Here is a 114,035-nt window from a genome sequence, read left to right as displayed (position 1 = left end):
CTGCGGCCTCTGACATCTGGCGCAGGAGTTCGGTGGCGGGGACGACGGGGAAGCCGTCGTGCTGATCGGGCCAGTTCGCGGGCACCTCGAAGAACGAGTGGTCCCGCAGGTGCGGCATGGCCCGCAGCGACATCTCGCGGGTGAAAGACGTGGGGCGGGTCGGGCCGTGGGCGGCGGTGAGCACGTCCAGTGACGCGCGCTCGGTCTCAGCCAGCAGGGTTCGCAGGTCGGCGGGCAGGGCGGTTTCCGTACGGACGCGGTCGATCAGCGTGGCCGCGTCCTGGCCCAGGGAGACGATCTTGCCGCCGAGCTCAAGGCGGGTGGTCCGGGTCGGGCGGACCGGGAGCGTAGTGAGCAACGTGTCGTCGACCTGTGCGCCCTCGGTCCACAGTGCCGCGACACAGCGGGCCAGTTGGCCCAGCCCGCTGTGTCGGGCCGAACTCGCGGCGACGACCAAGTGGTCGCGGCCGTGCAGGACGTCGCCGATCACCGTACTCAGCTGGCCGGGGCCGACCTGGACGAACACGCGCACGCCTGACTCGTACATCTTCTCGATCATCGGCCGGAAGCGGACCGGTTCCAGCAGGTGCCGGTAGAACAGGGCGCGCACGGCGTCGGGGTCGGTCGGGTAGGGCTCGGTGGTGGTGGCCGACCAGATCGGCAGCGCGGGCGGCCGCAAGCTCATCCGCTCGGACTCGCGCTCGATCTGGTCGAGGAAGGGCGCCAGGCGCGGGGTGTGGAAGCCGGAGCGGAACGGCAGCACCTGGCCGAGGACCCGCTCGTCGAGCAGTTCGGCCAGCAGGGCGTCGACCTCGTCGGCCGGGCCGCACACGACGCTCTGGTTGGGAGAGTTGTCGTGGGACAAGGTGATCTGGCCGGTCAGTCTGGGTTCGAGCTTCGCGGCGGCGAGGCCGACGGTGGCGAAGACGAGGTCGGGCACGCGGAAGGTTCTGGGGTCGAAGGCGGCCAGGACGCGGTCGAGTTCGGCGTCGTCGTACATGTCCGCGGCGATCATCGCGGTCCACTCGCCGATCGAATGGCCTGCCAGGACGTCCGGCTCGACGCCCAGGCGGCGCAGCGCGGTGTCGAGGAGCCTGCTCACCGCGACCAGGGCGGTGCCGTGCCCGCCGAGGGTGTCCGCCGACAAGTCCGGGACGGCGAGTCCGAAGCGGGTGGCGATGTCCTCGACGCTGGGCGCGAAGTCGGCTTCCAGTCCGGGATAGACGAACGCGACAGGGTGTGCGGGCAGCAGCGGGAGCGGGCTGAACCAGATGTCGTTGCGGCCCCGCCATGGCGCCCCGGCCGCGACAACTCTCCGGGCGGTGGCGAGCTTGCGCGGGTTAGGCTCCACAATGGACAAGCGGCACGGGCCGGTGCCGCCTGAGACTCCCTTGTCCAACAGGGAAACGAGTTCGGCGGGGGTGTCGGCGGCCAGCCGCAGCACCACGGTCGGCGGCACCGACGACGGGTCCTGCTCGACGACCACGTGCGCGCTGATCCCGCCGAAGCCGAACGCGTTGACCGCCGCCCGGCGCGGGCCCTCCCATGGCCGCGCGGTCGCGAGCGGCCGGAAGCGGGTCTCGGCCAGTTCCGGGTGCGGGTTGGCGCAGTGCAGGGTCGGCGGCAGCACACCGTGGTAGACCGCCAGCGCCGCCTTGATCAGCCCGGCGATCCCGGCCGCGGGCATGGCGTGGCCGATCATCGACTTGACCGACCCGATCACCGCGGGCTCCCCCGCCCCGAAGACCTCCCGTAGCGTGGCCACCTCGGCGGCGTCGCCCGCCGGGGTCGCCGTGCCATGGGCCTCGACCAAGCCGACCGAGTCGGGCGCTGCCGGGTCGAGCCCGGCCGCCGCCCACGCCCGGCGCACCGCGAGCACCTGGCCGCTGGTCGCCGGGTGCATCAGGCTGACCCCGCCGCCGTCGCTGGCGACCCCGGTCCCACGCACGACCGCGTAGACCCGGTCGCCGTCGCGGTGGGCGTCGGCGAGCCGCTTGAGCACGACCACCCCGGTGCCCTCGCCGATCAGCAGGCCGTCGGCGTCGCGGTCGAACGGGCGGATGGTGCCCGACCGGCTCACCGCGCCCAGCCGGGAGAACACGCTCCACAGTGTCGCGTCGTGGCCGTGGTGGATCCCGCCCGCGAGGACGGCGTCGCACCGGCCGCTCGACAGCTCGGCGACGGCGTGATCGATCGCGATCAGCGACGACGCGCACGCGGCGTCCACGGTGTAGGCGGGGCCGCCGAAGCCGAGCCGGTTGGCGACGCGGGACGCGGCGAGGTTGGGCACCAGCCCGATCTCGGACCCGGCCGACTGCGGGCCGAGCTGGGCGAGGAACCGCTCCCGAACCCGGTCGACGGTGTCGGCGTCGAGTTCCGGCATCAGCTCGCGCAAGGTGACTTCGAGCTGGTGGGCCACGCGCACCCGCAGGTCGATGCGGGCCAGTCCGGCGGTGATGTAGCCGCCGCGGCCGAGGATCACACCGACCCGCTCGGGGTCGCCAAGGCCGCCGCGGCTGTCGGCGACGGCCGCGCCCGCCACGTGCAGGGCGATGAGCTGGTCGGGCTCGGTGTTGGGCAGCGCCGCGGGCATCACGCCCATGCCGATGACGTCGACCTCGGCCAGTTCGCCGACGAACCCACCGCGCGCGGCGGGGAACTGGTCGAGGCCGTAGCCAGCGGGGGCCTCGGTCACGCAGTCCGCGCCCGCGGTGACGTTGCGCCAGTAGGCGTCCAGGTCGGCCGCGCCGGGGAACAGCGCGGCCATCCCGACCACCGCGACGCTCACCATCCCGACGCCGTGTGGACGACCGCGGGGTCGGTGCCCCAGGCGAGTTCCCGCAGCAGGCTCAGCGCGCCTTCCTCGGGGTCGATCAAGCCGATGTCACGCCGGGCGTAGTCGGCGGCCAGCTCGCGGGTGACCATGCCGCCGTGCTTCGAGTCCGGCGCCCACGGTCCCCAGTGGACAGTGAGAGCGCGGCGGCCGGTCCGGGCCGCCCACTCGGCGCCGAGGGATTCGAGCGCGTCGTTGGCGGCGGCGTAGTCGGTCTGGCCGCGGTTGCCGAGGACGGCGGCGATGCTGCCGAACAAGACGACGAACCCGGGCAGGTCGCCGACCGCGGCGAACAGGGCCCGTGCGCCGTCGACCTTCGTGGCGAAGACGCGCCGGAACGAGTCGACCGTCTTGTCGCGCAGCAGGCGGTCCTCGATCACCCCGGCGGCGAACACGACGCCGTCGAGCCTGCCGTGGTCGGTGTGGACCTGTTTGACCAGGTCGTGCAGCGCCTGACCGTCGGTGGCGTCGACGGTGGTGTAGCGGACCTCGCTGCCCAGCGCCCGCAGGTCGGCGATGGTCGCCTCGACCTCCCGGCGCGCGAGGACCCGGCGGGCCGTCCGATCAAGTTCGGCCGGATCCCGCAGACCCGACGCGGCCAGGGCCGACCGGACGCCCGCGAGGTCTGTGGCCGCGAGGGTGTCCGGGTCGCCGGTCAGCGCGGTCCGGCCCGCCAGCACGATCCGGCAGCCACTAGCCGCGGCCGCGGTCGCGGCGAACCGGGCGGTGATCCCGCGCGCGCCGCCGATCATGAGCAGCACCGAGTCCCGACCCAGGCCCATCGCGGCGGCCTCGGCGCCGCCTTGACCATCGGGGCCGCCGCCTGCCGCGGCGAGGGCGCCAAGACCGGCCTCCACCAGCGTGAACCCTGAGCGTTCGACACCAACCCGCACGACCGGGTGCTGGTCGACCGTCCGCAGCTCGGCCGCGATCTGATGCGCGACCTCGGCGGCGGGCAGCCCCGGATCGACCTCGACCAACCGGATCGTGGCATCCGGGCATTCCCTGGCCACGGACCGGAAGAATCCCCGCAGACCCGCGGCCCGACCGACAGGGCCGGACGTGACAGCGACAAGCATCCCGGTCGTCAGCGCGGCGTCGCGCAGGCGCGGGAAGACCTCAGGCAGCAGCGTCGGATCGTCGTCCGCGCCCGCCGCCGCGAGTGCCTCCAGATCAAGGAGGCCATCAGCCGTGGCGAGATCGTCGACGATCTCGGCGCCGTGCTCGGCGAACAGCACGCGAATCGCTTGCCCGACCGGTGTTTCCAGACCGGCGACCACGAACTTGCGTCCCGTCAGGTCCCCGGTCGGCGTCGCAGGCGCGGGCACGGGCGTCAGCAGGTAGCGGGTCGGGGCGACGCCCTTCGGCGCCTCGACCTCGGCGGCGGGCGCCGCGGGCTGGGCGGTGCCGCCCTCGATCCACTCGGCGAGCCCGGCAGCCGTGCGAATCCGGGACAGCGCCTCCATCGCGCCGTCATCGAGGTGGCCGCCGCGGAATCGGGTCGCCAACTCGCCGATCAGTTCGGTGCGCTTGATCGAGTCGATGGACAGGTCCGCTTCCAGGTCCAGATCGGGCTCGATCATCTCGGTCGGATAGCCCGTGCGCTCGCTGATCACCCCGATGACGATCCGCAGCGCGTCCGCGACGGGCTCGGCCACCGGCTCGCGTCGCGCATCGATCCACGTGGCGATCTCTCCGGTAGTGCGCAGCTTCGCCAGCTCCTCGACCACACCGTCGCCGAGCTGTCCTTCGCCGAGTCGCACGGCCAGTTCGCCGACCAGCTCGGTGCGCTTGATCGAGTCGATCGACAGGTCCGCTTCCAGGTCCAGGTCCGGCTCGATCATCTCCACCGGATAGCCCGTGCGCTCGCTGATGAGCGTGGCCACCTCGGTGATGGTGTCCACCGACCGCACCGCCGGTGCCTCGATCACCAAGGGCTCGGCGGCAGGCACCTCCGCAGGCCTTGCCGGTCGGACCGGCGCGGGCACGCCATCGGCGCCGAAGTAGGCGAGCAGGACGTCGCGCTGGGCCGCGACGAACTCGCGGGTGGTCCGGAAGTAGTCGCTGACCAGCGCGTCCGGGTCGAGCCGGGGCGTCGCCGACCCGACTGCGATCTGGCGGGCCGGTCGCACGCCACCGTCGATGATCTGACCGGCGGCGGTCCGCACAGCTTGGCCGTCCACCGTCCAGCGTGCGGGCACAGCGGCAGGCGCGGACGTCAGGTCGAGGGCGTCTCGACCGTGGTAGAGCCGATCGGGCCGCAGCGGCACCCCCGCCTCCGCCAGCGCCGCGAGCGCGGACAGCGCGCCCGCCAACCCATCCCCGAAATGGACTGTCCGATGTGGACGGCCGGCGAGGGTGGCGGCGACCAGGCCGCTGAGCACCCGGCCGGGTCCGCACTCGATGAAGACCCGGGCGCCGTCGTCGTGCATCGCGGCGATCTGGTCGGCGAAGCGCACCGGCGACCCGATCTGCGCGCCGAGTTCGACGGCGATGTCCTCGGGGTAGCGGCTCGCGGTCCGGTTCGACCACACCGGGATCTCCGGGGCCCGCGTCGCCCTGGCTGAGACAGCGGCTGCGAACGCGTCCCCCGCGGCGGCCACGACCGGGCTGTGGAACGCGCACGCGACCGGAATCCGCTTGGCGGACAAGCCTTCCACGCGCAACCGTTCCATCGCGTCGGCCACCGCCGTCGTCGAGCCGGAGATCACGACCTGGGTTGGCGAGTTGTGGTTGGCGATCACCACACCGGTGCCGTCGATCACCCGCGCCACCATGTCAGCCGAGGCCGACACCGCGGCCATCGCACCGGGATCGTCACCCGCCGCGGCCAGGATCAGTTCGGCTCGGGTCACGCTCAGGTCCAGCAGGTCGGCGGGCCGCAGGACTCCCGCCGCCGCGAGTGCGACCAGTTCGCCGTAGCTGTGGCCGCCGACCATGTCGACGTCGACTCCGGCCAGGCCGAGGAACTCGAACGCGGCGAGGTCGGCGAGCCCGAGCGCGGGCTGGGCCACACGGGTGTCGCGGAGTCGCTCGCGCTGCGCGGCCGCGGCGTCCTGCGTGAACGCGGCGCCCGGATACAGCGCGTCCGCCCACCGGCGCCCGTCGGCCAGCAGCGCTTGCAGTTCGGGGAACGCGACGAAGAGATCGGCGCCCATCCCCACGCGCTGACTGCCCTGACCAGGGAACAGCACGGCCACCGCGGGCCGCTCCCGCTCTGGCTGAATGCTCACCGAGTCCAGCGACCGCAGCAGATCCGCGACATCGGTGGCGACGAACGCCGCCACGGCCTGACCGCCGCCGAAGCGCCGCGCCGCCGTCCGGGCGAAGTCGCGCAGCCTGCCGTGCGGGTGGGTCTTGACCAGGTCACGCAGCCACGACCGGTCCGACTCACCGCGCAGCAGGAACAGTTCCGCGGGCCACTGGTCAAGCCCATGGCGTGGGGCAGGCGCCGCGTGCCCGGTCAGCACAGCGTGGAAGTTGGTTCCGCCGAAGCCGAACCCGCTGATCCCGGCGACCCGCTCGGCGGGCGGCGCGGCCCACGGCCGGGCCTCGGTGTTGAACGCGAATGGGCTGGTCTCGGCCGACCACTGGGTGGCGGGCGAGGTCAGGTGCGAGGTGGGCGGCCGGGTACCGGTGTGGACGGCCAACGCCGTCTTGATCAGCCCGGCGACGCCCGCCGCGCACTTGGTGTGGCCGATCTGGGACTTCACCGAGCCCAGGACCGTGCCGCCGGGCTCGGCCCCCGCCGCCTCGAACGCCGAGGTCAGCGTGGCCAGCTCGGTGCGGTCGCCGACCGCGGTGCCGGTGCCGTGCGCCTCGATCAGGCCGACCTCGGCGGGCGACCGGCGCGCGTTGGCGTACGCCCTGGCCATCGCCACCCGCTGACCGTCGGGACGCGGCGCGGTGAGGCCGAGAGAACGGCCGTCGCTGGAACTGCCGATGCCGCGGATTACCGCATAGACCTGGTCACCGTCGCGCACGGCGTCGTCGAGTCGTTTCAGGACAACGCAGCCGACACCCTCGCTGAGCGCGATGCCGTCGGCCGAGCTGTCGAAGGTGCGGGAGCGGCCGGTCGGCGAGAGCGCACCCACCGAGGCGAACAGCCGGTAGTCGTAGATCCCGTTGTGGGTGTCGGCTCCCCCGCACAGCGCGAGATCGGCGTTGCCGCTGACCAGTTCCCGACACGCCACATCAAGCGCTGCCAGCGACGACGCGCACGCAGCGTCCACCGTGAAGTTGGCGCCGCCCAGGTCCAACCGGTTCGCGATCCGACCGGAGATCACATTCGCCAGCACGCCGGGGAAAGTGTCCTCAGTGAACTGGGGCAGTTGGGCCGTCAGGTCGGCGGGCACCTCGGCGAGGTAGCCGGGCAGCATGGCCCGCAGCATGGCGGCGTTCGACAGCTCACCGCCCGACTCGGCCCCGAACACGACCGCCGTGCGCGACCGGTCGAACGGCCGCGCGTGCGCCCCGGCGTATCCGGCGTCGATCAACGCGCGCTGCGCGACCTCCAGGGCGACGAGCTGGACCGGTTCGATCGCGGCCAGCGAGGCGGGCGGAATGCCGTAGGCGAGCGCGTCGAACGGGATCAGCGGGAGGAACCCGCCCCACTTCGACGGCACCGTCTCGCCACCGCCCGCGGGCGAGTAATGCACCGCTGGGTCCCATCGGTCGGCGGGCACCTCGGTGACCGAGTCGACCCCCGCGAGGACGTTCGCCCAGAACGCGGCCGTGTCCGGCGCACCTGGGAAGACGCCCGCCATGCCCACGATCGCGATGTCCAACGGCGCGGGCGCTTCGACCGCCACGGGTTCACGCGAGACGGACAACGCGCTGACCCGCTCGGCGAGGAACTCGCGGGCGCCCGCGGTCACATCGTGGTGCAACTCGGCCACCGTGGTCACCGCGTCGCGCAGCACCGCGACCTGACCCGCCATGAACAAGCCGTCGGCCAGCTGACCCGCGGCGTCCACCGGAACCAGGTCGGCGCCGTCGCGGCGGATGCCCTTGCTGGCGACCCGCAGCCTGCCGATGTTGAGCTTCTCCAGTTCCTCCCAGATCTCGCGGTCCGGGGTTCCCTTCTCGCGCAGGCGATCCCGAGTCCGCTCGAACTCGGCGGTGAACGGGCTTTCGACACAGCGCGTCTGGTGGCCCGGCGCCGTCTCAAGCACCGCGGTCGAGTCCGCCGCGACCACCTGGTCCTGGAAGGTGGCGCCGATCGCGCCGCCGCGAACGGCTTCCTCGGTGAACAGGTAGCCCGTCCCCATCAGCACACCGACGCCCGCGCCGCGCAGGGTCAGCGGCGCGGCCATGGCCGCCACCATCGCCGAGGACCGCGCGTCGTGGATCCCGCCCGCGAAGAGCACGTCGATCTCGATGCCGGGCCGCGCGTCGAGGAAGTCCACAAGCGTGGTGATCTGCGCCTGCCACAGGCAGAAGCTCGACCGCGGCCCGATGTGACCGCCGCACTCGGCGCCCTCGAAGACGAACCGGCGCGCGCCCGCGTCGAGGAACTGGGTCAGCAGCCGCGGCGACGGGACGTGCAGGAACGTGGCGATCCCGGCCGCCTCCAGGCTCGCCGCCTGCGCGGGCCGGCCACCGGCGATGATCACCGATGTCGGCCGCACCTGCTGGATCACCGCGAGCTGCGCGGCCCGCGTCTCCTCCGGTGCGAAGCCGAGAATGCCCGCACCCCACGGCTGGTCGCCCAGCTCTCGCGCCGCGTCGGCCAACATCGAACGGGACGTCTCCGCGTCCGCGAGTGCCAGCGCCAGGAACGGCAGACCACCCTCGGCGGCCACCGCCGCGGCCAGTTCCGGCCGGTCGCTGACTCGGGTCATCGGCCCCTGCACCACGGGCAGGCGGGTACCCAGCCTGCCTGCCAGCACCGAGTTCGCGCCGAGCGCCGATTCCGGCCGCAGCGCGTCGTCCAACGCCGCCCGGAACGCCCGCACCACACCGCCGACGTCACCGAACGCGCGCGCGAACTCATCGGCGAGATACCCGTCCTGACCGACCTCGGCGACACCGCCGTGGTCGAACGGCCGCGCCCTCAGCACCCGACGACCGTCGACCACCACGGTCTCCGACCCGTCCATCCCACGCAGACCGGCCGCCCCGGCGGGCAGCGGTCCCGCTTCCCGAAGCAGCGCCAGCTGGGTGTCGATGACAACGCCTGCCGCCCCACCGACCACGGCCGCCGCGGCGGTCTGCGGCCCGATCCCGCCGCACAGCCACACCGGCACGTCGATCGCGTCGAGGAGGTGCTGAAGCAGCACAAAGGAGCTCAGCTCCCCCACCCGGCCGCCCGCCTCGTGACCGCGCGCGATCACCCCGGACGCGCCCGCGGCCACCGCTGAACGGGCCTGCGCGAGGCTCGTAACCTCGACCAGCACACGACGTCCAGCGAACGTGGCCACGTCGGTCCGATCCCCGCCGAGCACCACAAGGTCCACTTGGTCCGGCAGATCAGGAGTGTCCGAACAGTCCGCCAGGCGCACCCCGAACGGCGCCGAAGTCCACTGAGTCACCCGATCGAGTTCCGCCATGGCCCGGCGGTCACCCGCGCCGAGATCCAGCACCCCCACCGCGCCCGCGGCCGACAATGCCGCCACCAACCGCGCGTCGGGTCCACCGAACGGACTGATACCGATGAGGGGTCCGGACACCACACAGCCTCCGACGTCACAGAACAGGATTCAAACGCAAGGGCGGTCAGCGTCCGCCAAAGCGCACGCGAGGACCGGACACACCACGGCCGCACTGCCCAGGTGGGATTGTGAAGCACCTTCACACTCCGGCGCGGAGCCTAACAGCGCGAAGCGATCACCACTCACAGCGTGAGCATCCTCACCCGCGTCTACGCGTCTGTTAACAGTCCGTCCCCCAACGCTCAACCCCCACCACGCGAGGGCGCGCTGATGACAAGAGGGTCCTGATTTTCAAGGCATCGTTCCAGCCTTGAAAATCAGGACCCTCTTGTCATCAGCTAACAGCGCCCGAGCCGCGCGGCCGAAGGCCGCGCCATCTACACAGCCGCGCCATTCACACAGTGAAGCCGAGGGCGCGCAACTGCTCGCGGCCGTCGTCGGTGATCTTCTCCGGGCCCCACGGCGGCATCCAGACCCAGTTGATCCGGAAGTCGCTCACCAGGCCCACTCCCCCGGTCAGCGCGGTCCGGGTCTGGTCCTCGATCACGTCGGTCAGCGGGCAGGCCGCCGATGTCAGCGTCATGTCGATGGTCGCGGTGTTGTCGTCCTCGACCCGGATGTCGTAGACCAGACCGAGGTCGACGACGTTGATGCCGAGTTCGGGGTCGACCACGTCGCGCATGGCCTCCTCGAGGTCGTCCAAGGAGGCAAGGTCGGCGCGGGGCGCCTGGTCGGGCATACCCGCGGCGCCGCGCTGGACTTCTTCGTCACTCATGGGATTCCACTCCGTTCGCGCGGGCCACCGCGTCCTTGAAAGCCATCCAGCCGAGCAGAGCGCACTTCACCCGCGCCGGGTACTTGGCAACGCCCGCGAAGGCGATGCCGTCCTCCAGTACGTCCTCGTCCGGCTCGACCTGCCCGCGACCCTGCATCAGCTCCACGAACGCGTCCAAAGTGGACAAAGCGTCGGCGACGCTGTGGCCGACCACGAGGTCGGTGAGCACCGATGTGGACGCCTGGCTGATCGAGCAGCCCTGGCCGTCGTAGGACACATCGGCCACCGTCGAGCCGTCCAGCTTCACCCGCAGCGTCACCTCGTCCCCGCAGGTCGGGTTGACCTGGAAGGACTCGGCGTCGAACGGGTCGCGCAGGCCGCGCCCGTGCGGGTTCTTGTAGTGGTCCAGGATGATCTCCTGGTACATCTGCTGCAGCTGCATCACGCCACCCCGAAGAACTGGCGGACCTGGTGCAGCCCGTCGATCATCACGTCGACCTCGGCGGTCGTCGTGTAGAGGTACGGCGACACCCGGGTCGAGGACTGCGCGCCGAGCCTGCGATGGGCGGGCTTGGCGCAGTGGTGGCCGCCGCGCACGGCGATGCCGTACGAGTCGAGCACCTGACTGATGTCGTGGGGGTGCAGCCCCTCCATGGTGAAGCTGATCGCCCCACCGCGGTCGACCATCTCGGCCGGACCGAGGACCCGCAGGCCGGGTACCTCCAGCATGCGCCCCAGGGCGTAGCCGGTGATGGCCTGCTCGTGCGCGGCGACGTTGTCCATGCCCAGCGCGCTGAGGTAGTCGATGGCCGCGCCCAGCCCGATCGCCTGCGCGATCGGCGGGGTGCCCGCCTCGAACTTGTGCGGTGCGGGCGCGTACGTCGAGCGCTCCATCCGCACGTCCTCGATCATCTCGCCGCCACCGTGGAACGGAGGCAGCGCGGCGAGAACCTCGGACTTACCCCACAGCACGCCGATGCCGGTCGGGCCGAGCAGCTTGTGCCCGGTGAAGCCGATCAGGTCGGCCCCGGTGGCGGTGACGTCGTAGGGCAGCTGCGGACCGGCCTGCGCCGCGTCCAGCACGACCAGGGCGCCGACTTCCTTGGCCCGCCGGGCGATCTCGGCGACCGGGTTGATCGTGCCGAGCATGTTCGACACGTGGACCAGCGAGACGACCTTGGTCCGCTCGGTGATCAGCTCGTCGATGTTCGACAGGTCGAGGCGGCCCTCGTCGGTGATGCCGAACCACTTCAGCGTCGCGCCCGTGCGCTGGGTGAGCAGCTGCCACGGCACGATGTTGGAGTGGTGCTCCATCTCGGTGACCACGACCTCGTCACCGGGGCCGACGCGGTACGGCCCTTCCCACGCGAGCACGTTGGCGACCAGGTTCAGCGCCTCGGTGATGCCGCGGGTGAAGACGATCTCGTCGCGGCTGGGCGCCTTGATGAACGCGGCGATCTTGTCGCGCGCGCCCTCGAACGCCGCCGTGGACTCCTCGCCCAACTGGTGCACCGCGCGTGCCACGTTGGCGTTGTGCAGCGAGTAGTGCTCGGCGAGCGTATCGATCACCGACTGCGGCTTCTGCGAGGTGTTGGCGCTGTCCAAATAGACGAGCGGCCGGTCCTCCGCGAGCCTGCGCTGCAGGATCGGGAAGTCCTTGCGGATCCGCTCGACGTCGTAACCGGTCACCGTCACACCCTTCTCCACCTGAGTATCCCCGGGTACAACGTCAGGCGGTCGTCGCTGCTTCCGGCGTCCCGGTGTATTTCACGTAGCCCTCGGCCTCGAGCTGCTCGGCCAGTTCCTTGCCGCCGGACTCGACGATCTTGCCGCCCGCGAAGACGTGCACGAAGTCGGGGGTGATGTGGCGCAGGATGCGGGTGTAGTGCGTGATCAGCAGGACACCGTGCTCGCCGGAGGCCTGGAACCGGTTGACGCCCTCGGACACCACGCGCAGCGCGTCGACGTCGAGGCCGGAGTCGGTCTCGTCCAGGATGGCGATCTTGGGCTGGAGCAGGGCCAGCTGCAGGATCTCGTGGCGCTTCTTCTCGCCGCCGGAGAAGCCCTCGTTGACGCTGCGCTCGGCGAAGGCCGGGTCGATGTCCAGCTCGCCCATCGCCGCCTTGACCTCCTTGACCCAGGTCCGCAGCTTCGGCGCCTCGCCGCGCACGGCGGTGGCCGCGGTGCGCAGGAAGTTCGACATGGACACGCCGGGCACCTCGACCGGGTACTGCATGGCCAGGAACAGGCCCGCGCGGGCGCGCTCGTCGACCGTCATCGCGAGCACGTCCTCGCCGTCGAGCGTGACCGTGCCCGAGGTCACCTGGTACTTGGGGTGGCCTGCGATGGCGTAGGACAGGGTGGACTTGCCGGACCCGTTGGGGCCCATGATCGCGTGGGTCTCGCCCGCCTTGATGGTCAGGTCGACACCCTTGAGGATCTCTTTGGGACCCTCGTCGGTGCTGACCGAGACGTGCAGGTCCTTGATCTCCAGCGTGGCCATAGCGTCAGCGTTCCTAAGCTCAGTTGAGTGTGGTGGTGACATCGACGTGCACCTGGTCGTCCACAATGGACACCGGGAACACGTCGACGGGTTCGGTCGCGGGCGGCGCCGACGGGGCACCGGTGCGCAGGTCGAAACACGACCCGTGCAGCCAGCACTCCAAGCCCTTGCGCGTCAGTTCCCCTTCGGACAGCGGCAGTTCGGCGTGCGAGCAGCTGTCGGCGAGCGCGTGCACCTGGTCGCCATGGCGAACCAGAACGACCGCGACGTCGTCCACTTCGACGGCGTGGGGCTTGCCGTCGAGCAGATCAGCCAGTGCGCACGCGCGGGTCATACGCCGACAGCTTCCAGTTCGGCCTCGATCGCGGCTTCCAGGCGCTCGCGCACCTCGGGAACCGTGATCTTCATCAGCAGCTCGTGGAAGAAGCCGCGCACGACCAGGCGGCGGGCCTGGTCCTCGGGGATGCCGCGGGCCTGCAGGTAGAAGAGCTGCTCGTCGTCGAAGCGGCCAGTCGCGCTGGCGTGGCCCGCCCCGGCGATCTCGCCGGTCTCGATCTCCAGGTTCGGCACCGAGTCGGCGCGGGCGCCGTCGGTGAGCAGCAGGTTCCGGTTGAGCTCGTAGGTCTGCGTGCCCTCGGCGACCGCGCGGATCAGCACGTCGCCGATCCAGACGGTGTGCGCGCCATCGCCCTGCAGCGCGCCCTTGTAGATCACGTTGGACGTGCAGTTGGGCGCCGAGTGGTCCACGAAGGTCCGGTGCTCGAAGTGCTGGCCCGCGTCGGCGAAGTACAGACCCGTGAGGTCGACCTCGCCGCCCTTGTCGGCGAAGGCCGCCGTCGGGGAGACCCGCACGACGTTGCCGCCGAGGGTGACCACGGTGTGCTTGAGCACCGCGTCGCGGCCGATCTTGGCGTGGTGCGCGGAGATGTGCACCGCGTCGTCGGCCCAGTCCTGAATGGACACGACGGTGAGCTTGGCGGCCTCACCCACGACGAACTCGACGTTGTCGGCGTACACGCCGGACCCACGGTGGTCGATGACCACGACGGCCTCGGCGTACAGCTCGGCGCGCACCTGCAGGTGGCCGTAGGCGACCTTGCCCTCGCCGGGCCCGGTGACCGTGACGACGACCGGGGCGGACGCGCGGGCCTCCTTGCCGACGGTCAGCACGGTGGCCTTCTCGAACGAGCTGTAGGCCTGCGCGGCGACCCGGTCGGCCGGGACACCGCCCTGGCCAAGGCGCGCGTCCGAGCGGTCGACCGTCTCGACGGTGACCTCGGCGGGCGCGTCGACATCGATGGTCGCCACGCCGGTCGCCTCGACGCCGGTGTGCAGACCGGCGATGCGCTTCATCGGGGTGAAGCGCCAGATCTCCTCGCGGCCGGACGGCTGCTCGAACGCGGCCACGTCGTAGGACGAGAACCACTCGGCGCGTGACGCCTCGGGAACCCGCGCTCCCTGCGAGCGCGGGTTTTCAACAGCGGCGGTCATTTAGCCGACGGCCCCTTCCATCTGCAGTTCGATCAGGCGGTTCAGTTCGAGCGCGTACTCCATCGGCAGCTCCCGCGCGATGGGCTCGACGAACCCGCGCACGATCATGGCCATGGCCTCGTCCTCGGACAGGCCGCGCGACATCAGGTAGAACAGCTGGTCGTCGCTGACCTTCGACACCGTGGCCTCGTGGCCCATCTGCACGTCGTCCTCGCGGATGTCGACGTACGGGTAGGTGTCGGAGCGGCTGATCGTGTCGACCAGCAGCGCGTCGCACTTGACCGTGGACTTCGAGTGGTGCGCCCGCTTGTTGACCTGGACCAGGCCCCGGTAGGAGGTGCGGCCGCCGCCGCGCGCCACCGACTTCGACTCGATCTTCGAGGAGGTGTGCGGCGCGAGGTGGACCATCTTGGCGCCCGCGTCCTGGTGCTGGCCCTCGCCCGCGAAGGCGATCGAGAGGACCTCACCGTGCGCGTGCTCGCCCATCAGGTACACCGCCGGGTACTTCATGGTGACCTTGGAGCCGATGTTGCCGTCGATCCACTCCATGGTCGCGCCCTCTTCGGCCTTGGCGCGCTTGGTGACCAGGTTGTAGACGTTGTTCGACCAGTTCTGGATGGTCGTGTAGCGGCAGCGGCCGCCCTTCTTGACGATGATCTCCACGACCGCGGAGTGCAGCGAGTCCGACGAGTAGATCGGCGCGGTGCAGCCCTCGACGTAGTGCACGTAGGCGCCTTCGTCGACGATGATCAGTGTGCGCTCGAACTGGCCCATGTTCTCGGTGTTGATCCGGAAGTAGGCCTGCAGCGGGATCTCGACGTGCACGCCCTTGGGCACGTAGATGAACGAGCCGCCCGACCACACCGCGCCGTTGAGCGCGGAGAACTTGTTGTCGCCGTGCGGGATCACCGAGCCGTAGTACTCGGCGAACAGCTCCGGGTGCTCCTTGAGCGCGGTGTCGGTGTCGAGGAAGATGACACCCTGCTTCTCGAGTTCCTCGTTGATCGCGTGGTAGACGACCTCGGACTCGTACTGGGCGGCGACACCGGCGACCAGGCGGGCCTTCTCGGCCTCCGGGATGCCCAGCCTGTCGTAGGTGTTCTTGATGTCCTCGGGCAGGTCCTCCCAGGACTGGGCCTGCTTCTCCGTGGACCGCACGAAGTACTTGATGTTGTCGAAGTCGATCCCCGACAGGTCGGCGCCCCAACTCGGCATGGGCTTGCGGTCGAAGAGCGACAGGCCCTTGAGCCGCGACTCGAGCATCCACTCGGGTTCGCTCTTCTTGGCCGAGATGTCCCTGACGACGGCCTCGGACAGCCCTCGCTGCGCGGTGGCACCCGCGACGTCGGCGTCGGCCCAGCCGTATTCGTAGCGACCCAGGGTGTCGATCGTCTCTTCCTGGGTGAGCTGCGTGGTGGTGCGCTGCTCGGCAGCGGCAGTCATAGGGACTTCCCTCCATGCGGAACGGGGTGTGCGGTAATGCCTGGCCCCGCGAGCGGCACATGCGTCGTGCATGCGGCGTCACCGTTCGCGATAGTCGCCAGTCGCTGCACGTGGGTGCCGAGCAGGGCGGCGAACGCCGCCGTCTCGACCTCGCACAGCTGGGGGAACTCCGCCGCGACGTGCGCGACGGGGCAGTGGTGCTGACACAGCTGCTCCCCCGCGCCCACACTGCGGGTCGACGCAGCGTAACCCTCGCGGGTCAGCGCGCCCGCCAGGGCCTCGGCGCGGGCGGCCGGGGTGGCCGGGGCCGTCACCGCGGCGCGGTGGCGGTCGACCAGGGTGAGCATCCGGCGCTCGGCGAACGCGCGGACGGCCTGGTCTCCCCCGGTCTCGGCGAGGAAGCGCAGCGCCGAGATCGCGAGGTCGTCGTAGGCGTGGCCGAACCGGGCGCGGCCCGACTCGGTCAACAGGAAGAGCTTTGCCGGGCGGCCTCGGCCCCGGTGCCCGAGGCGCGGGGCGTCGCGGGTGACGGCCTCGCCGTCGGCGACCAGCGCGTCGAGGTGCCTGCGCACGGCGGCCGGGCTCAGACCCAGCGCGTCGGCGACGGCGACCGCCGCGATCGGCCCCTGCTCCAGCAGCAGCCGGGCCACACTGAGGCGCGTGCGCCCGTCGTGCGACCCGCCCACGGGGAGACTCAGGGTCTCCTCCGGGGTGCGCGGAGCGGGGGCGGTCTTTTTCACAACACAAGTGTGTCTTATTTCCCGGCGGGGAGCAAAGCCGGGTGACCGGCCTCACCGTCCCGCAGGTCATGGATACCCTTCGAGCGTGGTGGCGGCAGAGGTGGGGCAACGAGTGCGCGTGCCTGATGACGAAGCGGGCGCGCTGAACGCCGTCGAGCGCAGACAGCTCGACGTCATTCGGCGATTCGGCACGGTCGGAGCGCTCCTGCTCGCCATCGGCTCGCTGGGCGCCGGTGCCGCGCCGGTGTTCAACCCGGTGTTCCGCATCCCGGTGCTGGGCCTGTTCAGCCGGATGACCACGGTGTCGATGGCGTTCGCGTTCACCGGTGTGTTCATGATCGTGCTGGCCTGGCTGGGGCTGGGCAGGCTGTCGCGGCCCGGCCGGGTACGGGTCATGTCGGTGTCTCAGATGGCCCGCACGCTGGCGATGTGGATTGCGCCGCTGGTCTTCACCGTGCCCAGCTTCAGCCGCGATGTCTACAGCTACCTGGCCCAGAGCGAGATCGTCGCGCGCGGTATGGACCCGTACACGCTGGGTCCCGCGCAGGCACTCGGTGTCGACCACCCGCTCACGCAGGGTGTGCCGACGGTGTGGCGGGAGACCCCGTCGCCGTACGGGCCGCTGTTCCTCACCCTGGGCAAGGCGATCAACTGGCTGACCGGCGACCACGTGGTCATGGGCGTGGCCATGCACCGGCTGCTCGCGCTGATCGGCCTGGCGATGATCGTGTGGGCGCTGCCCCGGCTGGCGCGGCGGTTCGCGGTGAGCCCGGTCAGCGCGCTGTGGCTGGGCGCGGCGAACCCGCTGGTGCTGTTCCACCTGGTCGTGGGCGTGCACAACGAGTCACTGGCGATCGGGCTGATGCTGGTCGGGTTCGAGCTGGCGCTGACCAGGATGGCCAAGGTCACCCCGGACGGGCCGTTCCCGCCGTGGCAGCCCGGTGAGCTGCGCTGGTACGCCATCGGCGCCGCGGTGATCACCTTGGGCGCCGCGGTGAAGATCCCGGCCGCGCTGGCGCTGGGCTTCCTCGGGGTGATGATCGCCCGGCGGATGGGTGGGAAGTGGAAACACCTGTTCCTGGTCGCGGGCGGACTCGGTGTGGTGTTCCTGTCCGTGCTGACGGCGGCGTCCTACGGCAGCGGGCTTGGCTACGGCTGGGTCAGCACGCTGAACACGGCGTCGACGATCAAGAGCTGGATGGCCCCGATGACCGCGCTCGGCTTCGGCGCGGGCGGCCTGGGCATCCTGATGGGCCTTGGCAACCACATCGACGCGGCGATCAGCGTGGCGCGCGTATTCGGCACGATCCTCGGCCCGGTGATCGCGGCCAAGCTGCTTTACGACAGCTTCCGCTGGAAGCTGCGCCCGCTGACCGGCCTGGGCGTCGCCCTCGGCGCGATCCTGATCTTCGGCGCGGCCGTGCACGCCTGGTACTTGCTGTGGGCCGCGGTTCCGCTGGCCGCCGCGGCCGGGAACACCCGCTTCCGCACCGCGGCGATGGCCATCAGCGTGCTGATGGCGGTGGTGCTCGCGCCGACTGGCTCGACCTTCGACGGCCGGGTGTTCGTCCTGCCGTACACCTATGTCGCGGCGGTCCTGGCGACGCTGGTGGCGCTGGCCGTGGTGTGGCGGCACATTCCGCGCACGCCCGGCGATGGCGTGACCAGCGGCACGCCTTAGGCTTCGTGGTCGTGAGCGTGCCCGCCGTCGAGGTGTCCGACCTGGCCAAGAGCTATGGGTCGACCAAGGCCGTCGACGGTCTCGGCTTCACCCTGGCCGCGGGCTCGGTGCTGGCGCTGCTCGGCCCCAACGGCGCGGGCAAGACCACGACCATCGAGATCTGCGAGGGTTTCCTGCGCCGCGACGGCGGCCACGTCCGCGTGCTGGGCCTCGACCCTGGCACCGACGGCGAGCGCCTGCGCCCCCGCGTCGGCGTCATGCCCCAGGGCGGCGGCGCCTACCCCGGCATCCGGGCCGACGAGATGCTCTCGCTGGTCGCGGCCTGCGCGGCGACGCCCCTCGACCCGGCCTGGCTGCTCGACACCCTCGGACTCACCGGTTCGGCGAAGACCCCGTACAAGCGGCTCTCCGGCGGCCAGCAGCAGCGGCTGTCGCTGGCGTGCGCGCTGGTCGGCAGGCCGGAACTGGTCTTCCTCGACGAGCCGACGGCCGGAATGGACCCCCAGGCCCGCCGCCTGGTGTGGGACCTGATCGGCGCGCTGCGCGCCGACGGCGTGAGCGTTCTGCTGACCACACACCTGATGGACGAGGCCGAGGCGCTGGCCGACCAGGTCGTGATCATCGACCACGGCCGCGTCGTCGCCAAGGGCAGCCCACGCGAGCTGACCACCCGCAGCGCCGACGAACAGCAGCTGCGGTTCCGGGCGAAGTCCGGGATGAACACGGCCCTGCTGATCCAAGCCCTGCCCGCCGACTGCGTGGTCGCCGAACCGACCCCGGGCGGCTATGTGATCACGGGCACGGTCGACCCGCAGGTCGTGTCCACGGTGACCGCGTGGTGCGCGCAGCAGGGCGTGCTGGCCGAGGAACTGCAGGTGGGCAGGCGCAGCCTGGAGGACGTGTTCTTGGAGCTGACCGGACGGGAACTGCGCTCGTGACCACCTTCCAGCCCGGCACGTTCACCCCGGCCCCCGGCCCCGGCCGCCCGCTGCGCATGCTCACCGCGCACGCCCGCACCGAGGCGATGCTGACCCTGCGCAACGGCGAGCAGATCCTGCTCACCCTGCTCATCCCGCTGGTCCTGCTGATCGGCCTGACCCTGGTGAAGATCATCGACCTGCCGGAGCCGCGGGTCGACACGCTCACGCCGCGAATCTTCGCCTTGGCGGTCATGTCGTCGGCCTTCACCGGCCAGGCCATCGCGCTGGGCTTCGACCGCCGCTACGGCGTCCTCAAGCGCCTGGCCGCCACCGCACTCCCCCGCTGGCTACTGATAGCCGGACGCGTCGTGGCGGGGCTTGTGGTGGTGACGATCCAGTTGGTCGCGCTCGCCGTGACGGCCCTGCTGCTGGGCTGGTCCCCCTCGGCGTCGGGGGTCGCGTGGGCGGTGCTGCTGGTGATCTTGGGCACCCTGGCCTTCGGCGCGCTGGGAGTGCTGCTTGGTGGGGCGCTGAAGGCGGAAGTCGTGTTGGCGCTGGCCAACATCGTGTGGTTCGTCCTGCTGCTGGCGGGCGGCATCATCGTCGCGGCCGACTCGCTGCCGGACGGCATGGCGACCATCGTCCGCCTGCTTCCCTCAGCCGCACTAACCGACGGCCTGACCAGCGCCCTGGTGGACGGCGGGACACCGGACTGGTCCGTGTTCGCCACCCTGGCGATCTGGGGCGCGGGCGCGGGGATCATTGCAGGCCGTACCACCAGGCTGGTCTAACTCTCCCGCAATCGGTGGTGCGCCGACACACCACGCGTCTGTCGGCGGCCTTCTGCAAACGACTCCCTCTAGAGATCGCCGAACCGTTGCCAGGCCACGAAGGCGGCCAACAGGGCCAGGAACAGGGGCACCGGGACGATCTTCGTCTCGTGGCGGCGCGTGTGGGTGATCACCGCGCCGATCATCAGGGCGACCAAGCCGAGTGCGGCGATCGGCGTGAGGACCGGGGCGATGCCGGTCCACCACGGCACGATCAGGCCGATCGCCGCCAGGACCTCCAAGACCCCGATCATCTTGATGACCGGCTCGGTGAAGTCCGTCGCCCACGCCATGTTCGGATTGGCGACCAGTGCCTCGCGGGTCTGGGTGAGCTTCGCGAGCCCGGCGCCCAGATGCACCGCGGCCAAGACGCCCTGCACGATCCACACGATGATGTTCATGGGCCCGAACGGTAGGGCGAGATCGTGAGCGCTGCCACCGGACCGGCCGAGGGGGGACGCAACCGGCCCGGTGACAGCTTAAGAGAGGCGATGGGGGAGTTCGCCCTCTGACGACCGAGTGTAGTAGCTCATGATCGCTGCGTGGGCATTCCCGCGGAAGATGGCTCGGAATTCACCGCCGTCGCGCAAGATGCGAGAGGGGACACACTCACCCCGGCCGCGAACCGGCTCTCAGGCGGGCCCGCCTACCATCGGCGGGTGCCATCCTTGAAGGACCGGATCGAACGTCTCCCCGGGTCGAGCGCGCGCACGCAGCGGGCGGTCGCGATCGCCGTGGTGGTGACACAGGCGCTCATCGCGGTGACCGGGTCAGTCGTGCGGGTGACGGGCTCCGGCCTCGGCTGCACCACGTGGCCGCAGTGCCACCCGGGCAGCATGGTGCCCGTCGAGCATCCCGAGTTCGCCGCGCTGAACCAGTGGATCGAGTTCGGCAACCGGATGCTGACCGGCGTCGTCGGCTTCATCGCGTTCGCCGCGTTCGTGTTGGCCTACCTCGACCGGCCGCGGCGGGCCCGGTACGTCCGGCTCGCGCTGATCATGCCGGTCGGGGTCGTCGTGCAGGCGGTCATCGGCGGGGCGACCGTGGTGCTCGACCTGCTGTGGTGGACCGTGGCGGTGCACTTCATGGTCTCGACGGCCATGGTCTGGCTCGCCGTCCTCCTTGTCTACGCGGTCGACGAAGGTGACGGTCCGGCCATCCGACGCGGGCCCTCGGGGCTGCGGGGCGTGCTCATCGGCATGGTCGCGGTCCTGACCGGGTTGCTGATCGCGGGCACCATGGTCACCGGCGCCGGCCCGCACGCGGGCGATTCCGAGACTCCCCGCCTGGACCTCCCGGTCGAGACCCTCGCGCACGTGCACTCGTCGTTCCTGTTCGTCTTCCTCGGCATGCTGTTGGCCGCGGGCTTCCTGGTCTACGGCGACCGGACGCTGCGCACCCGCTTCGTCATCCTGCTGGCGACGGTCATCGCGCAGGGGTCGCTCGGGTTCATCCAGTTCTGGACCGGGGTCCCGGAGATGCTGGTGTCCCTGCACGTCCTCGGCGCGATGTGCGTGATCATCGCCGCGGCCGCGCTCTGGTGCGGGACCCGGGACTACCCGCGGCCCAGCGGCGAGACCGCGCCCGCCGCCACGATCACCGCGCAGAGCCCCACCGCGACCAGCGCCACCGAGCCCACGCCGAACCGCCCCGCCGCCACCGTGAGCGCCGCGGCACCCAGCGGCCCCGACGCGTAGTGCACCGTCCAGAACGCTGAGGTCACCCGGCCCAGCAGCGGGGCGGGCGTGAGTTCCTGGCGCAGCGACATCGAGCAGATCCCGGCGAGCGTCAGCCCGAACATCAGCCCGGTCGCGCCCGCCGCGACCACCCCGAGATCGTCGGACAACCCGAACGCGGCGATCGACCCGCCGATCAGCGCGGCCGAGGCCAGCCAGCACGCCCCGAACCCCAGCCGCCTGCGCGCCGCCGCGGCGACCAGGCCCGCGCCGATCGAGCCGACCATCGCCACGCCCATGACCGCGCCCACGGTCGACGTGCCGCGGCTGAGTTCGCCGCCCAGGCGGAACACCAGCAGATCGCGCGCGCCCATGGTCACGAAGGTCAGCGCGGTCAGGAGAACAGTGAGCGCGCGCAGCATCCGGTGGCCCCACAGGAACCGGAAGCCGACGAGGAAGCCCGCCTTGATCCCGCCGACCGCGGCGGAGTCCATCGGGGGCAGCCGGATGAACAGCAAGCTCACCGCCGAGGCGATGTAGGTGAGCCCGTCGATCCCGATGGCCCACGCGGGCCCCACGATCCCGGCCAGCACACCCGCCATCACCGGCCCGGCGATGGCGGCCACGGCGAACCCGCTCTGCAGCTTGCCGTTGGCCTCGGTGAGCTGATCAGGCGCGACGAGCCCGGCCACCGCCGTGATGTAGGCGACTTGGAACAACATCGTCAGCGCCGCCCCGACCCCGGCGGCGACGTAGAGGACCCACAGTGGCTCGCCGAACAGCCAGACCACCGGGATGAGCAGGTGCAGACCCGCGCGCGCCCAGTCGCACCAGACCAGGATGGACATCCGGTCGACCGTGTCGACCACATGACCCGCGACCAGGCCGGTGACCACGGTGACCACACCCACGAGCGCGGTGATCATGCCCATGTGCACGATCGAGCCGGTTGACTCCAGCACGAGCAGCGGCAGCGCCAGCAGCGAGATGGAGCCGCCGAGCACGGACAGGGTCTGACCGGCCCAGAACAGCAGGAAGCCTCGATTGCGCCAGAGGCTCACCGGAAAACGTCAGCCCCGGATCCTCGCGGCCATCTTGCGGCGGTGGCCCGCGCCGATCTTGGTCGCCGACACCGTCTCGCGGTCCCACTCCGACAGCTCGAGGCCCGCGACCCGCTCGACCAGCGCCTCGCCCGCGGCGGGCGCCGGGACCATGACGTCGCCCAGGGCGCCGTCGTCGCCGACGAGCACCACGCGGGCGCCCTTGCGGCCGATGTGCTGCACCACGGCCTTGGTCGGGGCGCCGTGCGCCGCGACGAACGCGGTGGCGGCCTTGACGGCCTGGGCGGGGACCTGCGGTTCGGTGTTCTCGTCAGCCACGCGCCGAGCTTAGGACCTGGCGGGTGATCGCACCCAGCCAATATGAGGCGGCCCACTCGGGCATGCTTGTCCCATGGCGAAGGCAGTGGAGGTCGCCGAGACCGGCGGCCCGGAAGTGTTGACCTACACCGATCGGGACATCCCGACGCCCGGACCGGGCGAGATCCTGGTCCGCGTGGCCGCGGCGGGGGTCAACTACATCGACATCTACCAGCGCAGCGGGCTCTATCCGCTCCCCCGGCCGTTCGTGCTGGGCCTGGAGGGCGCCGGGACCGTGGAGGCGGTCGGCGAGGACTCAGGGTTCACCGTCGGCGAGCGGGTGGCCTGGGCCGACGCGCTGGGCAGCTACGCCGAATACGTCGTCGTGCGAGCGACGGTGGCCGTGCGGATCCCCGACGGGGTCAGCGAGGAGACCGCCGCCGCGGCGATGCTGCAGGGCCTCACCGCGCACTACCTGGTGACCTCGACATACCCGGTGCGCTCGGTCGACACGATCCTGGTGCACGCCGCGGCAGGCGGGGTCGGCCTGCTGCTGGTGCAACTGGCCAAGGCGCGCGGCGCGAAGGTCATCGGCACGGTGTCCACTTCGGACAAGGAGCGGCTCGCCATGGCAGCGGGCGCCGACGAGGTGATCCGCTACACCGAGGAGGACTTCGTCGCGCGCACCCGCGAGCTGACCGACGGCGAGGGCGTCGCGGCCGTCTACGACGGCGTCGGCCGCACCACCTTCGACGGCAGCCTCTCGGTGCTGCACCCGCGCGGCGTGCTCGCCCTGTTCGGCGCGGCCAGCGGCCCGGTGGACCCGGTCGACCCGCAGCGGCTCAACGCCGCCGGGTCGGTGTTCCTCACCCGCCCCAAACTCAGCGACCACACCGCGACCGAGGAGGAACTCCGCTGGCGCGCGAACGACCTCTTCGGCGCGATCACCGCTGGCACCCTGTCCATCGGCATCGGCGGCCGCTACCCACTGGCCGACGCGCGTCGGGCCCATGAGGATCTCCAGGCTCGCCGCACCACCGCGAAGCTGCTGCTGATCCCGTGACAGCCGTTCAGGGGGATCGCGCCAGGCACGATCCCCCTGAATCAGTTGTCAGCGGAAGTAGTACGAGATCGACGTGTCGTCGTACGGGGTGTAGTTGTAGTAATGCCGCATACGCGGCAGCTGGCCCCACTTCGAGCGGATATAACTGCTCGTGCCGTCATTGATCCCGGAATGATCGTCCGACTTCCAGGACGCCTTCATGTTCGCGAACCAGACGTACGGCGGGTGCCAGAGCTTGTAGCTTCCGTCATTCCAGTACTTGTCGTCGTTCGGCGTGTCCATCCAGTACGTATTGGACGTCGACGCGCTGTACCAGGCATACGAATGGCAGTTGTACCGCCGGGACGCGTTGGTCTCACGCGTCGCGTTCGGATAGTTGGACGCCACATACTGGTTCAACGAGTTGATCTGCGCGGCGGAAAGTTCGTAGGTCGTGACGGTCACCGCCACCGCGGTTCCCTTCGGGGTGTAGACCGTGCCGCCATGGTCGAGCGTGCCGAGTGTGCTGATCGGATGCGCCACCCCTGGCTCCGCGAAGTGTCGCCGGACCAGCTCCGCCACCTGGTCGGCCTCGACCTCCCCCTCGGGGCTCGCGGTGCGCAGCAGCGTCGAGGAACGCCAGTCCCAGCCCTCACGCTCGGCCAGCGCACGGCCCATCATGACCGCCGTCGGCTCCAGCCCCGCCTTGCCGTAGACGTTTGCGTGCGAGCGCTTGACCCTGTCCTTGGCCAGGCCCGCCTTCAGCAGCGTGTCCGCCTTGTCGCCGGGCAGCGTGCGCAGGATCTGCGGCTGGGCCAGGAGCATCTCCAGCTTCCACACGTCGTAGGTGCGGTTGCCTGCCGCCAGTTCCGACGAGCCCGCGGGAATCGCCGCGTCGAACGCCTGGTACCGACGCAGGAGGGCCGAACCGGAGTCCGGTCGGCGCAGGAGTTCCTGCAGGCCGTTGAATCCGGTGGCCACCTTCTCGAATCCGACCTGCACGTCGTTGTACGCGAGGGCGTCCAGGAAGAGCGGATAGTCGAGCACGGTCGAGACCAGCGCGTTCGTCGGCATGCGCTTGACCACGTCGGCGGGGAGCTGCGTGACCCGCCGCATGTCCTGATGGGTGGTCAGCGCCGCCCATCCCGCGGTGCCGGGCCGAACGGGATACGCGTACGCGGCGGGTTCGGCGGAAGCTGTCGGGGACAGCATCCCGAACGACACCATCGCCGTGGTCGCGACCATGAACATTCTTCGCGCAATGGGCGCGCGGAAATAAGATCGATCTTTGTCGGACATAAATCCCCTCAGTTCATAGCCGCGCATCCAACGAAAGAGATGTGAATGCGCGGCATGCCTCCCAGGAGATCCATGCTGGCACGGGCCGATATCGCTCGCATCGTCCGATAGGGTGACGCGAATTCTAAGCGGAAGTGACCTGCACGGCGTCGACGACGAATACCAGGGTCTCACCCGGCTTGATGGGGCCGCTGCCCTTGTCTCCGTAGGCCAGCCCAGGCGGGACGATAAGCAAGCGGCGCCCGCCCTGCTTCATCCCGATCAGACCCTGGTTCCACCCGGCGATCACGCCGGACTTGCCGAGGTTCTGCAGCGGGTACGGGCGGCCGCCGTCGTAGGACGACTCCCGCGGCTCGTTGTCCGACCAGGTGACCAGCGTGTAGTGGACGACCAGGGTGACGCCCGCCTTGGCCTCCGGGCCGGTGCCGGGCGCCAAGTCCTTGGTGATCAGATCCTTGGGTACCGAGCAGCCGCCCGGCACGGTGATCGTGGCCTTGGCGTTGGGCTCACCGACGACCTTGACGTCGTTCGCGGTGCACGCGGAGCCCGTGGCGGCGGCGGTCGTGGTGGCCGGGGCGGCCGCGCTGGTCGTGGCCGGGGCAGGCTTCGAGGCGGGCTTCGAGGCGGCGGCCGGGCTGCTCGGGCCACCGGCGGACTGGGTGGAGGCCTGCTCCGTGGGGGCACAGGCCGACAGGCCCACCGCCACCGCAGCCGCGATCATGATCTTGCCGACGTTACGCATGGTGCCCGAGTCTAGAAAAGCCGCCCGACCGGCCCGCACCCGGTGTGCAGGAACGGGAACACTCACCCGAATTTCGCATTCCACGGGTGTGGATCTGCGCGTAAAGTAACTCCGCGCGCCTGATCGGATACTGACAGTCTTCCGTTCCGGTGCCCGCCAAGGAGGTGACCAACCGTGCCCGCGCAGGCCGGGGCTTATGGCTCGACACCTGGCAACGCGGCTGCGGTCAGTCCGATCAAGGAACTGTTCTGGACCCGCACGGGTCTGCTGCTGCTTCTCCTGCTCGTGGTGTCCGGCGCGGCGATGTGGGCGGCGGGCGAGTTGGCCCAAGGAACGCCGAAGAGTCTGCTCGCCGCGCTCGGTACCGGCACCATGGTCTCCGCGGTCGTCGGGTTCGGTCAGACGCTGATCACCGCGAGCGCCGCGCAGCGGGCGATGGTGACGCCGGTGATCGAGGAGAGCAGGCGCGCGCTGCGGGAGCTGTCGGCGGAGTACCGCTCGCTCAACCAGGAATTCTTCCCCACCCACGTCTTCGAGGCGACCACCGATCCCGACCCGGCGTTCAACGCGCTGATGATGCGCGATCTCAAGGCCACCAGGCAGTTCTGGTTCCGTGGCTTCTCCGGCCGCTACGCCGCCGTGCGCCTGCTGCACTCCAACGCCGAGTGGGAAGTCCGGGCCGTGGTCGCCGACCCGCGCGAGCGCACCGCGATCAGCGGCCGGGCCCGCCACCTGATGCGCCACGCGGGCGTCGACGCCGACTACGAGCGCATCCAGGCCACGCTGCACGAGGAGATCAGCATCGGGCTGGTCGGGCTGTATCTGGCCAGGGCGCGGTGCACGGTGATCGACGTGACGGTGATCGCCGACCCGCCGCTGGACCGGGTGGAGATGTTCGACGACAGCGTCTGGGTCACGCTCTACAGCGACGTCGCGGGCGTGGCTTCGCTGTATCCGCGCACCTTGCGGTTCTCGGAGGGGTCGTTCATCTACGCCATGGAGCGCGCCGACTTCACCCGACTGCGCGCCGCCCGCGACGCGGGCCGGTTCCAGATCACCCCCGACACCAGCAGGCCGGAGTTCTTGGCGCACTTCGCGAAAGTCACCGGTACCACGCTGTCCGACCACAAGTTCCGCGCGCTGGAGGCGAAGTTCCACGCCTTCCGGCACGAGTTCTCCGCGAAAGCCGAACTGAAGGGCTGATCGAGTTGTCCACCGCGCTGTCCGAACTCGCCGACCGGATGCGTCGCACCCCCGTGCGCCGGTGGTCGGCGGTGCACGACACCTTCGGATCGTGGATGGACGGACCGGCGCTGAGATCGATGCTGCGGGCGCACCTGCTCAGCCTCGGCCCGGAACGAGCCGCGGCCCTGGCCGAGCGGTCCAGGGAGACCACGACCCACTTCGCGTGGTGCCTGCGCGACCGCGCGGCCGAACCGTTCACGTTCTGGCTGCACGAGTACAAACCGCAGACCGACTGGCGCCCCGGCTACGCCGACTCGGTGCACAACCACCGCTACCACTTCTGCACGGTGATCCTCAGTGGCGGCTACCTGCACGAGCGCTACGCCACGACCCTCGACCCCGACACCGGCCTGATCACCTCGGCCACCCTGTTGCGGCGCACCGAGTGCCACGCGGGCGACTCCGGCTACCTGCTGGCCGACGAGTTCCACCGCATCCCCGTGGCGGCCGACTCGACCATGACGTTCCTGGTGAAGTCCCGCCCGGTGACCAGGGCCAGCCTGTCCTTCGACCCGGCGACCCGGATCGGGCACCGGCACGTGCCCGTCGAATCCCGATTGGAGGAGCTGACCGGCCGGATCTGACATTTAGCATCAACCCCGCCCGGCTTTCTCACCGCTCGGGAGGGGTTCCCGTGTCCACGATCAGCACCGCCGCCATCGCCTTTGTCGCCAACCGCGTGCACGCGCTCTGTCTGCGCGACAGCCTGCCCTTCCACGGGTGGCACCACGTGAGCTTCGTGCGCGACAAGTCCGTCGAGTTCTCCCGGCTGAACGGCTCCGACACCGCCGTGGTGGAGACCGCCGCCCTGGTCCACGACGTCAACTACCTGGTCCGCCGCAACTCGGTCGCGGCGGCGGGCAGCGACCTGCGCCGGACGATCCTCACCGAGGCGGGCCTGCGCCATGGCCTGATCGACCGGATCGACGCCCTGGTCGACGAGGCGGAGATGCGCACCCGCCACCGCGGCATCTCGCTGGAGGCGCAGGCGCTGAGCGACGCGGACACGCTGTTCAAGGCGCTGCCGGTGACCCCGGTGGTGCTGGCGCACAAGTACCTCGCCGAGAACGGGGTGAGCCTGCGCGAACTGGCCGACAAGATCGTCGGCGAACAGCGCGACGCGCACGACGAGGGCTTCTACTTCTACTCCCCCGCCGCCGCGGCCGCGTACTCACGGTGGGCGACAGCGAACCTGGAACTGTGGGCCTGCATCCGCGAGTCATTGGATGATCCGACTGTCGAACGCCTGCTGTCCGCCGTGGTTTAGACCTTGTGTTCCGGCGCACATTCTGACATCTTGCGAAACTTAACAGTTAACACTCGGGCAGGGTGAGGGCAGGCGCATGGCTTCCGTCTCGTATCAGGGCGCCACGCGCGTCTACCCCGGCAACGATCTGCCCGCGTTGGACCGGCTTGACCTGGAGATCCGCAACGGCGAGTTCATGGTCCTCGTCGGCCCGTCCGGGTCGGGGAAGACAACGGCGTTGCGGATGCTCGCGGGTCTGGAGTCGGTGGACAGAGGCGCGATCCACATCGGTAGATCGAACGTCACCCACGCCACGCCCCGCGAGCGCGACATCGCGATGGTGTTCCAGAACTACGCGCTGTATCCACACATGACGGTCGCGGAGAACCTTGGCTTCCAGCTCAAGATCGCCAAGAAGCCGGTCACCTACATCGACCAGAAAGTGGCCGAGGTGGCCAGGATGCTCGACCTGGAGCCCTACCTCGACCGCAAGCCGCCCAAGCTTTCCGGCGGCCAGCGGCAGCGGGTGGCGATGGGGCGGGCCATCGTGCGCGAGCCGCGGGTGTTCCTGATGGACGAGCCGCTGTCGAACCTGGACGCCAAACTGCGGGTGCAGACCCGCACCCAGATCGCCTCGCTGCAGCGCAGGCTCGGCACCACCACGGTCTACGTCACCCACGACCAGGTCGAGGCCATGACCATGGGCGACCGGGTCGCAGTGCTCAACAACGGCAAGCTCCAGCAGGTCGACACGCCCCGGCGGGTGTTCGACCGGCCCGCGAACGTCTTCGTCGCCGGATTCACCGGGTCACCGCCGATGAACCTGGTCGAGGTTCCCGTCATCAGCAGTTCGCTGATCCGGTTCGGCCCCTACGACCTGCCGACCACCCCGCGCCAGCGGGCCGCCCTCAAGAGCAAGGCGATCACCGTCGGACTGCGGCCCAGCGGCCTGCGCGTCGTCGGCGCGGGCTCGGGCATCAACGCCACGGTGGAGGCCGTCGAGGAACTCGGTGAGGACAACTACCTCTACCTGACCGCCTCGACCCCATACGGCGAGATCGCTCTGGTGGCGCGCTGCGACCGGCGGAACGTGCCGGGTCGGGGCATGCAGGTCGGGCTGGGGATCGACCCCAGCCAGGTACACCTGTTCGACACCCTGACCGGAGTCCGGCTACCGGATTAGAACGGCCACCCTAGGACTATCAGTCGACTCCTAGCGCGGCGCAGGCCGCGGCGACCGAGGCCGCGCGCAGCTCGGCGGCGGGGACGTCCGGGAACTGGATCGTGCAGTCCTGGAGGCCGCCGAGCGCGACGACGGCCCTGGTCTCCTCGGCCAGCGTCGACTCAGGGCCGAACAGGAGCACCGCGAGGCGCGCGCGCCAGGCCAGGACGGTGTCGAACAGGCCGAGTTCGACCAGGGTGGTCCACTCGGTGAGCACCCAGACGATCTCGGCGCGGTGCTGGTAGTGAAAGTCGAAGTACCCCTCCAGCAGCTCCCTCGGGTCGACATCGCCGCGGGCCTCCTGCGCGGCGACGAAGGCCTCGCCTGCGTCAAGCATTGGCTGCACGATGCTGCGGACCAGGTCTTCGCGGGAACCGAAGTGGTAGTAGAGCGCGGGCTTGGTGATACCGAGTTCGTCCGCGATCTCCTGCAGGCTGGTGCGCTGCACGCCTTTGCGGGCGAAAAGGTCGCGCGCGGCGGCCTGGATGCGGGCGCGGGTGTCTGTCGGTTTCGGCACGGCTACTTACTTTACGGATGGTAAGCTCGATCGCATACTTACCTTCCGTTAAGTAAGGAGATAGGCATGCGGGTTCTGATCTCGGGCGCGAGCATCGCCGGGCCGGTGCTGGCCTACTGGCTGGCCGAGTACGGCTACGACGTGACAGTCGTCGAGCGCGCCCCGGCGCTGCGCAAGACCGGGGGGCACGCGATCGACCTGTTCCGACCTTCGATGGAGATCTCCGAGCGGATGGGGTTGATCGATCGGATCCAGGCCAAGGCCACGGGGACCAACCGGATGACCGTCTGGCGCGAGGGCGTGTCTCGGCCGGTGGCGGTGGACTTGTCCAAGCTGTACGCCGCCACCAGCGACCGGCACGTCGAGATCATGCGCGACGACCTCAGCGAGATCTACTACGACGCGAGCCGCGACCGGGCCGAATACGTCTTCGGCGACATGATCACGTCGATCGCCCCGGACGGCGGAGTCACTTTCACCAACGGCGCGGACCGCCGGTTCGACCTGGTGATCGGCGCGGACGGCCTGCACTCGGGGGTACGGGAGCTGGTGTTCGGCGAGGAGTCCAAGCTGAGCACGTTCATCGGCGCGTACCTCGCGGTGGCGTCGGTCCCCAAGGACCTGGCGCCAGGCTCGAACGCGTATTCCCACATGGGGGTCGGCCGCATGGCCTTGCTCTACAGCGCCGACCACATCGATGACGCCCGCGCGGTGTTCACCTTTCGGCCAGGACGGCGGCTCGACTACCACTACCGCGACACCGCACGGCAGCGCGAGCTGCTACTCGAACACTGCACCGGCATGCACCCCGACGTCGACGGCTGGCTACGGGAGGTCGAGCGGAGCGAGACGTTCTACTTCGACTCGATCAGCCAGATCAAGATGGACACCTGGTCGCGCGGCCGGGTCACGCTCGTCGGCGACGCGGGGTACTGCCCTGGCCCCGCCGTCGGTGGCAGCACGAGCCTCGCGGTGGTCGGCGCCTATGTCCTCGCGGGTGAACTCGCGGCGGCCGACGGCGACCACGAGCGCGCGTTTCCGGCGTATGAGCGGGCGATGCACGATCTGGTCGAGCGGAGCCGGGCGTTCGCACTGGGCGTGGCGAAGACGCTGATCCCGTCATCCAGGCTGGGCTTGTGGGCGCTTGTCCATGGCGGCCGCCTGGTCTCGGCGCTGCCGAGCCGGGTCAGCCAGGCCGTGGCCAAGCTCAACGAGAAGGGCATCAGGATGCACGACTCCATGACGGTGCGGGACTACGCGCTGACGAACTAGAAGGGCCACCCGGCGACGGGGAGGGCCAGCGCGGAGTCGACGGCGAGCGCGACGAACACCAGCGTGAGGTAGCTGTTCGAGAGATGGAACAGCTTCATCGGGTTGCTGGGTTCGTCGCGGCGCACCGCGTTGTAGAGCTTGTGGGCGTAGATCAGGAACCAGAGGCCCGCGAGCAGGGAGAACGCCAGATAGACCCAGCCGGTCGCCGGGATGAGCAGCAGCGTCCAGGCGACCATCACCCACGAGTAGATGACGATCTGCCTGGCCACCTGCCGCGGCGTGGCGACCACCGGCAGCATCGGCACACCCGCGGCGGCGTAGTCGTCGCGGAACTTCATCGCCAGGGCCCAGAAGTGCGGCGGGGTCCAGAAGAAGATCACGCCGAACATGACCCACGCGGGCCAGCCGACGTCGCCGGTGACCGCCGACCAGCCGATGACCACCGGCATGCACCCGGCGGCCCCGCCCCAGACGATGTTCTGTGACGTCCGCCGCTTGAGGATCATCGTGTAGACGAGGACGTAGAACAGGATCGCGCCGACGGCCATCGCTGCGGCGAGCAGGTTCGTGGTGGCCCAGAGCCAGGCGAAGGAGAACACACCCAGGACCACGCCGAAGATCAGCGCGTTGCGCTTGGGAACGACGTGCTGAGCCAGCGGGCGCTGCTTGGTGCGCTTCATCAGCGCGTCGATGTCGGCGTCGACCACGCAGTTGAGGGCGTTGGCGCTGCCCGCGGCCATGGTGCCGCCGAACAGGGTGGTGAGCACCAGCCACGGCGACGGGATGCCGCGCTCGGCCAGCAGCATCGCGGGCACGGTCGTGACCAGCAGCAACTCGATGATGCGGGGTTTGGTCAGGGCGATGTAGGCCTTGACCACCGCCGAGCGGCTCGGCGCCTGCACTGGGCGGGCGTCGGCGGGCACGGGGGTCACCGACGACATCGCGCTCCTCAAGTCTGCCCGTGACCAGGTGAGACGCCGGTCACGGCGGTTGCGTCCGGGCCGCGGGAAGTCTCGCGGCACCGTGGGAAATGTTAACCGCGCGGTATTCGAAGACCCTTAGCGGGTGGCCTGGCGGGGCCGGGAATCGGTCACGAATCACACTCCCGCACGGCGCGGACTACGCTGACCACCGGACCAGGGATGACATGCGGGTCGAGCCGGGTCGCCGCCTGCGGGATCGATCTAGAGAGCCCGATGGTGGAAGATCGTGCCGACACCGCCAGATGTGGAAGTGGGAGCTCAAGTCCGTGTCCGTAAGCAGCGATGTCCCCCTTAGCGACGTCACACTGACCGAACTCACCACCGCGGTGTTGCCCGAGGACTGGAGCGACCTCGACAAGCGTGCGGTCGACACCATCCGGGTGCTGGCCGCCGACGCGGTGCAGAACGTCGGCAATGGCCACCCGGGCACGGCGATGAGCCTGGCCCCGCTGGCCTACACCCTCTACCAGCGCGTGATGCGGCACGACCCGAGCGACCCGGACTGGATCGGCCGCGACCGCTTCGTGCTGTCCTGCGGGCACTCCAGCCTGACCCAGTACCTGCAGCTGTTCCTCTCCGGCTACGGCCTGGAGATCGAGGACATCCAGGCGCTGCGCACGTGGGGCTCGCTGACCCCGGGGCACCCGGAGCACGGCCACACCAAGGGCGTGGAGATCACCACCGGCCCGCTGGGCCAGGGCATGGCCTCGGCGGTCGGCATGGCGATGGCCGCCCGCCGCGAGCGCGGCCTGTTCGACCCCGATGCCGCCGATGGCCAGAGTGTCTTCGATCACCACGTCTACGTGGTGGCATCGGACGGCGACATCGAGGAGGGCGTGACCTCCGAGGCCTCGTCCATCGCGGGCCGCCAGGACCTGGGCAACCTGATCGTCTTCTACGACGACAACCAGATTTCCATCGAGGACGACACCCGCATCGCGCTGTCGGAGGACACCGCCAAGCGCTACGAGTCCTACGGCTGGCACGTGCAGACCGTCATCAGCGGCGAGAACGTCCAGGGCATCCTCGACGCGGTCGCGGCGGCCAAGGCCGAGACCACCCGCCCGTCGTTCATCCTGCTGCGCACGGTGATCGGCTACCCGGCGCCGAACCTGATGAACACCGGCAAGGCGCACGGCGCCGCGCTCGGGGACGCCGAGGTCGCCGCGGTCAAGGAGATCCTGGGCTTCGACCCGGCCAAGAACTTCGAGGTCGACCCGGCCGTGCTGGCGCACGCGCGCGAGGTGACCGCGCGCGGCAAGTCGGCGCGCGCCGAGTGGGAGACCTCGTTCGAGGAGTGGGCGCAGGCCAACCCCGAGCGCAAGGAGCTGCTCGACCGGACCTCGGCCCGCAAGCTGCCCGAGGGCTTCGTCGAGGCGCTGCCGAGCTGGGACCCGGACCCGAAGGGCGTGGCGACCCGCAAGGCGTCCGGCGACGTGCTGAACAAGATCGGCGGTCTGCTGCCGGAGCTGTGGGGCGGCTCGGCCGACCTCGCGGAGTCGAACAACACCACGATCGCCGGATCCGACTCGTTCGGTCCTGTCGCGGCGGCGACCAAGCACTGGAACGCCACCCCGTACGGCCGCACGCTGCACTTCGGGGTCCGCGAGCACGCCATGGGCTCGATCCTCAACGGCATCGTGCTGCACGGCCCGACCCGACCCTACGGCGGCACGTTCCTCGTCTTCTCCGACTACATGCGCCCGGCGGTGCGCCTGGCCGCGCTGATGAAGCTGCCGGTCACCTACGTCTGGACGCACGACTCCATCGGCCTCGGCGAGGACGGCCCGACCCACCAGCCGATCGAGCACCTGGCCGCGCTGCGCGCGATCCCGGGCCTGGTCGTGCTGCGCCCGGGTGACGCCAACGAGACCGCGGCGGCGTGGAAGGCGATCCTGGAGCAGTCCGACGCCCCGGTCGGCCTCGCGCTGACCCGCCAGAACCTCCCGGTGCTCGATGGCACCAAGGAGCTGGCCGCCGCCGGCGTGGCCAAGGGCGGCTACGTGCTGGCCGACGCGACCGGCGGCACCCCTCAGGTCGTGCTGATCGGCACCGGCTCCGAGTTGCAGCTCGCCGTCGAGGCGCGGGCGGCCCTGGAGGCCGACGGCGTGCCGACGCGGGTCGTGTCGATGCCGTCGGTCGAGTGGTTCGACGCGCAGGACAAGTCCTACCGCGACACCGTGATCCCGCCGAACGTCAAGGCGCGCGTCGCGGTCGAGGCGGGCATCGCCCAGCCGTGGCACCGCTTCGTCGGCGACACCGGCGAGATCGTCTCCATCGAGCACTTCGGCGCGTCGGCGGACCACAAGACGCTGTTCCGCGAGTTCGGCTTCACCACCGAGGCCGTCGTCGCCGCCGCCCGCCGCTCCCTGACCGCAAACGGAGGCCAGAAGTGACCGACAATCTGAAGGCCCTGTCCGACGCGGGTGTGTCGATCTGGCTCGACGACCTGTCCCGCGAGCGGCTCACCTCGGGCAACCTGGCCGAGCTGATCCGCGACAAGCACATCGTCGGCGTCACCACGAATCCGACGATCTTCGCGGGCGCGCTGTCCGACGGCGAGGCCTACGACGAGCAGGTCCGCGAGCTCGCCGCCCGTGACGCCTCGCTCGACGCGGTCGTCCGCGAGCTGACCACGACCGACGTGCGCAACGCGTGCGACCTGTTCCGCAGCCACCATTCGGCCACCGACGGCGTCGACGGCCGGGTGTCGATCGAGGTCGACCCGCGCCTTGCCGCCGACACCGAGGCCACCGTGGCCGAGGCGCAGGACCTGTGGAAGACCGTGGACCGGCCGAACCTGCTGGTCAAGATCCCGGCGACGGTCGAGGGCCTGCCCGCGATCACCCGCACCCTGGCCGAGGGCATCAGCGTCAACGTCACGCTGATCTTCTCGGTCGAGCGCTACCGCGCGGTGATGGAGGCCTACCTGTCCGGGCTGGAGAAGGCCAAGGAGAACGGCCACAACCTCAAGGCGATCGAGTCCGTCGCTTCGTTCTTCGTTTCCCGTGTGGACACCGAAGTGGACAAGCGGCTTGACACGATCGGCACCGACGCCGCTCTCGCTCTCCGGGGCAAGGCGGCCGTCGCCAACGCGCGGCTCGCCTACGCGGCGTTCCAGGAGGTGTTCTCCGGCGAGCGCTGGGAAGCCCTGGCCGCCGAGGGCGCACGGGCGCAGCGTCCACTGTGGGCGTCGACCGGGGTGAAGAACCCGGACTATGTGGACACCATGTACGTCGATGATCTTGTCGTCGCCGACACGGTCAACACGATGCCCGAGAAGACACTGCACGCCGTCGCCGATCACGGCAAGATCAGCGGTGACACCGTGACCGGCACCGGCCCGGCCGCGCAGGCGGTCTTCGACGAGCTCGCCGCGGTCGGGATCGACATCGACGACGTGTATCAGGTCCTCGAGACCGAGGGCGTGGACAAGTTCGAGAAGTCGTGGACCGAGCTGCTGGACACAGTTCAAGGTCAACTTGATAAGGCTAAGTAGTCACTGAGTAGAGAGGCCGCCGTGGCTGACCCCGGAGAGACCGTCGCAGTAACCATCAACGACCAGCGGCTCACCGAGGAAGCCGCTCCGCTCGTCCAACAACTGGTGGACGACAAGGTGGCCTCGAAGCTCGCGGCGCAGGACCCGACGCTGTGGGGTCCGGACGCGGAGCCGGAGTCGGCCGTCCGGCTGTCCTGGACCACGCTGCACGAGACCTCGCGCCCACTGCTCGCCGAGATCGACGCCCTCCGCGCGGAGCTACGCGCGGAGGGCGTCGACCGGGTCGTGCTGGCGGGCATGGGCGGCTCGTCGCTGGCGCCGGAGGTCATCACCGGCACCGCGGGCGTGCCGCTCGTCGTGCTCGACACCACCGATCCCGGCCAGGTGGCCGACGCCCTCGCGGGTGATCTCTCGCGGACCGTGCTCGTGGTGTCGTCCAAGTCGGGGTCCACTGTGGAGACCGACAGCCACCGGCGGATCTTCGCCGAGGCGTTCGCCGCCGAGGGAATCGACGGGGCGTCGCGGATCGTCGTGGTCACCGACCCTGGTTCTCCGATGGAGGCCGCCTCGGTCGAGGCCGGGTACCGCAAGGTGTTCCTGGCCGACCCGAACGTAGGCGGCCGCTACTCGGCGCTGACCGCGTTCGGCCTCGTGCCCTCCGGTCTCGCGGGCGCCGATGTGGCCGCGCTGCTGGACGACGCGGCGGCGGCCGCGGCGGTGCTGAGCGTCGACGGCCCGGACAATCCGGCGTTCGTCCTCGCCTCGGCGCTCGGCGGCGCGCACGCGCGCGGCGCGGAGAAGATCGTCATCGCCGACACCGGCTCCGGCATCGCGGGCTTCGGCGACTGGGCCGAGCAACTCGTCGCGGAGTCGACCGGCAAGAACGGCACCGGCCTGCTGCCGGTCGTCGTCGACAAGCCCGAGTCCCCCGGCTTCGCCGACGCCGGCGAGGACGCCACGACGATCGGCGTCGGCCCCGACGGCGGCGCCATCTCGACGTCCGGGCCGCTGGGCGGGCAGTTCCTGTTGTGGGAGTACGCGACCGCGGTGGTGGGCAGGCTGCTCGGGATCAACCCGTTCGACCAGCCCGACGTCGAGGCGGCGAAGAAGGCGGCGCGCGCGCTGCTCGACGCCCCCCAGGACGACACCGAGGCCACTCCGTCGCTTGTGGACGGTCCGGTCGAGGTGCACGCCTCGGAGGGCTGGCTGCCCGATGGCACGGACTCGCTCGCGGGCGCGCTGACCGCGCTCATCGAGTCCGCGCCGGACTTCGGTTACCTGTCGATCCAGGTGTACCTCGACCGCCTCGACGACGCCTCCGCCGTGCTGCTGCGGTCGGAGCTGGCCCGGCGCAGCGAGTTGCAGACCACCTTCGGCTGGGGTCCGCGGTTCCTGCACTCGACCGGCCAATACCACAAGGGCGGCCACCAGAACGGCGTGTTCCTGCAGGTCACCGGCGCGGTCGAGGACGACCTCGCGGTGCCCGACCGCCCGTACACGCTGGGCGTGCTGCAGCGCGCGCAGGCGCTCGGCGACGGCCAGGTGCTCATCGAGCACGGCAGGCCCGTGCTGCGTCTGCACTTCACCGACCGCGCCGCCGGTCTGGCCCACCTCGTCACCGCGCTCGCCGAGGTGAGCCGGTGACCCGGATGTGGACAAACCCGCTGCGCGACGAGCGGGACAAGCGGCTGCCGCGCATCGCCGGGCCGTGCGGCCTGGTGATCTTCGGCGTCACCGGTGACCTGTCGCGCAAGAAGCTGATGCCCGCGATCTACGACCTGGCCAACCGCGGTCTGCTGCCGCCGGGCTTCTCCCTGGTCGGCTTCGCCCGCCGCGACTGGGCGAACCAGGACTTCGGGCAGGTCGTCTACGAGGCGGTCAAGCAGTACGCGCGCACTCCGTTCCGGGAGGCGGTGTGGGACCGGCTGGCCGAGGGCTTCCGGTTCGTGCCGGGCACCTTCGACGACGACGCGTCCTTCGACAACCTGACCGCGACGATCAAGGAACTCGACGAGGACCGCGGCACCGGCGGCAACCACGCCTTCTACTTCTCCATCCCGCCGGGCGCCTTCCCCATCGTCACCAAGCAGCTCGCCCGCTCCGGCCTGGCCACACCCGAGTCGCCGGAGCAGTGGCGGCGGGTGGTCATCGAGAAGCCGTTCGGGCACGACTTGGCCTCCGCGGTGGCGCTGAACAAGGTCGTCAACGAGGTCTTCCCCGAGGAGTCGGTGTTCCGCATCGACCACTACCTCGGCAAGGAGACCGTGCAGAACCTGTTGGCGCTGCGCTTCGCCAACCAGCTGTTCGAGCCGATCTGGAACGCCAACTACGTCGACCACGTGCAGATCACCATGGCCGAGGACATCGGCCTCGGTGGGCGCGCGGGCTATTACGACGGCATCGGCGCCGCCCGCGACGTCATCCAGAACCACCTGCTGCAACTGCTCGCGCTGACCGCGATGGAAGAGCCCGTCTCGTTCAACCCGAGCGCGCTGCGCACGGAGAAGATCAAGATCCTGGAGGCGACCAAGGCGGTCGGCCCGTTCGGCGAGACCACCGCGCGCGGGCAGTACCTCGGCGGCTGGCAGGGCGGGCAGAAGGTGCTCGGCCTGCTCCAGGAGGAGGGGTTCGCCAAGACCTCGACCACCGAAACCTACGCCGCGATCACCCTGGAGGTGAACACGCGCCGCTGGGCCGGGGTGCCGTTCTACCTGCGCACCGGCAAGCGGCTCGGGCGGCGGGTCACCGAGATCGCCGTGGTGTTCAAGCGCGCGCCGCACCTGCCGTTCGACGACACGTCCACCGAGGAACTGGGGCAGAACGCCCTGGTCGTGCGGGTGCAGCCGGACGAGGGCGTGACGATGCGGTTCGGCTCGAAGGTGCCGGGGACCACCATGGAGGTCCGCGACGTCTCGATGGACTTCTCCTACGGCCACGCGTTCACCGAGTCCTCCCCCGAGGCCTACGAGCGGCTGATCCTCGACGTGCTGCTCGGCGAGCCGTCACTGTTCCCGGTCAACCAGGAAGTCGAGCTGTCCTGGCAGATCCTGGAGCCGGTCCTCAAGTACTGGAAGACCGCGGGCAAGCCGGAGGGCTATCCGGCGGGCACGTGGGGGCCGCACTCGGCCGACAAGATGCTCTCCCGGACCGGACGCCACTGGAGGCGGCCTTGATCGACAATCGCTTTCCCGACCAAGGACGCCGACCGGGTGCGGGTGTCCCGCAAGAACGCAGGAGGCGGCCTTGATCATCGACCTGCCCTCGACGACGACCTCCCAGGTCAACACCAAACTCGTGCACATGCGCGAGCAGGGTGGCGCGACCACCCTGGGCCGGGTGCTGACGCTGGTGATCGTCACCGATGACGGCGAGCGCACCGAGGACGCCATCGACGCGGCCAACGACGCCAGCCGCGAACACCCGTGCCGGGTGATCGTGGTGGCGCGCGGCGCCCGCAAGGCCGCCGCGCGCCTCGACGCGCAGATCCGCGTCGGCGGCGACGCGGGCGCCAGCGAGGTGATCGTGCTGCGGCTCTACGGCCCGTTGGCCGAGGAGGGCGCCAGCTGTGTGATCCCGCTGCTGCTGCCCGACGCCCCGGTCGTGGCGTGGTGGCCGTTCGAGGCGCCCGCCAAGCCGTCGGACGACCCGATCGGCCGACTCGCGCAGCGCCGCATCACCGACTCGGCCACCGACCGCAACCCGAACCGGGCGCTGGAGATCCGGCAGAAGCAGTACACCGCGGGCGACACCGACCTGGCGTGGACCAGGCTGACCCTGTGGCGGGCCGTGCTGGCGGCCTCGCTCGACCTGCCGCCGTACGAGAAGGTCACCGCCGCCATGGTCAGCGGCGCGGCGAGCTCGCCGTCGACGGACCTGCTGGCGGCGTGGCTGGCGACGTTCCTGAAGGTGCCGGTCACGCGGGTCAAGGCGGCCGCCGGCGAGGGCATCGTGCACGTGGAGCTGGAGCGGCGGTCGGGGAAGGTGGTGCTGAACCGGCCGGACGGCAAGGTCGGCACCCTCAACCAGCCCGGCCAGCCCGCGCGCCGGGTGGCGCTGCAGCGCCGCGAGGTCCGCGACTGCCTGTCGGAGGAGTTGCGCAGGCTCGACCCGGACGAGATCTACGAGGCCACCCTCAGGGGCCTGGCGAAGATCACCCGCGGCCGGACCCCGGCGGCGACCCAGGACAAACCGGCGGCGAAGCGGGCACCGGCGAAGGCATCACCCAATCCCAGCACGCCCAAGCCCAGCGCGGCGAAGACCACCGCGGCCAAGACCACCGCGAAGTCGGCCACCGCCAAGGCGACGGGCGCGAAAACGGCGGCGGCGGCGAAGGCCAAGCCCGCGCGCGCGAAGGCGGCGTCATGAGTCGCCCCCAGGTCGTCGTCTACCCGGCCCCCGGTTTACTCGCGGCCGCCACCGCGGCCCGCCTCGTCACCCGCCTGGTCGACGTCCAGGCCGCGCGCGGCTACGCGTCGGTCGTGCTGACCGGCGGCGGCACCGGCATCAGTGTGCTCGAACAGCTGCGCGCCGCCCCCGCCCGCGACGCCATCGACTGGAGTCGACTCGACTTCTATTGGGGCGACGAGCGTTTCCTGCCATCGGGCCACCCCGACCGCAACGAGACGCAGGCCCGCGCGGCACTGCTCGACCACGTGCCGGTGTCGCCGGACAGGGTCTTCGCGATGGCCCCCTCCGACGGCCGCTTCGGCAACGACCCGGAAGCGGCGGCGGCGGACTACGCCGATCTGCTGGCGGGCAAGGCGGGCCCGGAGGACCACGGCCCCGTGCCGACCTTCGACGTCTGCCTGCTCGGATTGGGCGAGGAGGGGCACACGCTGTCGGTGTTCCCCGGTTCGCCCGCGGTGTATGAGACCGAGCGGACGGTGGTCGCGGTGCGCAACTGCCCCAAGCCCCCGCCCACCCGGATCAGCATGACCCTGGCCACCACCCGACAGTCGGCCGAGGTCTGGATGGTGACCGCGGGCGACGCCAAGGCCGCGGCCGTCGCCATGGCCCTCGGCGGCGCGGGCGAGGTCCAACTCCCGGCGGCGGGCGCCCGCGGTGCCCGCCGCACCCTGTGGCTGCTCGACAAGCCCGCCGCGGCGAAGCTGCCGAACGTGTTCGCTCCCCCGCTGTCCTGAGCCGAGGTCTCCCACCGTTCTCGGCGGTGGGAGACCTCGCCTGCTACCTCAGGCCGTTGCGGATGGCGACCTTGATCAGCAGGTCCGGGTCGTCGCTGATCACGCCGTCGACACCGAGGTCGATGACGCGCTGCATCGTGGGCTCGTCGTTGACGGTGTACGGGACGACCTTGAGTCCCTTGCGCCGCAAGGTCTTCACATCCGGGCCGTGGTAGTACGCCGGGCTCTGGCGCAGGTACCAGTCGCTGTTGACCACGGTCGGTTGGGCCGGGTCGTGCACCTGCCAGTTCGAGGACACCGTGGTGGCGCCCGACTGGCGGACGAGCTTGGCCAGGTCCTGGTGCTTCCACCAGTCCAGGCCGCCGGTCCACGGGCTCTTGACCGACGGGTCGCCGTAGGCCGCCTGCAGCGAGCACTCGTCGGCCAGGGCCGCGCACTCGGCCGGGCCGTACTGCCACACCAGCGCGACCGTCTTCAGGCGCGGGTCGAGCTTGCGCGCCAGCATGATCGTGCGCCAGTCGAAGGACTGCAGCGTGCTGCGCTTGGCGAAGCCCGCGCGGCCGATCTCGCCGACGACCTTGCGGGTGAACTCCTCGTACGGCGCGGTGTCGTCGGCCGTCGGGCTGATCTTGGTCTCGATGTTGAGCCCGATGTCGGTGCGGCCGCTGGCGCGCACCACGTCGAACACCTCGCCCAGGGTCGGGACGCGCTCACCGGGGGCGGCCTGCTGCTTGGGGAAGTCGGGCAGCGTCTTGGAGCCGCAATCGATGGTCTTGAGCTGCGCCAGCGTCAGGTCACGCACGCGCTTGCCGACATACGGGAACTCCGGGTCGCCCGCGGTGACGGGGGCGGTGTCGACGCAGTGCGAGCCGTTGACGGTCCGGTCGTGGATCACCACGACCTTGCCGTCCTCGGTGACGCCCGTGTCAAGCTCCAAAGTGGACACATCGGGGTTGGCCAGCGCGTAGCGGAAGGCGGCCAGCGTGTTCTCCGGCCGCACGGCGCGGGCGCCGCGGTGGCCCTGGATGTCCAGCGGTGAGGCGTAGCCGCGGGGCAGCTTGAAGCCGCGCTGGGCGAGCATGGCGCGCAGGCGGTCCGGGTAGTCGGTGATCAGGCCGTCGACGCCGTCATCGATGAGCTTGCCCATCGTCGGCAGGTCGTTGACCGTCCACGGGATGACCTTGATGCCGTTGCGGTGCGCGTGGTCGACCATCTCCTTGGTCACGTAGGGCCGGTAAGTGGGGTCGACCACCGAGCCGCCCTGCGGGAACCCGTGCACCGGGGAGAACGCCTTGACACCGAAGGACTTGATGGCCGCGATCGGGTCCCCGCCGAAGTCGTCGATGTCGATGCCGCCCAGCCACGGCGACGCGCCCGGCTTCCCGGTCTGCAGGAAGTCGTAGTTCGTCAGCGCGACCAGCGGCAGCCGAGGCGCGACCTCGCGCACCCGCATCAGCGTGCCCCAGTCGAAGCTCTGGATGCTGACCCGGCGCTCCAGGCCCGCCGCCGCGATCTCACGCGTGGTGATCTGGACGAACTGCTCACGCGGGGCGGTCTGCTCGGGGGCGCCCGCCTCGACCTTGGTCTCGATGTTGAACCGCACGTCCTTGGCGTCGTAGCGCTCGACCAGCGCGAACACCTCTCGCAGCAGCGGCATCTTGGCGCCGGGGGCGAGGATCTGGCCGGGGCCGTCGGCCAGGCCGACGGAGCCGCAGTCCAGCGTGCGCACCTGCGTGAAGGTCAGCGTGTGGACGAACTTGCCCACGTAGGGGAACTCGGGGTCCCCGGCGGTCGCGGGCGCGGTGTCGCGGCACTTGCGGGCGTCGACCTTGCGGTCGTGGGTGACCATCGCCTGGCCGTCCTCGGTGATCTGGACGTCGAGTTCGAGCGTGGTCACCCCCAGCCGCAGCGCGTTGCCGAAGGAGTTGAGGCTGCTCTCGACGCGCGGGCCGAGCCCGCCGCGGTGGGCCTGCAGGTCGAACTCGCGGTGGTGCTGCGGGGCGGCGGTCGCCGCGCCGGGGGTGGTGACGCAGGCGAGCACGGCGATGGCCGCCGCTCCTGCGCGCGCTAAGGATCTGGTCATGGTCGCGATGGTGGCAACTGGAAGGGGACTGACCATGGCCACCGGGTGACGCCTGGTGGAACGCTCAGCCCGTGCGCACCCGGTCCGGGAAGTCGGCGTCGAGGAGCGCGAGCATCGCGGTGGCCTTCACAGCGGTCTCCTCGTACTCCCCCGCCGGGTCCGACAGGGCGATGACCGCGCCGCCGACCCCGAACGACACCTCGCCCGGCCGGGTCACCAGCGTTCGGATGACCATGCCCAGGTTCGCCGCGCCGGTCAGGGAGAAATAGCCCAGCACACCCGAATAGACGCCGCGTGGGCCGCGTTCGAGCTGGTCGATGATCTCCATCGTGCGGATCTTCGGCGCACCCGTCATCGACCCGCCGGGGAACGCCGCGCGCACGCACCGGACCGCCGAGACGCCCTCGGCCAACTGGGCGCGGACGGTGCTCACCAGTTGGTGGACCGTCGCGTAGGACTCGACCTCGAATAACGCGGGCACGACCACCGAGCCGACCTCGGCGTAGACACCGAGGTCGTTGCGCACGAGGTCGACGATCATCAGGTTCTCGGCGCGGTCCTTCTCGTCGGTGGCCAAGTCGTGCTTGAGGGCTTGGTCTTCCTCCGGCGTGCGCCCGCGCGGGCGGGTGCCTTTGATCGGCCGCGACTCGACCTGGCCGGTCGCCGACACCGACAGGAACCGCTCCGGTGACGTGCTCAGCACGGCCAGGTCGCCGAAGCGAAGCAGGGCGCCGTAGGGCGCGGGGCTGGCGCGGCGCAGGTAGCGGTAGGTCTGCCAGACGTCGACGGTGGCGCCCGCGGTCAGCATGTTCGTCAGGCAGACCTCGTAGGTCTCGCCGTCGTCGATGCGGGCCTGGCACTCGTCGATCATCGCCAGGTAGGCGGCCCGGTCGTGCCGCGGTGTCAGTTGCCCCGCCCGGACGCCGCGCACGACGGGCTGGGCCTGCGGCTTGAGCACGGCGAGTCGGGCAGTGGTCTCGGCTGGCCACGGCTCGTCGAAGGCCAGCAGGTACAGCTCCCCGGTCTCGTGGTCGAACACCAGCGCCCGGTCGGCGAAGACGAACTGCGCGTCGGGGTCGGGCGCGTGGTGGACCCGATCGCCGCCGCACTCGGCCTTGAGCTCATAGCCGAGGTAGCCGACCCAGCCGAGCGCGAAGTCGAACGGCAACTCGGGCGCGTCGACCCGGTGCCGGGCGATGTCGGCGTCAAGCCAGGCGAGGAACTCGTCTTGGACCACCTCGACGCCTGCCTGGGAGGTCACGGTGACCTGCCCGGTCCACACGTCGGCCGACGCGACTCGCGCCAGCGGCCCGGACGCGTCCCCCATGATCGAGAACCTTCCACCGGAAGCGCTGTCCAGCCAGAACGCGTGCTGGGACCCGGTGAACAGTGCCTCAAACGCCTCTTCGGCGGTGACCGCGACCGTCATGCGCTCGACATGGACCTGCTTCCCGGCGGGCTCGGCCGGATGATGCGCGGCCGGGACCGGCCCCGCGACGACGGTCTCGCGCGGGTGCTCGGCCCACCAGCGGCGGGTCAGGTCGGCGAAGTTCGCCAGCAGCGTGTCGCCGTGTTCTGTGCAGATCGACTCCGGGTGGAACTGCACCCCCCACGCGGGCCGCTCCCGGTGGCGTACCCCCATGAGCACACCGTCGTCAGCCCACGCGGTCGCCTCAAGCTCGTCGGGCAATTCCGAGACGGCGAGCGAGTGATAGCGCACGACCCGCATCGGCGAGGGGATGCCCGCGAACAACTCGCGGCCGTCATGGTGGACCTCGGAAAGCCTGCCGTGGCGCACCTCCGGGGCGTGCACGACCTGGGCGCCCGCCAAGAGGCAGAGGCCCTGGTGCCCCAGACACACCCCGAGCAACGGCTGCCGCGCGGCGGCCAGCACGGCCCGGCTGAGTCCGATGTCGCGGTGCACGGCCGGGTGCCCGGGGCCGGGCGAGATGACCACGTTGTCGAAGTCGACGAGCCCGCCAAGATCCCAGTCCTCGTCATTTCGGACGACTGTCGGCCGAGAGCCCTCGATCGAGGCCAAAGCCTGGTAGAGGTTATAGGTGAAGGAGTCATAGTTATCGATGATCAGCGTGCGCACCCTCCACCTCCTCTCCTTGGCCGGGATTTGCTGTCGCACAGAAATGTGCGACCCGCCGTCCCGGAAAGCCAAGGTCAGAGTCTTCCTGGGCGACGAGCACCTGCGTCTGGTCGCAGGCAGAAGGGCGATCCGTGCCACACCGACCCCGCCGCGCGGGCTCGAACCGCAAGAATGCTACAACCCCGGAGGGCGTCCCGGAGCAGCGCGCAGCTGAGCATGACTATCCTGAGCTGCGCGAACTCGTCGAGGATCGCCGTCAAGTAAGCGGAGGTGACATTCTGGTCGCCAACACGGTCGTCCCACACGACACCGCGTCAGTTCCCGCGCCCCGATCCGGCCATCGCAAGCGTCTCCACATCCCCACCCGGCTAGCCCCACTGTGGGCGGACCCGCGCGTGCGTGGTATCGCGTCCGACATCGCCGCCATCATCATCGCGGCCCTCGACGTCTGGCTGGTCATCCCGGAAGAGGCGCCCACCTACTCGATCTGGCTGTCCGGGATCGCGGTCCTGGCCATGCCCCTGCGCAGACACTTCCCCTGCCTGGCGGTGCTACTCACCGTCCCCGGCTTCTTCGCGGGCTGGGCCCAACTGGCGGCCATGATCGCCCTGGGCACCCTGGCCAAGCGCTATTTGTTGAATTGGCGAACACTGGTCGGCGCCTTGATGGTCGGGCTATGTCGGTTCGTCCTGTGGCCGTGGTCGGAGTTCTTGGCCCTGACCTGGCGAGAACACTTCCTCGACGCGATCTACGGTGTGCTGGTGGCCGGGATGCCGGTGGCGATCGGGATGTTGATCACGGTTCGGCAGGAACTGTCGACTCGGATCCGTCAGCTGGCCCGGTCGCGTGCGCGGGAACAGCGGCTGCACACGCAGACTGTTCGGTCGGCTGAGCGGGCGAAGCTGGCTCGGGAGATGCATGACGTGGTGTCTCACCAGGTGACGCTGATCGCTATGCAGGCCGGGGCTTTGAAGGTCGGGGCTCACGATGATGAGACGCGTGAGGCTGCGGAGACTATTCGGGCTTTGAGCACTCGGACTTTGGAGGAGTTGCGGGAGCTTGTTGGGGTTTTGCGGTCTGGTGGGGATGAGGACGATTACCAGCCTGGGCTGGAGGACATCAGCACGCTGGTTCATGGGTGCGATGTGTCGGTGAAGTTGGCTATGGATGCTTCTCCGGAGCAGTTACCGGCGCCGGTTTCACGGGCGGCTTATCGGACTGTGCAGGAGGCTTTGACGAACGTGCGCAAGCACGCGGCTGGGTCTTCTACTTCGGTTCGGGTGCAGGTGAGCGCGGGGGTTCTGCTGGTCGAGGTCCGCAACGGGCCTTCCCGCGTCCAATCGGCCGGTCTCCCGTCAGGTGGCCATGGCTTGCTCGGCCTCCAGGAACGCGCCTGCCTTCTCGGCGGCACCTTCACCTCCGGTTCCACCCGCGACGGCGGCTTCCGCGTCCGCGCCACGTATCCGCTGGTCTGAGCCTCACCAGCCAGCCGCCGCGCCGGACTCCAAGTCGTCATGGACGTGCTCGGGCGCAGTTGCACAGCCCGCCGCCCAATGCCCGCATGCGCGCGGGTCGCCGGTTGCTGATCACGCGGTCAATAAGACCACAGATCTCACTCTGCGCAACCGGATCATTCGGCTGAGTGATTTCAGGATCTGAAACGTCCCCTGACAAAGAAGGAAGGCCACCCGGAACGAATCCGGGTGGCCTTCCTCAAAACTGAACTCAGCCTTCGCGCTTGGCGCGCAGCTTCGCTAGGGCCTCAGCGAGAATGGCCTCGCCGTCGGCGTCGGAGCGGCGTTCCTTTACGTAAGCCAGGTGAGTCTTGTAGGGCTCGTTGCGGGGAGCCTTCGGGGGCTCCTTCTCGTCCAAGCCCGCCGGGAGGCCGCAGCGGGGGCAATCCCAGCTGTCCGGCTTCTCGGCGTCGAGGGCGAATGACGGGCGTGACTCGTGCCCGTTGGCGCACCAGTAGGAGACCCGTTGCCGAGGGGCGGACTCGCCGCGCTCGGATTCACCCATGGGACCAGCACCGACCCGGGTACCCCGGATCGCGTTACCACCGGCCATTGATGTTTACACCCCCACCATGTGGTTGGTCGGATTGACGCGTGGACCCGAGGAGGTCAGGCGACCTTGACCAGCAGGCCAAGACCGATCACGCAGATGATCCAGACCGAGCCGACGAACAGCGTCACCCGGTCGAGGTTCTTCTCGACGACGCTGGAACCCGAGAGGCTCGACTGCATCCCACCACCGAACAGGGAGGACAGACCGCCGCCGCGACCGCGGTGCAGCAGCACCAGCAGGATCAGCAGAAGGCTGGTGACGATAAGTGCGATCTGCAGGGTCAGAACCATGTCATCCTCGCTGTTTAACGGTGGAAGCAACAGGCTACCTGGTGCCGGGGCGGTGTTCGACCACCGCCCCGGCATGTTCAAGCGCTAGCTGTTACCAGATAAGCCCGCGGCCCGCATCCGGGTACTTACGGCAGCGGTCCGCCCGCGGCCATGGCGCAGAGCTTGGTGAACTCGTCGGCCTGCAGGCTGGCGCCGCCGACCAGGGCGCCGTCGATGTCGTCCTGGGCCACGAGCTCGCCGATGTTGCCGGACTTCACCGAGCCGCCGTAGAGCACACGAACCGTGTTCGCGACCTCGTCACCGTATTTTTCAGAGAGTTGCTTGCGCAGGGCCTGGCAGACCTCCTGAGCGTCGGCCGAGGAGGCCACGCGCCCGGTGCCGATGGCCCAGACCGGCTCATAGGCCACGACGACCTTGGCGACCTGCTCGGCCTTGAGCCCCTTGAGACCCTCGATGAGCTGGGTCGTGCAGTGCTCGACGTGGGTTCCGGCCTCGCGGACCTCGATGCGCTCGCCAAGGCAGAAGATCGGGGTGATGCCGTGCTTGAGCGCGGCCTTGATCTTCTTGTTGACCAGTTCGTCGGTCTCCGCGTGGTACTCGCGACGTTCCGAGTGGCCGACCGTGACATACGAGCAGCCCAGCTTGGCGAGCATCAGGCCCGACACGTCGCCGGTGTAGGCGCCGGAGTCGTGTTGGGAGATGTCCTGCGCGCCGTACTTGAGCAGCAGCTTGTCGCCGTCGGTCATGGTCTGGATGGAGCGGATGTCGGTGAACGGCGGCAGCACGGCCACCTCCACCTTCGCGTAGTACTTCTCGGGCAGCGAGAAGGCGATCTTCTGCACCAGGGCGATGGCCTCAAGGTGGTTGAGGTTCATCTTCCAGTTGCCCGCGATCAGCACCTGCCTGGCCATCAGCCCTCCAACACAGCTACGCCGGGAAGTTCCTTGCCCTCAAGGAACTCCAGCGACGCGCCGCCGCCGGTCGAGATGTGCGAGAAGCCGTCCTCGGGCAGGCCCAGCAGCCGGACCGCGGCCGCCGAGTCGCCGCCGCCGACCACGCTGAACGCGTCGGAGTCGACGATGGCCTGGGCGACGCCGCGGGTACCTTCGGCGAACGGGGTCAGCTCGAACACGCCCATCGGGCCGTTCCAGAAGACCGTGCCCGCGCCGGTCAGCACCGAGGCGTACGCCGTGACGCTGTCCGGGCCGATGTCGAGGCCCTTCCAGCCGTCGCGGATGGCGGTGGCCGGGACCGTCTCGGTGTTCGCGTCGGCGGAGAAGGCGTCGGCGATCACGATGTCGGTCGGCAGGACGATCTTGTCGCCAGCGTCGGCCAGCAGTCGCTTGCAGGTGTCGACCATGTCGGCCTCCAGCAGCGAGTCGCCGATGCCGAGGCCCTGGGCGGCCAGGAAGGTGAAGCACATCCCGCCGCCGACGAGCAGCGTGTCGACCTTGGGCAGCAGCGACTCGATGACCGCGAGCTTGTCGGAGACCTTCGAGCCGCCCAGCGCCACGACGTAGGGCCGCTTCGGCTCGCCGGCGAGCTGCCGCAGCACCTCGACCTCGGCGAGCACCAGGCCACCAGCGTAGGCCGGGAGCTTGGCGGCCACGTCGTAGACCGACGCCTGCTTGCGGTGCACGACACCGAAGCCATCGGAGACGAAGGCGTCCGCCAGTGCGGCGAACTCGTCTGCGAGGGCCGAGCGCTCCCCCGCGTCCTTGCTCGTCTCGCGCGCGTCGAACCGCACGTTCTCCAGCAGCGCGACCTGGCCGTCGGCCAGCCCCGCCACGGTCGACTTGGCCGACTCGCCGACGACATCGGCCGCCAGGGCCACGGGGGCGCCGAGCAGTTCGCCCAGCCGCACAGCGACCGGCGCCAGGGAGAACTTGGCGTCCGGCTCGCCCTTGGGACGGCCAAGGTGCGCCGCCACGACGACCCGGGCGCCCGCCTCGGCGAGCTTCTGGATCGTGGGCAGCGACGCGACCACGCGGCCGTCGTCGGTGATCTTGTCCCCGTCGAGCGGGACGTTGAGGTCGGAGCGCACCAGCACGCGCCGACCGGCAACACCCTCGGCGAGGAGATCGTCGAGATTCCTCATCGGGCTCAGAGCTTGGAGGCGACGAGGGCGGTCAGGTCGGCGAGGCGGTTGGAGTAGCCCCACTCGTTGTCGTACCAGCCGACGACCTTGACCTGGTTGCCGTTGACCTTGGTCAGCGGCGCGTCGTAGATGCAGGACGCCGGGTCGGTGACGATGTCCGACGACACGATGGGCTCTTCGTTGTAGCGCAGGATGCCCTTGAGCTTGCCCTCGGCGGCGGCGCGGTAGGCGGCGTTGACCTCGTCCAGCGTGACCTCGCGGCCGAGCGTGACGGTCAGGTCGGTGGCCGAGCCGGTCGGCACCGGCACGCGCAGCGCGTAGCCGTCGAGCTTGCCCTTGAGCTCGGGCAGGACCAGGCCGATGGCCTTCGCGGCACCGGTCGACGTCGGCACGATGTTGATCGCGGCCGCGCGGGCGCGACGCAGGTCGTCGTGCGGGGCGTCCTGGAGGTTCTGGTCCTGGGTGTAGGCGTGGATCGTGGTCATCAGGCCGCGCTCGACGGTGAATGAGTCGTGCAGGACCTTGGCCAGCGGCGCCAGGCAGTTGGTGGTGCAGGAGGCGTTGGAGATGACGGTCTGCGAGCCGTCGTACTGGTCGTCGTTGGCGCCGAGGACCACGGTCAGGTCCTCGCCCTTGGCGGGCGCGGAGATGATGACCTTCTTGGCGCCACCCTCGTCGACGTGCTTGCGCGCGTCGGCGGCGTTGGTGAAGAAGCCGGTCGACTCGACCACGACGTCGACGCCGAGGTCCTTCCACGGCAGCTTGCCCGGGTCGCGCTCGGCCAGCGCCTTGAGGTGGTGGTCGCCGACCTGGATGCCGTCGTCGGTCACCTTGACGTCGTAGGGCAGGCGGCCCAGGACGCTGTCGTACTTGAGCAGGTGAGCCATGGTGGCGACATCGCCGAGGTCGTTGAAGGCAACGATCTCGATGTCGTGGTCACTGGCTTCCAGCGCCCGCCAGAAGTTGCGACCGATGCGACCGAAGCCGTTCACACCCACACGAACCGTCACCGTTGGTCTCCTCTTTCCTGTATGACACGGCGGCCTGACTGGATTCCGCCCACCAGAGACCCTAGCGTCCGCGCGCGCGTAAGCAGGTCAAGAGGTCAGCGGTCTCTCTTTATCGAATCAGACCTGTGCCGTGATCGCCAGGGTCGGAGCGCTGATTGCTCACATGGCGGACGTAAACGCAGCGGAGTGGAGTCCGCCAGCCCCCACGCCGGGCGGACTCCACTCCGCTTTCCCCCCACGGGTGCTCCTCCCCCAAGCAGCACCCGCCCTCCCGTGAGTAGAAGAGTGTCCGGCCGCCGGATGGATACCCTGTAGAGACAAGATGCGACCCAGGTCACATCTAGCCCTGTCGCTCGCGAGCGGAAAGCTCGCTCATCGGACAGCCGCTCAGGCCCTCAATGTTCACCTGAAAGCAGGATCTTGTGTTCACACGGTCGGGTACAACCTTGCGGTGAGTCATTCCCCCCTCACCCAAGGGAGTGTTCGTGCCGACCTCACCCACCCGCTTATCCGTGCTGCTCACAGCCACCGCGACCAGCTTGCTGATGATTCCCGGCGTCGCCGCGGCGGCGTCGCCTGATGTCGTGATCGCCGAGGTCTACGGCGGTGGCGGCAACTCGGGCGCCCCGTACCTCAACGACTTCGTCGAGCTCTACAACCGGGGCGCCGGCTCCGTGAGCGTGGCGGGCTGGTCGATCCAGTACGCCTCCGCCGCGGGCACGAACTGGCTGCCGACGGCGCTCAACGGCAGCATCGCCCCGGGCGCGCGTTACCTGATCAAGCTGGGCTCCGGCGGGTCGAACGGCGTCGCGCTGCCGACTCCACAGGCCACCGGCACGACAAACATGTCCGCGACGTCGGGCAAGGTCGCCCTGGTCACGTCGACCACCGCGCTGGGCTGCGGGTCGAACTGCGACACCGCGGCGGGTGTGCGGGACTTCATCGGGTACGGCACCAGCGCCAACGACTTCGAGGGCGCCCGCGCACCCGGCGCGTCGAACACGACGTCGGTGGCGCGGGCCAACCCGACCACGGACACCGACAACAACGGCGTCGACTTCGTCGCGGGCGCGCCGACGCCGCTGGTGGGCGGGGGCGGCGGGGGCTGCGGCTACACCGGGACGCTCATCCGCCAGGTCCAGGGCGCCGCCCACCTGTCGCCGCTGAGCGGCACGTCGGTGAGCAACGTGCGTGGCGTGGTGACGGCGACGCGATCGACCGGCTTCTACTTCCAGGACCCGTGCCCGGACAGCGACCCGGCGACGTCGGAGGCCCTGTTCGTCTACACCGCGACGGCGCCGACGGTGTCTGTCGGCCAGGAGGTCCAGGTCGGCGGCACCGTCACCGAGTACCGGTCGGGCGGCGCGTCCTCGGCGAACCTGACCATCACGGAGATCACCTCGCCGTCGGTCACCGTGCTCGGGACCCAGCCTGTCCCCGTCGCGACCGTGCTCGGCTCCGGTGGCCGCGCGCTGCCGACCTCGGTGATCGACAACGACGCGTCGGGCAGCGTGGAGACCAGTGGGACGTTCGACGCGACCACTGACGGAATCGACTTCTTCGAGTCGCTGGAAGCGATGCGGGTGCAGGTGAACAACCCGGTCGCGGTGAGCCCGTCGACGTCGTTCAACGAGATCGCCGTGCTGGCCGACGACGGCGCGGCTGCGTCGGTGCGGACGGCGCGCGGCGGGATCGTGCTGCGGCAGACCGATGGCAACCCGGAACGGATCATCCTCGACGACGCGGTCACCGCCGGGTCGGTCCCGTCCGGTGTCGATGTCGGCGACCACTTCTCGGCCGCCGCGGTGGGCGTGATCGACTACAGCTTCGGGAACTTCAAGCTGGAACTGACCTCGGCGATCAGTCGGGTGTCCGGCGGGCTGACCAAGGAATCCACCGCGGTGACCCCGGCTGGTCAGCTGTCGGTGGCGACCTACAACGTCGAGAACCTCGATCCCGCCGACACCACCTTCGCGGGGCACGCCGCGACGATCGTGGACAATCTTAAGTCGCCGGGAATCGTTGTCCTGGAGGAGATCCAGGACAACGACGGGCCCGCGAACACCTCGGTTGTCGCGGCGGACCAGACGTTCACCGAGCTGATCGACGCGATCGTCGCCGCGGGTGGGCCGACGTATTCGTACAAGCAGATCAACCCGGTCGACGATCAGGACGGCGGTGAGCCGGGCGGCAACATCCGCGTCGGTTTCCTCTACCGCACCGACCTTGGGGTGTCGTTCGCTTCGGGCACGGCGGGTGGCTCGACCACGGCGATCTCGGTGTCGGCCTCCGGCATCCCCGGGGACCTGGTGGCGTTGAGCCACAACCCGGGGCGGATCAACCCGACGTCGAGCGCGTTCAACTCCAGCCGCAAGCCGTTGGTGGGCAAGTTCTTCTTCAACGGCCAGCCGGTCTACGTGATCGGCAACCACTGGAACTCCAAGGGCGGCGATCACCCGCTGTTCGGCCGGTACCAGCCGCCGGTGCAGTCGAGCACGACGCAGCGCGGGCAGCAGGCCGATCAGGTCGCCGCGTTCGTGAACTCGGTGTTCGCGATCGACCCGTCGGCGAAGGTCGTCGTCGCGGGCGACCTGAACGACTTCGAGTACTCGACGGCCGTGGGGAAACTGACCGCCACCGGCCTGGTCGATCTGCCCGCGACGCTCTCGGACTCCGAGCGGTACGGGTATGTCTACGAGGGCAACTCGCAGGTGCTCGACCACCTGCTGCTCTCGCCCGCGCTGTCGACCTACAGCTACGACGTGGTCCACGCGAACGCCGAGTTCGCGGCGCAGCTCAGTGACCACGACCCGTCGGTGGTTCGGCTGACGATCTGAGCATCACATCCGGGGGCGGCCCGCGCCGCCCCCGGAAGTCAGCTGCCGTCGATCCGCGCCACGATGATCGCCGCGAGGTCGGCGGGCCGTTCCTCCGGGATCCAGTGCGACGCGTCGAGCACTTCCAGCTGATACGGCCCGGTGACGTATCGGGACGTGAGATCCGCACCCTGACGGGCGATGAACCGGTCGCGGGTACCCCGAACGTGCGTGGTCGGCACCGAGACCTCGCCGCGCACGGCGAGCGGGTTCGCGATGAACATCGCCCGGTACCAGTGCACGCTGTACTTGAGCGCGCCAGAGTCGATGACCTCGTCGAGGACGTGCGCGATCTGCTTGTCATCCATCCCGGTTCTGGCCAGTCCCCTGCTCAGCTGCTTTCGCTGCCGCAAGACCAGCTCTGGAATCCACGGGACCTGGAACGCCAGCATGTACCACGAGCGAAACACCTGCGTGCTGCTGAGCATGGACCGCATGAAGGCCATCGGGTGCGGCACCGATACCGACGTGAGGGACCGGACCTTCGCGGGGTGCCGCGCCGCCGTCGCCCAGGCGACGGTCGATCCCCAGTCGTGTCCGACGAGGTGCACCGGTCCCGCCCCGATGGCCTCGACCAGCGCCACGGTGTCGCCGACGAGTTTGCTCATCCGGTACTCCCAGCGCCATCGCGGCCGGGCGCCGCGGGAGTAGCCGCGCTGTGTGGGCGCGATCGTCCGGTAGCCGCGCTCGTGCAGCAAGGGCGTCACGCGCTCCCATTCGGTCGCGGTCTGCGGCCAGCCGTGCAGGAGCACGATAGGTTCGCCGTCCAGCGGACCCTCATCGATCACGTCGAAGGTGAGCCCGTCGTTGGTGAAGGTCGTCAGTCGTGCGGTCATGACCCTAGGTGTACCGGCAACATCGTCGGCGTAGCGCGTCACGTCACCAACCTGACGCCCATGTTGACCTAGGCGTCGGCTTCGAGCATGTCCGGGGTTACCGCCGACTCCGTGTCGGGCAGGCCCAAGTCCTTGGCGCGCTTGTCCGCCATCGCCAGGAGCCTGCGGATTCGGCCCGCCACCGCGTCCTTCGTCATCGGCGGCTCGGAGAGCTGGCCGAGTTCCTCCAGCGACGCCTGCTTGTTCTTCAACCGCAGTACGCCCGCCGCCGTCAGGTGTTCCGGGGCCTCCGGGCCGAGGATCTCCATGGCGCGCTCGACCCTCGCCGCCGCCGCGACCGCCGCCCGCGCGCTGCGGCGCAGGTTGGCGTCGTCGAAGTTGGCCAGACGGTTGGCGGTGGCACGGACTTCGCGGCGCATGCGGCGTTCTTCCCAAGCCAGGACGCTGGAATGGGCGCCCAGTCGCGTGAGCAGAGCGCCGATGGCGTCGCCATCGCGGACGACCACGCGGTCGGCGCCCCTGACCTCGCGGGACTTGGCTTGGATGCCCATGCGGCGAGCCGCGCCGACGATGGCGAGGGCGGCCTCTGGGCCGGGACAGGTGATCTCCAGCGCCGACGAGCGGCCCGGTTCGGTCAGCGAGCCGTGGGCCAGGAAGGCGCCGCGCCACGCCGCCTCGGAGTCGCAGACGCCGCCGGAGACGACGGGGGCCGGGAGGCCGCGGACCGGGCGGCCGCGGGGGTCGAGCAGGCCGGTCTGGCGGGCGAGGCCGTCGCCGTCCTTGACCACGCGGACCACATACCTGGTGCCTTTGCGCAGGCCGCCGGAGGTGATGACGTGGACGTCGGCGTGGTGGCCGTACAGGTCGTGGATCTCCTTGCGCAGGCGTCGGGCGGCGCTGCCAGTGTCGAGTTCGGCCTCCACGACCACCCGACCGGCCACGATGTGCAGGCCGCCCGCGAACCGCAGCAGCGAGGAGACCTCGGCACGCCTGCAACAGGTCTTGGACACGGCCAACCGGCTCAGCTCGTCCTTGACCGCGGCTGTCATCGCCACTGGTGCTCCTCTCCCAGGCCCGACAAGGGCCACTCCCCGCCGCCTATCCCACCACGTCAGGCCTGACGGCTCAGCGCCCCCTCACCGAACTGATCGCCCGACGCAGGCTCGCCGCCAGCGCCGTGGGGTCGTGGCGGTCCCCCGCGGGCCCCGCCGCGATGAAGTCCAGCAGCATCGCCGCCCCCAGACCTTCCGCCGCACGTCGGAGGCGGTCCGGGGTGGACACCGAGTCGGTGTCTGCGATGACCGCGTCGACCCGCAGGCGGGGCGCGTGCTCGGACAGCACATCCAGATGACGTTCGGGGGAGAACCCGGCGGTTTCCCCCGGTTGGGGGACAAGGTTGAGCACGACCACTCTGGTCGCGGCCGTGTGAATCAACGCATCGTGTAGTTCTGGGACGAGCAGGTGCGGCAGCACGCTGGTGAACCACGAGCCGGGGCCCAGCAGCACCACGTCGGCCTCGCGCACGGCGGCGACCGCCTCGGGACACGCCGTGGGCGGCTGGTCACGCCGGGTCGCGCTGTGCAGCCTGATCCGGCGCACCCGCCCCGGCGTCGTGGCCACGGCGACCTGGCCGCGGATGCGGCGCACCGTGGTCGGGTCCTCCTCCAGGCCGGTCACGTCGGCCTCGATGTCCAGCGGCTCCAGCGACATCGGCAGTACCCGGCCGGTCACCCCGAGCAAGCGGGCGGCCTCGGCCAGCGCGGCGACCGGGTCGCCGAGAACCTCGAGCAGACCGGCCAGGACCAGGTTGCCGATGGCGTGGCCCGCCAGCGCGCCCGTGCCGCCGAAGCGGTGCTCGAAGACCTCGCCCCACGCCTTGGGGCCCGCCAGCGCGGTCAGCGCCTTGCGCAGGTCGCCCGGCGGGAGCAGGCCCAGTTCGCGGCGCAGCCTGCCCGACGAGCCGCCGTCGTCGGCGACGGTCACCACCGCGGTGACATCGTCGGTGAGCTGACGCAGCGCGGTGAGCGTCGCGTGCAGACCGTGTCCCCCGCCGAGGGCCACGGCCCTCAGCGGTCGATCCGCGCTCGCAGCGCTCACTCGCGCCCCAGGTCGCGGTGCACGACCTTCACCGCCATACCGTCCTCATCGGACAGTCTGCGGGACAGCTCCTCCGAGATCGCCACGCTGCGGTGCTTTCCGCCGGTGCAGCCGACCGCCAGGGTCAGGTAGCGCTTGCCCTCGCGGCGGTATCCGGCCCCGATCAGGCGCAGCAGCTCGTGGTAGCGGTCGAGGAACTCGTCGGCGCCTTCCTGGCTGAGCACGTAGTTGCGCACGTCGGTGTCGCGGCCGGTCAGGTCCTTGAGTTCGGGGATCCAGAACGGGTTGGGCAGGAACCGCACGTCCATCACCAGGTCGGCGTCCATCGGCAGGCCGTACTTGTAGCCGAAGGACAGCACGGTGACCCGGGTGCTGGTGCCCGCCTCGGAGCCGAACGCGTCCTCGATCTTGGCGCGCAGCTGGTGCACCGAGAGGGTGGACGTGTCGAGGATGAGGTCGGCCTCCTCGCGCAGCGGCATGAGCAGCGAGCGCTCGGCGCCGATGCCGTCGATGAGCCTGCCCTCGCCCTGGAGCGGGTGGCCGCGGCGGACCTGCTCGAACCGGCGGATCAGCACGTCGTCGGTGGCCTCGAGGAACAGCACGCGGGGCTTGTAGCCGCGGGCGTCGAGGTCCTTGATGATGGCCGACAGGTCCTCGGTGAACGCGCGGCTGCGCACGTCCATAACGACCGCCACCTTGGAGATGGCGCCGCGCGCCTGCGAGCCCAGCTCGACCATGGTCGAGATCAGCTCCGGCGGCAGATTGTCGACCACGAACCAGCCAAGGTCCTCAAGACACTTGGCCGCCGTGCTTCTGCCCGCCCCCGACAATCCGGTCACCACGGCGACCTCGATGCCCGGTCCCAGGTGGTCCGTAGTCATTTCGCCAGCCCCTCGTTCAACGCGTTGTGTACGGCCTGGGCCGTCGCCCGACCGATCCCCGGTGCCTCGCTGATCTCCTCGACGCTGGCCGCGCGCAGGCGCTTGACCGAGCCGAAGTGCTTGATCAGCACCGCGCGGCGAGTCTGGCCGAGCCCCGGCACATCGTCCAACTCGGACATTGTCATCCGCTTGGCCCGCTTCTGCCGGTGATAGGCCACAGCGAAGCGGTGGGCCTCGTCACGCACCCGCTGCAACAGGTACAGCGCCTCACTCGTTCGGGGCAGGATCGCGGGCTCCGGCTCGGCGGGCAGCCACACCTCCTCCAGCCGCTTGGCCAGCCCGATGACCGCGACGTCGGTGACCCCGAGGTCGGCGAGCACGTCGGCGGCGGCGTTGGCCTGCGGGCCCGCGCCGTCGACGACCAGCAGGTTCGGTGGATAGGCGAAGCGGCGGGGCTTGCCGGTGTCCGGGTCGATCCCGGGCGGCTGATCCTGTCCACCGGACTCCCCCGCGTACTTGGCGAACCGGCGCCGCACGACCTCGGCTATCGAGGCGACGTCGCCCTCGGTGGCGGCCTCACGCAGGGCGAAGCGCCGGTACTCGGACTTGCGGGCCAGGCCGTCCTCGAACACCACGAGCGAGGCGACCACGTCGCTGCCCTGGATGTGGCTGATATCGATGCACTCGATGCGCAGCGGGGCGGTGTCGAGCCCGAGCTGGTCCTGCAGTTCCTGCAGGGCGGCCGAGCGGGCCGTCAGGTCGCCCGCGCGCTTGAGCTTGTGCTGTGTGAACGACTCTTTGGCGTTGCGCTCGACGGTCTCCATCAGCGCGCGCTTGTCGCCGCGCTGCGGGACCCGGACCTGCACCCGGGAGCCGCGCAGGCCGCTGAGCCACTCGGCGATGGCCTCGGCGTCCGGCGGCAGTTCCGGCACCAGGACCTCGCGCGGCACCGCGGCGGCGACATCGTCACCCAGTTCGGCTTGGTCGCCATAGAACTGGCTGAGGAACTGGTCGACCAGCAGGCCGACCGGCGACTCCCCCGCGTCCTCCAGCCGGTCGACCACCCAGCCGCGCTGGCCGCGGACCCGGCCGCCACGCACGTGGAAGACCTGGACGGCGGCCTCCAGCTCGTCGAAGGCGAAGGACACCACGTCGGCGTCGGTGCCGTCGCCGAGCACGACGGCCTGCTTCTCCATCGCCCGGCGCAGCGCGCCGATGTCGTCGCGCAGCCGGGCGGCGCGCTCGAACTCCAACTCCGACGACGCCTGGGCCATCTCCTTCTCCAGGCGCCGGACCATCGCGTCGGTCTTGCCGGAGAGGAAGTCGCAGAAGTCCTCGACGATCGCCCGGTGTTCCTCGGCGCTGACCTTGCCGACGCACGGGGCCGAGCACTTGTCGATGTAGCCGAGCAGGCACGGCCGCCCGATCTGGCCGTGGCGGCGGAATACGCCCGCCGAGCACGTGCGGGCGGGGAAGACCCGCAGCAGCAGGTCGAGCGTCTCGCGGATGGCCCAGGCGTGGGCGTACGGGCCGAAGTAGCGCACGCCCTTCTTCCGGGCGCCGCGGTAGACGTGCAGGCGCGGGTATTCCTCGTTCATCGTGACGGCGAGGACGGGATAGGACTTGTCGTCGCGGTAGCGGACGTTGAACCGCGGGTCGAACTCCTTGATCCAGTTGTACTCCAGCTGCAGCGCCTCGACCTCGGTGGACACCACGGTCCACTCGACGGAGGCCGCGGTCGTCACCATCTGGCGGGTGCGCGGGTGCAGACCGCTGACGTCGGCGAAGTAGGAGTTCAGCCGCGAGCGCAGGGTTTTTGCCTTGCCCACGTAGATGACCCGGCCACCAGGATCACGGAACTTGTACACGCCGGGCGCGTCCGGGATGGTGCCGGGAGAGGGTCGGTAGGTGGACGGGTCGGCCACGTCCACAACCCTACGGCCGACGACCGACAGTAGGGTGGACCGGTCCCCGGCGAGACGGAGCGATCATGGGTGTACGCACTGCGCTGTTCCGCTCGCTGGCCAGCCAACTCGGCAGGCCGCGCGGCCTTTACGGCAGGCTGGTCGCCCGGATGCTCAACAAGGGCAACCGGGACGCCATCACCGCGGCGGTCGACGCGCTGGCCCCCACCCCGACCGACACCGTGGCCGACCTCGGGTTCGGCGGCGGGCTGGGACTCGGCCTGCTGATCGAGCGCGCGGGCCTCGTCCACGGGATCGACTACTCCCCCTCGATGGTCGAGCGCGCGGCCCGCCGGTTCCACTCGGGCAAACTGCGCCTGCACACCGGCTCGATGACCGCGCTTCCGCTGGCGGACGCCGAATTGGACGGGCTGATCACGCTCAACACGATCTACTTCATCGAGGACGTGGCGCTCGCCTTCACCGAGATGACCCGGGTCCTGCGGCCCGGTGGGCGCGCGGTGATCGGCCTGATGGACCCGGCAGCGATGGCCGGGTTGCCGGTGGTCGAGCACGGGTTCCGGGTACGCCCGGTGGCCGAGGTGATCGACACGCTCGCGGGCGCGGGCCTTGACCTGGTCGACCATCGCGAAATCGGCAGGCACGGCGGGGCGTACCACCTTCTTGTGGTCCAGCGGGCCTGACGGATCGATCAATCGGGGTACCAGAAGCCGCGCGCGGCTCTACGAATACGGCGCGGCGCTGGCGGGCGCGGGTGACCGGCGCGCGGCTCGGCAGGCATGGGAACAGGTTCTGCGCTGCTCGGACACGAGCGGTTCGTGGGCGTGGAAGGCGCGCGCTCAGGCCCGGCTGAGCTGAGGATCATTCAGCGCTCCGCCGCAGGCCACCGGACGTTCACCCGGCGCACCTAGCGTTCGATCAACGCGACCACGGCGGCCGCGCTGGAGATCGGGAGTACTCAGCTGGCTCGCCGTTCTAGAGCTTCACGGCGCGGGTCTATTGGTCAGGTGCGGTTGCGAGGCCATGGGAGTCCGGAGGCGCTACGCACCTCCGGCGCCGGGCACCCTGCGGCTCAACGAGTTCGACCTGCGGACCGGCGCCTACACCGGCACCAAGTGGATCTACCAGCTCGACAGCCCCGCGCACGCCATCGGCGACGCGATCACCGTCGACCGGGACCGCCTGCTGATCATCGAGCGCGACGGCTTCCAGGGCGCGGACGCGAAGGCCAAGAAGATCTACCTGGCCGACAAGCGCGACCGCGACCGCGACGGCAAGCTCGACAAGACCTTGGTCGCCGACCTGATGAACCTCGCCAACCCGCGCGCGACCGGCGGCTTCGGCGACCCGTTCACCTTCCCGTTCACCACCATCGAGGACGTCGTGATCCTCGACGACCGCACCCTCGGTGTCCTCAACGACAACGACTTCCCGTTCTCGTCGGGCCGCACGCCCGGCAAGCCCGACAACAACGAGTTCATCACCATCCGCCTGACCGCGGGCCTGCACGCCGATCCGCGCGTGCTCGCCCTAGATGATTGATTCCTGACTATCACCAGGTCTCGACCGGCCCACAACGCCGCTGCCCGCGTTGCAGGAACAGCCACGTACACCCGGTACGCGCGCTGTCCCTGCGCCTTGGCAGCGACGCCGTGGACCAGCCGATACCAGGCGACAGTCAGGAATCAATCATCTAGGCCGGTCCTGACGCCCGCCCGCGGACGGTCGGCGACGACCGTCCGCGGGGTCGCGGTCAGGCCAGGACGATCTTGTCGCCCTCGATCTTGACCGGGACTTCCTTGAGTCCGGTCGTCGCGGGCCCACCCTTGAGCGCGCCCGTGGCGCCGTCGAAGGTGCTGCCGTGATTGGGGCAGGTGATCGTGCCGTTGACTGGAGCCCTCACCGTGGTGCCCTGGTGCGGGCATGCGGCGTCGAAGGCGCGCACAGTGTCCGCGGTGGGGCGGACCAGCACCAGCGCGCCCTTCGGGGTGCCGGTGACGATCTTGCCACTCCCCTGCGGGACGTCGGCCAGCGTCGCGAGGGCCGTCGACCCGGCGGCGCCGGAGGTACCCGCGGCGGTGGTCGTGCCCGTGGTGGTGGTTCCGGTTGAGCCCGACGGCGACGAGTCGGAACAGGCCGCGACGAGCGCGCCGGGGGCGACCAGAGCGACCATCAAGCCGCAGAGCACCTCGCGCCGGGACCTGGTTTCAGGGTTCGTGGTGGGTTCTACAGCGGTCACGTGTGGCCTCCAGGTGCGTCCATGTCCGTCCAGCGGAACTACACCACGCCCTACGTCGAGGTTCCGTTAAAGGTTCAACTCAACGAGAGATGGATGCGCAGCGCCTCGTCGAGGCGAGCCAGCAACTCGGGCGGGACCTTGCCGATCCGCCCGCGGATCCGCGTGGTCGCCACCGACCGCACCTGCTCGGCCTGCGCCTTCGACTCCAGGTCCAAGCCGCACGCGACCGGCAGCAGCACCTGGAACGGGAAGACCCGGCCGGTGTTGGACGTGATCGGCACGACCGTGACCACGCCGCGGCCGGTCCTGGCGGCCACCGCGTTGGCCGCGTCGTTGCTGACGATCACCGCGGGCCGGGTCTTGTTGGCCTCCGAGCCCCGCGCGGGGTCCAAGTCGACCAGGTGGATGTCACCGCGACGCATCGGCCGCGGTCACGTCCCACAGGGCGGCGTCCTCGGCCGCGTCCCACTCGGCGAAGGCGGCGGCGTACTCGTCCTGCAGTTCGGACTCGCGCAGCCTGGCGATGGCGAGCTGGATCACCGACGAGCGCGACGCGACCTCAGCGCGCGCCGAGTACTCGTCGATGAACCGGACATCGTCCTCCGGCAGGCTCACACTCAGCTTCACACCATCGATGCTACCCCGAGTGCTACCCCTCGTGCGACCGCTCGCGGAACTCTTTGAGCAGCCTGCGCAGCTCCCGGATCCCCGCCACGGCCCGCTCGCCGTCGGCCGACTGGAGCGCCATGATCGGCACGTACTCGTCGTCGGGCAGCTCCAGCCGGGCCCACGACGCGCCGTTCGGGAAGCTCACCGACTCCACGACGTCCCAGGAGAAGTACGTCGTGCCCAGGAGGTTGCGCACGTTGACGCCCTCGGCGTCGGCGGTCACCTTCGGCCGGGTGAACCACAACGCGCCGCAGGCCAGCAGCACGCCGATGCCCGCCATGGCCACCTGGTCGGAGGCGTGGAAGAAGACACCGGTCGGGGTGCTGCGCAGCAGCACGGCGACGATCGTGAAGATCGCGACGAACACGACCGCGATCGCGCCGGTCACGAACCGCACCCGGTGCGGCCGAGCGATCACCGGAACCCCTGCTCGGTCCACGGCTGGCGCAGCCCGCGCACGACCAGCGCCGTCTCCAGCGCGGCGGCGCACGCCTCGTAGCCCTTGTCCTCAGCCGACCCTGGCAGGCCGCTGCGGTCGTGGGCCTGCTCCTCGGTGTTCACCGTGAGCACGCCGTTGCCGATCGGGGTGGCCTCGTCGAGCGAGACCCTGGTCAGCCCGTAGGTCACCGCGTCACAGACGTACTCGAAGTGCGGGGTGCCGCCACGCACGACGACGCCGAGCGCGACGACGGCGTCATGGTGCTTTGCCAGCTCCTGGCAGACCACCGGCAGCTCCACCGCGCCGGGCACCCGCACGACCGTGGGCTCCTCGATACCCGCCTCCGCCGCGGCGGCCAGCGCGCGGTTGAGCAGCTGGTCGGTGATCCCGGCGTGCCACTTGGTCGCCGCGATGCCCAGCCGGATGCCCTCACACCGCGGCACCGAGGTCTCCGGCCTGCCTTCACCACTCACGACTTGTCGTCTCCCGTCTGCACCGCTGTTGTCGTGCCCCCAGCGGACTTGGTCCCGCCCTCGTAGTGCTCCAGGTGGCCCAGCTCGTGGCCCATCCGGTCGCGCTTGGTGCGCAGGTAGTGCACGTTCTCCGGGTTCGGCCACACCGACAGCGGCACGCGGTCGACCACGGTCAGGCCGTAGCCCTCCAGGCCGACCCGCTTGGCCGGGTTGTTGGTCAGCAATCGCATCGACCGCACGCCGAGATCGACCAGGATTTGCGCGCCGGTGCCGTAGTCGCGCGCGTCGGCGGGCACGCCGAGGGCCAGGTTGGCGTCGACGGTGTCGTGGCCGCTGTCCTGCAGCTGGTAGGCCTGCAGCTTGTGCATCAGGCCGATGCCCCGGCCCTCGTGGCCGCGCATGTAGAGCACGATGCCGCGGCCTTCGGCGGCGACGGCCTCCAGCGCGGCGTCGAGCTGCGGCCCGCAGTCGCAGCGCAGCGAGCCGAACACGTCGCCGGTGAGGCACTCGGAGTGCACCCGGACCAGGATGCTGTCGCCGTCGGCGATGTCGCCGTAGACCAGGGCGACGTGCTCGATGCCGTCGAGCAGCGAGTCGTAGCCCACGGCCTTGAACACGCCGTGCGCGGTCGGGATGCGGGCCTCGGCGACCCGGACGACCTGCTTCTCGGTGCGCCTGCGGTAGGCGATCAGGTCAGCGATGGTGATGATCTCGAGGTCGTGCTCGGCGGCGAAGACGCGCAGCTCGTCGTAGCGGGCCATGTCGCCTTCGTCCTTCTGCGACACGATCTCGCAGAGCACGCCCGCCGGCCGCAGACCGGCCATCTTGGCCAGGTCGACGGCGGCCTCGGTGTGTCCGGGACGGCGCAGAACGCCGCCCTCCTTGGCGCGCAGCGGAACCACGTGGCCGGGGCGGTTGAAGTCGCCAGGAGTGGCCTTCTCATCGGCGAGCAGGCGGATGGTGTGGGCGCGGTCGGCGGCGGAGATGCCGGTGCTCACGCCCTCCTTGGCGTCCACGGTGACGGTGTAGGCGGTGCCGCGCACGTCCTGGTTGGTGTGGAACATCGGCGGCAGGTCGAGCCGGTCGCAGTCGGACTCGGTGAGCGGCACGCAGATGTAGCCGGAGGTGTACCGGACCATGAAGGCCATCAGCTCCGGCGTCGCCTTCTCGGCGGCGAAGATCAGGTCGCCCTCGTTCTCGCGGTCCTCGTCGTCCACCACGACGACCGCTTTGCCCTCGGCGATGGCGGCGATGGCGCGCTCGATGGCGTCGAAGTCACTCACTGGTGCTCTCCTCTACGGCGCCGCGCCCGGTCGATCCGAGGTGCGGTGTTGCCAGTCTTTCCACGTACTTGGCGATGACGTCCACTTCGAGGTTGACCTTGTCGCCGGGTTTGCGCACGCCCAGCGTGGTCGCGCGCAGTGTCTCCGGTATCAAACTCACCGAGAACCAGTCGCCGCCGACCTCGACCACGGTCAGCGAGACACCGTCGACGGTGATCGAGCCCTTCTCCACCACATAGCGGGCCAGGGCGGCGGGCAGGCTGATCTTGACCAGGTCCCAGTGTTCGGAGGGCTCGCGGGAGACCAGCGCGCCCGTGCCGTCGACGTGGCCCTGCACGATGTGCCCGCCGAAGCGCTGGCCGACGGCGGCGGCGCGCTCCAGGTTCACGTGGTCGCCCACGGCCACCTTGTCGAGGCTGCTGCGCGTGAGGGTCTCGCGCATGACGTCGGCGGTGAACGCGCCCGCGTCCAGACCGACCACCGTCAGGCAGACCCCGTTGACCGAGATCGAGTCGCCCTGCTTGGCGTCGCTGGTGACCAGCGGCCCCGCGATGGTGACCCGCGCCGCGTCGGCGAGGTCCTCCACCGCGATGACCTCACCGCGCTCCTCGACGATCCCCGTGAACACCGTTGCCTCCTCAGTCCGTCACCGGAACGGCGGATACCCGCACGTCCGGTCCACACATGGTGACCCCTTCGACGGCGAACCGGTGAGCGTCGGTGATGGTCGACACGCCCGATGCGCCCAACGCCACAGGTCCGGCCCCCAGCAGCGCCGGGGCGAGGTAGGCCAGGACCCGGTCGATCATGCCCGCTTCGGCGAACGCGCCCGCGAGTGTCGGCCCGCCTTCGAGCAGCACGTCGACCATCCCGCGCTCGGCGAGGGCGGCCAGCACCTCGGCCGGGTCGCGGGTGCGCAGGTGCAGCGTCTCGGCGCTGTCGTCGAGCACCTTGGCGGCCGCGGGCAGGTCTCCGGTTCCCACGACCACCCGCAACGGCTGCGTGGCCCGCGTTGTTCCGTCCGCGTCCCGGGCGGTCAGCGCCGGGTCGTCGGCCAGCACGGTGCCCCGCCCGACCATGATCGCGTCGATCTTCCTACGGAGGTCGTGGACCTCGGCGCGGGACTCCTCGGAGCTGATCCAGCGGCTCGTCCCGTCGGCGGCGGCGACCCGGCCGTCGAGGGTCGCGGCGTACTTCCAGGTGACGTGCGGGCGTCCGGAGCGGGCGAAGTGCAGCCACGCGCGCAGCGGCCCCTGGGCGACCTCGTCGGCGAGAAGTCCACTCTCGACGGTGATCCCGGCTGCCTCGAGGACGGCCCGTCCCCCGGCGGCCTGCGGGTTGGGGTCCGCGACGGCGAACACGACCCTGGCGACACCCGCGGCCTTGAGCGCGTCGGCGCAGGGCGGGGTTCGACCGTGGTGGGCGCAGGGTTCGAGCGTGACGACGGCAGTGCCGCCGCGCGCCTTGTCGCCCGCGTCCTGGAGAGCCATGACCTCGGCGTGCGGCCCACCCGGCGGCTGGGTCGCGCCCATGCCGACCAGGTCACCGTCGCGGCCCAGGATGACGCACCCCACGGGCGGGTTCGGGCTCGTCGTCCCCCGCACCGCTTCCGAGCGCGCGGCGGCCGACCGCATCGCTGAGGTGTCGTCCACCGGATCAGTCTGTCAGGACTAGGCGAACCTGTGATTGGCGGCAGTGGCCTGACCCCGCAGCGCCTCGATCGCCAGGGCGGGGTCCTTGCCCCCGTAGACCGCGGACCCGGCGACGAAGCAGTCGACCCCGGCCTCGGACGCCTGCTCGATGGTGTCGGCGTTGATCCCGCCGTCGATCTCGACCAGCAGGTTCAGGTGCCCGGTGTCGACCAGGTTCCGCACGGTGCGCGCCTTGTCGAGCACGTCGGCGATGAACTTCTGGCCGCCGAATCCGGGCTCGACGGACATGACCAGGAGGGTGTCGTAGTGCTTGAGGAGGTCGAGGTAGGGCTCGATCGGGGTGCCGGGCTTGATGCTCAGCCCCGCCTTGGCCCCGGCGGCTCGCAGGTCCTTGGCGAGCTTGATCGGGTCGGCCGCGGCCTCGACGTGCACGGTGACGTTGTGCGCGCCCGCCTCGGCGTACCCGATGGCCCACCGGTCCGGGTCCTCGATCATGAGGTGACAGTCCATCGGGATGTCGGTCACCTTGAGCAGCGCCTCGACGATCGGCAGGCCGAGGGTCAGGTTCGGCACGAAGTGCGCGTCCATGACATCGACATGCACCCAGTCGGCGCCCCGGATCGCCGCGAGCTCATCAGCGAGCCGAGCGAAGTCAGCGGACAGGATACTGGGCGCGATCATCGGCGCCGGGCGCTTCGAGCTGGTGGACACAGGCCCGGAGCATAGGCGCGCGGCCCCGCCGGGACCGAACCGAGACCGGCGCGCGGTGAGCCAACTCTCGATGCGCGGGCGCGGAAACCCAGTGGCGGTTCGCGGTAGTTTCGGGTGGTGAGCATCGAGCGCCCCCGGATCCTGTCGGTCAACGTCGGGATCGCCCGGCCCATCGAGTCCAAGGCGGGCCGGTCCGCCATCGACAAGCGGCCGGTCGAGCACGCGGTCGCGATCAACGCACCCGGTGGCCCCGGGCGCAGCGGCGTCGCGGGCGACGAGATCTGCGACATCGACAACCACGGCGGCCCGGACCAGGCGGTGTACGCCTACGCCCGCGAGGACCTCGACCGCTGGCAGACCGAGCTCGCCACGCCCCTGCCGTCCGGCGTCTTCGGCGAGAACCTGACCACGGTCGGCATGGACGTCACCGGCGCCGAGGTCGGCGAGCAGTGGCGCATCGGCGACCTGCTGCTGCAGGTGACCGTGCCGCGCATCCCGTGCCGAACGTTCGCGGTGTGGCTCGACCAGCAGGGCTGGGTCAAGACGTTCACCCAGCGCGCGGTCCCCGGCGCCTACCTCAAGGTGCTCAACCCCGGCGAGGTGGCCGCGGGCGACGAGATCACCGTCGTCCGCCGCCCCGGCCACGGCGTCACGATGGGTCTGGCGTTCCGCGCGATCACGCTGGAGCCGGACCTGCTGCCCCGCCTGCTCGACGCCGACGACCTGCCGGAGGCCGACCGGGCCCGCGCGCGCAACCGGCTGGCCTCAGCTCCGTGACAGAAAGGCCTGCAGCCCGTCCAGCAGCAGGCCCAAGCCGAAGTCGAACAGATCAGTCCCCTCCGGGGAGAAGGCGTTGTCGGCCAACGCGGCCATCATCGGATAGTTCCCGCCCGCCATCGCCTTCTCCAGGATCGGCGCCTGCGCGGTCCAGAACTCCTCGTCGGTGACGCCGGTGCGGTCGACCGCGCGCTGGGCGTTGACCCTCGTCCTTGCCGTGTTGCTGACGAACCCGTCCACGGTCACCAGCAGGCAGATCTTCTGCTGGTCGGACACCGCCACATCGGCCAGCCAGGACAGCGCGAGGTCCAGTCCGGCGAGCGCGTTCGGGCCGAGCACCGGCCGGGCTTGATCGACCTGCAGCATCCACGGGTGGGCCAGGTACATGTCCATCGCTCGGCGCGCGATCAGCTCCACCGCGCCGCGCCAGTCCGACGGCGGCTCCGCTGGGGGAACCACCGCGCAGACCTGGTCGAGCATCAGGTCCAGCAGCTCAGCCTTGCCCGGCACGTACCGGTACAGCGACATCGCGCCGACGCCGAGGTCGCTCGCGATGCGGCGCATCGATACCGCGTCCAACCCGTCCGCGTCGGCGACCGCCACCGCGGCGGTGACGATCCGGTCCAGGGTCAGACCGGGCTTTCGGCCGCGCCCTGGCCGATCCGCGTAGTCCCACAACAGCTCCAGGCTGCGGTTCAGGTCGCCGCTGCCGCTGTGTTCCGTCGTGGTCATCGCCGCTCCCGAAATTTTATGGGTACACCGTACCCATAATCGGGTACGGTGTACGCATGCCTGAGACAAAGTATGCCGTTCAAGCGGAGGACTTGCAAAAGAAGTTTGGAGACAAGCGGGCGCTCGATGGTCTCGACCTGACGGTGCGACGCGGCGAGGTGCACGGACTGCTGGGTCCCAACGGCGCCGGGAAGACCACAGCGGTGCGGATCCTGGCCACGCTGCTGCGGGTGGACGGCGGCCGCGCTCTGGTCGCCGGGCACGACGTGAGCCGCGAGCCCGCGCTGGTCCGGCGCAGCATCGGGCTCACCGGCCAGTTCGCCGCGGTCGACGAGATCCTGTCCGGGCGGCAGAACCTGGAGATGTTCGGCCGCCTGTTCCACCTCGATCGCCGCGCCGCGCGGGTCAGGGCCACCGAACTGCTCGCGCAGTTCGACCTGGTCGACGCGGCCAAGCGGTCGGTCAACACCTACAGCGGCGGGATGCGCAGGCGCCTGGACCTCGCCGCGAGCATGATCCTCGCGCCCGAGGTGCTCTTCCTCGACGAGCCGACCACGGGCCTGGACCCGCGCGGCCGCAACGAGGTCTGGCAGGCGGTGCGCTCGCTCGTCGCGGACGGGACCACGGTCCTGTTGACCACCCAGTACCTGGAGGAGGCCGACCAGCTCGCCCACCGCGTCGCGGTGATCGATCGCGGCCGCACGATCGCCGACGACACCCCGGACGTGCTCAAGAGCGACATCGGCGACCGCATCGAGGTGGTGGTGCGCGAGGCCGACGACCTGCCGAAGGCGGCGAACGTGGTGGCCAGGGTCGCCACCGCGGAACTGACCGTGGACGTCGACCAGCGCACCGTCAAGGCGCCGGTGGCCGACCGGGTCGCCGCGCTGACCGACGTCGCCCGCACGCTCGCCGACGCGGGCGTACGGGTGGAGGACATCGGTCTGCGCCGCCCGACGCTCGACGAGGTGTTCCTACGGCTGACCGGGCACCGCACCGAAGACAGCGACGATCTCGCCGAGACCAAGGGAGCCAAGGTCTGATGACCACCGTCGAATCGAAAACCTCCGGCGGCGCGCTCTACTGGGCGTTCGCCGACTGCTTGACGATCGTCCGCCGCGACTTGAGCCACATGGCCAAACAGCCCACGGTGTTCGCTTGGCAGCTCGGCTTCCCGATCGTGTCGGTCCTGCTGTTCGTCTACGTGTTCGGCAGCGCGATGAACGTCGGCGAAGTCGACTACAAGGACTTCGCGATGCCCGGCATGTTCGCCATGACGATGGCGTTCGGCTTCGTGAACACCGCGGTCGCGGTGGCGATCGCCAAGGAGCGGGGCGTCACCGACCGGTTCCGCTCGATGCCGATGGCGCAGTCCGCCGTCGTCAGCGGGCGCGGTGTGTCCGACCTGATCAGCGCGTCGCTCGATCTCGCGGTGCTCGCCGCGATCGCCCTGGTCGTCGGCTGGCGTTCCGACGGCGGTCTGGTCGCCACCCTGTCGGCGTTCGGTTTGCTGCTGTTGCTGCGGTTCGCGCTGATCTGGATCGGCGTGTACCTCGGGCTGCTGATGCCCAACCAGGAGGCGGCGGCCAACCTGTTCTCCGTCGCCTTCCCGTTCGGCATGATCTCCAGCGTCTTCACCCCGCCGCACCTGATGCCCGACTGGCTGGGCGCGATCGCCATGTGGAACCCGGTGTCGTCGACGGCGAACGCGATCCGCGAGCTGTTCGGCAACCCGGTGCCCACCGGCGACAGCTGGATCGAACAGCACGCGCTACTGATGTCGATCGTGTGGCCGGTGGTGATCACGGTGATCTTCCTGCCGCTGGCGGTGCGCCGGTTCCAGCGACTGGGTCGGTAAAACTCCACCCGTCGTGTCGGGGGCGGCGGATAGATTTCGACTGTCCGCTCCCCCGGCGCGAAGGAACCCATGGAACTCTCGATCAACCGCCGCCTACACACCCGTCTGTCCGCCTACGCGGTCTGCCTGGACGGCGACAAGATCCTCCTGGCCAGGTGGACAAATCCGCACGGGTCGAGGTGGATGCTGCCCGGCGGCGGCGTCGACTTCGGCGAGGACCCACTGGACGGCGCGATCCGCGAGGTCATGGAGGAGACCGGCTACCGCGTCGAAGTCGAGACGCTGCTGGGGATCGACAGCATCGTGCGGCCGGACTTCCACGGCGTCCGGGTGGTCTACGAGGGCCGGGTCGTCGGCGGGGAGCTGCGGTTCGAGGTCGGCGGCAGCACCGACATGGCGGCGTGGTTCGACCTCGCCGAGGTCAGCGAACTGGAACGCGCCGAACTGGTCGACACCGCACTGGCCCTGCTGCGCGCCCGCCCAATCACCGGCCGAATCTGAGTCGCGCCAACTGGATCGTGCTGGCTCAGTCGTCGGTGACGTACTGGGTTCGGTCGGCGGTGGGGAGAGTGGTGGCGCTGGGGCAGGCGAGTTGGAGGGCGGCGAGTAGTGCCTTGGGGTCGTGGTCGGCGGTGGTGAAGCGGTCACTGGTGCGATAGCGCTTGCGGCCGAAGGAGATCTCCACGGTGTGCTTCGGGTCGGAGGACCCGCCGCGGTAGCCGACGATCACGCGGCGGAGGGCGGTGATGTCGTCCAGCGAGCCGACGATGGGCCTGCCGCGAGGGCGGCGGAGTTCGATCTCGCGGGCTGGACCAGGGTCGACGCGGACGCGAGTGATGCCGCGGGCGTCCGAGCGGGCGTGGCGGGCCAAGCCGATCACGGCCGGGAGCATCCCGAGGGCCAAGACGCCGATCATGGGCTGGACGAACATCAACCCCACCGGGATCACCACCAGCGGCAGCACCCAGTACAGCTCCTTGCGGTCGGTCGGGCCGTCCGGCTCGTAGACCTGCCACTCGAACGGGGTCATGCCGACAACCTACTCAGGACCCACCCACTGTCATCGGTCATTTGACGAGGTCAGGCCAAGAGCAGCGCCGTTCCGCCGATGGTCTCCACCAGGAAGTAGAACCACGACGGGTAGAAGCGCACCGGCCTGTCCACGACCGCCGAGACCAGCCTGCCGAACGCCATGCCGAGCAGCGCCGCGGCGACCGCGGTCGCGACTCCGGTCCGCAGGCCGCCGACGTCGAGTGCGGGGAGGGTCAGCACCACGCTGATCGCGACGCCGAACCCGCCGTATACGGCGCGGACCTCGGTGCGGGCCAGCGAGTGCCGCAACTCGATGCCGAACGGCTTGATCAGCGTGTCGGGCGCGGCGAGGCCGAGAATCCCCATGCCCAGGAAGAACAGGGCCACCAGAGCGAGAATCGCGAAGGTCATGGCAGCACAATGGATCAGGTGACGGTGTCCGCGCTTTCAGAAACCGGCTGCCCGATGCTGTGGCTGTGGGCGGGCGGCGCCATGTACCGAGGTCCGTCGCTCAACCTCGGCCCGCACTCGGGGGCGGTGGCGTGCTTCGCCGTCGCCTTGGACTCAACCTTCACTGTGCGCGCTCCCGCAGGCGCCACCACCGCGCGCAGCGCGTTGATCCCGGCCCGGCTGACCCACCAGTTCACCGCGCACGGCGACTCGCCCGCCTCCCCGGAATTTCTATGTTTGGTCGCCGATGTGCATGCCGGTCGCCGATGCGGTAACCGTGGTTACGTGCCGTCGCGGTCCCCTTAGGCGCGTTCTGTGGGTTCAGTTTGTCGGTAGGGCGATCCGGGCGATGCTGTGGGCTGCGATGGTGGCGGCGGTGCGGGTGAGCAGGCCGTGGAAGGTGTGAGCGCCGTGTCGGGCGAGTTCCATGGTGTCGGTGAGTTCTCTGAAGGTGGTTTCCACGCGGTTGCGCCACTCGGCGATGATCTTCTGCAGGGTGGCTGGCATGGTCGCGCGGTCGGCCTTGGTTGGCGGCACCAGGTTTGTGATCCCTTGTGCGGCAAGGGATTTGGTGAAGGCTCGGCCGTTGAAGCCTTTGTCGTTGAGCAGGCCGACGAGGTGCTCGGCGCCGGCGATCAGGTCGGGGACCAGTGCGCGTTCGCTCACTGTCGCGGGCACGATCGCCCAGGCTCGGACCAGCCGCGAACCCAGGTCGGTGCGCACAGCGAGGCGGAAACCGTAGAACCACTCGCCGTGTGCGGCGTCGCGGCCGAAACGGGCGCACAGCTCGTTGGGCCCGGTCCAGGAGTCCGGGCCGCGGACCCGGCTGGGGTGTTTGACCGGCAGCGCGGAGGTGTCGATCTGACCCCAGGTGTCGGCAGGGACCGTGGCGAGCACGGCCTGGCGGATCTGTTCGTAGGCGCCATAGAGCCAGCGGGCGCGGCGGTTCACCTCGCTGATGTGAGGCAGCGACGGGAACAGTCGTGGCCACTCGCGGCGGATCTCGGCGACGAATCCGGACTCGCTGCGCCGACCCATCAGGTGTCTGACCAGCCCAATCGTGATGATCTCGGCGTCAGTGCAGGCCGGTGCCGGACCAGGACGCGGCGGGATGACCACCACTGCATCCTTGATCAGGTCATCGACGAGGACGTAGCAGTGGACGAACAGATCCTCAGCAGGCAACATGACAGTGCCCCTCGCAGGTCGGCGATCTTCAGCAATCACCAGCCTGCGCAGGGGCACCTTCATATCCAGCACCAACACGCCGACCAACCCACAAAACGCGCCTTAGGTGACGGTCGGTTGGGGACTTCCAGACAGGCGACCCGCGCTAGACGGCGTCGCTGGCCGCGGGTGCGGGCGGCCGCCGAGGCGATCGTGCGCGATCCGTCCATGCCGGGCGGCGCGGACGGCCTGGCCGCCGCGGTCGGGGTGTCGACGTCACGGTTCCTGCATCTGTTCCGCGACTACACCGGCACCAGCTTCCGGCGGTATCGGCTGTGGGCTCGGATGCTGGCGGCCGGATCTGCCATCGCCGCGGGCGGCAATCTCACCGACGCGGCCGCGGACGCCGGGTTCGCCAGCCCGTCGCACCTGAGCAGCTCGTTCCACGCGATGTTCGGGCTGCGGCCGAGCTTGCTGCTGGCCACCGGGGCACGGGTGGTCCCGCTGTCCGCTGTCGGTGCCGGCGATTAGCGTCGAGGCTATGGACGCCTCACTCGTGGCCGCGGTGGAGACCGGGCTGGCCGCCGCCGCCGATCCGGCTAAGGCACCGGACATGCAGCGGTACATGAAGTCCGACATGCCTTTCTTCGGCGTCGCCAAGCCGCAGCGGGCCGCGTTGGTAAAGGCACTGTTCCAGGCCCACCCGATAGCGGACAGAACCACCTGGGTCGACACGATGGCGGCCCTGTGGCGGGAGGCCACGCACCGGGAACAGCGCTACGTCGCGCTCGACCTGGCCGGGCACAAGCCATACCAGCGCTGGCAGGACGTCGACCTGCTGCCGCTCTACGAGGAGTTCATCGTCACCGGCGCCTGGTGGGACTACGTCGACGAGGTGGCCAGCCGCAGGGTCGGCCCGCTGCTGCGACAGGACCCCGACACCATCGCCCCGCGACTACGCACCTGGGCGAAGGACGACGACCGCTGGAAGCGCCGGACGTCGATCATCTGCCAGCTCGCGGCGAAGCAGGCCACCGACACCGACCTGCTCACCGACACCATCGAGGCGAACATCGACGACCCCGACTTCTTCCTCCGCAAAGGGATCGGCTGGGCGCTGCGCGAGTACGCGAAGACGGAACCGGGCTGGGTCCGACACTTCGTCGACACCCACCCCGGCTTGTCCCCACTCTCCCGCCGCGAGGCCCTCAAGCACCTAGCGCAGTGATGCTCCGAAACGTTCGGCCGCGGCGGCGACGGCGGCGTCGCGGGCCAATGTCGCTTCCTCGACGGTCAGTGTGCGATCGGGGGCGCGGAATCGCAGTGAGTACGCCAGAGATCGTTTGCCCTCGCCGACCTGTGTTCCGGTGAACACGTCGAAGAGGCTCAATTCCTCCAGCAGCTCGCCCCCGCCGTCGCGCAGCACCCGCGACAGGTCGGCGGCGGGCACCTCTTCATCGACGACCAGCGCCACGTCGAGCAGCACCGGCGGATACGGCGAGACCTTCGGCACCGGCCTGCGCTCGGCGATCGGCAGCGCGTCGAGGTCGATCTCCATGGCGCACGTGCGCGGGGGCAGGCCCAGCGCCTCGGTGACCTTGGGGTGCAGCTCACCCGCGTGACCCACCGGGAACCCGCCGACGCGCAGCTGCGCGCAGCGGCCCGGGTGCCACGGCAGCAGGTCCCACTTGTGCACGGTCAGCTCGGCGCCCGCGGCCTCGGCCACGGTCCGGGCGGCCTGCACGGCGTCGGCCCAATTCGCCGGTTCGCCCTTGCCCCACCAGCCCGCGCGTTCGCGGTTGCCCGCGAGGATCACCGCGACGTGGGTCGGCTGGATCGGCAGGGTGGCGTTGAGGACGGCGATCTCCTCGTCGGTCGGCCTGCCATCGACGCCCACCTCGGGCATCGGGACCTGCTCGGTGCGCGGCAGCACGACCTGGCCGACGTGGTAGATCGCCACGTCCCGCGCGCCGCGGGAGACGTTGCGCGACAGGATGTCGAGCATCCCGGGCAGCAGCGTGGTGGCCATCTCGGCGCGGTCGGCCTCCAGCGGGTTCAGCAACGAGACCGTGCGCCTGCGGATGTCGTCCTCGGGCAGAGCGAAGGCGTCCCACACCGACTTGGCGATGAACGGGAACGGCAGCACCTCGACGTAGCCCGCCTCAGCCAGCGCCCGCGACACCGTGCGCTGACGACGCTGCTTGGCGCTGAGCCCGGCGCCGGGCGGCGCGGGCGGCAGCTCCGACGGGATGGTGTCGTAACCCTGCAGCCGCAGCACCTCCTCGACGAGGTCGGCGGCCTGGTTCAGGTCCGCGCGCCAGGTCGGCGGGTAGGCCGTGACGCAGGGGGTGCCGTCCTCGGCGGTGCCGATCTCGACCCGGCAGCCGATCTGCTGCAGCCGGGAGACGGTGACGCCGCGGTCGTAGCGCACGCCCGCGACCCGGTCGGGCAGGTCCATGGCCATCAACACCGGACCGGGCACGGACGGCCGACCGACGTCGGTGCGGCCGGGCTGAATGCTGCCCTCGCCGTACTCGCGCAGCAGCCGGGCGGCCCGCTCCAGGGCGACCGGCGGCAGCGCCGCGTCGACCACGCGCTCGTAGCGCTTGGACGCCTCGCTGGGCAGCTTGTGCCGACGCACGCCGCGCGCGATCGACGCCGGGTCCCAGATGGCCGCTTCCAGCAGGATGTCGCTGGTCTCGGCGCCGACCTCGGTGGTGGCTCCGCCCATGACCCCCGCCAGCGAGATCGGGCCGGAGTCGTCGCACACCACGATGTCATCGGCATCGAGTTTGCGTTCGACGTTGTCGAGGGTAACGAGCCTCTCCCCCGCGTTCGCGCGCCGGATGACCAGGCCACCGGCGAGCTTCTTGGTGTCGAAGGCGTGCATCGGCTGCCCGAGTTCGAGCATCACATAGTTGGTGATGTCCACGGCCAGCGAGATCGAGCGGATCCCGGCCAGCATCAGCCGCCTGCGGATCCACCATGGCGTCGGCGCGGTCGGGTCGACCCCGGTGACGCGGCGGACCACGAACCGGGCGCAGCCGTCCTGAGCCTCGATCTGCACGGGAACCGAGTCGCTGTCGGCGCCGGGCACTTCGATCGCGGCCGGGTCGATCAGCCGCAGGTCGAGCGCGCACGCCAGCTCGCGGGCAAGGCCGCGCACGGAGAACGCGTAGCCGCGATCGGGGGTGATCGCCAGCTCGATGACCGAGTCGGTGAGCCCGAGCAGCTCGATCGCGTCGTCGCCGGGGGCGCACTCGCCGGTCGGCAGAACCATGATCCCGGTGTGGTCGTCGCCAAGGCCCAGTTCGCGGGCCGAGCAGATCATGCCCCGGCTGACCTTGCCGTAGGTCTGGCGCTCGGCGATGGCGAAGTCGCCGGGCAGCACCGCGCCGGGCAGCGCCACGACGACCAGGTCGCCCTCGACGAAGTTGTTGGCGCCGCACACGACCTGGGTGGTCGCGGGCAGCGCGGACTCCTCCTGGTCGAGGTCGTCGGGGTCGATCAGCTCGACGGTGCAGAACCGGATCGGCTTCTTGAACTCGGTCAGCTCCTCGATCTCGGCCACCCGGCCGACCACGAGCGGACCGGTGACCGGGCCAAGCGTGCTGACGTCCTCGACTTCCAGACCGACCCGGACGAACTCCTCGGCGATCTGTTCGGCGTTGAGTTCCCGATGGTCCTCAGTGAGTTCGAGCTGCTGCAGGAGCCAGCTGACGGGGATCCTCACTTAAGCCTCCGTGCCGAAAGGAAGGGTGAACCGGACATCGCCCTCGACCATGTCGCGCATGTCGGGGATGCCGTTGCGGAACTGCAGGGTGCGCTCAAGGCCCATGCCGAACGCGAAGCCCGAGTAGACCTCGGGGTCGACACCGCAGGCGCGCAGCACGTTCGGGTTGACCATGCCGCAGCCACCCCACTCGATCCAGCCCGCGCCGCCCTTCTTCTCGGTGAACCACACGTCCAGTTCGGCCGACGGCTCGGTGAAGGGGAAGAACGACGGGCGCAGCCGGACCCGGGCGTCGGGACCGAACATGGCCTTGGCGAAGGCGTCGAGGGTGCCCTTGAGGTGGGCCATGGTCAGGCCCTTGTCCACGGCGAGGCCTTCGACCTGGTGGAACACCGGGGTGTGGGTCGCGTCCAGCGCGTCGGTCCGGTAGACCCGGCCGGGGCAGACGACGTAGACCGGCAGGTCACGGCCGAGCAGGCTGCGGATCTGCACCGGCGAGGTGTGGGTGCGCAGCACCAGGCTGGAGCCCTCGGGCGCGACATAGAAGGTGTCCTGCATCGTGCGCGCCGGGTGGTCCTTCTTGAAGTTCAGCGCGTCGAAGTTGAACCACTCGGCTTCGAGTTCGGGGCCCTCGGCCACCTCGTAGCCCATGCCGACGAACACGTCGGCGACCCGCTCGGACAGCGTGGTCAGCGGGTGGCGCGCGCCGCGGGGTGTGCGATCCCACGGGAGGGTGACGTCGACGCCCTCCTCGCGAAGGACACGCTCGTCGCGCTCGGCCTGCAGGGCCACGCGCCGCTCGTCGAAGGCCGCGGAGATCAGGCCCTGGGCCTCGTTGACCCGCTTGCCCGCCTCCGACCGCGCCTTGGGCGGCAGCGCGCCGATCTCCCGGCGGGCCTGCAGCAGCGGCGACTTGTCACCGAGGTGGTGGGGCTTGACCGCGGCGAGCGCGTCGAGGTCGGCGGCACCGGCGAATTCCTCACGGGCCTTCTCGACGGCGGCCTGGAGGGTCTCCGGCCGCAGCGCCGCGACCTCTTTGGGGTCGTACGGGTCGTTGGCTCCGGACATGGTTGGTACAAGCTCCCGAGGTGGTGGCCAGGCGGAACACCCGACAGACCGAGTGAACAGGTTGATCGTAGCTATATGGCATGCCCTCCGGGCATGCGGCTCGGTCGCCGGGAAGGTGATGGTTCGGGGTCCCGCGAACACGACGACTGCGTCGCGTGCCCGCGGGACCCCGAACCATCACCGCGACCGAGCGTGGGCGGACAGGTGAAAGCCTCCCGTGGACATCGGACACCTGTACTGTCACCTCCGCCCGGCCCGGCCCCCCGCGTGGCCGCTCCCTACCGCAGTTGAGGTCACATTGGCTCAGACATTCGGCGTCAACCTGCGTGGCGTCATCGATCTGCTCAGCCATCACCTTTACAGCAGCCCTCGCGTCTATTTGCGCGAGCTGTTGCAGAACGCGGTGGACGCGGTGACCGCGCGCAGACTCGCCGACCCGTCGGCGCCCGCGGCGATCTTGGTGGAGACCACAGAGCGTACCGGCAATGGCACGCTGCGGATCAGTGACAGCGGCATCGGCCTGGACGAGTCCGAGGTGCACACCCTGTTGTCCACGCTGGGCGGCACGTCCAAGCGCGACGAGTTGGGCTTCGCCCGCCAGGACTTCCTCGGCCAGTTCGGCGTCGGCCTGCTGTCGTGCTTCCTTATCGCCGACGAGGTGCGGCTGGTGAGCCGGTCGGCCTCCGGCGGCCCCGCGGTGCGCTGGGTGGCGCACGGCGACGGGACGTACGAGGTCGAGGTGGACGACTCGGCGCGCGCCGAGGTCGGCACGACCGTGGAGCTGGTTCCCCGGCGCGACTGCGACCACTGGGCCGAGTACGACACCGTGGCGATGCTGGCCGCCGAGTTCGGCTCGCTGCTGCCCTTCGAGGTGCGGGTCGCGGGCGCGGGCGGACAGGTGCTGGTCACCGAGGAGGAGCTGCCTTGGGTGCGCCGCGGCGGCGAGTCGGTGGCCGATCACCACGGCAGGCTCGCCGCGTACTGCAAGGCGACGCTGGGTTTCGAGCCGTTCGACGTGGTGCCGCTGGAGTTCGGCGCGGCCGGGCTGACCGGCGCGGCGTTCGTGCTGCCCGCCGGGGCCAACCCGGGCAGCCGCCAAGCCCACCGGGTCTACCTCAAGCGGATGCTCGTCGGCACATCGATCGAGGGCCTGCTGCCGGACTGGGCCTACTTCGTCCGCTGTGTCGTGGACACCTCGGCGCTGCGGCCCACGGCCAGCCGCGAGTCGCTCTACGAGGACGAGACCCTGCTGGCGGTGCGTGACGCGATGGGCAGCAGGCTGCGGGAGTGGCTGCTGCGCCTGGACGCCACCGAGCCGGAGCGGGCGGGTGCGCTGCTGGCCGCCCACCAGCTCGGGATCAAGTCGGTGGCGCTGATCGACGACGAGCTGTTGCGGCTGGCCGAGCGGTGGGTGCCGTTCGAGACCACGCGCGGCACGATGCCGCTGCGCCAGTTCCGCCGCAACCACCAGACCGTCCTCTACACCCCGGACGTCGACGAGTTCCGCCAGCTGGCCCCGGTCGCCCGCGCGCAGGGCATCGGGCTGGTCAACGCCGGATACGCCTACGACACCGAGCTGCTGCGCAGGCTGGCCACCCTCGACGGCGGGCTGACCGCGCGCCGGGTCGACCCCGCGGAGCTGCTGGCCGCCCTCGGCAGGCCGACCGCCCAGGTCGAGGCGTCCTTGAAGCGCACGATGTCCGTCGCCTGCAAGGCGCTCGACAGCCACGACTGTGAGCCGATGCTGCGCGACTTCGACCCGGTGTCGCTGCCCGCGCTGCTGGTGGCCGACGCGGGCGGGGCGCGCAGGCGCGACGCCGCCGACGCCCGCGAGGACGCCGACCCGCTGTGGCAGGACCTGCTCGGCCAACTGGTCGACTCCGGTTCCGGCGCGGCCCAACAGCTCGTGCTGAACACCCGCAACCCACTGGTGGCCCGGCTCGCCGGGATCGAGGACCCGTCGCTGCTGGAGACCGCGGTGCTCGCGCTCTACGTGCACGCGCTGCTGCAGTCGCACCGGCCGCTGCGGCCCAAGGACACCGCGACGCTCAACGGGTCCTTCCTGGACCTGCTCGACCGCGCCATCGGACACTGACAAGTACTACTGGGGAAGGACCGCGGTGTCGGAGCAGAACGCCGACGAGTTGCGCGACCACGTCGCCCATCTCGTGCACGAGACGGACTCGATGCCCGCCGGGCAGGCCAAGTGCGAGGCGCTGGAGCGCGCGGCGCGGGCGGCCGACGGGGCCGGGTTCGTCGACTACGGGGTGGCCGCGCGGCTGATCCTGGTCAACGCCTACCGCGAGATCCGCCGCTACGACCTGATGCTCACCCCGTTCGCGTGGCTGCGCACCACCGAGCGCAAACACCCGGACGCGTTCGACGAGTGGGCGCTGCACCAGTTCAACTGGATGCACAAGTGGCTGCCCACCGGGCTGCTCGGTGATCCCCGGTTCAGCCTGGCCCAGATCACGTCCGTGGTGGACGAGTTGGCCGACCGCTACCGCCAGCAGGGCTACTCCCTGCACCCCGTGCACGACAAGCTGCGCGCGCTGGCCCACCACACCGGCGACACCGCCGCGGCCGACGCGCACTTCGCCGCGTGGCGGGCCGCCGAGCCAGACGACATGAGCGACTGCCCGGCGTGCGTTGTGGACAGTCAGGTCGGGTATTTCGTGTCCCGCAAGCGTTTTCAGGAAGCCATCGACGCCGCGCGCGCGGTGCTGACCGAGCCGTCGGACTGCGCCGAGCAGCCGCACGGGGTGATGGCGTCACTGCTGGAGGCCTACCTGGCCACCGGCAGGCTCGACGACGCCGCGCGGGCGCACCTGGTGTCCTACCGGGTCGTGCGCGACACCCCGCAGGCCCGGTCCGCGCTGCACGCGCACCTGCGGTTCTGCGCGGTCACCGGCAACGCGCGACGCGGGCTGGACATCCTGTCGCGCAACCTGGACGTGCTGGTCGAGCCACCGAGCCCGAAGGTGCGCCAGGACTTCGCCGCGGCCGCGGCACTGCTGCTGAGCCGGGTGCCCGACCGGGCCGAGCTGTCGTTCCGGCTGCCCGACGGCGAGGTGGACGGCGAGCGCCTGTTGGCCCGCTGCGTCGACACCGCCCGCGCCACGGCACTGGAGTTCGACCGTCGCAATGGGACGGACGCGGTGAGCGCGAGGGTCGAGGAGACGCTGGCCCTGCCCGACGCCGGGCCCGTGGTGCTCGCGGTGCCCACCGCCCCGGCGCCGATCCCGCCGCGGCCTGAGGCCCCCGTCGCCGAGCCGGTCGTCGCCGACCCGGTGGAACTCGCCGAACGCGCCTGCGCCGCGATGGACGACGGCGCCCTGTTCAGCGGGGCGCGTCTGCTGGCCACGCTGCCCGCCGACCTGGACGCCCTGCTGCCGCCGGGCCTGGCCGCCAGGGTCGCGGTGCACCGCACCTGGCTGGCCCGCCGGGAGAACGCCGACGAGCTGATCGACTGCTTGCTCGACGTGCTCGACCGGCTCACCGCCACGGGCGAGCGGGCCGCGGCGGCCCGGCTGCACGCGTTCCTGGCGGACCTGCTCGGTTCGGCCGACCGCCCCGTGGACGCCGCCGAGCACGCCCGCGTCGCCATGGACATCGCCCGTGAGATCGACGACCCGATCGGCGTGATGCGCGCCCACCTGGCCACCGCCGACCTGCTCGCCGACACCGAGCCCGACCGCGCGGAGTCCGAAGTGGACGCCGCGGAGCTGGTCGCGCTGGCCAAGGCCCCCGAGCGCATCGGCGGTGTCCGCAAGGCCCGCGCCGAACTCCTGGAACGCCGCGGCGACTTCGACGGCGCCTTGGCGATCATCGACGAGCTGGCCGCGGACCTGGGCCGCTGGCCGGAGTCGACGCGGCTGGCGGTCAGCGGCCACCGCGCCCGCCTGCTCGCCAATGTCGGCCGGGTCGAGGACTCGGTCGACCAGTTCACCGAGTTCGTCGCGCTGGCCAGGACCGTCCCCGGCCCGTGGGTGGCCGAGGCGCTGATGCAGCTGGCGGGCCTGCTCGACCAGACCGACCTCGCGGGCACCCACCTGCCGACCCTGCTCGACGCCGTCGCCTCCGCCCGGACCTATCTGACTCCGGGCGCGGTCGCCCAGGCGTGCCTGCACCTGTCGGCGGGCTACCTGTCCGTCGGCCGCGACGTCGAGGCCGCGGAGACCCTGGAGGAGGCGCTGCGCCTGATGCCGACGGCCTATGTCGGCCCGGTCACCGACATCCACTACCGACTGGCTCTGGCCTGCCGGAACCTCGGTGAGTACGACACCGCCGCCGACCACTTCGACGCCGTGCTCGCCACCGCGGACGACGACGACCACGGCCTGCGCGGCCACGTGCTGTTCCAACTGGGCGACGCCCGCCTCGAACTCGGCGACTACCCCGGCGCCGCCGCGGCGTTCCGCGAGTCGGCGGGCACCTGGATCGTCGCGGGCAACCCGGTGGCCGCCGCGGAGTCGATGGTGAAACTCGCCCACGCCATCGGCCTCGACGACCTCGACGCGGGCATCGCCGCCCTCGACGAGGCCGCCCGCCTCCTGCCGGACGAGTCCGTGCCGGGGGCCTTGGACGAACTGGCCGACGTCATCGGGTTCCGGGTTGCCCTGCTGGCCCACCACCAGCGGTTCGCCGAGGCGCTGGAGGTCAACCAGCGGACCGAGGAGTACGCCGTCCGCCTGGGCAACCCTGAGTGGCATGCGTTCCTGGCAGGCCGAGCGGCTCGATTGCGAATGGACCTCGGCCAGTTCCCCGAGGCCGAAAGCGACGCCCGCCGAGCCGCGGCCCTGCTGACCGACGACGCCGGGGAGTCGACGGTGGGCGCGGTGCTGGGGACTCTGGTACGAACCTTGGAGGAGCAAGGCAAGCCGGTCGACACCGAGCCGCTGGTGCGGGCACTGTCGGCCCGACTGTCCGATTAGGACACACTGACGGCCCTCGGGGTCCGCACACCGCGGATGAGCAGGTACAAGATCAGACCGAACTCCGCGATGGCGGTCGGGACGGACACCGCGCCACGGACCAGGCTCGGCGCGTCCGGCAGCGCGAAGTGGATCACCGGGTCGGCGATCCAGGCGAAGCAGCCGATGACGAGCAGCACGCCGAGCCAGGACGGGAACAGGCTCGACCGGTGGGCGAGGTAGCCCATCGGCAGCAGCCACAGGCCGAAGAAGACGCCGCCGAGGATGTAGCCGTTGTGGTGCAGGTCGAGCATCAGCAGCGCCATCGCCGGATCACCGGGCACCAGCAGCGCACCGACATGGAAGGTGAGGTTCACGAGAATGGCCCCCGCACCGACGGCCACGAACACCACAAGCGCTGTCGCGGCCAGCTCGTTGACGTGCCGCAGCAGGCGGTGCAGGACCAGCCCGAGGAAGACGAAGACGATCGCCATGAGGATGTCGGCGACCAAGCCCAAGCGGAACAGCGTCTCGTGGTTGACGAGGTTGGCGGCCGTGGCGGTGGCGTCGCCGGGGACATAGACGGTGCCGCGCACGGCCAGCTGTGCCCAGCCGCCAAGGACGGCGAGAGTCAGGTAGAGCAGGCCCGCGATCCGCGCGAGGGTCTTGGGGGTCATCATCGGAAACTCCTTGTGGCGACACGCTTTCGGGTGATGACCACGATTCAGGGCGTTCGCGTCGGGCACCTCCCCCGCCGGTCTCGGCGGTCTCCACCTTTCGGTGGAGGCGCTCGGCGCCGCAGGGTGGATCCGCGACCGGCCGCCGCTGCCTAGGCTGACCCCATGCACCAGTCGCACCCGACGCTGCGCCCCTGGTCGCGGGTCTGGCGCTACCTGGTCGCGGGCACGGCCGGAGCGATGGCCTGGACCGCGTGGGCCACCGAGCAGCTGTCCGTCCCGCTGACCGCGGCGCAAGAGGACACCATCGGCGCGGTGCTCCTGCTCGACTTCGTGCTCGGCGTGGCCGGACTCGCCGTCCTTACGCTGCGCAGGCGCCACCCGCTGGCGGTCGCGATCCTGACGACCTCGGCGATGGCGTTGTCGGCGACCTGCATGGGCCCGGCGGCACTGGCGATCGTCTCGATGGCCACCTGGCGCAGGCGCGGCTGGGTCGCCGCCACCGGCGCCGGGTTCCTCGGCTGTCAGGTCCTGTCGGAGGTGCTGTACTGGCCGCGATTCTCGTTCGTCGATGACAGCGTCTACACCTCAGTGGGCAGTATCGTTCTCGGCCTGATGTTCTTCGCGGCCGCGGTGATCACCGGGTTCTACATCGCGGCCCGCCGCGAGCTGGTGGCCTCGCTGTACGAGCGGGTGCTGATCGCCGAACGGGAGCAGGCCTTGACGACGAAGGTGGCCCGCGACGCCGAGCGGACCAGGATCGCCCAGGAGATGCATGACGTCCTGGCGCACCGGATCTCCTTGGTGGCACTGCACGCGGGCGCCCTCGCCTACCGCGAGGACCTGAGCCGCGCGCAGACCAGCGAGACCGCCCAGACCATCCAGGCCAACGCGCGACTCGCGCTGAGCGAACTCCGCGAGGTGCTGGGCGTCCTGCGATCCGGCACCGCGGATGTCGAGCGGCCTCAGCCGACCCTCGCGGAGCTGCCCGCCCTCCTCGCCGACGCTCGCGAGGCCGGTTCGACTGTCCTGCTCGACACCTCAGGCCTACCGGGCGAGAGGCTGCCCGCGCTGCCGGAGACGCTGTCGCGCACGTCGTTCCGAATCGTCCAAGAGACGCTGACCAACGCCCGCAAGCACGCGCCCGGTCAGCCGGTCATGGTGCGACTGTCCGGCACGCCCGGTGGTCTGCTGGAGATCGAGGTGCGCAATCCGATAGGCGATGGCGTTGGGCTGGACCTGCCATCGGCAGGCGTCGGTCTGGCCGGACTGACCGAACGAGCCTCGCTGGCGGGTGGGGCGCTGGAATACGGACCCGGGCCGGACGGGACCTTCCTCGTGCGCGCGAGGCTGCCATGGCCGAGCTGAGAGCGGTGCGGGTCGTCGTGGTCGATGACGATCCGCTGGTGCGCGCGGGTCTGCGGATGATCCTGGGCGGGGCCCAGGACATCGATGTGGTGGGCGAGGCGTGCGATGGACACGAGGCGATCCAGGTCGTCGAGCGCGAGTCGCCCCAGGTCGTCCTGATGGACATCCGAATGCCGCGGCTGGACGGTCTGGCCGCCGCCCGGCGGCTGCGCGACCTGGGCACGACGGCGCGGATCATCATCCTGACCACCTTCGACACCGACGAGACAGTCGTGACCGCGCTGCGGCACGGCGTGGCGGGCTTCCTGCTCAAGGACACCGCCCCCGCCGACATCGTCGTCGCCGTGCGCCGGGTCGCCCTCGGCGAGCCCATGCTCTCCCCCAGCGTCACCACCCAGCTCATCGCCGCGGTCACCAGGTCGGACGACTCCCGGCAGCGCACGGCGCGCGCGCTGCTCAACCGGCTCACCGACCGGGAACGCGTCGTCGCGGTCGCGGTCAGCGAAGGGATGACGAACACCGAGATCGCGCACGCGCTGAACCTGGGTGTGGCCACGGTCAAGACGCATGTCGGAACCGTGTTCGCCAAACTAGAGGTCACCAACCGGGTTCAGGTCGCCCGCTACGTCCACGACGCCGGACCGGGCTGATCTACGGGAAGACCCGGACGCCCGCTGTTGTTCCTACTCACGAGCATCAACATCATGAGGGGAACCCGATGTCCGCGACTTTCGATGACGACACCCGCAGGCTCCTGGACGGGAGGAACTTCGCCACCGTCGCCACGCTGAGCCGCGACGGCAGCCCGCAGACCTCGGTCGTCTGGATTCTGCGGGACGAGGACACGGTGTTGTTCTCCAGCACCGCGACGCGGCAGAAGGTCAAGAACCTCATCCGTGACCCGCGGATCAGCCTGACCGTCTTCGACGCCGCGAACCCATATCAGTCGGTGGACATCCGTGGCACCGTCGAACTGATCGACGACCCGGAGAAGGAGTTGCCGCTCAAACTGTCGCACAAGTACCTCGGCCAGGACCCGATGCCCGAGTCGAACGACCTGCTTCGGCTGATCGTCCGGGTGACCCCCAGCAAGATCACCGGGTTCTCGGTGTAGGGGTCAGCCCGCGCGCAGGGCGCGGGCGCTCGCGTAGAGACAGACCGCGGCGGCCGTGGCCAGGTTCAGGCTCTCAGCAGCGCCATAGAGCGGGACCTTCACAACCGAGTCCATCTCGGCCAGAACCGCGTCATCGAGGCCGTGGGCCTCACTGCCGAAGACCCAGGCCGTCGGGGCGGTCAGCTCCCCCGCGTCCGTGGCCTGGTCCAGGTCGTGGGTGGCGTGGCCGTCGGCCGCGACGAGGCGCAGGCCCGCCGAGCGGCAGGCGGCGAACACCTCGTCAAGGGAGCGCGCGCGGATCACGGGCAGGTGGAAGACGCTGCCGGTCGACGCGCGGACACACTTGCCGTTGTGCGGGTCGACGGTCGCGCCCGCGAAGACCACCGAGCCCGCCCCCGCGGCGTCGGCGACCCGGGTGACCGTGCCCGCGTTGCCAGGGTCGGAAACTCCGACCATGACCGCGACCAAGGGACCGGCCAACTCGGTGAGCGGGCGGTCGACCAGGTCGCACACGGCGATGATGCCTTGGGGCGTAATGGTTTCCGAGAGTCCGGACGCGGCCTTGTCGGTCACGAAGGACACCGGGACGTCGACGTCCACCAGCGACGGGTTGCGCTCGGCCGCGGCCTCGGTGACGAACAGCTCGTGCACCCGGCCGAAGGCCAGCGCCTCCCGAACAGCTTGGGCGCCCTCGACGAGGAATCGCCCGGCCTTGTCGCGGCCAGCGCGGCGGGTCAGGGCACGCGCGGAAGCGACCCGAGGCGTTCGTTCGGTGAACACCTCGGGCCGCTGGTAACGCGTGTTCAGGAAGCGGCCTCGGCCTTGCCCTGGGTGCCCGCGTTGGCGCGCGCGATCTCGACCAGCGCGGTGAACGCGGTGGGGTCGCTGACAGCGAGCTCGGCGAGGATCTTGCGGTCGACATCGACGCCGCCGACGCGCAGGCCCTCGATGAAGCGGTTGTAGCTCATGCCGTTCTGACGAGCGGCGGCGTTGATCCGCTGGATCCAGAGCTTGCGGAAGTCACCCTTGCGGGCACGGCGGTCCCGGTAGGCGTAGTTCAGCGAGTGGAGCACCTGCTCCTTGGCCTTGCGGTACAGCCGCGAGCGCTGGCCGCGGTAGCCGCTGGCGAGCTCGAGAGTCGTGCGGCGCTTCTTTTGGGCGTTGACTGCCCGCTTGACGCGTGCCACGGTTCCGTCCTGTCGATCTAGTGGGCGGGGTCAGCCGCCCTGGGTGGGCAAGTAAAAGGGGTCAGCGGGCGAGCAGCCGGTTGAGGCGCTTCTCGTCGACCTTGGCGACCTCGGCGGTGCCGGAGAGCCTGCGGGTCACCGAGGTGGGCTTCTTCTCCAGCTTGTGGCGCAGCCCGGCCTGCTGGCGGCGCAGCTTGCCCTTGCCGGTGATCTTGACGCGCTTGGACGCACCGGAGTGGGTCTTCATCTTCGGCATGTTCTGATCCTCGTCTCGTGCCGTCCCGAGCCGGTGGGGCGCTCGGGGCGGCAGCCTTCGGGGGTACTTCGTCGACCGGTGGTACCGGTCAGGTCAAGTCCTCAGGAGAGCTCTCGATCGGCTCTTCGGAGTCGTCCGCCGAGGTCACCTTCGGCTTGGGCTTCACGTTCTTGTGCGGTGCCAGCACCATGATCATGTTTCGGCCGTCCTGCTTGGCGGACGACTCCACGAAGCCGAGCTCCTGAACGTCCTCGGCGAGCCGCTGGAGCAGGCGGAAGCCCAGCTCCGGGCGGGACTGCTCGCGGCCGCGGAACATGATGGTGACCTTGACCTTGTTCCCGTGCTCGAGGAAGCGCACGACATTGCGCTTCTTGGTCTCGTAGTCGTGGGAGTCGATCTTCGGTCGGAGCTTCTGCTCCTTGATGACGGTGAGCACCTGGTTCCGCCGGGACTCGCGGGCCTTCTGCGCGCTCTCGTACTTGAACTTTCCGAAGTCCATGAGCTTGCATACCGGCGGGCGGGCCTGCGGGGCGACCTCCACGAGATCAAGGTCCGCTTCCTGCGCGAGTCGGAGCGCGTCCTCGATGCGGACGATGCCGACCTGCTCGCCGTTGGGTCCGACAAGTCGGACCTCCGGCACGCGGATGCGGTCGTTGATGCGTGTCTCCGTGCTGATGGGGCCTCCTCGGTCCATGAACAATTCGTGCGCGAGTGAGGTCCCCTGAACTGCGTCGAGCCCCGTCTGCCTGATGGCATACGGGGCCCGCTTCCGACCGATCGCTCGACGCACGCGCCGAGATACAAGACATGACACGACTGAATCGTGTCTTCCTGGTGACCGGACCCGGCCGCCTCGCGGTGACTCGGGTGGGAGCGGGGGCTCCACTTTGCCGCCCCCGAATCAACGGGGGCTGGTCGCACGTGGAATGGTAGCAGATCGTGAACGACGGCTTTGACACCCCTGATGCCACCACCGCCCGGCCCGCCTCAGATGAGAACGAGCGGGACCTGGCGAGTATTCCTAGTGTGGAGGTGATCAGCCGGGCCGCGGTCATGCTGATGTCGGCCTCCGCAGAACGACTCGGCCTGGCCGACGCCGATCCGGACAGTAGCCCCCACCGGGACCTCGACGAGGCGCGCAGGCTGATCACGGCGCTCGCGGGCCTGGTCACGGCCTCGGTGGAGTACCTCGGCCCGCACGCCGCGCCGATCCGTGACGGTCTGCAATCGCTGCAGCGCGCGTTCCGGGAGGCCTCGGCGTTTCCGGACGAGCCTGGTCAGGGGCCTGGGGAGAAGTTCACCGGACCGGTCTTCTGAGCCCATTGGTAGACGACCTCGGGGCGGCCGACCGTGCCGTACCGGGGTCGCCGGACGACTTGGCCCTGGTCGGCGAGGAATTCCAGGTAGCGGCGGGCGGTGACGCGGGAGACTCCCACCTCGTCCGCGGCGGCCGCGGCGGACAGGCCGTCTTCGGCTGTTCTTACCGCGCTGATCACCAGGTCGAGGGTTGGGCCGCTCATTCCTTTGGGGAGTACGGCGCTGTCTGATCCTCGTAGCGCGCCGAAGGCTTCGTCTACGTCGGATTGGGCGGCGGCTTCGCCGTGGCGGACGTGGTCTCGGAAGCGGGCGTAGCCTTCGAGTTTGTCTCGCAGGCCTGCGAAGGTGAACGGTTTGAGCAGGTATTGGACTACGCCTGCTGAGACCGCGGCTCGGACGACGGCCAGGTCGCGGGCTGAGGTCACGGCGATGACGTCTGCCCCGTGCCCCGCCGCGCGCAACGCCCGTACGACGTCGAGACCATGCCCGTCCGGCAGATAGAGATCGAGCAAGACGAGGTCGACTGGGCCTGTGTCCAGGAAGCGCAAAGCGGCTCGTCCGGAATGCACGACGCCTGCGACGGCGAAACCGGAGACTCGCTCTACATAGACACGGTGGGCTTGGGCTGCTACCGCGTTGTCTTCTACTACCAGCACGGAGATCATCGCGGGAGCCTTCGTGCGGCGGGGTGCCCGTTTGGGTGGTTCTGTTGTGCCCCTTGCGTTCTGTGCGTGGCGGGTTGTTTGATCATCGTGGTACTCGGACTGTGAAGACGGCGCCGCCGCCGATGTCTTGTCCTGCTTCGACGGTTCCGCTCGCCCGCCGGACCGCCTGACCGACCAGTGCCAAACCCAAGCCCCGTGCGCCTCCGGGCTTCGTCGACCAGCCACGTTCGAACGGTCTGGAGCCGTCGGGCAGACCCCCGCCGCTGTCGGCTACGCGCAACACAAGGGTGTCTGTGGATGTCCTCGCGCTCACTCGTACCCACCGTTCTTCACTGTCCGCCGCCGCGTCCACGGCGTTGTCGATCAGGTTGCCAAGGATGGTCACCAGGTCGCGGGCGGGGATTTCCAGGTCGGTGATCTCGGTGTCCGGGTCGATGATCAGGTCGACGCCGCGTTCGCCGGCGTCGGCGGCCTTTCCGAGCAGCAGCGCGGCGAGTACCGGCTCCGCGACGGCGCCGACGACCTGGTCGGTGAGGCGTTGGGCGATGGCCAACTCGTCCGTGGCGAACTCGACGGCCTCGGCCGGGCGGCCCAGTTCCACCAGGGAGACGACCGTGTGCAGGCGGTTGGCGGCCTCGTGGGCTTGGGCGCGCAAGGCTTCGGCGAAGCCGCGCACGGTGTCGAGTTCGCCGGTGAGGGCCTGGAGGTCGGTGCGGTCTCGCAGGGTCACCACGGTGCCCATGGAGTTGCCCACGGTCGAGGAGTTGACCACGAGGACCCGGGTCTCCGTCAGGTGGAGTTCGTCGCGCATCTCGGTGTCGCTGAGCAGGCGCTCGACCATCGCGTTGGGCAGGCCGAGTTCGTCGACCCGCTTGCCTTCGGCGTCAGCGGGGAGGTCGAGCAGGGTGCGGACGCCGTCGTTGCACAAGGTCACCCGGTGGTCGCGGTCGAGCAGGACCAAGCCCTCGCGGACGGCGTGCAGGATCGACTCGTGGTAGCCGATCACCCGGCTCAGGGCGGCGGGGGCCAGGCCGCCGGTCTGTCTGCGCAGCCTGCGGCTGACCAGGTAGGTCGCGGTGGCGCCGAGGATCAGGACCAGGGCGGCGGCCAGGATCACCGGCAGCAAGCGGTCGGCGACATCGGCGCTGATGGCGCTCAGGGTGATTCCGGCGCTGACCAGGCCGACGACCTGGCCCGAGGCGAAGACCGGGACGACCGCGCGGACGGACGGGCCGAGGGTGCCGGTGTAGGTCTCGGTGAAGGCCCGACCGGCGCGCGCCTCCTCAATATGGCCGAGGAAGCGGCCGCCGATCTCGGACGGGTTCGGGTGGGTGAACCGGACGCCGTCGGGGGACATGATCGTGATGAAGTCGACGCCGGTGTCGGCGCGCACCCGCTCGGTGTAGGGCTGCAGGATCGCGGTCGGGTTCGACCCGCGCACCGCCTCGGTCACCGTGGGTGCGGCGGCGATCGCCTTGGCCAGTGCCAGCGCCTCGGCGGTGCTCGATTCCTCGGCCCGGTCGGCCACGTCCGCCCAGGCCAGGGCCGCTCCGACAGCCACGAGCAGGCCGACGATGACCACCTGGACGACCAGGAGCTGCCGGGCCAGACTCCACTGCTTCATGCCCATCAGTGTGAACGCTATGAACGCAATGGTGACCCCGCCCACACCGGACGGGACGGTGATCGGCACAGTCCTCGAGAAAGGCCCCCACCGTGTCGACTCTCCGCCGAGATCGGACCCACTATCTCTATCTCGCAGTCATCGCCGCCGTCGTGCTCGGCGTCGCGGTCGGCCTGTTCGCTCCCGACTTCGCCAAGTCGCTCAAGCCGCTGGGCACCGGGTTCGTCAGCCTGATCAAGATGATGATCAGCCCGATAATCTTCTGCACGATCGTGCTGGGCGTCGGCTCGGTCACCAAGGCCGCCAAGATCGGCAAGGTCGGCGGGCTGGCCTTGGGCTACTTCCTGGCGATGTCGACCGTGGCGCTGGCCATCGGCCTCATCGTCGGCAACGTGCTGCACCCCGGCGACGGCCTGGCCATCACCGACGCCGTGCGCGCCAAGGGCGAGGCGCAGGTCAAGACCGCGGAAGGCACCACCGAATTCGTGCTCGGGATCATCCCGAAGACGCTGGTGTCGGCTTTCACCGAGGGCCAGGTGCTACAGACCCTGCTCATCGCCCTGCTGACCGGGTTCGCCTTGCAGGCCCTCGGCCGTCGCGGCGAGCCGGTGCTCCGCGGTGTCGGGCACATTCAGGGGCTGGTGTTCAAGATCCTGGCGATGATCATGTGGGTGGCCCCGATCGGCGCGTTCGGCGCGATCGCGGCGGTGGTCGGCGAGACCGGGGTGTCGGCGCTCAAGAGCCTCGCGGTGATCATGCTCGGCTTCTACGCGACGTGTCTGGTGTTCGTCGTGGTCGTGCTCGGGCTGCTGCTGTGGCTGGTGGCGCGGGTGAACCTGTTCTCGCTGCTGCGCTACCTCGGCCGCGAGTTCCTGCTGATCCTGTCGACGTCGTCGTCGGAGGTGGCGCTGCCGCGGCTGATCGCGAAGATGGAGCACCTCGGTGTGAGCAAGCCCGTCGTCGGCATCACGGTGCCCACCGGGTACTCGTTCAACCTCGACGGCACCGCGATCTACCTGACCATGGCCACCCTGTTCGTCGCCAACGCCATGGGTTCCCCGCTGGGCGCGGGCGAGCAGATCTCGCTGCTGATCTTCATGATCATCGCCTCGAAGGGCGCCGCGGGCGTAACCGGCGCGGGACTGGCGACTCTGGCGGGCGGCCTGCAGTCACACCGGCCGGACCTGGTCGACGGGGTGGGTCTGATCGTCGGCATCGACCGTTTCATGTCCGAGGCGCGGGCGCTGACGAACTTCGCGGGCAACGCGGTCGCCACGGTGCTGATCGGCACGTGGACCAAGGAGTTCGACCATGCGCAGGCAGCTCGGGTACTCGCAGGGGACGAACCGTTCGACGAAGAGTCACTCGCCGATGACCAGCAGGAATCGGTGCCAGAACCTAGGCACGAACTGGCTTCGCGGCCGTAGCCCGCAGGGTCATTGCTCGTTGAATCATCGAACCGCCCGCGCCTGATGCCCCCAGCCGGGCGGTTCGGTATGTCCAGGTCACGAATGCGGCACTGTGCCCCGGCCCGCGCGTGTCCGTCGGCTAGCGTCCGCCCGTGACTACGACGGAACCGCGCCCAGCGGCGCTCGCGGTGGCGCTACTCGCGCTACCCGCCGCCGCGACACGGTTTCTGCCGCCTGCCGGGGTCGGGCACGAGTTCGTTCCGGTCATCGGCGTGGTCGGCATCCGCGCAAGGCTCTCGTGGTGAGCGCGATCGCCGTGGGGACATCGGTGCTGGTGATCGCACCGCTCACGGCGAGCCTGTTCGCCACGGTGACGGCAGCTGTCATAGTCGCGGCGGCCGCGACGCTCGGCCCGCGGTTCGTCCTGATGATCGCCGCCGCCATGGCGACGCTCGCGGCGATCGCCGTGCACCACGCCAACGGCGGCGACGAGTTCTGGGGCCGGACCGCGATCCTGCTCATCGTCGTCGCCGTGTTCGCGGGGGTGGGCGCGAGCTTGCCTGGGGTCGCGAGCGGCCTCGTCGGCGTCACGCTCGGCTTCACCGTCACCGCCGTCGGCGCACCCTGGGTCTCGCCGGGGCGTGTGAGCATGTGGTCAGTCGACTGGCCGCCGATCGTCATCCTTGTCATCGTGGCGGCCGCGCTGGTGGCGCTGCCCTGGCTGAGCCGACCACGCCCCAACAGCTCCGCGGAGAGCACTCCCAGAATGGAAACGGTCAGCGGATGACCTCGACCGAACCGCGTCAGTCCCACGCCGGACTGGCCGCCGTCGCCCTGCTCGTGCTGCCCGCGGTGGCACTCCTGCTGCTCATGCCCGCGCCGATCGGGATGACGGGACTGAACCCGCCCTGGTTCGTCCACGCCGCCGCCCCGGTCGCGGCCCTCGTCGGGGTCGCGGCGGCGTGGGCGTGGCCGCACGTCGGGTGGCGCTGGGTACTCCTCGCCGCTTCCATGTGCTGGCTAGGGGCTGGGATCGCCGAGCCCTATACGTCGGTGGTGTTGGCGCTGTCGAGCGCGGCAGGCCTGCTGACCCTCGCCGGTGGCCTCGGCGCGGCGGCCTGGATCGGCCGGTCGGGGGCGTGGGCACTGGGCGCGGCCGTCGCGGGCACTGTCCTCGGCGCCTATGTCGTCGCTTCGGCGGTGCGCTGGGTCGAGCTGCTCTATATCGCACCCGGGCAGCCCCTGCTGCCTGTGGTCGCGGGCGTGGGGATCCTTGTGAGCGCGGTACTGGTGGGGCTATCGCGCCGGGCCGCTCCAGAGCCGCGCCCAGCGGTCCCGGTGCTCATCGCGAGCATCGTCGCATCGCTTGTCCCAGTCGCGTTCGCGGTGACCGACCAGGTGGGCCTCCCGCTGATCCAGGTTGGCGGCGAGGGCATCGCGGACTGGGTGCGAGCCCGCGGAATCGTGGGGCTGGTGGCCGCGCTCGCGGTGATCGGGGTGTCGGCCATCGCGGGCGCGCGCTTCGTCGCCGGTGTCGTGGTCGTCGGTGGCCTGGTCAGCGCGTCGGCCGTGCTGACGACCTTCATCGAATTCGACAACACGCCGATACTGGGTTCGCGGCCCGTGGAAACCGTGCTGGTATACCCCGGGGTCACCCTGTCGGTGTGGCTGCTCATGACACTGGGGCTCGCGCTGGGTGTCGCGGCCGCGTTGCCGTTCCGCAGGCAGGTGGTGGCCTCGGTCGGGGTCGCGATCAGCGCGGTGGTGGTCTATCTGGGGATAACCCAGGCCGTCGATGAGCGCCTGTGGGTGCGGGCAGCGGTGGTGGCGTTGGTGTTCGCCGTGGTCGCAGGGGCGGGCGCGATCGGCGCCGGGGCGGCCACCGGGGTGGTCGGGGTGATGCTCGGCTTGGCGGTCCCCCAAACGGCCCTGCTCTGGCAGCCGCGGTTCCCCGAGCCGATCGCCGTCATCCATCGGTACCCGTTTTGGACCCCGGTGCTCTCGCTCGCCGCCGCCGCGGTCGGGCTGGCGGTCCTGGCCTGGCTATACCGAGGCCGAGACGATGCGCCTGCCGTCGGTGGTGACGACCTCGACCGCGGCGACGTCGTCGGGGTCGATCAAGGCTGAGCCGTCGAGGCTCGTCCCGTCCCGGGCGCCCTTCTCCGACACCAGCCAGCTGCCCGCCAGCACCGACTCGCCGCCCGACTTCGACACGACCCTCAGTTCGCAGCGCGCGCCAACCGGGGCGCCCTTCACCATGGCGTTGACCCGGACCCAGCCCGCCTGCGGCACCAGCTTCACGCTCATCACCGCGCCGGTGTCCGGGTCGGTGGCCGCACCGGCCCGCGTCCCGGGAACGGTGGTGGGCGGCGGCGCGGCGACCGGCTCGGGGGCGGTGGTCCGGCCCGCGAAGAACGCCCCGCCGAGCGCCACGGCGGCCAGCACGGCCACCCCGGCGGCGACCAGACCGCGGCGGGGCGCGCTCTCGCTGCTCATCTTGCGCAGCGTGCGCTGCAGGACCAGGTCGCTGTCCGGCGGACCCTCCAGGAACGCCTCGGGCGGGATCTCGTCGAGCGAGCGGCGCAGCGCCAGCAGGTCGTCGACCTCGTGGCGGCAGTCGGGGCACTGGGCCAGGTGGGCGCGGACCTGGTCGGCCTCGCGCTGGTCGAGGACGCCGAGGGCGAAGGCGCCGAGCTGCTCGCGGTCGTGCTGGAACGCGGTCACCTCGTCACCTCCCTCTCGCCTGGACCCATCACGCCGCGCAGGGCCCGTAACGCGTGGTAAGTCCTCGATTTCACGGTACCCGCCGGAATTCCGAGCGCCTGCGCGGCTTCGGCGACCGACCGACCCCGGTAGTACACCTCGACCAGCACGTCCCGGTGTTCGCGGGACAGGTGGTCCAGCGCGCCGAGGACGGCCATCTCGTTGACGACGCTGTCGGCGTGGTCACTGTCGGCTCCCGGCGCGTCGAGCGGTTCGCCGACCTCCTGGGGGCGGGCGGCCCTGGCGCGGACCCGGTCGGTGACGATGTTGCGGGCCACGGTGAGCAGCCAGCCGCGCGTCGAGCCGCGGCTCTCGTCGGCCAGGGTGTCGGCGTGCTTCCAGGCCCGCAGCAGGGTCTCCTGCACGATGTCCTCGGCGGCGGCCCGGTCGCCGGTCAGCCGGGTCGTGTAGGCCAGCAGCGCCTTGCCGTGTTCGCCGTAGAGGAACCGGACGAAGTCCTCGCCGGGGACCTGCTTGCGGCGGCGCGGCCGAAACCCTGGGATCGTCACCCCTGCCCTCACCCGCCCTCACGTCGCCCCAAGTGGCGCCGAGGGTAGCGGAGAGGGCCGGGGTGGACATCCTGGCCTCAATAGCCGGAGGCCGCGGCCGCGGCCTTCTTGCCCGCGGGGGTCGTGGCGAACCAGGTGCCGCCGACGCCGTGTCCCTTGGCCTCGCCCGGCGCGGTGTCCTTGGCGAAGCGGTAGAGCGGCCAGCCGTTGAGAGTCAGCTGCCTGCTGCCGTCTGCCCGCACGACGGTGCCGACAATGGCCTCATCGATCCCCTCGATGTCGACGCTGTCCTTGGCGAGCACCGGCGGCCACGCCTTCGCGCAGTCACCGTCGCAAGAGGACTTCGACGGCTTCGCCTTGTCCTTGTCGAACCGGTAGAGCGTGTACCCCTTGGCGTCGACCACGCCGGTGCCGAGGTCGGCGATTTCCTTGGCGGTCAACCGAACCGCGTCCTTCTCGACCTCGGCGACGGCTTTCTTGCCCTCGGGCGTCGCGGCGAACCAGGTGCCACCCACGCCCTGCCCCTTGGCCTCGCCCACCGCCTTGTCCTTGGCGAAGCGGTAGAGCGGCCAGCCGTTGAGGGTCAGCTGCCTGGTGCCGTCGCCGCGCTCCAGCGTCCCGATGAGCTCCTCGTCGACCCCGTCGGCGGCGATATCGGTGTCGCCCGCCAGCGCGGGCGGCCACGCCACGGCGCACTCACCGTCGCAAGTGGACGTAGGCGGTTTGGCTTTATCCTTGTCGAACCGGTAAAGCGTGCGCCCTTCGACATCTGTGACAACCGCGCCCAGCCCCTCGATATCAGCCGCGGCGAGCGTGACCTTGGCGAGGACTTCCGGCGCCGCGACGGGCGCGCCTGCGGTCTGCTGCCCAGCGGTGCACGCCGACAGGGCGAACACGCCGATGACGGCGGAAGCGGCGAACGCGGTGACGCGGATGCGGTTCATGCGGTGACCTCCTGGGCTGTGTGCTTCGACATCACACACACGGACCCGCACCCGCGCCGGTTCACGAGATGGTCAAGATTTCTTGAGGCTAACCGAGAACCGAGGCCACTCGCTCCCACCGGACCAGCTTGAAGTTGGTGTCGGGGCGGTCCGACGGCGTGTTCTCGCCGTCGTGCACGACCAGCAGTCCGTGCGGGAACTCGGGGCCGAGCGACTTCGTCGTCACCGCGGCACCGTCGCTGTGCCGCACGCCGTCGAGCACACCGTCCCCGACGGTGAACCCGTTGCGGTACACCAGACCCGTGCGCGTCGGGGTGAACGCCGCGAACGTGTTGTCACCCTGGCTGGAGGCCAGCAGGACCTTGCCGAACCGGGTGTGGGCGACGGTCAGCCCCTCCGCGTCGGCCGTCAGGTACTTGCCAGCCGACGGCGACTCGGGCCCGGTGAACACGCACTCCTCGGTGACCTCGTCGAACACCGCGGGCCTGCCGAACTCGCGCACGCGCTGCACCAGTTCCGGGCGGCCGAGGCCCCAGCGCAGCGGGATCCGCCAGATGCCCACGTCCTCCTGCGCGGCGTAGACGACGTCACCGTCGACGACCATGCCCTCGACCTGGGGTCGCTCCCCCGGCTCGGCGCACGGCGCCCACGTCCCGCCGTCCACGGCGAAGGCGGCGGGCAAGTCGACCGTGTCGACCTGCCGGTAGGTGATCCGGCCCGCGCCGTCGCCTGCCAAACGGAACAGGCCGACCCTGGTCTCGTGCCTGCGGCTGGCCACCACCCACGGCGCCCCGCCCGCCGGGTCCGGCCGGACCGCGATGCCATAGGCGGTGCGCTGCTCCTCGATCTCCGCCTCGGTCGCGCTGAACACCCTCGGCGGGGTGGCCGTGGTGACGTCGGTCAGGACGTGCGCACCCGCACCCGCGCCGCGCGGGTCGATGGCGTAGATCCGCAGCCGGTCGAGACCGCGGTCGGACACCACGGCCAGGTCGAGCGTGCGGCCGCCGATCCGGGCACCCGCGACGATGTCGACATTGTTGAACCGGCCGCCCTCACCGGTGGCGATGTGCTGCAGTTCGCGGCCCCGCAGATCGACGACGGTCAGACCGCCGTTCTTCAGGGTGCCGACGACGACGCTGGCACCGGGCCGGGTCGGGTTGACCCAGATCGCGGGGTCGTCGGCGTCGGCGTCGCCGCCCGCCTCGTCGTCGTAGTTGGACGCTGTCTCATACGTGGCGGTCACGCCGGGGAGGTCGGCCGACGCCGGGGCGACCGCCACCGACAGCACCGCACCCGTGGCCAGGACCACCGCTAACACCTTTGTCAATCGCATGGGCGTGAGCCTTCCCAGCGCTGGTGACCACAGGCTGGACGCTGGGTGAACTCACCAGATCGGGTGGACCTGCCTGCGATGCGGCGGCAACAGCTTGTCCCGCAGTCGGGCCACCGGCGAGCGGTCGTTGCCGAAGCCATAGCTGATCGGCTGCAGGTCCGGACTCACCGCCCGCACCACCCGGAACGGGCCCATCGCCACGTCCGCGCTGGTCACGTCCACGATCGCGACCCGAATCCCGGCCTCACCCAGGACGCCCGCCAGGTCGGGGACCGACGTCTCCGGCACCGGCTCGACGAGATCACGCAGGCGGGAGGTGCCGCCGCAGCGAATGCGGTCGAAGGCCTCGACGCGGTTGGCGGGGAAGTAGTAGGCGGCGTGGTCGAGCATGTTCCGCACGTCCTCGGCGTGCTTGGGCACGGGGTGGGCCCGGTCGCGCAGCAGGGTCGCCAGGTGCGGCGCGGTCTGGGCGAGTTCCATCAGCGCGGCCCGGATCGCGGCCCGGGGCGAACGGTCGGCGCCCAAGCCAAGCGTCACACCGGGCCAGCGGCGACCGTCACCCAGCGACAAAGCAACCGCGGTGACCCCGTACGTGCTGGTCGGCAGCAGATAGACCTCGACGCCGGGCCCCTGGACACGCAAGGCGTCCACGATGGCGCGAAGGTCGACGTCGAGGGTCTCGTCCAGGTCGACATAGCGGCCTTTGGCACCGGTGAGCCAGGCGGCCATCATCGCGTCGCGCTCGACCAGTTCCAGGACCGCGCGGGCGGTGGCGGACTCGGCGTCGGTGCCCGCCGCCAAGCCGTTGGACGTGCCCTGGCTGATCAGGTGCTCGGGCAGCAGCGTCATCGACAGGTAGGTGAAGACCGCCGGGACCCACACCGACCGGTCGGTGCCCAGCCACTTGCCCCGGACCCACGGATGGTCGACGCGGCGGTCGAACGCGGCGAACTCGAAGCCCGCGCGCGCATAGGTCTGCGGCTCGTACAGCGGGAACTCACGCGGGTCGAGCACCTCGCCGTCGAGGTCGGCGGGCCGGGCCCAGACGATCCGGGCGCCATCGGGCAGCGACGGCGCGTACCGCTCGATCGCCTCCCCCACCGCCGAGACGATGGCGGCGCAGCGGGTGGCGCCCTTGCCCCAGCCGATCGGCAGCGCGCGCGGGACGCCGTCGGCGTCGAGGCGGTGCGGCGGTGCGGCGGTCGCGACGAACGGCAGGTCGGGCCCGGTGCCCAGCGGCTGCTTGAGCGAGATCCACGGGATCACGCCGGTCAGCGGGTCGACCCAGCCCGCCAGCGACTCCAGCAGCAGGGCCGGGTCGTCTTCGGTGGGCAGGCCAACGGTGCCCAGCCCGTCGGCGCCGCCGCAGACGTCGCAGTCGGGCAGCGGGATCACCCGGTGCCACAGCACTTCGCCGTCGACGACCTCGGCGAGGTGGTCGGCCAGTTCCTTGCCGCCGTCGCCCAGCAGTTCGATGATCTTGTCAAGTTGAGGATCGCTGACGTCGAGGAAACCCGCGACCGTGCCCTGGCTGCCGGTGCGTTCGATGTCCTCCGCGGCGACGGTGGTGGTCTGGTCCGGATCGGACACCGCGACGGTGCGCTCCGGGTCCGCGATGATCCGCTTGACCTCGTCCGCGGTCACCCGCGTGGTGCGTTCGTCCTCAGGGATCATCGAACCCGGCGGGACCGCGGTGGTGCGGTCCGGGTCGTCGTCGCGGACGACCTGGGTCTCCTCGGGATCGGCCGCGCGGGCGGTCTTGACCGCGACGGCGAGGCCGGGCAGCGGGCGGGAGTGTGGGGCGGTGGTGTGGGTCACGCGTGGGGTGGCGGTTCCCCGCGACGCCGCGGCGGCCGCGATCCGGCGGCTGCGGGCGCAGGCGCCGCACCCCGGACTCCCCGGCGTCGACAGCGGCCCGACCAGAGCGCGCTCACCGTCGAACAGCACCGCGACCGCGGGCAGCCGCGCGGACCGCGCCCACCGCCCGAACTTCGTGACCGAGGGGTCGCCGTCTGCGATGAACACGGCGAGCTTGGCCGCGGGCGGCACCGGGCGGCCGGATCCGGCATAGACCACCACGCCGTCACCGGACTCGCGCGCCAGGCGCGTGGTCAGTGACAGCGCGGGGTCCGGTCGGGTCGGGGCCCGGTCCGCCTGGATGGCCTGCTCAGCCCGCACGCACCCGCCCCATCTCCTTGGCCGTGGCCTCAATGGAGCGGGCCGCGAACTCGACCTGGTCGACCTGCGCCTGCATCACGTCGAGGCTGTGCGCGACGAGCTTGTACTCCGCCGGGGTGGTGATCCCTTTGAGGATCTCCCAGAAGCGCAGCTTCTCGTCGTCATCGCCGCCGAGCAGCGACAGCAGCGCGGCGGTGTTGCGCTGGAGCTTGATCACTCTGGCTTCGAGATCCCTGGTGTCTGGCATGGCGGCCTCCCTGATTGCCTACCTCGGTCATGAGGAAGGAGTCGGCAACCAATCGAGGGATACATTCTCCACCCGAATCATCGCAGGTCACATCACGTGGGCGAGAAACTCTCCGGTGTAGCTGCCCTCGACCTTGACCACGTCCTCCGGCGTGCCCTGTGCCACGACCAGGCCGCCGCCCGATCCGCCCTCCGGTCCCATGTCGACGATCCAGTCCGAGGTCTTGATCACGTCGAGGTTGTGCTCGATCACGATCACCGTGTTTCCCTTGTCCACCAGGCCGTTGATCACGCCGAGCAGCTTGCGGATGTCCTCGAAGTGCAGGCCGGTGGTCGGCTCGTCGAGAATGTAGACCGTCTTGCCGGTCGAGCGCTTCTGCAACTCGCTGGCGAGCTTGACCCGCTGGGCCTCGCCGCCGGACAGCGTCGGCGCGGGCTGTCCCAACCGGACGTAGCCGAGGCCGACGTCGACCAGGGTGGCCAGGTGCCGGTGGATGGCCTTGATCGGCTCGAAGAACGCGGCGGCCTCCTCGATCGGCATGTCGAGGATCTCGGCGATCGTCTTGCCCTTGTAGTGGACCTCCAGGGTCTCCCGGTTGTAGCGCGCGCCCTTGCAGACCTCGCACGGCACGTACACGTCCGGCAGGAAGTTCATCTCGATCTTGATCGTGCCGTCGCCCGCGCACGCCTCGCAGCGGCCGCCCTTGACGTTGAAGGAGAACCGGCCCGGCTGGTAGCCGCGGACCTTGGCCTCGGTGGTCGAGGCGAACAGCTTGCGGACGTGGTCGAACACGCCGGTGTAGGTCGCGGCGTTGGAGCGCGGGGTGCGGCCGATGGGCGACTGGTCGACCTGGACGAGCTTGTCGACCATGTCCAGGCCGCGGACCCGTGTGTGCCGCCCGGGCACCTGGCGCGCGCCGTTGAGCTTGTTCGCCAGGACGGTGGCGAGGATGTCGTTGACCAGGGTGGACTTTCCCGAGCCGGACACGCCGGTCACCGCGACCAGGCAGCCCAGCGGGAAGGAGACGTCGATGCCGCGCAGGTTGTGCTCCCGCGCTCCGACGACGGTGAGCTGGCGCTTCTTGTCGATCGAGCGGCGCAGCATCGGCATCGGGATGCTGCTGCGGCCCGCGAGGTAGGCGCCGGTCAGCGACTGCTTGTTCTTCAGCAGTTCCTTGAACGGGCCGCTGTGCACGACCTGGCCGCCGTGCTCGCCCGCGCCGGGGCCGATGTCGACCACCCAGTCGGACTGGCGGATGGTGTCCTCGTCGTGCTCCACCACGATCAGCGTGTTGCCCAGGTCGCGCAGCCTGGTCAGGGTCTCGATCAGCCGGTGGTTGTCGCGCTGGTGCAGCCCGATCGACGGCTCGTCCAGGACATACAGCACGCCGACCAGGCCGGAGCCGATCTGCGTGGCCAACCGGATGCGCTGCGCCTCGCCGCCGGACAGCGTGCCGGACGCGCGGTCCAGGGACAGATAGTCCAGGCCGACGTCCAGTAGGAACCGCAGGCGGGCCTGGATCTCCTTGAGGACGGCGCCCGCGATCATCGTCTCGCGCTTGCCCAGGGTGAGTCCGTCGAGGAAGGCAGAGCACTCGCTGATCGACATGTTGGAGACGTCGGCGATGGAGCGGTCGCCCTGGTCCTTGTGCGCGAGCGTGACGGCCAGGATCTCGGGCTTGAGGCGGGTGCCCTGGCACGAGGGGCACGGGACCTCGCGCATGTAGCCCTCGTACTTCTCGCGCATGTACTCGGAGTCGGTCTGCTCCTGGCGCCGTTCGAGGAACGGGATCACACCTTCGTAGGCGGCGTAGTAGGAGCGTTCGCGGCCGTAGCGGTTCTGGTAGCGGACGTGCACCTGGTCGGGCACGCCGTGCAGGACCGCCTTCTGCGCCTTGGCGGGCAGCCGCCGCCACGGGGTGTCCATCCGGAACCCGATCGACTCCCCCAGCGCCGAGAGCAGCCGGACGAAGTACTCGGCGGTCTGGCCACCGGCCCACGGCGCGATGGCGCCGTCGCCCAGCGACAGCTCGTCGTCGGGCACGACCAGCTCCGGGTCGACCTCCTTCTTGACGCCGATGCCCGTGCACACCGGACACGCGCCGTAGGGCGAGTTGAAGGAGAACGAGCGCGGCTCCAGGTCCTCGACGCCGAGCGGGTGGCCGTTGGGGCACGCCAAGTGCTCGGAGAAGCCGCGAATACGGGCTGGATCATGCTCGGGCAGGTCGACGAACTCCAACTCGACGAGCCCGTCGGCCAGGCGCAGCGCGGTCTCGACCGAGTCGGTGAGCCGCTGCTTGGACGTCGCCTTCACCGCGAGCCGGTCGACGATGACCGCGATGTCGTGCTTCTCCTGCTTCTTGAGCTTCGGCGGGTCGGCCAGGCTGTGGACCACGCCGTCGACCAGCGCGCGCGAATAGCCCTGGGTCTGGAGCTGGGAGAACAGGTCGAGGTATTCGCCCTTGCGGCCGCGGATGATCGGGGCGAGCACCTGGAACTTCAGGCCGGACTCCATGGCCAGCACCTGGTCGACGATCTGCTGCGGGGTCTGCTTGCTGATCGCCTCGCCGCAGGTCGGGCAGTGCGGCTTGCCCGCGCGCGCGTAGAGCAGGCGCAGGTAGTCGTAGACCTCGGTGATCGTGCCCACGGTCGAGCGCGGGTTGCGGCTGGTCGACTTCTGGTCGATCGAGACCGCGGGCGAGAGGCCCTCGATGAAGTCGACGTCGGGCTTGTCCATCTGGCCGAGGAACTGGCGCGCGTAGGCCGACAGCGACTCGACGTAGCGGCGCTGCCCCTCGGCGAAGATCGTGTCGAACGCCAGGCTGGACTTGCCGGACCCGGACAGGCCGGTGAACACGATCATGCTGTCGCGGGGAAGGTCGAGGTCGACGCCGCGCAGGTTGTGCTCACGGGCGCCGCGAACGACGAGGCGGTCGGCCACTGAAATCCCTTCGGTAGTGCACGTGAGCCGACCGGGCACGGGTCTGACCCATGAACGTCGATCAGCAAAGTGTGAGTGGCCACGGGTGGCCGACCCCCATGCTCGCACGGGGCACCGACAATTCTCGCGGACCCGGGTTCGTCATGCACCCGCGAAGCGGTACCGACGGGTAACAACCCTCGCCTACTCTGGATGGGGAGAGCAACTTTGCTCCGTTCGCCACCAACTCAGCATCGGGGTGCGCATGAGTGGGTTGAACACGTCCTCGCACACCACCGCGGGCACGCTCGCCGCGGTCAAGGAGGCAACCTCCGTCCTGACCGGGGTGGTCGACGGATTCAGCGAGTCCGACTTCCCCAGACCCAGCCTGCTGCCGGGGTGGACCCGCGGCCACGTGGTCACCCACCTGGCCCGAAACGCCGATGCGCTGGTCAACCTGCTCACGTGGGCCCGCACCGGCATCGAGCACGCCGCCTACCCCAGCCGCGCCGACCGCGACGCGGCCATCCACGCGGGCGCGACCAGGCTCGGCCAGGTCCAGCGCGAGGACCTGATCGCCGCGTCCGGCCGCTTCCTGGTCGAGGCCCGCAGACTGACCGACGCGGACTGGGCCGCGCCGGTGCAGCACCCGCACGGCGAGCTGATCCCGGCCGTCGAGATCCCGCAGCGCAGGCTGTTCGAGGTGTGGACCCACCTAGTCGACCTCGACGCGGGATTCGGGTTCGACGCGGTGCCCGCCGACCACCTCGACCTCATGCTCGACCGGGCCGTGCACCCGATCCTGAGCCGGACCGGGGGCACGCCGGTGCGGCTGCGGGTCGACCTGCCCGACGGCCGTCAGCGCAGCTGGGAGTTCGCCATCGGCACCCAGGACGGCGGCACCGAGTTGAGCGGATCGGCCGCGGCCGCGCTGGCCTGGCTCACCGGCCGCGGCCCGGTCGAACTCGACGGGACCCCACCGGAACTAGCCGCCTGGGGCTGAGGCACCTGCGGGAGCTCCCGCACCGCCGCCGCCACCGTGCTCGCCGCTGCCCGGGCGCGGTGCCAGACGTCGCCGGTCAGCAGGCGGTGGGCAGGCTGCTCGACCAGCCTGGTCATCGCCCAGCCGAGCAGGATCGCCATGGCCACGCAAACGGCCAGCCGCCCCCAAGGCCCGACCCCGGCGTCGAGCAGGAAGCGGGCCAGCACGAACCCGAGTTCCTGGTGGACCAGGTAGACGCCGAAGGAGATGCCACCCAGCCACCGGATCGGCCGCGCGAGCTGCCGGATGCCCGGGATGTCCCAGTCCGGCCCGCCCGCGGCGGCGATGATGCCCACGACGATCACGCCGAACGCGATGGTCGACCAGGTGTCCACGAAGTAGGAGTGCGCGTCCTGGGCGACCAGGGCGGCGGTCACGTAGAGGCCAAGGTGCCGCGCGGACATGCGGTTCCGCGTCCACAGCCAGATCGCCACGCCGACCCCGAACAGCGCGACCCGGTGCAGCGCCAGCCCGTCGAACACCGACTTGATCCACTGCTGCGCGTCGTCGTGCCGGAACGCGAACCGGATGACCAGCGGCAGCAGGACCAGTGTCCACAACAGACCAGTCAGCGCGGTCCCGCGGCGCCACCGCGTCGGCCAGAGTAGGGCCGCGGCGATGAACGCCATGACCTGCAACGGGAAAGTCCAGTAGGACGCGTCGACCCAGTGGAACTCCGGTGACCACGCCTGGATGAGCAGCAGGTTGGCGACCAGGTCCGTGACATCGGGCACATACCACCCGAACGCGGGCGCCACGGCCCTCGTCACGAGATAGGTGCCGACCACGGCGAGCAGGTAGGCGGGCAGCAGCCGGGCCAGCCGGTTGCGCAGCCACCGGCCGGTGTCCCCGCGACGGACCGTGACGCACGTGAAGTACGCCGAGATCACCAGCAGCGTGCTCGCGCCGAACTGCAGCGGCAGCACGAAGGGATAAGGCCCCAGCTCAGGGTGGTTGATCGGGGACTGGTGGGTGACGTGCTGCACGACGACCGAGTAGACGGCCAGCACCCGGATGACGTCCCAGCTCACCTTGCGCGGGGACTTCTTCACTGTCTGTGTATTCGGCACGAGCTCACAAGTGATCGGCGACAGGGTCCAGTTTCAGGTAACGCTCAGATAACAGGGTAATACCTGCGCGCCCGCGCCGCCGATCTGGGTGGAACCAGCGGTGGCAGGCAGACTACCGTCGGCGACCGTGGACCTCGTCGACGACTACACCGGCCATGTCGAGCCAGGCGGCCCCGCCGCCCGCCGAACCCTCCCCGCGCTGACGATCACCAAGGTGTCCGTCGGCCCCTATGACAACAACGCCTACCTGCTGACCTGTCGCGCCACGACCGAAGCCCTGCTCATCGATGCGGCGGCCGACCCCCAGCGCCTTTCGGACGTGATCGGGTACGGCCAGGATCGCCCCAGCCTGCGCACCATCGTCACCACCCACCAACACGGCGACCACTGGCAGGCCCTGGGCGCCACCGCGGGCGCCTTCGGCGCGAACACCATCGCCCACGCGCTCGACGCCGAGGTACTGCCGGTGCCGCCGGACCGGCTGGTGGATCAGGGGGACGTGGTGGAAGTGGGTGAGGTGACGCTGGAGGTCATCCACCTGCGCGGTCACACCCCTGGCTCCATCGCCCTGCTTTACCGCGACCCTTCCGGCCACGGACACCTGTTCACCGGCGACTCCTTGTTCCCTGGTGGGCCTGGACGGACCACAGACCCGGCGGCCTTCACCAGCCTGATGGACGACCTGGAGTCGCGAGTCTTCGGCGTACTGCCTGATAACACGTGGTTCTACCCCGGCCACGGCGACGACTCCACCCTCGGCGACGAGCGCCCAAAGCTGGACGAATGGCGAGAGCGCGGCTGGTGACCCTCGCGCGGAGTCGCTGAAACTTCCTCCGGATCGATGTCGAGAACGTGTCGGCGGCTCCGATCCACTGGTGAGGCGCCAAGATGGGCGCAGCACTCGGGAGGCGGAAACCATGAAGTTCATGCTGCTGATGAACTACCACGTCGAGGGCGTGGAGCCGATCACCGACTGGGCGCCGGAGGACGTCAAGGCGCACATGGAGTTCCAGGACGACTTCTACCAGCGCCTGACCGAGAGTGGCGAGCTGGTCGACGCGCAGGGGCTGGCGTGGCCGGACGCGGCCAAGAAGGTGGTGAAGAAGGACGGGCCCGCGGTCGTCACCGACGGGCCGTTCGCGGAGTCCAAGGAGTTCCTCGCGGGCTACTGGATCATCGACGTCGAGTCGGTCGAGCGGGCCCTTGAGGTCGCCGCCGAGGCGTCGGCCGCGCCTGGGCCGCAGGGCAAGCCACTGGGCCAGGAGATCCAGGTGCGCGAGATCATGAGCGCGCCGCCCGTCGAGCAGTGAACGAGCCGACCGAGGACCTGCTGCGCACCCTGGCGCCGCAGGTCCTCGGTGTGGTCGTGCGGCGGCACGGCGACTTCGCCGCGGCGGAGGACGCGGTCCAGGAGGCGCTGATCGCCGCCACGGCGCAGTGGGTAGACGGCGTGCCGGACAACCCCCGCGGGTGGCTCATCCAGGTCGCGACCCGCAGGATGGTCGACGCCTGGCGCAGTGACGAGGCCCGCAGGCTTCGGGAGGAGCGCGCCTCCCGGGAGCCCCCACCCGGTGAGACCGCCGACCAGGACGACACGTTGGCGCTGCTGTTCCTGTGCTGCCACCCGTCGCTCACCCCGGCGTCGGCCATCGCGCTGACGCTGCGGGCGATCGGCGGCCTGACGACGGCCGAGATAGCCAACGCCTTCCTGGTGCCCGAAGCGACGATGGCGCAGCGGATCAGCCGGGCGAAGCAGAAGGTCAAGGGCCTGCCGTTCACGCCGTCGGCCGACCTCGCACCGGTCCTGCACGTGCTCTACCTGATGTTCAACGAGGGCTACGCGAGCAGCACCGGCCCGACCCTGGTCCGCACCGACCTCTCCGGCGAGGCCATCCGCCTCACCCGCGCCACCCGCGCCGCGGTGCCCGACCACGCCGAACTCGGCGGCCTGCTGGCCCTCATGCTCCTCACCGACGCCCGCCGCCCCGCCCGCACCGCGGCCGACGGCACCCTGATCCCGCTGGCCGAGCAGGACCGCTCCACTTGGGACCACGCGCTGATCGCCGAGGGCTCTGCCCTGATCACTGACGTGATCGCGCGCGGAGCCGTTGGGCCCTACCAGCTCCAGGCCGCCATCGCCGCCCTGCACGGCGAGGCCCCCGACACCGAGAAGACCGATTGGCCGCAGATCCTGGCGCTCTACGGCCTGCTGGAACAGATGACCCCGAACCCGATGGTCACCTTGAACCGCGCGATCGCGGCGTCGATGGTGCACGGCCCGATCGTCGGCCTGTCCATGCTGGAATCCCTCGACGACCAGCTGAAAGATCACCACCGCCTGCACGCCGTCCGCGCCCACCTACACGAACGCGCCGGGAACCTCACCGAGGCGGCCCAGCTGTACCGATCGGCGGCGCGGCACACCACGAGCCTGCAGGAACAGCGCTACCTCACCGCCAAGGCAGCGGAACTCGGCAGCTGACGGTCGTCAGCTTGGCGGCCACGTCGCACGTGCCGTGGTCAAGCGCGCCCGCGCTCCCAGGGGTCTTCGTCACCGATGCGGTCCTCGGAGCCGAAGAACTCGTCGGCCTCCGCACGCATGCGGTCGCAATCGACCGGCGGCAGCCCCCGATGCCCCTCAGCGGTCCATTGGCGTCTGGACAATCCGACCCTCCGCGAGACTTGGTAACCCAGCGTAGCGCGCCCGGCTTGGCGATGCTGTGACGCAGGTCCCACCGCCGACCTGTCACGTTCCGCGCCGCTGTCATGTCCTTCTTGCGACGAACGGAGAAGCGCATGACACACCACATCGTTGTTCTCGGCGCCGGTTACAGCGGTCTTGTCGCGGCCAAGCTGGCGGCTCGCAAGGACGTCAAGGTCACCCTGGTCAACGCCCGCGACCGCTTCATCGAGCGGGTCCGCCTGCACCAACTGGCCGCCGGTCAGCCGCTGCGCGACCGCCCGCTGGCCGACCTGGTCGACGGCACCGGCATCAGCCTGGTGATCGACAAGGTGACCGAGATCGATCCCGACAACAAGCTCGTCCACCTCACCAACGGCACCCTCCCCTACGACACCCTCATCTACGCCCTCGGCAGCCAGGCCGACCTCGACGCCGTCCCCGGCGCCCGCGAGCACGCGGTCACGGTGGCCGATGTCGAGCAGGCCGAGCGGGCGCGCGGGCGGATCAGCGCGGCCGGGATGGTAGCGGTGGTCGGTGGCGGGCTGACCGGGATCGAGGCGGCCAGCGAGATCGCCGAGACCTATCCCGACGTCAAGGTCCGGCTGGTGACCGGCGGCGGGCTCGGTGCCGCGCTGTCGGAGAAGGCGCGCAAGCACCTGCGGCGGGCGTTCGACCGGCTCGGGGTGGAGGTGCGCGACGAGGTCCGGGTCGCCGAGGTGCGGGCCGACGGGTTGGTCCTCGACGACGGCGAGCACATCGGGGCCGACGTGGTCGTGTGGACGACCGGGTTCCGGGTGTCACCGCTGGCCGAGTGTGTGGCGGTCGACGACAGCGGACGGATGATCGTCGACGAGACGCTGCGGTCGGTGTCCAACCCGGACATCTACGGCATCGGCGACGCGGCCGCCGCCCGCCGGCCCGACGGCGATGAACTGCGGATGGCGTGCGCCACGGGCATTCCCGTCGCGCAGCAGGCCGTGCGGGCGATCATGGACCGGCTGGCGGGCCGCGAGCCGAAGCCGCTGCGATTCCGCTACCTCAACCAGTGTGTGAGCCTCGGCCGCCGCGACGGGCTGATCCAGTTCGTCCGCCGCGACGACAGCCCGGTCGAGGCGGTGATCACCGGCCGCGTCGCGGCGTACTACAAGGAGGCGGTGGTGAAGAGCACGATCCTGGTGCAGCGCCATCCAGGGATTCCTGGCACCTTCTAGGAATGCGATTCCGAACGACCGTCGAACTCGGCGGCAAGACGGCGACCGGCTTCCGGGTGCCGCGGGACGTGGTGACCGGACTCGGCCGCACCAAGCGGCCCCCGGTCACCGTCACGATCAACGGCCACACCTACCGCAGCACGGTGGCCGCCTACGGCGACGACTACTACCTGCCGCTCAGCGCCGAGAACCGGACCGCGGCGGGCGTGGGTGCTGGCGACGAGATCGAGGTCGACGTCGAGCTCGACACCGAGCCACGCGCGGTCGAGGTCCCCGCCGACCTGGCCGCGGCGCTGGCCGCCGCGCCAGCAGCACGTGCGGCGTTCGAGGCACTGTCCTACAGCCACAAACGCCGCCACGTGCTCGCCATCGACGACGCCAAGACCCAGCCGACCCGCGAACGCCGCATCGCGAAGACGATCACCGACCTGTCAGGCTGACAGATCGGCGCAGGACACGCCCTAGCCCTGTTCTCGGTTCTTGAGCCAGTTGGAGCTGAGCTTCTCCCAGATCCGCTGGTACTCGTCGTGCATCTCGCGCACGCGCTGGATGTCCAGGGTGTCGGGCTCGTTCGCGGCGACGTAATACTCGAGCTCGTCCAGCAGCCGGTGGAAACGATACGACGCCTCCTCCATCAGCACCCACAGCGAGCGCCAGGCGAAGAACGGCTCCAGCGCGGCCACCACCGTGACCACCGCGATCAGCGAGAACGCCGTGCCCGTCCACGGATCCAGGTTCTGCAGACCAAGGATGATCGTCGAGGCCGCGGACAGCACCAGCGTGGTGAGCCTGACCGTGACGGACTTCCAGCGGAATCGGTGCTTGCGGCCGTGGGCGTACCGCTGGGCGGACTCGATCTTGGACCGCACGTGGCCCGCGAGTTCCAGCGGGGTCAGCCCGTTCGACAAGTCGCTCACGGGCTCAGGATAGAGAACGATCTCGCCGCCGGGGACCGGCTTGGTCCACTTGGGCACCTGACGAAGTCAAGGCGATCCGCGAGCCGGACGAAGCGATCGTCGGTGGCGGGGCCAAAGAAAAGGCGACCCTGCCGTCGGGGGGTGACAGGGCCGCGTTCTTGATGTCGCCGGAACCCCCTGTCGCGTTACCGCCTGGGCGGGTCGTCGCGCGCGAGCCCGCACTGGCGGGGCAGGATGGCGGGGAAGCAACACCGAATCTAGGAGTGAGCATGGCTTTGCAGAAGCCCGAGGTCGACCCGATCGAGGGCGCGCCGCCCGCGGATCTGGTGGTCGAGGACATCACCGTCGGCGACGGCCCGGAGGCCACGGCCGGCCAGCTCGTCACCGTGCACTACGTCGGCGTCGCGCACTCGACCGGGGAGGAGTTCGACGCGTCGTGGAATCGGAATGACACGTTCAGCTTCCCGCTGGGTGGCGGGCGAGTGATCCAGGGCTGGGACCGCGGCGTGGCGGGCATGAAGGTCGGCGGCAGGCGCAAGCTGGTCATCCCGCCGCACCTGGGCTACGGCGACCGCGGCGCCGGTGGCGCGATCAAGCCCGGCGAGACGCTGATCTTCGTCGTGGACCTGGTCGGCGTCAGCTGATCTCCGGCCGTGGGGCTCCCGAGCGCGGGAGCCCCACGACGGGTCAGGCCAGGAAGTCGAGCAGCCCCCGCAGCGCGGCCGGGTCCTCGACGTGGGCGCTGTGGCCCAGCCCGGACAGCACGACCGGGTCGGCCACCAGGGTCCGCAGGTGGTCCGCGGGACTCATCGGGTCGTTCTCCCCCGCCGCCAGCCGGACCCGGGCGCGGGCCGCGCCGAGCAGGCCGGGCAGGTCCGGGCGGCCGACGGCGAAGGCCGCCGGGTCCAGCGCGAGCCGCCAGCCGTCTCCGTCGGCCACGACCAGGCGGGTGGCCTCGGCGCCCGACGGAAGGCCTGCGACCTTGGCCGCGCGGTCGACCGCCTCCTCGCGGGTCGCGAACACCCGGCTCGGCTTCGCCGCGATCTCCGCTGCCTTCGCCAGGTCGGCCGCCGACCAGCTCACCTTGATCCCGAGTCCGCACACCGCGGTCACCTCGACGCCGAACCAGCCGCCTGCCAGCGCCAGGCCGACCACGCCGCCTAGTGAGTGGCCGAGCACCGCGACCGGCCCGTCGACCAGGCCTGCCACCGCGGCCGCCAGCCCGCCGAAGGAATACCGGTCCGCGGGCGCCGACGCGCCGTGGCCAGGCAGGTCAGGGGCGATCCAGCGGCCCGGCCAGAGCGGGGTCACGCCCGCCCACACCTCGGCGCTGCCGCCGAGGCCGTGCAGCAGCAGCAACGTGGGTCCGTCGGTGCCGCCGCGTTCGACATGAATGTTGTCCACGGGCGCGATCTTGCCGTACACAATGGCTCCATGGGCACCGACGCCGCGCCGATTCTCGATCCGGACACCTACCGCACCGCCGTGCCGTACGACCTCCTCAAGGCCCTGCGCGAGGAGTCGGCCGTGCGGTGGGTCGACGAGCCGGACGGCCCGGGGTTCTGGGCGGTGCTGCGACACGCCGAGGTGCGCCACGTGCTGCGCTCCCCCGACGTCTACTCCTCCCAGCTCGGCGCCACGCAGATCCGCGACCCCGCGCCCGAGGCACTGACCTACGTCCGGCGGATGATGCTCAACCAGGACCCGCCCGACCACAACCGCCTGCGCGGCCTGCTGACCAGGGCGTTCACCCCGCGCGCCATCGCCAGGCTGACCGACCGGATCGACGGTTGGGCGCGCGAGCTGGTGGGCCGGATCGCGGGCGAGACCGACTTCGCCAAGGACGTCGCCGCCGACCTGCCGCTGCTGACCCTGGCCGAGGTGTTCGGGGTGCCCGCCGAGGACCGGTGGCTGATGTTCGATTGGAGCAACCGGGTCATCGGCTTCCAGGACGACGAGTACGCGGTGAGCGACACCGCGGGCGCCGGATCCAGCGACCTGGCCCGCCGCGCGCTGCGGCTGCGGCCGACCCCGGACACCGACGGCCGGATGCCCGACCCGCGGACCCGAGCGGGCATGCCCGACCTCTACGCCTACGCGCATGACCTCGGCGAGGTGAAGCGCCACTCCCCTGGCGACGACGTGATGAGCACCCTGATGTCCCATGTGGACGATGAGGGCGGTCGGGTGTCGATCGAGGAGTTCGAGAACCTGTTCTGGCTGTTCTCCGTGGCGGGCAACGAGACCCTGCGCAACGGCATTCCTGGCGGGATGATCGCCCTGATGTCCCATGTGGACACTTACCGCACGCTTCGGGACCGACCCGACCTGGTCGACGGCGCGGTGGAGGAGATGCTGCGCTGGTGGACGCCGGTCATGCACTTCCGCCGAACGGCCACAGTGGACACCGAGCTGGCCGGGACGCCCATCGCGGCGGGTGCGAAGGTGGTCGTGTGGTTCTCCTCGGCCAACCGCGACGAGCGCGTCTTCCCCGACCCGGACACCTTCGACATCACCCGCGCGGCGGGCGAGCACCTCAGTTTCGGCCACGGCCCGCACTTCTGCCTCGGCGCCCACCTGGCCCGCGTGCAGCTGCGTTCGATGTTCCGCGCCGTGCTGGACCTGCCAGGGCGGCTGACGCTCGCGGGCGAGCCGGTGCGCCTGCGGTCGAACTTCCAGAACGGGATCAAGAGCCTGCCGGTCACCATGGTCGACTGGTGACCGGCAGGCGATCAGCCGATCAGCAGCCGCAGCTGTAGAAAGTCACGTCCCAGTGGTTGCCCTCGTCGTAGTAGATGTTGCCCGAGGCCGCTCGCCACTTGCCGCCACCGATGTAGGTGAAGTTGTTGTGGATGTAGTTGCCGATGCCCGAGTACTTGGAGAAGTCCAACTTGTAGCCGTTCCAGTGGCTGTAGGTGCCGCTGGCGTGGCCGGTCTCGGTGCCGCCGGTGATGTTCAGCGCGCAGCCGCAGGCCCGCTTCAGGGTCTCGGCGCCCTGGACGGTGGCCAGGTTGATCTGCTCGAACGAGGTACAGGTGGAGTTGTTGCGGTTGCTGCAGTTGCCGCTGGAGGACCAGGTGATCCCGGCGTTGCGGAACCGGGTGGTGGCCTGTGCGTGGGTGAGCTTGGTGACCAGGACGCTCATGGTGGTGGCGCCCGAGGTGGGAGTGAACACCGGATCCTGCTCCGGCGCGGCGGCGGCGGACCCGGCGCCGAGTAAGGAGCCGACGGTGATCACGGCGGCGACGATGGCCGCGCGGATCGAGGACGTACGCATGGGCAATGTCCCTTCCAAAGGCAGCCCGAAGCGACCCGGGGGCTCCGGGCCTCGTCGGGACATGCGGCAACGGCGGAAACACGTCAGCACCAACGGACCTGGTGGCACGGCGGGACGGTCCGTGAGCGCTCGCTTCCAGAGTGGAGCGTAATGGGAACCGGCGCCGAGGCCGATAGGACAAACGGATATTTCCCAACCGTCCGCCGGATGTTATCCGCGACTGCCGTAGTGCGCGTGGACCGCGGCTTGGCCGGTGTAGTTGGGACCAGCGGCCACATCGGCGCCCAAGTAGCCGAACGGGAATTGGATCGTGGCCCACCCCCGCCGCGACACCCGCCGACGCCTGCCGTCGTAGACGAAGCCCGCGTCCCGCAGCGCCGCGAGCAGCCCCCGCCCCAACGGCCGTCCGTCCGGCCCACGCACCGCGGCGACGTCGAAGTCGGCGATCAGCGGTGCGCCACCGACAAGTTCCGCCGCGTCGATGAGAGCGCGGGCCTCACCGCAGCACAAGTCGAGCCAGCCGCGGTCACGCACCATCGCGATCGGATCGAAGCCGAGTTCGCGGCGGTACGACTCCAGCCCCCGTCCTCGGTTCATCGCGTTGTTCGCGACGACCGACGACAGGGCCAGTGCGGTGTCATCGATCAGCGCGTCAGATGGCGACTGGGACACCGGTGTCCGCCGACTTGATCGCCGCCTCCAGGGTGTCCACCAAGTCCACCGAGTCCGACAGCGGCACCGGCGGCGGTCCGTCGCC

106 protein-coding genes and 4 pseudogenes (2 of these 110 cut by a window edge) are annotated in these 114,035 nt (G+C 70.3%); 45 read left to right on the top strand and 65 right to left on the bottom strand.

Annotated features, from left to right (window positions below; genetic code table 11):
* From BN1701_RS06495 to BN1701_RS06450, 10 genes are all read right to left on the bottom strand, one after another.
* Positions 1 to 2,791, bottom strand: the 5' portion of a protein-coding gene (locus tag BN1701_RS06495; RefSeq protein WP_054046428.1) for a type I polyketide synthase. The gene continues 1,373 nt to the left of window position 1, outside the view; 2,791 of the gene's 4,164 nt are visible here — the first part of the coding sequence; the start codon lies at positions 2,789 to 2,791; its stop codon lies off the left edge, out of view.
* Positions 2,785 to 9,504, bottom strand: a complete 6,720-nt coding sequence (locus tag BN1701_RS06490; protein ID WP_369800502.1) for an SDR family NAD(P)-dependent oxidoreductase — start codon at positions 9,502 to 9,504, stop codon at positions 2,785 to 2,787. The genes BN1701_RS06495 and BN1701_RS06490 overlap by 7 nt, the downstream gene beginning before the upstream one ends.
* A gap of 376 nt (positions 9,505 to 9,880) precedes the next feature.
* The gene (locus BN1701_RS06485) at positions 9,881 to 10,261 is read right to left on the bottom strand and encodes a metal-sulfur cluster assembly factor (protein WP_054046424.1); all 381 of its coding nucleotides are present in this window, start codon (positions 10,259 to 10,261) and stop codon (positions 9,881 to 9,883) included.
* Positions 10,254 to 10,703 (bottom strand): Fe-S cluster assembly sulfur transfer protein SufU, encoded by a 450-nt coding sequence (sufU, locus tag BN1701_RS06480; RefSeq protein WP_054046422.1) that lies wholly within the window; start codon positions 10,701 to 10,703, stop codon positions 10,254 to 10,256. The genes BN1701_RS06485 and sufU overlap by 8 nt, the downstream gene beginning before the upstream one ends.
* Entirely contained in the window at positions 10,703 to 11,956 is a 1,254-nt protein-coding gene (locus BN1701_RS06475; protein WP_054046420.1) for a cysteine desulfurase, read from the bottom strand. Before BN1701_RS06475 ends, sufU begins: the two co-directional genes overlap by 1 nt.
* A 34-nt stretch (positions 11,957 to 11,990) precedes the next feature.
* Positions 11,991 to 12,764 carry a Fe-S cluster assembly ATPase SufC gene (gene sufC, locus BN1701_RS06470; RefSeq protein WP_054046419.1) on the bottom strand — a complete coding sequence of 258 codons (774 nt, stop codon included), beginning with the start codon at positions 12,762 to 12,764 and terminating at the stop codon, positions 11,991 to 11,993.
* Between the two features lie 19 nt (positions 12,765 to 12,783).
* Positions 12,784 to 13,098 carry a non-heme iron oxygenase ferredoxin subunit gene (locus BN1701_RS06465; RefSeq protein WP_054046417.1) on the bottom strand — a complete coding sequence of 105 codons (315 nt, stop codon included), beginning with the start codon at positions 13,096 to 13,098 and terminating at the stop codon, positions 12,784 to 12,786.
* Positions 13,095 to 14,255, bottom strand: coding sequence for a Fe-S cluster assembly protein SufD (sufD, locus tag BN1701_RS06460; protein WP_054046414.1), 1,161 nt, complete (start codon positions 14,253 to 14,255; stop codon positions 13,095 to 13,097). Before sufD ends, BN1701_RS06465 begins: the two co-directional genes overlap by 4 nt.
* Positions 14,256 to 15,698 carry a Fe-S cluster assembly protein SufB gene (gene sufB / locus BN1701_RS06455; protein WP_054046413.1) on the bottom strand — a complete coding sequence of 481 codons (1,443 nt, stop codon included), beginning with the start codon at positions 15,696 to 15,698 and terminating at the stop codon, positions 14,256 to 14,258. It abuts the gene before it with no gap.
* The gene (locus BN1701_RS06450) at positions 15,695 to 16,438 is read right to left on the bottom strand and encodes a metalloregulator ArsR/SmtB family transcription factor (RefSeq protein ID WP_054046411.1); all 744 of its coding nucleotides are present in this window, start codon (positions 16,436 to 16,438) and stop codon (positions 15,695 to 15,697) included. The genes sufB and BN1701_RS06450 overlap by 4 nt, the downstream gene beginning before the upstream one ends.
* A gap of 118 nt (positions 16,439 to 16,556) precedes the next feature.
* Between BN1701_RS06450 and mptB the strand changes: the two genes are divergently transcribed.
* Genes mptB through BN1701_RS06435 form a run of 3 tightly spaced genes read left to right on the top strand, consistent with a single transcriptional unit; the run spans position 16,557 to position 19,830 of the window.
* Positions 16,557 to 18,119 (top strand): polyprenol phosphomannose-dependent alpha 1,6 mannosyltransferase MptB, encoded by a 1,563-nt coding sequence (gene mptB, locus BN1701_RS06445; RefSeq protein WP_231949509.1) that lies wholly within the window; start codon positions 16,557 to 16,559, stop codon positions 18,117 to 18,119.
* Positions 18,120 to 18,130: 11 nt separating this feature from the next.
* Positions 18,131 to 19,057 (top strand): ABC transporter ATP-binding protein, encoded by a 927-nt coding sequence (locus tag BN1701_RS06440; protein ID WP_054055671.1) that lies wholly within the window; start codon positions 18,131 to 18,133, stop codon positions 19,055 to 19,057.
* Positions 19,058 to 19,113: 56 nt separating this feature from the next.
* Positions 19,114 to 19,830, top strand: coding sequence for an ABC transporter permease (locus BN1701_RS06435; RefSeq protein ID WP_082860282.1), 717 nt, complete (start codon positions 19,114 to 19,116; stop codon positions 19,828 to 19,830).
* 68 nt (positions 19,831 to 19,898) lie between these two features.
* On the opposite strand, the gene BN1701_RS06430 is transcribed toward BN1701_RS06435, so the two are convergent.
* Entirely contained in the window at positions 19,899 to 20,270 is a 372-nt protein-coding gene (locus tag BN1701_RS06430; protein ID WP_054046404.1) for a DoxX family protein, read from the bottom strand.
* Positions 20,271 to 20,528: 258 nt separating this feature from the next.
* On the opposite strand from BN1701_RS06430, the gene BN1701_RS06425 reads away from it, so the two are divergent.
* Positions 20,529 to 21,566, top strand: a complete 1,038-nt coding sequence (locus BN1701_RS06425; RefSeq protein WP_231949508.1) for a heme A synthase — start codon at positions 20,529 to 20,531, stop codon at positions 21,564 to 21,566.
* Here the strand turns inward: BN1701_RS06425 and BN1701_RS06420 are convergent.
* Positions 21,530 to 22,549: pseudogene (locus BN1701_RS06420) on the bottom strand (MFS transporter); the annotation flags it as partial. The gene BN1701_RS06425 and the pseudogene BN1701_RS06420 overlap by 37 nt on opposite strands.
* Positions 22,550 to 22,615: 66 nt before the next feature.
* Positions 22,616 to 22,924: a hypothetical protein gene (locus BN1701_RS06415; RefSeq protein ID WP_054046400.1), complete on the bottom strand. Its 309-nt coding sequence runs from the start codon at positions 22,922 to 22,924 to the stop codon at positions 22,616 to 22,618.
* A 73-nt stretch (positions 22,925 to 22,997) separates the two neighbouring features.
* Between BN1701_RS06415 and BN1701_RS06410 the strand changes: the two genes are divergently transcribed.
* Positions 22,998 to 23,966: a quinone oxidoreductase gene (locus BN1701_RS06410; RefSeq protein ID WP_054046398.1), complete on the top strand. Its 969-nt coding sequence runs from the start codon at positions 22,998 to 23,000 to the stop codon at positions 23,964 to 23,966.
* A 48-nt stretch (positions 23,967 to 24,014) separates the two neighbouring features.
* Here BN1701_RS06410 and BN1701_RS06405 read toward each other — a convergent pair whose 3' ends face one another.
* Positions 24,015 to 25,190 carry a hypothetical protein gene (locus tag BN1701_RS06405; RefSeq protein WP_157367790.1) on the bottom strand — a complete coding sequence of 392 codons (1,176 nt, stop codon included), beginning with the start codon at positions 25,188 to 25,190 and terminating at the stop codon, positions 24,015 to 24,017.
* A gap of 178 nt (positions 25,191 to 25,368) precedes the next feature.
* Positions 25,369 to 25,986 (bottom strand): FKBP-type peptidyl-prolyl cis-trans isomerase, encoded by a 618-nt coding sequence (locus tag BN1701_RS06400; RefSeq protein WP_054046394.1) that lies wholly within the window; start codon positions 25,984 to 25,986, stop codon positions 25,369 to 25,371.
* Between the two features lie 264 nt (positions 25,987 to 26,250).
* Between BN1701_RS06400 and BN1701_RS06395 the strand changes: the two genes are divergently transcribed.
* The 4 genes from BN1701_RS06395 (at position 26,251) to BN1701_RS06380 (ending at position 29,660) form a co-directional block, all read left to right on the top strand.
* Positions 26,251 to 27,189, top strand: a complete 939-nt coding sequence (locus BN1701_RS06395) for a hypothetical protein (RefSeq protein ID WP_231949823.1) — start codon at positions 26,251 to 26,253, stop codon at positions 27,187 to 27,189.
* Positions 27,186 to 27,815: a hypothetical protein gene (locus BN1701_RS06390; RefSeq protein ID WP_054055670.1), complete on the top strand. Its 630-nt coding sequence runs from the start codon at positions 27,186 to 27,188 to the stop codon at positions 27,813 to 27,815. Before BN1701_RS06395 ends, BN1701_RS06390 begins: the two co-directional genes overlap by 4 nt.
* Positions 27,816 to 27,865: 50 nt before the next feature.
* Entirely contained in the window at positions 27,866 to 28,498 is a 633-nt protein-coding gene (locus BN1701_RS06385; protein ID WP_054046390.1) for a hypothetical protein, read from the top strand.
* Positions 28,499 to 28,574: 76 nt separating this feature from the next.
* A complete protein-coding gene (locus tag BN1701_RS06380; RefSeq protein ID WP_054046389.1) occupies positions 28,575 to 29,660 on the top strand; it encodes an ABC transporter ATP-binding protein in 1,086 nt (361 codons plus the stop codon).
* A 19-nt stretch (positions 29,661 to 29,679) separates the two neighbouring features.
* On the opposite strand, the gene BN1701_RS06375 is transcribed toward BN1701_RS06380, so the two are convergent.
* Positions 29,680 to 30,216: a TetR/AcrR family transcriptional regulator gene (locus BN1701_RS06375; protein ID WP_054046387.1), complete on the bottom strand. Its 537-nt coding sequence runs from the start codon at positions 30,214 to 30,216 to the stop codon at positions 29,680 to 29,682.
* 66 nt (positions 30,217 to 30,282) lie between these two features.
* Between BN1701_RS06375 and BN1701_RS06370 the strand changes: the two genes are divergently transcribed.
* Positions 30,283 to 31,488 carry an FAD-dependent monooxygenase gene (locus tag BN1701_RS06370; RefSeq protein ID WP_054046385.1) on the top strand — a complete coding sequence of 402 codons (1,206 nt, stop codon included), beginning with the start codon at positions 30,283 to 30,285 and terminating at the stop codon, positions 31,486 to 31,488.
* Here BN1701_RS06370 and BN1701_RS06365 read toward each other — a convergent pair.
* Positions 31,485 to 32,429: a heme o synthase gene (locus BN1701_RS06365; RefSeq protein ID WP_082859681.1), complete on the bottom strand. Its 945-nt coding sequence runs from the start codon at positions 32,427 to 32,429 to the stop codon at positions 31,485 to 31,487. The genes BN1701_RS06370 and BN1701_RS06365 overlap by 4 nt on opposite strands.
* A gap of 347 nt (positions 32,430 to 32,776) precedes the next feature.
* Between BN1701_RS06365 and tkt the strand changes: the two genes are divergently transcribed.
* The 6 genes from tkt (at position 32,777) to pgl (ending at position 41,111) form a co-directional block, all read left to right on the top strand.
* Positions 32,777 to 34,867, top strand: a complete 2,091-nt coding sequence (gene tkt / locus BN1701_RS06360; RefSeq protein WP_231949821.1) for a transketolase — start codon at positions 32,777 to 32,779, stop codon at positions 34,865 to 34,867.
* Positions 34,864 to 35,970: a transaldolase gene (gene tal, locus BN1701_RS06355; RefSeq protein WP_054046381.1), complete on the top strand. Its 1,107-nt coding sequence runs from the start codon at positions 34,864 to 34,866 to the stop codon at positions 35,968 to 35,970. Before tkt ends, tal begins: the two co-directional genes overlap by 4 nt.
* Before the next feature lie 21 nt (positions 35,971 to 35,991).
* On the top strand, positions 35,992 to 37,614 hold the full coding sequence (locus tag BN1701_RS06350; protein WP_054046379.1) for a glucose-6-phosphate isomerase: 1,623 nt from the start codon (positions 35,992 to 35,994) through the stop codon (positions 37,612 to 37,614).
* Positions 37,611 to 39,143 carry a glucose-6-phosphate dehydrogenase gene (gene zwf, locus BN1701_RS06345; RefSeq protein WP_054046377.1) on the top strand — a complete coding sequence of 511 codons (1,533 nt, stop codon included), beginning with the start codon at positions 37,611 to 37,613 and terminating at the stop codon, positions 39,141 to 39,143. The genes BN1701_RS06350 and zwf overlap by 4 nt, the downstream gene beginning before the upstream one ends.
* 70 nt (positions 39,144 to 39,213) lie before the next feature.
* Entirely contained in the window at positions 39,214 to 40,335 is a 1,122-nt protein-coding gene (opcA, locus tag BN1701_RS06340; RefSeq protein ID WP_054046375.1) for a glucose-6-phosphate dehydrogenase assembly protein OpcA, read from the top strand.
* Entirely contained in the window at positions 40,332 to 41,111 is a 780-nt protein-coding gene (gene pgl / locus BN1701_RS06335; RefSeq protein WP_054046373.1) for a 6-phosphogluconolactonase, read from the top strand. The genes opcA and pgl overlap by 4 nt, the downstream gene beginning before the upstream one ends.
* A 43-nt stretch (positions 41,112 to 41,154) precedes the next feature.
* Here the strand turns inward: pgl and BN1701_RS37120 are convergent.
* From BN1701_RS37120 to pabB, 3 genes and pseudogenes are all read right to left on the bottom strand, one after another.
* A pseudogene (locus tag BN1701_RS37120) lies at positions 41,155 to 42,117 on the bottom strand (glycerophosphodiester phosphodiesterase family protein); the annotation flags it as partial.
* A 36-nt stretch (positions 42,118 to 42,153) separates the two neighbouring features.
* Positions 42,154 to 43,194, bottom strand: a pseudogene (locus tag BN1701_RS37115) (glycerophosphodiester phosphodiesterase family protein); the annotation flags it as partial.
* Between the two features lie 64 nt (positions 43,195 to 43,258).
* Positions 43,259 to 45,292, bottom strand: coding sequence for an aminodeoxychorismate synthase component I (pabB, locus tag BN1701_RS06325; RefSeq protein ID WP_054046371.1), 2,034 nt, complete (start codon positions 45,290 to 45,292; stop codon positions 43,259 to 43,261).
* Between the two features lie 395 nt (positions 45,293 to 45,687).
* Between pabB and BN1701_RS06320 the strand changes: the two genes are divergently transcribed.
* Positions 45,688 to 46,767 carry a sensor histidine kinase gene (locus tag BN1701_RS06320; RefSeq protein WP_369800501.1) on the top strand — a complete coding sequence of 360 codons (1,080 nt, stop codon included), beginning with the start codon at positions 45,688 to 45,690 and terminating at the stop codon, positions 46,765 to 46,767.
* A 250-nt stretch (positions 46,768 to 47,017) separates the two neighbouring features.
* On the opposite strand, the gene BN1701_RS06315 is transcribed toward BN1701_RS06320, so the two are convergent.
* From BN1701_RS06315 to gap, 5 genes are all read right to left on the bottom strand, one after another.
* Entirely contained in the window at positions 47,018 to 47,359 is a 342-nt protein-coding gene (locus BN1701_RS06315; protein ID WP_054046369.1) for an RNA polymerase-binding protein RbpA, read from the bottom strand.
* A gap of 56 nt (positions 47,360 to 47,415) precedes the next feature.
* The gene (gene secG, locus BN1701_RS06310) at positions 47,416 to 47,649 is read right to left on the bottom strand and encodes a preprotein translocase subunit SecG (protein ID WP_054046367.1); all 234 of its coding nucleotides are present in this window, start codon (positions 47,647 to 47,649) and stop codon (positions 47,416 to 47,418) included.
* 125 nt (positions 47,650 to 47,774) lie between these two features.
* A complete protein-coding gene (tpiA, locus tag BN1701_RS06305) occupies positions 47,775 to 48,560 on the bottom strand; it encodes a triose-phosphate isomerase (RefSeq protein WP_054046365.1) in 786 nt (261 codons plus the stop codon).
* On the bottom strand, positions 48,560 to 49,747 hold the full coding sequence (gene pgk / locus BN1701_RS06300) for a phosphoglycerate kinase (protein ID WP_054046362.1): 1,188 nt from the start codon (positions 49,745 to 49,747) through the stop codon (positions 48,560 to 48,562). The genes tpiA and pgk overlap by 1 nt, the downstream gene beginning before the upstream one ends.
* 5 nt (positions 49,748 to 49,752) lie before the next feature.
* A complete protein-coding gene (gap, locus tag BN1701_RS06295; protein WP_054046360.1) occupies positions 49,753 to 50,757 on the bottom strand; it encodes a type I glyceraldehyde-3-phosphate dehydrogenase in 1,005 nt (334 codons plus the stop codon).
* A gap of 485 nt (positions 50,758 to 51,242) precedes the next feature.
* Here gap and BN1701_RS06290 point away from each other — a divergent pair, with 485 nt between their 5' ends.
* Positions 51,243 to 53,594 carry a lamin tail domain-containing protein gene (locus BN1701_RS06290; RefSeq protein WP_231949507.1) on the top strand — a complete coding sequence of 784 codons (2,352 nt, stop codon included), beginning with the start codon at positions 51,243 to 51,245 and terminating at the stop codon, positions 53,592 to 53,594.
* Positions 53,595 to 53,632: 38 nt separating this feature from the next.
* Here BN1701_RS06290 and BN1701_RS06285 read toward each other — a convergent pair whose 3' ends face one another.
* The 5 genes from BN1701_RS06285 to uvrC all read right to left on the bottom strand — a co-directional run bounded on the left by BN1701_RS06285 (position 53,633) and on the right by uvrC (position 59,372).
* A complete protein-coding gene (locus BN1701_RS06285) occupies positions 53,633 to 54,469 on the bottom strand; it encodes an alpha/beta fold hydrolase (protein WP_054046357.1) in 837 nt (278 codons plus the stop codon).
* 68 nt (positions 54,470 to 54,537) lie between these two features.
* Positions 54,538 to 55,524, bottom strand: coding sequence for a DNA-binding protein WhiA (gene whiA / locus BN1701_RS06280; protein ID WP_054046356.1), 987 nt, complete (start codon positions 55,522 to 55,524; stop codon positions 54,538 to 54,540).
* Positions 55,525 to 55,594: 70 nt separating this feature from the next.
* On the bottom strand, positions 55,595 to 56,539 hold the full coding sequence (gene yvcK, locus BN1701_RS06275) for a uridine diphosphate-N-acetylglucosamine-binding protein YvcK (RefSeq protein WP_054055666.1): 945 nt from the start codon (positions 56,537 to 56,539) through the stop codon (positions 55,595 to 55,597).
* 23 nt (positions 56,540 to 56,562) lie between these two features.
* A complete protein-coding gene (gene rapZ / locus BN1701_RS06270) occupies positions 56,563 to 57,447 on the bottom strand; it encodes an RNase adapter RapZ (protein ID WP_054046354.1) in 885 nt (294 codons plus the stop codon).
* Positions 57,444 to 59,372, bottom strand: a complete 1,929-nt coding sequence (gene uvrC, locus BN1701_RS06265) for an excinuclease ABC subunit UvrC (RefSeq protein ID WP_082860281.1) — start codon at positions 59,370 to 59,372, stop codon at positions 57,444 to 57,446. The genes rapZ and uvrC overlap by 4 nt, the downstream gene beginning before the upstream one ends.
* 65 nt (positions 59,373 to 59,437) lie before the next feature.
* On the opposite strand from uvrC, the gene BN1701_RS06260 reads away from it, so the two are divergent.
* Positions 59,438 to 60,055, top strand: coding sequence for a class I SAM-dependent methyltransferase (locus BN1701_RS06260; protein WP_054046352.1), 618 nt, complete (start codon positions 59,438 to 59,440; stop codon positions 60,053 to 60,055).
* Positions 60,056 to 60,395: 340 nt separating this feature from the next.
* Positions 60,396 to 60,914, top strand: coding sequence for an esterase-like activity of phytase family protein (locus BN1701_RS06255; RefSeq protein ID WP_082859679.1), 519 nt, complete (start codon positions 60,396 to 60,398; stop codon positions 60,912 to 60,914).
* A gap of 211 nt (positions 60,915 to 61,125) precedes the next feature.
* On the opposite strand, the gene BN1701_RS06250 is transcribed toward BN1701_RS06255, so the two are convergent.
* The 9 genes from BN1701_RS06250 to rpe form a co-directional block, all read right to left on the bottom strand.
* Positions 61,126 to 61,611, bottom strand: coding sequence for a Rieske (2Fe-2S) protein (locus tag BN1701_RS06250; protein ID WP_067520561.1), 486 nt, complete (start codon positions 61,609 to 61,611; stop codon positions 61,126 to 61,128).
* Between the two features lie 74 nt (positions 61,612 to 61,685).
* Complete coding sequence (locus tag BN1701_RS06245) at positions 61,686 to 62,033, bottom strand: type II toxin-antitoxin system PemK/MazF family toxin (protein WP_054046350.1); 348 nt, start codon at positions 62,031 to 62,033, stop codon at positions 61,686 to 61,688.
* Complete coding sequence (locus BN1701_RS06240) at positions 62,020 to 62,238, bottom strand: antitoxin (RefSeq protein ID WP_054046347.1); 219 nt, start codon at positions 62,236 to 62,238, stop codon at positions 62,020 to 62,022. The genes BN1701_RS06245 and BN1701_RS06240 overlap by 14 nt, the downstream gene beginning before the upstream one ends.
* 22 nt (positions 62,239 to 62,260) lie before the next feature.
* Positions 62,261 to 62,698 carry a PH domain-containing protein gene (locus BN1701_RS06235; RefSeq protein WP_231949506.1) on the bottom strand — a complete coding sequence of 146 codons (438 nt, stop codon included), beginning with the start codon at positions 62,696 to 62,698 and terminating at the stop codon, positions 62,261 to 62,263.
* Complete coding sequence (gene ribH, locus BN1701_RS06230) at positions 62,695 to 63,192, bottom strand: 6,7-dimethyl-8-ribityllumazine synthase (protein WP_054046343.1); 498 nt, start codon at positions 63,190 to 63,192, stop codon at positions 62,695 to 62,697. The genes BN1701_RS06235 and ribH overlap by 4 nt, the downstream gene beginning before the upstream one ends.
* Positions 63,189 to 64,475, bottom strand: coding sequence for a bifunctional 3,4-dihydroxy-2-butanone-4-phosphate synthase/GTP cyclohydrolase II (locus tag BN1701_RS06225; RefSeq protein WP_054046341.1), 1,287 nt, complete (start codon positions 64,473 to 64,475; stop codon positions 63,189 to 63,191). Before BN1701_RS06225 ends, ribH begins: the two co-directional genes overlap by 4 nt.
* Positions 64,468 to 65,103, bottom strand: a complete 636-nt coding sequence (locus BN1701_RS06220; RefSeq protein WP_054046338.1) for a riboflavin synthase — start codon at positions 65,101 to 65,103, stop codon at positions 64,468 to 64,470. The genes BN1701_RS06225 and BN1701_RS06220 overlap by 8 nt, the downstream gene beginning before the upstream one ends.
* Positions 65,104 to 65,113: 10 nt before the next feature.
* Positions 65,114 to 66,109: a bifunctional diaminohydroxyphosphoribosylaminopyrimidine deaminase/5-amino-6-(5-phosphoribosylamino)uracil reductase RibD gene (ribD, locus tag BN1701_RS06215; RefSeq protein WP_054046336.1), complete on the bottom strand. Its 996-nt coding sequence runs from the start codon at positions 66,107 to 66,109 to the stop codon at positions 65,114 to 65,116.
* A gap of 36 nt (positions 66,110 to 66,145) precedes the next feature.
* Positions 66,146 to 66,808, bottom strand: coding sequence for a ribulose-phosphate 3-epimerase (gene rpe, locus BN1701_RS06210; RefSeq protein WP_054055663.1), 663 nt, complete (start codon positions 66,806 to 66,808; stop codon positions 66,146 to 66,148).
* 147 nt (positions 66,809 to 66,955) lie between these two features.
* Between rpe and BN1701_RS06205 the strand changes: the two genes are divergently transcribed.
* Positions 66,956 to 67,615 carry an MOSC domain-containing protein gene (locus BN1701_RS06205; protein ID WP_369800500.1) on the top strand — a complete coding sequence of 220 codons (660 nt, stop codon included), beginning with the start codon at positions 66,956 to 66,958 and terminating at the stop codon, positions 67,613 to 67,615.
* Here BN1701_RS06205 and BN1701_RS06200 read toward each other — a convergent pair.
* Positions 67,604 to 68,347, bottom strand: coding sequence for a TetR/AcrR family transcriptional regulator (locus BN1701_RS06200; RefSeq protein WP_054046334.1), 744 nt, complete (start codon positions 68,345 to 68,347; stop codon positions 67,604 to 67,606). The two genes, BN1701_RS06205 and BN1701_RS06200, sit on opposite strands and share 12 nt — an antisense overlap.
* A gap of 56 nt (positions 68,348 to 68,403) precedes the next feature.
* Between BN1701_RS06200 and BN1701_RS06195 the strand changes: the two genes are divergently transcribed.
* The 3 genes from BN1701_RS06195 to BN1701_RS06185 all read left to right on the top strand — a co-directional run bounded on the left by BN1701_RS06195 (position 68,404) and on the right by BN1701_RS06185 (position 70,706).
* Positions 68,404 to 69,390 (top strand): ATP-binding cassette domain-containing protein, encoded by a 987-nt coding sequence (locus tag BN1701_RS06195; RefSeq protein WP_054046332.1) that lies wholly within the window; start codon positions 68,404 to 68,406, stop codon positions 69,388 to 69,390.
* Entirely contained in the window at positions 69,390 to 70,205 is an 816-nt protein-coding gene (locus BN1701_RS06190) for an ABC transporter permease (RefSeq protein ID WP_054046330.1), read from the top strand. The genes BN1701_RS06195 and BN1701_RS06190 overlap by 1 nt, the downstream gene beginning before the upstream one ends.
* A 69-nt stretch (positions 70,206 to 70,274) precedes the next feature.
* Entirely contained in the window at positions 70,275 to 70,706 is a 432-nt protein-coding gene (locus BN1701_RS06185) for an NUDIX hydrolase (protein WP_054046328.1), read from the top strand.
* A 25-nt stretch (positions 70,707 to 70,731) separates the two neighbouring features.
* Here the strand turns inward: BN1701_RS06185 and BN1701_RS06180 are convergent, their stop codons facing one another.
* Together BN1701_RS06180 and BN1701_RS06175 are read right to left on the bottom strand one after the other, a co-directional pair.
* A complete protein-coding gene (locus BN1701_RS06180; protein WP_054046326.1) occupies positions 70,732 to 71,235 on the bottom strand; it encodes a hypothetical protein in 504 nt (167 codons plus the stop codon).
* A 50-nt stretch (positions 71,236 to 71,285) separates the two neighbouring features.
* Positions 71,286 to 71,648, bottom strand: a complete 363-nt coding sequence (locus BN1701_RS06175; protein ID WP_054046324.1) for a DUF4345 family protein — start codon at positions 71,646 to 71,648, stop codon at positions 71,286 to 71,288.
* Between the two features lie 18 nt (positions 71,649 to 71,666).
* On the opposite strand from BN1701_RS06175, the gene BN1701_RS06170 reads away from it, so the two are divergent.
* Positions 71,667 to 71,993, top strand: a complete 327-nt coding sequence (locus BN1701_RS06170) for a hypothetical protein (RefSeq protein ID WP_157367788.1) — start codon at positions 71,667 to 71,669, stop codon at positions 71,991 to 71,993.
* Positions 71,994 to 72,008: 15 nt separating this feature from the next.
* On the opposite strand, the gene BN1701_RS06165 is transcribed toward BN1701_RS06170, so the two are convergent.
* Positions 72,009 to 72,875 (bottom strand): transposase, encoded by an 867-nt coding sequence (locus BN1701_RS06165; protein WP_054046320.1) that lies wholly within the window; start codon positions 72,873 to 72,875, stop codon positions 72,009 to 72,011.
* 168 nt (positions 72,876 to 73,043) lie between these two features.
* Between BN1701_RS06165 and BN1701_RS06160 the strand changes: the two genes are divergently transcribed.
* Entirely contained in the window at positions 73,044 to 73,385 is a 342-nt protein-coding gene (locus tag BN1701_RS06160) for a helix-turn-helix domain-containing protein (protein WP_054046318.1), read from the top strand.
* A gap of 10 nt (positions 73,386 to 73,395) precedes the next feature.
* Positions 73,396 to 74,082 carry a DNA alkylation repair protein gene (locus BN1701_RS06155; RefSeq protein WP_054046316.1) on the top strand — a complete coding sequence of 229 codons (687 nt, stop codon included), beginning with the start codon at positions 73,396 to 73,398 and terminating at the stop codon, positions 74,080 to 74,082.
* On the opposite strand, the gene pheT is transcribed toward BN1701_RS06155, so the two are convergent.
* Both pheT and pheS read right to left on the bottom strand, forming a co-directional pair.
* A complete protein-coding gene (gene pheT / locus BN1701_RS06150) occupies positions 74,071 to 76,587 on the bottom strand; it encodes a phenylalanine--tRNA ligase subunit beta (RefSeq protein ID WP_054046314.1) in 2,517 nt (838 codons plus the stop codon). The genes BN1701_RS06155 and pheT overlap by 12 nt on opposite strands.
* A complete protein-coding gene (gene pheS, locus BN1701_RS06145) occupies positions 76,588 to 77,655 on the bottom strand; it encodes a phenylalanine--tRNA ligase subunit alpha (RefSeq protein WP_054046312.1) in 1,068 nt (355 codons plus the stop codon).
* 298 nt (positions 77,656 to 77,953) lie between these two features.
* Here pheS and BN1701_RS06140 point away from each other — a divergent pair, with 298 nt between their 5' ends.
* Both BN1701_RS06140 and BN1701_RS06135 read left to right on the top strand, forming a co-directional pair.
* A complete protein-coding gene (locus BN1701_RS06140) occupies positions 77,954 to 79,750 on the top strand; it encodes an HSP90 family protein (protein WP_054046310.1) in 1,797 nt (598 codons plus the stop codon).
* A 25-nt stretch (positions 79,751 to 79,775) separates the two neighbouring features.
* Positions 79,776 to 82,589, top strand: a complete 2,814-nt coding sequence (locus BN1701_RS06135) for a tetratricopeptide repeat protein (RefSeq protein WP_054046308.1) — start codon at positions 79,776 to 79,778, stop codon at positions 82,587 to 82,589.
* Here BN1701_RS06135 and BN1701_RS06130 read toward each other — a convergent pair.
* Positions 82,586 to 83,245, bottom strand: a complete 660-nt coding sequence (locus tag BN1701_RS06130; protein ID WP_231949505.1) for a DUF4386 domain-containing protein — start codon at positions 83,243 to 83,245, stop codon at positions 82,586 to 82,588. The genes BN1701_RS06135 and BN1701_RS06130 overlap by 4 nt on opposite strands.
* A gap of 165 nt (positions 83,246 to 83,410) precedes the next feature.
* On the opposite strand from BN1701_RS06130, the gene BN1701_RS06125 reads away from it, so the two are divergent.
* From BN1701_RS06125 to BN1701_RS06115, 3 genes are all read left to right on the top strand, one after another.
* Positions 83,411 to 84,613 carry a sensor histidine kinase gene (locus BN1701_RS06125; RefSeq protein ID WP_054046304.1) on the top strand — a complete coding sequence of 401 codons (1,203 nt, stop codon included), beginning with the start codon at positions 83,411 to 83,413 and terminating at the stop codon, positions 84,611 to 84,613.
* Positions 84,601 to 85,263: a response regulator transcription factor gene (locus BN1701_RS06120; protein WP_054046303.1), complete on the top strand. Its 663-nt coding sequence runs from the start codon at positions 84,601 to 84,603 to the stop codon at positions 85,261 to 85,263. Before BN1701_RS06125 ends, BN1701_RS06120 begins: the two co-directional genes overlap by 13 nt.
* A gap of 68 nt (positions 85,264 to 85,331) precedes the next feature.
* On the top strand, positions 85,332 to 85,727 hold the full coding sequence (locus BN1701_RS06115) for a PPOX class F420-dependent oxidoreductase (RefSeq protein WP_054046301.1): 396 nt from the start codon (positions 85,332 to 85,334) through the stop codon (positions 85,725 to 85,727).
* A gap of 3 nt (positions 85,728 to 85,730) precedes the next feature.
* On the opposite strand, the gene BN1701_RS06110 is transcribed toward BN1701_RS06115, so the two are convergent.
* The 4 genes from BN1701_RS06110 to infC all read right to left on the bottom strand — a co-directional run bounded on the left by BN1701_RS06110 (position 85,731) and on the right by infC (position 87,864).
* A complete protein-coding gene (locus BN1701_RS06110) occupies positions 85,731 to 86,507 on the bottom strand; it encodes an RNA methyltransferase (protein WP_231949504.1) in 777 nt (258 codons plus the stop codon).
* 23 nt (positions 86,508 to 86,530) lie between these two features.
* Positions 86,531 to 86,914: a 50S ribosomal protein L20 gene (rplT, locus tag BN1701_RS06105; protein ID WP_054046297.1), complete on the bottom strand. Its 384-nt coding sequence runs from the start codon at positions 86,912 to 86,914 to the stop codon at positions 86,531 to 86,533.
* Positions 86,915 to 86,975: 61 nt separating this feature from the next.
* Complete coding sequence (gene rpmI, locus BN1701_RS06100; protein WP_054046295.1) at positions 86,976 to 87,170, bottom strand: 50S ribosomal protein L35; 195 nt, start codon at positions 87,168 to 87,170, stop codon at positions 86,976 to 86,978.
* Positions 87,171 to 87,258: 88 nt separating this feature from the next.
* On the bottom strand, positions 87,259 to 87,864 hold the full coding sequence (infC, locus tag BN1701_RS06095; RefSeq protein ID WP_082859677.1) for a translation initiation factor IF-3: 606 nt from the start codon (positions 87,862 to 87,864) through the stop codon (positions 87,259 to 87,261).
* A gap of 359 nt (positions 87,865 to 88,223) precedes the next feature.
* Here infC and BN1701_RS06090 point away from each other — a divergent pair, with 359 nt between their 5' ends.
* Positions 88,224 to 88,487: a DUF1844 domain-containing protein gene (locus tag BN1701_RS06090; RefSeq protein ID WP_231949819.1), complete on the top strand. Its 264-nt coding sequence runs from the start codon at positions 88,224 to 88,226 to the stop codon at positions 88,485 to 88,487.
* Here BN1701_RS06090 and BN1701_RS06085 read toward each other — a convergent pair.
* Together BN1701_RS06085 and BN1701_RS06080 are read right to left on the bottom strand one after the other, a co-directional pair.
* On the bottom strand, positions 88,448 to 89,152 hold the full coding sequence (locus tag BN1701_RS06085) for a response regulator (protein ID WP_054046291.1): 705 nt from the start codon (positions 89,150 to 89,152) through the stop codon (positions 88,448 to 88,450). The two genes, BN1701_RS06090 and BN1701_RS06085, sit on opposite strands and share 40 nt — an antisense overlap.
* A gap of 82 nt (positions 89,153 to 89,234) precedes the next feature.
* Positions 89,235 to 90,776: a sensor histidine kinase gene (locus BN1701_RS06080; RefSeq protein ID WP_082860278.1), complete on the bottom strand. Its 1,542-nt coding sequence runs from the start codon at positions 90,774 to 90,776 to the stop codon at positions 89,235 to 89,237.
* A 92-nt stretch (positions 90,777 to 90,868) separates the two neighbouring features.
* Between BN1701_RS06080 and BN1701_RS06075 the strand changes: the two genes are divergently transcribed.
* The 4 genes from BN1701_RS06075 (at position 90,869) to BN1701_RS06065 (ending at position 94,312) form a co-directional block, all read left to right on the top strand.
* The gene (locus tag BN1701_RS06075) at positions 90,869 to 92,203 is read left to right on the top strand and encodes a cation:dicarboxylate symporter family transporter (RefSeq protein WP_054046289.1); all 1,335 of its coding nucleotides are present in this window, start codon (positions 90,869 to 90,871) and stop codon (positions 92,201 to 92,203) included.
* Positions 92,204 to 92,337: 134 nt separating this feature from the next.
* On the top strand, positions 92,338 to 92,490 hold the full coding sequence (locus tag BN1701_RS35270; RefSeq protein WP_157367785.1) for a hypothetical protein: 153 nt from the start codon (positions 92,338 to 92,340) through the stop codon (positions 92,488 to 92,490).
* On the top strand, positions 92,487 to 92,972 hold the full coding sequence (locus tag BN1701_RS06070) for a hypothetical protein (RefSeq protein WP_157367784.1): 486 nt from the start codon (positions 92,487 to 92,489) through the stop codon (positions 92,970 to 92,972). The genes BN1701_RS35270 and BN1701_RS06070 overlap by 4 nt, the downstream gene beginning before the upstream one ends.
* Positions 92,969 to 94,312, top strand: coding sequence for a hypothetical protein (locus tag BN1701_RS06065; RefSeq protein WP_054046285.1), 1,344 nt, complete (start codon positions 92,969 to 92,971; stop codon positions 94,310 to 94,312). Before BN1701_RS06070 ends, BN1701_RS06065 begins: the two co-directional genes overlap by 4 nt.
* Here the strand turns inward: BN1701_RS06065 and BN1701_RS06060 are convergent.
* The 7 genes from BN1701_RS06060 to uvrA form a co-directional block, all read right to left on the bottom strand.
* Positions 94,229 to 94,909 (bottom strand): anti-sigma factor, encoded by a 681-nt coding sequence (locus BN1701_RS06060; protein ID WP_054046284.1) that lies wholly within the window; start codon positions 94,907 to 94,909, stop codon positions 94,229 to 94,231. The genes BN1701_RS06065 and BN1701_RS06060 overlap by 84 nt on opposite strands.
* A complete protein-coding gene (locus BN1701_RS06055) occupies positions 94,906 to 95,457 on the bottom strand; it encodes a sigma-70 family RNA polymerase sigma factor (RefSeq protein WP_054046282.1) in 552 nt (183 codons plus the stop codon). The genes BN1701_RS06060 and BN1701_RS06055 overlap by 4 nt, the downstream gene beginning before the upstream one ends.
* A gap of 77 nt (positions 95,458 to 95,534) precedes the next feature.
* Positions 95,535 to 96,401, bottom strand: coding sequence for a hypothetical protein (locus BN1701_RS06050; RefSeq protein ID WP_054046280.1), 867 nt, complete (start codon positions 96,399 to 96,401; stop codon positions 95,535 to 95,537).
* An 88-nt stretch (positions 96,402 to 96,489) separates the two neighbouring features.
* Positions 96,490 to 97,734: a phytase gene (locus tag BN1701_RS06045; RefSeq protein WP_054046277.1), complete on the bottom strand. Its 1,245-nt coding sequence runs from the start codon at positions 97,732 to 97,734 to the stop codon at positions 96,490 to 96,492.
* A 51-nt stretch (positions 97,735 to 97,785) separates the two neighbouring features.
* Positions 97,786 to 99,912, bottom strand: coding sequence for a YcaO-like family protein (locus BN1701_RS06040; protein ID WP_054046275.1), 2,127 nt, complete (start codon positions 99,910 to 99,912; stop codon positions 97,786 to 97,788).
* Positions 99,902 to 100,159: a hypothetical protein gene (locus BN1701_RS06035; RefSeq protein WP_054046273.1), complete on the bottom strand. Its 258-nt coding sequence runs from the start codon at positions 100,157 to 100,159 to the stop codon at positions 99,902 to 99,904. The genes BN1701_RS06040 and BN1701_RS06035 overlap by 11 nt, the downstream gene beginning before the upstream one ends.
* 87 nt (positions 100,160 to 100,246) lie before the next feature.
* Entirely contained in the window at positions 100,247 to 103,099 is a 2,853-nt protein-coding gene (gene uvrA / locus BN1701_RS06030; RefSeq protein ID WP_054046271.1) for an excinuclease ABC subunit UvrA, read from the bottom strand.
* On the opposite strand from uvrA, the pseudogene BN1701_RS33975 reads away from it, so the two are divergent.
* Positions 103,020 to 103,970 (top strand): annotated as a pseudogene (locus BN1701_RS33975) (maleylpyruvate isomerase family mycothiol-dependent enzyme); the annotation flags it as partial. The gene uvrA and the pseudogene BN1701_RS33975 overlap by 80 nt on opposite strands.
* On the opposite strand, the gene BN1701_RS06025 reads toward BN1701_RS33975, so the two are convergent.
* Positions 103,937 to 105,172, bottom strand: a complete 1,236-nt coding sequence (locus BN1701_RS06025; protein WP_231949502.1) for an acyltransferase — start codon at positions 105,170 to 105,172, stop codon at positions 103,937 to 103,939. The pseudogene BN1701_RS33975 and the gene BN1701_RS06025 overlap by 34 nt on opposite strands.
* 145 nt (positions 105,173 to 105,317) lie before the next feature.
* On the opposite strand from BN1701_RS06025, the gene BN1701_RS06020 reads away from it, so the two are divergent.
* The 5 genes from BN1701_RS06020 to BN1701_RS05995 all read left to right on the top strand — a co-directional run bounded on the left by BN1701_RS06020 (position 105,318) and on the right by BN1701_RS05995 (position 109,524).
* Positions 105,318 to 105,995, top strand: coding sequence for an MBL fold metallo-hydrolase (locus tag BN1701_RS06020; RefSeq protein WP_054046267.1), 678 nt, complete (start codon positions 105,318 to 105,320; stop codon positions 105,993 to 105,995).
* 112 nt (positions 105,996 to 106,107) lie between these two features.
* Positions 106,108 to 106,500: a YciI family protein gene (locus BN1701_RS06015; RefSeq protein ID WP_054046265.1), complete on the top strand. Its 393-nt coding sequence runs from the start codon at positions 106,108 to 106,110 to the stop codon at positions 106,498 to 106,500.
* Positions 106,497 to 107,672 carry an RNA polymerase sigma factor gene (locus BN1701_RS06010; RefSeq protein WP_054046263.1) on the top strand — a complete coding sequence of 392 codons (1,176 nt, stop codon included), beginning with the start codon at positions 106,497 to 106,499 and terminating at the stop codon, positions 107,670 to 107,672. Before BN1701_RS06015 ends, BN1701_RS06010 begins: the two co-directional genes overlap by 4 nt.
* A 314-nt stretch (positions 107,673 to 107,986) precedes the next feature.
* Entirely contained in the window at positions 107,987 to 109,084 is a 1,098-nt protein-coding gene (locus tag BN1701_RS06000; protein ID WP_054046261.1) for an NAD(P)/FAD-dependent oxidoreductase, read from the top strand.
* A gap of 2 nt (positions 109,085 to 109,086) precedes the next feature.
* Positions 109,087 to 109,524: a YdeI/OmpD-associated family protein gene (locus tag BN1701_RS05995; RefSeq protein ID WP_054046258.1), complete on the top strand. Its 438-nt coding sequence runs from the start codon at positions 109,087 to 109,089 to the stop codon at positions 109,522 to 109,524.
* Between the two features lie 21 nt (positions 109,525 to 109,545).
* On the opposite strand, the gene BN1701_RS05990 is transcribed toward BN1701_RS05995, so the two are convergent.
* The gene (locus BN1701_RS05990) at positions 109,546 to 110,001 is read right to left on the bottom strand and encodes an SLATT domain-containing protein (RefSeq protein ID WP_067521076.1); all 456 of its coding nucleotides are present in this window, start codon (positions 109,999 to 110,001) and stop codon (positions 109,546 to 109,548) included.
* A gap of 269 nt (positions 110,002 to 110,270) precedes the next feature.
* Here BN1701_RS05990 and BN1701_RS05985 point away from each other — a divergent pair, with 269 nt between their 5' ends.
* The gene (locus tag BN1701_RS05985; RefSeq protein WP_172803194.1) at positions 110,271 to 110,645 is read left to right on the top strand and encodes an FKBP-type peptidyl-prolyl cis-trans isomerase; all 375 of its coding nucleotides are present in this window, start codon (positions 110,271 to 110,273) and stop codon (positions 110,643 to 110,645) included.
* Positions 110,646 to 110,688: 43 nt separating this feature from the next.
* Here BN1701_RS05985 and BN1701_RS05980 read toward each other — a convergent pair whose 3' ends face one another.
* A complete protein-coding gene (locus BN1701_RS05980; RefSeq protein ID WP_231949501.1) occupies positions 110,689 to 111,426 on the bottom strand; it encodes an alpha/beta fold hydrolase in 738 nt (245 codons plus the stop codon).
* A gap of 9 nt (positions 111,427 to 111,435) precedes the next feature.
* On the opposite strand from BN1701_RS05980, the gene BN1701_RS05975 reads away from it, so the two are divergent.
* Entirely contained in the window at positions 111,436 to 112,722 is a 1,287-nt protein-coding gene (locus tag BN1701_RS05975) for a cytochrome P450 (protein WP_054046256.1), read from the top strand.
* Between the two features lie 19 nt (positions 112,723 to 112,741).
* Here the strand turns inward: BN1701_RS05975 and BN1701_RS05970 are convergent, their stop codons facing one another.
* The 3 genes from BN1701_RS05970 to BN1701_RS05960 form a co-directional block, all read right to left on the bottom strand.
* Positions 112,742 to 113,278: a hypothetical protein gene (locus BN1701_RS05970; protein ID WP_054046254.1), complete on the bottom strand. Its 537-nt coding sequence runs from the start codon at positions 113,276 to 113,278 to the stop codon at positions 112,742 to 112,744.
* Between the two features lie 210 nt (positions 113,279 to 113,488).
* Positions 113,489 to 113,950 carry a hypothetical protein gene (locus BN1701_RS05965; RefSeq protein ID WP_054046251.1) on the bottom strand — a complete coding sequence of 154 codons (462 nt, stop codon included), beginning with the start codon at positions 113,948 to 113,950 and terminating at the stop codon, positions 113,489 to 113,491.
* Positions 113,931 to 114,035: the end of a Gfo/Idh/MocA family oxidoreductase gene (locus BN1701_RS05960; protein WP_197672050.1), read on the bottom strand. It continues 927 nt past the right edge of the window; only the last 105 of its 1,032 coding nucleotides appear in the window; its start codon lies off the right edge, out of view — the gene reads right to left on this strand; its stop codon occupies positions 113,931 to 113,933. The genes BN1701_RS05965 and BN1701_RS05960 overlap by 20 nt, the downstream gene beginning before the upstream one ends.

This window comes from Alloactinosynnema sp. L-07 (assembly GCF_900070365.1).
GTDB lineage: Bacteria > Actinomycetota > Actinomycetes > Mycobacteriales > Pseudonocardiaceae > Actinokineospora.
This window is presented reverse-complemented; position numbering and strand designations above follow the sequence as displayed.

Excerpts from the sequence above, each read along its gene's own strand:
- rpe (WP_054055663.1), bottom strand. The coding sequence starts at position 66,808 with ATGATCGCGCCCAGTATCCTGTCCGCTGACTTCGCTCGGCTCGCTGAT.
- BN1701_RS06185 (WP_054046328.1), top strand. The coding sequence starts at position 70,275 with ATGGAACTCTCGATCAACCGCCGCCTACACACCCGTCTGTCCGCCTAC.
- BN1701_RS06405 (WP_157367790.1), bottom strand. The coding sequence starts at position 25,190 with ATGGTCGCGACCACGGCGATGGTGTCGTTCGGGATGCTGTCCCCGACA.
- sufB (WP_054046413.1), bottom strand. The coding sequence starts at position 15,698 with ATGACTGCCGCTGCCGAGCAGCGCACCACCACGCAGCTCACCCAGGAA.
- BN1701_RS06245 (WP_054046350.1), bottom strand. The coding sequence starts at position 62,033 with ATGCGTCGCGGTGACATCCACCTGGTCGACTTGGACCCCGCGCGGGGC.
- tpiA (WP_054046365.1), bottom strand. The coding sequence starts at position 48,560 with ATGGCCAGGCAGGTGCTGATCGCGGGCAACTGGAAGATGAACCTCAAC.
- BN1701_RS05985 (WP_172803194.1), top strand. The coding sequence starts at position 110,271 with ATGGCTTTGCAGAAGCCCGAGGTCGACCCGATCGAGGGCGCGCCGCCC.
- BN1701_RS06000 (WP_054046261.1), top strand. The coding sequence starts at position 107,987 with ATGACACACCACATCGTTGTTCTCGGCGCCGGTTACAGCGGTCTTGTC.
- BN1701_RS06085 (WP_054046291.1), bottom strand. The coding sequence starts at position 89,152 with ATGATCTCCGTGCTGGTAGTAGAAGACAACGCGGTAGCAGCCCAAGCC.
- BN1701_RS06465 (WP_054046417.1), bottom strand. The coding sequence starts at position 13,098 with ATGACCCGCGCGTGCGCACTGGCTGATCTGCTCGACGGCAAGCCCCAC.
- BN1701_RS06180 (WP_054046326.1), bottom strand. The coding sequence starts at position 71,235 with ATGACCCCGTTCGAGTGGCAGGTCTACGAGCCGGACGGCCCGACCGAC.
- BN1701_RS06255 (WP_082859679.1), top strand. The coding sequence starts at position 60,396 with ATGGGAGTCCGGAGGCGCTACGCACCTCCGGCGCCGGGCACCCTGCGG.
- BN1701_RS06065 (WP_054046285.1), top strand. The coding sequence starts at position 92,969 with ATGACCTCGACCGAACCGCGTCAGTCCCACGCCGGACTGGCCGCCGTC.
- BN1701_RS05970 (WP_054046254.1), bottom strand. The coding sequence starts at position 113,278 with ATGCGTACGTCCTCGATCCGCGCGGCCATCGTCGCCGCCGTGATCACC.
- BN1701_RS06315 (WP_054046369.1), bottom strand. The coding sequence starts at position 47,359 with ATGGCCGGTGGTAACGCGATCCGGGGTACCCGGGTCGGTGCTGGTCCC.
- secG (WP_054046367.1), bottom strand. The coding sequence starts at position 47,649 with ATGGTTCTGACCCTGCAGATCGCACTTATCGTCACCAGCCTTCTGCTG.
- BN1701_RS06080 (WP_082860278.1), bottom strand. The coding sequence starts at position 90,776 with ATGAAGCAGTGGAGTCTGGCCCGGCAGCTCCTGGTCGTCCAGGTGGTC.
- BN1701_RS06260 (WP_054046352.1), top strand. The coding sequence starts at position 59,438 with ATGGGTGTACGCACTGCGCTGTTCCGCTCGCTGGCCAGCCAACTCGGC.
- BN1701_RS05975 (WP_054046256.1), top strand. The coding sequence starts at position 111,436 with ATGGGCACCGACGCCGCGCCGATTCTCGATCCGGACACCTACCGCACC.
- BN1701_RS06130 (WP_231949505.1), bottom strand. The coding sequence starts at position 83,245 with ATGACCCCCAAGACCCTCGCGCGGATCGCGGGCCTGCTCTACCTGACT.
- BN1701_RS06190 (WP_054046330.1), top strand. The coding sequence starts at position 69,390 with ATGACCACCGTCGAATCGAAAACCTCCGGCGGCGCGCTCTACTGGGCG.
- pheS (WP_054046312.1), bottom strand. The coding sequence starts at position 77,655 with ATGTCCGGAGCCAACGACCCGTACGACCCCAAAGAGGTCGCGGCGCTG.
- BN1701_RS06120 (WP_054046303.1), top strand. The coding sequence starts at position 84,601 with ATGGCCGAGCTGAGAGCGGTGCGGGTCGTCGTGGTCGATGACGATCCG.
- BN1701_RS06400 (WP_054046394.1), bottom strand. The coding sequence starts at position 25,986 with ATGCGTAACGTCGGCAAGATCATGATCGCGGCTGCGGTGGCGGTGGGC.
- sufU (WP_054046422.1), bottom strand. The coding sequence starts at position 10,703 with ATGCAGCTGCAGCAGATGTACCAGGAGATCATCCTGGACCACTACAAG.
- BN1701_RS06380 (WP_054046389.1), top strand. The coding sequence starts at position 28,575 with ATGGCTTCCGTCTCGTATCAGGGCGCCACGCGCGTCTACCCCGGCAAC.
- infC (WP_082859677.1), bottom strand. The coding sequence starts at position 87,864 with ATGGACCGAGGAGGCCCCATCAGCACGGAGACACGCATCAACGACCGC.
- BN1701_RS06285 (WP_054046357.1), bottom strand. The coding sequence starts at position 54,469 with ATGACCGCACGACTGACGACCTTCACCAACGACGGGCTCACCTTCGAC.
- BN1701_RS06365 (WP_082859681.1), bottom strand. The coding sequence starts at position 32,429 with ATGTCGTCGGTGACCCCCGTGCCCGCCGACGCCCGCCCAGTGCAGGCG.
- sufD (WP_054046414.1), bottom strand. The coding sequence starts at position 14,255 with ATGACCGCCGCTGTTGAAAACCCGCGCTCGCAGGGAGCGCGGGTTCCC.
- BN1701_RS06015 (WP_054046265.1), top strand. The coding sequence starts at position 106,108 with ATGAAGTTCATGCTGCTGATGAACTACCACGTCGAGGGCGTGGAGCCG.
- BN1701_RS06410 (WP_054046398.1), top strand. The coding sequence starts at position 22,998 with ATGGCGAAGGCAGTGGAGGTCGCCGAGACCGGCGGCCCGGAAGTGTTG.
- BN1701_RS06050 (WP_054046280.1), bottom strand. The coding sequence starts at position 96,401 with ATGAACCGCATCCGCGTCACCGCGTTCGCCGCTTCCGCCGTCATCGGC.
- BN1701_RS06430 (WP_054046404.1), bottom strand. The coding sequence starts at position 20,270 with ATGAACATCATCGTGTGGATCGTGCAGGGCGTCTTGGCCGCGGTGCAT.
- BN1701_RS06090 (WP_231949819.1), top strand. The coding sequence starts at position 88,224 with ATGCTGATGTCGGCCTCCGCAGAACGACTCGGCCTGGCCGACGCCGAT.
- BN1701_RS06045 (WP_054046277.1), bottom strand. The coding sequence starts at position 97,734 with ATGCGATTGACAAAGGTGTTAGCGGTGGTCCTGGCCACGGGTGCGGTG.
- sufC (WP_054046419.1), bottom strand. The coding sequence starts at position 12,764 with ATGGCCACGCTGGAGATCAAGGACCTGCACGTCTCGGTCAGCACCGAC.
- pgk (WP_054046362.1), bottom strand. The coding sequence starts at position 49,747 with ATGAGGAATCTCGACGATCTCCTCGCCGAGGGTGTTGCCGGTCGGCGC.
- BN1701_RS05995 (WP_054046258.1), top strand. The coding sequence starts at position 109,087 with ATGCGATTCCGAACGACCGTCGAACTCGGCGGCAAGACGGCGACCGGC.
- BN1701_RS06175 (WP_054046324.1), bottom strand. The coding sequence starts at position 71,648 with ATGACCTTCGCGATTCTCGCTCTGGTGGCCCTGTTCTTCCTGGGCATG.
- rapZ (WP_054046354.1), bottom strand. The coding sequence starts at position 57,447 with ATGACTACGGACCACCTGGGACCGGGCATCGAGGTCGCCGTGGTGACC.
- BN1701_RS06125 (WP_054046304.1), top strand. The coding sequence starts at position 83,411 with ATGCACCAGTCGCACCCGACGCTGCGCCCCTGGTCGCGGGTCTGGCGC.
- BN1701_RS06485 (WP_054046424.1), bottom strand. The coding sequence starts at position 10,261 with ATGAGTGACGAAGAAGTCCAGCGCGGCGCCGCGGGTATGCCCGACCAG.
- ribD (WP_054046336.1), bottom strand. The coding sequence starts at position 66,109 with ATGCGGTCGGCCGCCGCGCGCTCGGAAGCGGTGCGGGGGACGACGAGC.
- BN1701_RS06370 (WP_054046385.1), top strand. The coding sequence starts at position 30,283 with ATGCGGGTTCTGATCTCGGGCGCGAGCATCGCCGGGCCGGTGCTGGCC.
- rpmI (WP_054046295.1), bottom strand. The coding sequence starts at position 87,170 with ATGCCGAAGATGAAGACCCACTCCGGTGCGTCCAAGCGCGTCAAGATC.
- BN1701_RS06035 (WP_054046273.1), bottom strand. The coding sequence starts at position 100,159 with ATGCCAGACACCAGGGATCTCGAAGCCAGAGTGATCAAGCTCCAGCGC.
- BN1701_RS06165 (WP_054046320.1), bottom strand. The coding sequence starts at position 72,875 with ATGTTGCCTGCTGAGGATCTGTTCGTCCACTGCTACGTCCTCGTCGAT.
- BN1701_RS06195 (WP_054046332.1), top strand. The coding sequence starts at position 68,404 with ATGCCTGAGACAAAGTATGCCGTTCAAGCGGAGGACTTGCAAAAGAAG.
- BN1701_RS06155 (WP_054046316.1), top strand. The coding sequence starts at position 73,396 with ATGGACGCCTCACTCGTGGCCGCGGTGGAGACCGGGCTGGCCGCCGCC.
- BN1701_RS06435 (WP_082860282.1), top strand. The coding sequence starts at position 19,114 with ATGCTCACCGCGCACGCCCGCACCGAGGCGATGCTGACCCTGCGCAAC.
- BN1701_RS06200 (WP_054046334.1), bottom strand. The coding sequence starts at position 68,347 with ATGACCACGACGGAACACAGCGGCAGCGGCGACCTGAACCGCAGCCTG.
- pgl (WP_054046373.1), top strand. The coding sequence starts at position 40,332 with ATGAGTCGCCCCCAGGTCGTCGTCTACCCGGCCCCCGGTTTACTCGCG.
- BN1701_RS06115 (WP_054046301.1), top strand. The coding sequence starts at position 85,332 with ATGTCCGCGACTTTCGATGACGACACCCGCAGGCTCCTGGACGGGAGG.